Origin of the sequence: Psychroserpens jangbogonensis (genome assembly GCF_000797465.1) — a bacterium.
Classification (GTDB): domain Bacteria; phylum Bacteroidota; class Bacteroidia; order Flavobacteriales; family Flavobacteriaceae; genus Psychroserpens; species Psychroserpens jangbogonensis.
In genome coordinates, this window is sequence record NZ_JSWG01000008.1 from 173,014 (window position 1) to 280,180 (window position 107,167).

Sequence of the window (107,167 nt, forward strand, 5' to 3'; positions counted from 1 at the left end):
CTTAGCAGAATTTTTTAGATTTCTCTATTAGAATCCCAAGCTTCTAAATAATCTTTTACAGCTTTTACAAATTGTCCTCCAAGAGCTCCATTTACGACCCTATGATCGTAAGAGTGAGATAAGAACATTCTGTATCGAATACCTATAAAATCACCTTCTGGAGTTTCGACAACAGCAGGTACTTTTCTAATAGCACCAAGTGCTAATATTCCAACTTGTGGTTGATTAATAATTGGTGTTCCCATAATACTTCCGAAGGTACCTACATTAGTTACTGTATAAGTTCCTCCTTGAATATCATCAGGTTTTAAATTATTATCTCTAGCTCGTGTTGCTAAATCATTAACTTTTTTAGTCATACCAACCAAATTAAGTTGATCTGCATCTTTAATTACAGGAACAATTAAGTTACCATTCCCTAAAGCGGCAGCCATACCTAAATTGATATGTTTTTTCTTAACGATGGTATCTCCTTGTAGAGAAATATTCATCATTGGGAAATCACGTAATGCTTTCGCAATGGCTTCCATAAATATAGGAGTAAACGTTAGGTTTTCACCTTCACGTTTAAAGAATTCATCTTTAACTTTCTTACGCCAATTCCAGATTTTAGTCACATCTGCTTCAATGAAACTTTGTACATGTGCAGATGTTTGAACTGACTCAACCATGTGATGCGCAATAAGCTTGCCCATTCTGGTCATTTCAATAATTTCATCATCACCACTTGCCATTACAGGAGTAGGAGTTGGTTTTGATTCTACTGCTTTTATCGGAGCAGCTTTTGGAGCTTCTTCACTTTTTGCAGCAGCAATTTGAGGTTGTGAACCTTTATTTTCTATATATGTTAACATGTCATTTTTAGTGACACGTCCTTCTTTTCCTGTTCCTGAAATACTATCTAATTCGGCTTGAGAAATTCCTTCCTGTTTTGCCATGTTTTTTACTAAAGGCGAATAAAAACGCTCTCCAGAATTCACAATTGGCGCAGCAGTTTCTTTTGCAGCTACAACTGTTTTAGCTACTTCAGCAACAGCAGGAGCATCTTTAGCCTCTACTTTTGCAGGTTCAGCTTTTGGTGCTTCGTTTGAACCACTATCAGAACCAGCGATTTCTATAACAGCTATGGTTTGACCTACTTGAACGATGTCATCTACATCGAAAAATTTTTCGATTAAAACACCATCAACCTCACTAGGCACCTCACTATCAACCTTATCTGTCGCAATTTCTAATACTGCCTCATCAGCTTCAATAGTATCACCTACTTCTTTTAACCAAGATGTTATTGTTGCTTCAGCAACACTCTCTCCCATTTTAGGAAGCTTTAGTTCAAATTTTGCCATATCTGTAATCTAGCGTCAATTATTCGTTTAACGATTGCAAAATTAATGAAAAATCAATACAATCGTTGCGATTTTTTCAATTAATTATTATTGAGTTGCATAACAGCTCCTCTACTTTTAGAGCTATTACTTCCGATGATAAAGTTAGAATTTTTTGGTAGAATTTTGAATGTCGCAGTACAATTTTTAGGCGTATTGGATAAGATTTCGATGATTGACCTAAAACTTAGGTGATTATTGTCTAAAATGTATTCTGTATCATCCTTATAGGCTTCTATTTGAGAATAGCAAACTAGTTCTTGCTTTATGAGTTTCTCAATTGAAGATTTATGATCTAAGCCAATGTAGACGAAATGTTTAGGATTATCCTGAATTTCTCCTGATGTTTTTAGCAACATTGGTCCTAATTTAATTCCGAACCACACTAAGGCATCAAAAATAAAATTAGACTTAAAATGCTTAGTGTAAAAAATCTGCATTGCTCCATAAAATCGGTTTGCATAAGTTTGATCCTTAAGTGTACTTTCCCCTTTATAATGAATTATAGTAGCATTACCATTATATATATTACTGTATCCAGCTTGTTCTACTTTATAAGATAAATCAATATCTTCTCCATACATAAAATAATCTTCGTCAAATCCTCCAACTTGATTATATATTTCTCTTTTCATTATCATAAAGGCACCAACAAATACTGGAGAACTTCCTACACCTTTTTCATCTAGATTAGACACATAGTATGATTTTGGAAAGCCCAACATTTTTTTGACAGCAACCATTGGTCTTGGCACGTTTCGTTTGCTTTCTGGCAAAAATCGTCCTTGACCATCAATGAGTCTGCATCCTAAAATCCCAAGGTTTGTTTGTTTGTCGGCAAATTGAAGTAGTTTTTCAAAAGTGTTTTCTGCAACAACGGTATCAGGATTTAAAATACAAACATAGTCGCCTTTAGCTTGAACAACACCAATATTATTTCCTTTTGAAAACCCGTAGTTTTCTTTATTTGCTATAAGTTTTATCTTCGGAAACAAGGTCTTCACCATATCACAACTATCATCTGAAGACAAGTTATCAATCACTATAATTTCGGCATCAATATTAATTAATGACGCTTCAACACTTTTTAGACATAACTCTAAAAAATGGCGCACATTATAGTTTAATATGATTACGGATAATTTCAAATTCAAATAGCGATTAGGATTTTAGGGATGCTTCAAACGGAATTCTATTAATAATACTTCTACCTAGAGTAACCTCATCAGTATATTCTAATTCATTTCCAACAGAAATACCTCTAGAAATTGTTGATGTTATAACATTGTATTCTTGTATCTGTTTGTATATATAGAAATTGGTTGTATCACCTTCCATTGTAGAACCCAGTGCAAAAATAAGCTCACTTACTCGGCCCTGTTTTACTTTGTCTACTAATGATTTAATATTAAGTTCATTTGGACCAATCCCATCCATTGGAGAAATTTTTCCACCCAATACATGATATTGTCCACGAAACGAACTTGTGTTTTCAATGGCCATAACATCTCTGATATCTTCAACAACACAAATGGTATCTTTTACACGATGTGGATTAGCACAAATCTCACAAAGATCGACATCACTAATATTATGGCAACTTTCGCAAAACTTTATTTTACTTCGCATAGCACTTAATGATTCAGCAAGATTCAGGGTTTGAGATTCTGGCTGTCGCAATAAATGAAGTACTAAACGCAATGCCGTTCGTTTACCAACACCTGGTAATTGAGACATTTCGTTGACTGCATTTTCAAGTAATTTTGAAGAAAATTCCATAATTGCGAAATTACAATTTAATATGAAGCTAAAAAAGCCACCTTCAAATAGAAAATGGCTTTTATTTTGTTTGTATGCAGTCTACTCAATAATAAGTTTTTTGGTGACCACACCTTTGATAGTATTAATAGAAACAAAGTATAATCCCGAATTGTATTGAGACGTATCAATATTTAAAGGATCTAATAAGCTCTGTTTTTTAGTATAATACATCATCTTACCTAATGAATTGTATACTTTAACAGATACTTGTTCGCCTTTGTTCCAAGATAAACTAACTTGATTTTTTGCAGGATTAGGATACATTGAAATACTATTCAATTCAAAGTCTTCAACACTTAATGTTGGATCGAAAAGATTAGAACGCCAGAGTCCTCTACCGTATGTTCCTGCATAAACCATATTATCTGCAGTATTTATTTCAAGTTCACTAATAATAACGTTAGGAAGGTTATTACTAAATGGTTGCCAATCAGTATATGTATTGTCTATATAAAATACACCGTAATTCATACCTAGATACAAACCATCTTTACCATTATTTTCCCAAACTAATGCACGTGCACTAAAATTTGGCAAATTAAATAAATATGAATTCCAAGTATCTCCACCATTAGTAGACACATAAACTTTATCTGATCCTGTAGTTGCAATAGCTATCTTATTATGATCTGTTGGATGTATTGCAATCGAATTAATAGAACCCGTAAATCCTGATAATTGATCCCAATTACCAAGTATACCACCTGATTCTGTTTTATATAAACTATTTCCTCTGGCTGCATACATATAAACACTGTTACTAGGCGCAATTTTTAAATGATTAAGGTTGCCACCAAAATTTTGTGAAATTGACACCCAGCCTCCGCCTCCACTAGTAGACTTATACACTTCATCATAACCTGAATAAATCACATTAGACTGATTTGGATCTTGCTCGAAAGGTGTTATCCAGTTTCCTGTTTTACCATCAGGAGAACCAATTCCATTTGTAGCATTACCTCCACTAAACGATTTATAAAGTGTACCGTTTTGTGATGTTCCATAAAGGATATCATTATTGTCCTTATCTACAAACGACTCCATACCATCAGCACCAAGCCAATCTTTCCAAATTCCATTAGCACCTAAAACAGAAGACCCATTGTCTTGTGAGCCTCCAGTTACCACAACCGGATCAGTTTGACTAATTCCAATTTTATAAAACTGTTTAATTGCTAATCCTGTAGTTAAATCTCTATAGTAAGAACTTGATACATTAAGAGGATTGTCTGCAACAAAAATACCTCCATCACTACCGACATATAATTTATAACCATCAGTGTCATTTCCAATAAATTCCATAATATCAATATCTGCATGGCAATAACCAATTCCTTGACCAGCCGCAGTTTGAGGCACCCATTGAGATGTAATATCGAAATTAACTCCACCATCTGTAGAACGCCATGATAAAACACCTGCTATGTGAACATCCAATGCATTTTGAGGATTAACAGCAATATCCATATCTCGAGGTGCTTGACCTGAATTATCACTTGCAGTAGAACTGTAACCGAAATAATTTTTACCTGCATGATCTAACTGAATGAATGTATTTCCGCTATCGATTGATTTATGAAAACCTCCAAACGTACCTCCTGAAGCTTCAAGTACATAAACAACACTTGGATCATTTGCTGAAACACCAATCATTTTTGGTCCGCTAGAAAACGAATTTGATAAATTTTCAAAACCATCTTGAAAAACAATACCTAATGTAGGATCTACTATAGAAACATCATCTAGGGTTAGTCCGCGACCATAATTTGCAGTTCCTTCAAATGCTATGTAAAAATCTGAACTCGAAGTAGGAAGATTTATAGTAATATTATTCCATGCAGTTGATTCGGTCACATAATTTGCTAATTCTGTCCAAGCATCTCCAGCAGAGGTTTTGTACAAAACTTTTAATGTATCTAAATCTCCTCCCCAGTTTACATTGGTAAATGAAAAACTTAATACTGGATTAGTTGCTCCTGACAGGTCTAAAGATGGAGTCACTAAATTTGTTACAGGCGATGAAAAATTTCCAATGTAACAAATGGCCATACCGTTTCCTGTTCTTGGTGTAACTGTATTATCTTGATTCGATCCAGTTGTTGTCCAATTATTAGAACCAGTAAGATACTCTTGAGTCCATTGGGTCAAGGTATCGGGAGCTCCAAATGTTACTCCTCCATCTGTAGATACATAAAACTCATTTCCAGACGCATAAATTGTATTTGTATCACCTGGTTTAAACTCTATGTCATAACCATTAGTTGCGTTACCATTAATTATAGTCCAATTTAGACCAGCATCAATAGATTTATAAATTCCACCACCTTCTACCGAAGAATACATTTTATTTGTATTGGTTGGATCTATAAGTATTTTATTAACTGTTCCTCCACCAGTGTCGGAATAAAAATTCCAAGTCGTACCAGAATCAGTTGATTTTAAAATTGTTCCTCCTGTAGAACCCCAAAAATATGTAGATGAATTTGTAGGATCCATAGCGAGTGCACTCACAGTAAGTGTAGATAAATTATCCGTAAGGACTGTCCAATTTGCACCTCCATCAATTGATCTCCAAACACCACCTGTATTTGCACCAACAATCATATGATTTGGATTAGCAGGTTCGACAGCAACAGAAGTTATACGACCTACTCCAGGATTCCATCCAGCAGTTTGATTCCAATAATCTGGGCCTAAAGGTTCCCAAGTACCAACTGTTGTTCTTGCTTCTCCCGAATTTTCATTGATTAAAGCGTTGTAGTTTTCTAGTTCATTGAAATAGAATTCTGGAGTTGGCAACATTCCGTTTTCATCCATATCCTGCAATGCTTGATATTCCCAACGCTTGTATGGTTTGTATCCTTTTCCGCGTTCTGTACCAACTTGAGTAAAATAAGCTTCTGCACTTTGTTGAATTTCTTGCACAGTGTAGGTTCCTTTAGCAATCATTTCCCTATGTTCCTGCGACCAAGACATTGTAACTGTTACTAAAAAAGCAATGAGGAGATAGTAATTTTTCATTTTAAATTATTTTTGGTAAACTAGAATAAACAACGGTGTATTCTATATGCTAGAAAACAAGTTTTTTTATAATAAAATACTTATTATTGTTTACAATTTTTTTTGTAAATATAAGGTTTTCAAAAATTAAATCTGTTAAAACACTAATTATGTCGACAAACGCCATTATTTTATTAATCCTTGCCTATTTTGGTGTTCTTTTTTTAATTTCATATTTCACAGGAAAAGAAGACTCTAACGAAGCTTTTTTTAAGGCCAACAAATCAGCTCCTTGGTATTTAGTTGCTTTTGGAATGATTGGAGCTTCGCTATCTGGAGTAACATTTATTTCAGTTCCTGGAGCAGTTGAAGTCAAACAGTTTGGTTATTTCCAAGTGGTATTAGGTTACTTTTTCGGGTACCTCATTATAGCCTATGTATTGCTTCCTCTCTATTACAAAATGAATTTAACGTCGATATATACTTATCTTAAGGAACGGTTTGGTAATACAAGTTATAAAACTGGATCTGTAGCTTTTTTAATATCTAGAACAGTTGGAGCTGCTTTTAGGTTGTTTTTGGTCGCTAAAGTATTGCAGTTACTCATTTTTGACAACATCTATATTTACGGAAATTATACCATTCCATTTCCAGTAACTGTTATGATTACCATTGCACTTATTTGGTTATACACGTTTAGAGGCGGAATTAAAACTATCATATTTACTGATACACTTCAAACATTATTCATGTTAGTTTCAGTAGTTGTTGCCATATCATTTTTAGCTAGCGCCTTAGATTTAAACAGTATTTCAGAAGTCTATACTAATGTTACAGACAGTAAGCTTAGTAAGGTGTTCTTTTTTGGAGATGGAAATGATCCACAATATTTTATAAAGAGTTTTCTTGCTGGTATATTTATAACGATCACTATGACTGGTTTAGACCAAGATATGATGCAAAAGAACTTAACCTGCAGAAACTTAAAGGATGCTCAAAAAAACATGGTAAGTTTCAGTGTTATTTTAGTCTTTGTAAACATTCTGTTTTTAGCATTAGGATTACTATTAACTCAATATGCAGAACTACATGGAATTACAGCTAAAAAAGATGATCTGTTCCCAACAATTGCCATGCTTCCTGAAATTGGAGTAGTGACTTCAGCATTCTTTTTATTAGGATTAATTGCTGCTGCTTATAGTAGTGCCGATAGTGCGCTTACGTCTCTAACGACTTCTTTTTGTATTGATATTATTGAATTAGATAAAAAACCAAAACAAAATCAAAAAAGAGTCCGCAAGCAAATACACATCCTTTTTAGCTTTATCCTCGTTCTCGTAATAATTTTGTTTGACCTTTTATTTAAAGATGTCTCTGTTATTTGGGAATTATTTAAAGCTGCAGGATACACTTATGGACCTTTACTTGGTCTATTTGCCTTTGGTATTCTAACCAAAAAGCACATTAAAGATAGGTATGTCTGGATTATTGCTATAGTAGCTCCATTGCTTTCTTATTTAATTAATTTCTACTCTGTAGAATTATTAAATGGATACAAAATTGGTTTTGAAATTCTAATAGTAAATGGCTTATTAACCTTTTTAGGTTTACTATTTATAACAAAGAAAACTGAAACTAGTATTGGTTAGTTCCTAATAAAACTAGAGTGCAAGCCTCTTCAAAAAAGATATTATTTTGTTTTAATAAGTTTTGAAGCTCGGTGTTTTCCGTTCCTGGATTAAAAATTACACGTTCTGGCATCAACGAAATAATATAATCATAATACGCTTTTTGACGCTCAGGATTTAAATAGAGGGTAATTGTATGCACATCTTTGTAAGGCATTAAATCAGTATCTATTTCAATACCTGCAACTGTACCTTCTCTTAACCCAAAAGCGACTACCTCCTGACTATATTTCACTAATCTATTGATGGCAATATTTGAATATCGCTGTGGCTTTAAAGATGCACCTATAACTAAAGTTTTTTTATTCATTAATAGTGAATTAATATTGAAAACATTCCAATCAAAATATATGCTTTCCAAAGTGATTTTTGTTAATCAATCTGGAGGCATTTGTTAAAAACGTGTTAATGAATGTTAAAAGCAGTAACACAACTCAAAAATAAACGTCTATGGTGTAACAACCTATTCTGAAAAGAATAATTATTTAAAATCAATCAATCAATCAATCAATCAAAAAATGAAAAAAGTCACATTACTGTGTATGCTCCTACTTTCTGTATTATCATATGCAAACTCCACAGAAACCGCAGCAGCAAGAGAAGGCACGATCTCAGGACGTGTTATTGATGCTTCGCTTAATGAACCCCTTCCCTACGTAAATGTTATTATAAAGGATTCAGAGAACAACATCCTTACTGGTGGAATCACCAAAGAAGATGGTTCTTTCGAAATCGAAAAAATTCCTGCAGGCACTGTAATACTAAGTGTTCAGTATATTGGTTTCAAAACAGCAACAAAAACAATTATTATAGGAAAAGGAAACTACAAAATTAATATTGGTGATATTTATCTTGAAGAAGACATTGCTAGCTTAGATGAAGTAACTGTCGTTGCTGAAGTCACTACAATTCGTCAAAAAGTCGATAGAAAAGTTATTACAATTGGTAAAGATTTGACAACTCAAGGTGCTACAGCTAGTGACATCATGAATAATTTACCTTCTGTTAGTGTTGATAGCCAAAATGGTGCTATTAGCCTAAGAGGTAATCCAAACGTACGTGTCTTGGTTGACGGAAAACCAACTAACGTCTCTGCAGCGCAATTACTAAAACAAATTCCTTCAACATCAATAAAGAGTGTAGAATTAATTACCAACCCCTCAGCAAAATACAATCCTGAAGGCATGAGTGGTATTATCAATATTATACTCCACAAAAGCACCATTCAAGGATTTAACGGAAACCTCAATTTAGGACTGCAAAAGGAAATAAATGCCAATTTTAATAGCTCAATCGATATGAATTATCGCAACGGTAAATTTAATTTTTATGGTAATTATGGTAACAATATTGGAAAAAGGGATAACTATGGATTTATAGAGCGATTTGATAATGACAGTAAGCAGATATTTAATTTTGGAAATAATAATAAATCGCACTTGTTTAAAGTAGGTGTAGACTATTATATTAATGATAATAACACCTTTTCAGTATATACTAATCAAAACATATATGACGGAAAAGGATCTGGTTCTACAGACATTAGAAATCTATCAAATAACGATCCTATATTTCGTCAAGATTTCAGTAACACTAATGATAATAATACCTCAACTTACAATACCACTTATAAACATGACTTTAGCAAAGAAGGGCACTCCATAAGTATAGAAGGTGATTATAGTACATTTGACAGTGATGAAAGTGCAGCTTTCAATTTTTCTGACAATTCCAACTACATTGATTTAGTTGAAAACAAAAGAGATAATACTCAAATTAATTTAGATTATGAGAATCCTTTGTCTGATAAATCTAAGCTTGAATTAGGTGCCGAATACCGTATTAATAATTCCGACAACATATATAATACGACAAATACATTTGGAGCAAATTCTAATTATGAGTATGAAAGAAGTATATATTCATTTTATGCTACCTATGGAAAAACCTTCGAAAAATGGTCGTATCAAATTGGAGCTCGAATAGAGCAATATGAGGTTCAGGCTGATTTTGCGCAAACAGGTTCTAATGATGCTCAGTTTAAAGATGATCAATTTAGTGTTTATCCTTCAGCGTTTTTCACTTATAACCCTTCTGAAAAAAACTCTTATCAATTGAGTTTAAGTCGTCGTGTAGATCGACCTGGTTTAGGTCAAATTAATCCAATTCGCGAATGGAGTACTCCTAGAATTACGTCTGTTGGTAATGCAGAATTAAAACAGCAATTTACAAACTCGATTGAAGCAAATTACACTAAACAACTTAGCAATGGTAGTATTACTGGTGGTGTATTCTACCGAGTAATAGATGATGAAATTAGTCGTACTGTTAGTGTAGACCCGCTAGATCCAACAGGAGACAGACTATTGTTAAGCTTTGGCAATTTTGATGGCAATACAGCTTATGGAGCTGAAATATCTAGCAATTACAAAGCAACAAAATGGTGGAGTATTAATGCCAGTGCAGAATTATATTTTAACACTGTAAAAGGTATAGTTGATGTCAGTTCTATACCAACTAATGTTGAAATAGATAATACATCTTTCAATTTCAGGATGAATAACAATTTTAAAGCTACTAAAAAATTAAGCTTTTCACTATTTGGAATGTATAGAGGTGAACAAAAAAGTTTACAATTTGAAAGACAACCTATGGTATTAGTAAATACTGGTTTACGTTACAAATTCTTAGAAGACAAAGCAACCTTTAGTTTTAGTTACAATGATATTTTTAATACTATGAAGTTTGAGTTTGAAGGAGAAAGACCTTATCCTCAACAAGGAGAGTTTAACGGTGAAAGCAACACATGGAGAGTTGGATTAACCTATCGATTTGGTGGTGGAAAATACAGAGCTTTAAAACGTAAAAACAGAGATAACAGCGATAAATCTGGAAGTGGTGGATTTTTATAATTCGAAGACTTAAATGATCGTACATTTAATAGCCTACATAATAGTTGATGGTTAGTGTTAAGTTTGGTTATTAAATGCTACAGCCCGAAGCCCAAAAGCTTCGGGTTTTTTTATGAGATTATGTTAAAAATTGATAATCAGTGTAATGCATTGAGTTTTAGTACGACAAAACTCCAATAACATAAATTTAATGTATTTGAATTAGTCCTATATAAATACAAAGTTTTTAAATTGATTAATAGCAGAAAGTCCGTAAGTAATACCTACGGACTTTTTTTTATGTTAATTAACGTTAAAAGTGAATTTAAATATAATAAAAGCGAAATTTTAGCGTCTAAGTATATGTGATAAGTTTTAAAGTTAATCAGTTTAACATATCACTAGTTTTATAGTTTTAGTGTTACTAAGAATTGGTTAATAGCGAGGAAATCCGGAACTGAAAAGTTTCGGATTTTTTTTTACCATTTTATAATCACACTTCCCCATGTAAATCCACTTCCAAAAGCAGCCAATACAACAGTATCACCTTCTTTAATTTTCCCTTCTTCCCATGCTTCAGTTAAAGCAATAGGAATTGAAGCTGCGGTCGTGTTTCCGTATTTTTGAATGTTATTAAAAACTTGATTGTCTTCTAATTTAAACCTACGTTGAATAAACTGAGCAATACGTAAATTCGCTTGATGTGGAATAAGCATATCAATATCATCGACTTGAAGGTTATTTTTCTCTAAACCTTCCATAATTACTTCGCTAAAACGAACCACCGCATTTTTAAATACAAATTGTCCGTTCATATAAGGAAAGTAACTTTCGTCATTAGGATCATTTTCTGCAAGAATATCATTCACCCAACGTTTTCCCATTCCTGGAGCAATTAATACCAATTCTTCAGCATGTTCACCTTGTGAGTGTAAATGTGTAGATAAAATTCCTTTGGTATTATCTTCTTCTCGTGTCAAAACTGCTGCTCCTGCTCCATCTCCAAAAATGACAGTGACTCCTCTTCCTCTTGTCGTTTTATCTAGTCCGTGAGAATGTAATTCACTACCAATCACCAAGATATTTTTATACATTCCTGTTTTGATAAAATTGTCTGCCACAGAAATGGCATACACAAAACCTGAACATTGATTACGTACATCTAAAGCTCCAACAGTTTTAATGTCTAAAGCATGTTGAACTTGTACTCCTGGACCAGGAAAATACATATCTGGACTCAACGTAGCAAAAATGATAAAATCAATCTCATCTTTATCAATCCCAGAACGTTCAATAGCAATTTTAGCAGCCTTCACTCCCATTCCTGCAGTAGTATCACCAGTACCTTTTAAAGCCCAACGACGCTCTTTAATTCCGGTACGCTCCTGAATCCATTCATCGTTCGTATCCATCATTTTTGATAAATCGTCATTGGTAACTACATTGTCAGGAACGTAATGTCCTAAACCTATTATTTTGGAATTGTACATAATAAAATTTAGTATTAAATAAGTACTGCAATTTAACTATTTAAGCAGAATTTTTTTTTAAACTGAAACCCAATCGTTATGCACGCATAGCATCTTTAAAATGTCAGTTTGTCACCTTATAAGTCTTGGTACTTTTTTTGCCAATAGGTATACATCACAATTAATTATAATAAAACACACATATCATGACAAAAGGAAACATTAATGTATCGGTAGAAAATATTTTTCCGCTCATTAAAAAATTCTTGTACAGCGATCACGAAATATTTTTACGTGAACTTATTAGTAATGCAACAGATGCAACACTAAAATTAAAACACCTAACCAGTATTGGTGAAACTAAAACCGAATACGGAAACCCTCAAATTGAAATAAAGATTGATAAGGAAGGAAAAAAACTCCATATCATTGATCAAGGTTTGGGTATGACAGCTGAAGAAGTTGAAAAATACATTAACCAAGTGGCTTTTTCAGGAGCAGAAGAGTTTTTAGATCAGTATAAAGATGCTGCCAAAGATTCTGGAATCATTGGACATTTTGGTCTTGGATTCTATTCAGCATTTATGGTTGCTGAAAAAGTTGAGATTATCACAAAATCTCATAAAGATGAACCTGCTGCACATTGGACTTGTGATGGTTCTCCAGAATTCTCATTAGAAGCTTCTGACAAAACAGATAGAGGAACAGAAATCGTTCTTCATATCGCTGAAGATTCGACTGAATTTTTAGAAGAAGCACGAATTAGTGAATTGCTACTCAAGTATAACAAATTTATGCCTGTGTCAATTAAATTCGGAACTAAAGAAGTTAATGTAGCACTTCCGGAAGATGCTCCAGAAGACGCAACACCAGAAAAAACTACAGTTGACAATATAATTAACAATCCTAATCCAGCTTGGACCAAACAACCAACTGAATTAGAAGATGAAAACTATAAAAGTTTTTACCGTGAGTTATATCCTTCACAATTTGAAGATCCATTATTCCATATTCATTTAAATGTAGATTATCCATTTAACTTGACAGGAATCTTGTATTTCCCTAAGATGACGAATGATTTAAACGTTCAGAAGGATAAAATTCAATTATATCAAAACCAAGTTTTTGTTACGGATAATGTAGAAGGAATTGTTCCAGAATTCTTAACAATGTTAAGAGGTGTAATTGATTCACCAGACATTCCGTTAAACGTATCTCGTAGTTATTTGCAAGCTGATGGAGCTGTGAAGAAAATTTCATCTTACATCACTCGTAAAGTAGCAGATAAATTAAAGTCATTATTTAATTCTAATCGTGAAGATTTTGAAGCTAAATGGGATGACATCAAAATCGTTATTGAATACGGAATGCTTTCTGAAGATAAATTCTTTGAAAAAGCAGATGCCTTTGCATTGTATCCAACAGTTGATGGTGCGCATTACACGTATGAAGAACTTTACAACAAGATTAAAGCGAAGCAAACTGACAAAGATGACAAACTAGTTATTTTATATGCTTCAAATAAAGATACGCAACACTCATATATTGAGTCTGCCAAGGCTAAAGGTTACGAAGTCTTAATGTTAGATTCTCCAATTGTATCACACTTGATTCAGAAGTTAGAAACGACCAAAGAGAACATTTCTTTTGCTCGTGTTGATGGAGATCATATTGACAACCTGATTAAAAAGGATGAGACTGCAATTTCTAAACTATCTGAAGAAGAAAAAACAACTTTAGATGCGTTATTAAAAGAAGTTGTGCCTTCAGAAAAATTCATGGTACAATTAGAAGCTATGGATAGTGATGCTAGTCCGTTTATTATTACACAACCTGAGTTTATGCGTCGAATGAAAGAGATGCAACAAACAGGTGGTGGTGGAATGAATATGTTTGGCAATATGCCAGAGATACATAATCTTATTGTAAATACAAACTCTGAATTGGTTAGTGAAATACTTAACACTAAAACCAAGAAAAAGCAAGAACGCTTGATTACTCAAAGTTTAGACTTGGCACGTTTGTCTCAAGGCTTACTTAAAGGTGAAGAGTTGACAAATTTTATCAAACGTAGTTACGACATGATAAAGTAACATTTAGATTATTGAACTTTATATATTTAAGCCACCTCTTTTTGAGGTGGCTTTTTGGTTTTAAACCTTTTTAAAAGCCCATGGGCTATGTAACAAATGTTACACATCCTCATGACAATTATCATGTTATTATGACTTATAGTGGAGTACCTTTATATGACTTAAAGATGCTGAAAACCATGTGATTATTGAGAATCTATACTCAATTATTACAGTAAACTATAAAATCATGAAATCATCTATTCTAAAAATTATGTATTTAGTTTTTTCAGTTTCAGCCATGGCTCAAACAGGTCACGTCCTACAAGGAACAGGATCAGTAAATATGTCAATGGGTGGAGCATCAACAGCACAACCAATAGATATTGCTGGTGCCTTACAATGGAATCCAGCTTCGATATCTACTTTTGATGGAACCATAATAAGTTTTGATATTGGGTTATTCTCCTCATCTCCAACTTTATACTCAACGGTTCCAGAATTTAACAGCATGGGTCAGCCTACTGGTAATTACTTTTCTGGTGTCACTAAGGACGATAGAGGTCTTTCTCCTATGCCTGCTTTAGCAATAGTTTGGGGAAAAGAAGATAGCAAGCATACGTTTGGAGCTTCAGCTTTTGGTGTCAGTGGATTTGGAGTTACTTTCCCAGAAAGTATGACCAACCCAATTAATATGCCACAAAGCATGGGTGGATTCGGTAGAATAGAATCCGATTATATTTTATTACAAATCGGATTATCTTATGCATATGAAATAACCGATAAATTGTCAATTGGGATACAACCAAATATTGATTATGCTACATTAGAATTAATGCCTAATCCTACAGCCAAACCTAATATGTTTGGTTACCCATCTGCGGATAAAGCTTCAGCTATTGGATTTGGTGGACAAATTGGGGTATTCTATGATACAAAATCAGGCTTAAAGTTAGGTGCATCATATAAAACAAATCAATACTTTGGAGAATTTGAATTTGAAAACACCTATCCAGATGGTTCAGATGGCACAAACACTTTCCAAATGGATTATCCTGCTATCGTTTCTCTCGGTTTAGGGTATTCTATCAACAACTTTGATATTGCTCTAGATTTTAGAAGAGTATTGTATGAAGACACCGAAGGTTTCTCAAAAACAGGTTGGGATTTTGATAATAATATGCTTCCGTCAGTAGCAGGATTTGGTTGGGAGAACATTTCTATTTTATCTGCAGGTATTCAATACAAGGGCATTAACAAATTACCAGTACGACTTGGATATACTTACAGTTCTAATCCTATAAATGATGAAGTTGCGTTTTACAATATTCCAGCAACAGCAATTACTAAAAATGCATTTCAATTCGGTTTAACCTATGAATTTAGTGCGAGACTTAACTTAAATGCTGTGTATCATCATGGTGATAGTGGAGGAAAAACTTCAGGTCAAGTGTTAAATCCACAATTCACATCAAACTTCCCTCCATATGGTGGAATTCCTGGAAGTGATGTGTCATACGATATGACAACCGATTTATTTATGATCGGATTTAATTACACGTTTAAAAATAAGCAAGCAGTAAATAACGACTTATAAAAAAAATTAAGAAAATGAAAGAGCTACTCATATTAGGCGCAGGAACATCAGGAACAATGATGGCAAATCATCTGAGGAAAACCCTTCCAAAAAAAGAATGGAATTTGACAATTGTGGATCAGGAAGAAATACATTATTATCAACCCGGGTTTTTATTTCTGCCTTTCGATTTATATAAATCTAAGGATGTTAAAAAGAAGATAGATAAGTTCATTCCTAAAGGAGTTAATTTAATTAACGAAAAGATTGAACGTATAGATAAAGACAATGATACTGTTATCCTTAAAAATAATACATCATTAAAGTATGATATTTTAATTATAGCTACAGGAACTGATATTTCTCCTCAAGAAATTGAAGGAATGCTAGGTGATCATTGGCATCAAACTGTATTTGATTTTTACACATTCGAAGGCGCAAGAAATTTACGTAATAAACTAAGAAAATGGGAAGGTGGTAAACTTGTAGTTCACATCTCTGAAATGCCTATTAAATGTCCAGTAGCTCCTTTAGAATTTACTTTTTTAGCTGACTCATATTTTATTAATAAAGGAATGCGAGATAAAGTTGATATTACATTTGTAACACCAATGTCTGGAGCATTTACAAAACCGAAAGCAACAGAAGCTTTAGACTACTTACTTGAACAAAAACATATTAAAGTAGTTCCTGATTTTAATATTGAAAGTGTAGATGGAGAGCACCAAAAAATCATAGATTATGGAGGTGAAGAAGTAGACTATGATCTATTAGTTACTGTCCCAACGAATATGGGTGATGAAATGATTGAACGTTCTGGATTTGGCGATGAATTAAATTTTGTGCCAACCGATAAAGCAACACTTCAAACGACAGTAAAGGACAATATTTTTGCTATTGGTGATGCTACAAATATTCCTGCTTCTAAAGCTGGTTCTGTAGCGCATTTTGAGGCCGAAATATTAACAGATAACATTATGAGATATATAGCTGGAAAGGAGCTTAAAAAAGAATATGACGGTCATGCTAATTGTTTTATAGAAACTGGTCATGGCAAAGCATTATTAATAGACTTTAATTACAGTCAAGAACCTGTAAAAGGCACATTTCCATTTCCCGTTGTTGGTCCATTAAGTTTATTAAAGGAAACACACATGAACCATATGGGTAAATTAGCCTTCCGATGGATTTATTGGAATATGCTTATCAAAGGCAAACATATTCCTTTTGTATCTGCAACCATGGATACAGCTGGAAAACAATTAGAAGAATCAATATAATTATAAACTAAATCTTTAAATAATGGTAGTAGAAAAAATATATGGCGAACTATGTGTTACTTGTAATGAACAAGGATATTTAACAGATCTAAATCAATGGACTGAAGAAATTGGTTTAGAAATCGCTAAAGAAGAAGGTATTGAAATGACAAACGAACATTGGGATGTAATTGCTTATTTACAAGATCAATGCAGAAAAGAGGTTCCTTTAAGTATTAGAAAAATTGGTAAAAGTGGTGTAGTTAGCATCAAAGAATTCTATCACCTATTCCCAAAAGGCCCTTTAAAAATATCGAGCAGAATAGCTGGTATACCAAAACCTGTTAGTTGTATATAACTAAGGTTTTAACTAATCAATAAATACTATTAAAATGGAAAATACTATAACAAGCCCTGTAACTGACAAAACAGATGACAAAAAGCCTATCAAAAAGATGATGCTTATTCTTTCAAAAGCTACGATTGATAATGTATACGCCTGTTTTATATTAGCTAATGGAGCTAGAATGGAAGGAATAGAATCTGAAATATTTTTTACTTTCTTTGGTTTAGAAGCCATTCAAAAAAAGAAATTAGAACATTTACATGTAGCAACCGTTGGTAATCCAGGAATGCACATTCCAACTATGCTCGGTGGTTTACCAGGCATGGAAGCTTTTGCTACTAAAATGATGAAATCAGAAATGGAAAAACTTGATATACCACCTGTTGGCGAATTTTTAGAAATCCTAGCAGCCTCTGGAACTAAACTTTGGGCTTGCAAACTAGCAATGGATATGTTCCATCTTGAAAAAGAACATTTAATTGATGATCTTGATGGTGTTTTAACCGTTGGTGATTTCTATACACGCGCACAAGGAGACAGTACACAGTTACTATTTATATAGTTTCTTTAATTTACTAAGACAAACCACTTTGTTCATTCAAGGTGGTTTTTTTTATCTCCTAAATTTAAATTTAACCTCTGACACAGTATGACACCAGCCCAAATATCTTTGCACCAAGTTTAACAAATAAATCAATTAAAAATGAAAAATGCAGTAAACTGGTTTGAAATTCCAGTAACAGATTACAACAGAGCTAAACAATTTTATGAAACTGTTATGGATTCAGAAATTAAGGACCATCATATGCCAGAACAGAAAACAAAATATGGCATGTTTGCTTACGATGAAGATAACAACGGTGTTGGTGGTGCTATAATTGAAGCCGAAGGACAAAATCCAACAAAAGATGGCGCAACGATTTATTTAAATGGTGGTGAAAACCTAAATACATCTTTAGAGAAAGTGGAACCATCTGGTGGTAAAGTTGTAATGCCTAAAACTGATATTGGTGAATTTGGATTTATAGCTCAATTTATTGATACAGAAGGTAATCGAATAGCTCTACATTCTTATATGTAATTCATTCATCAAAAAACGAACAGATAGTGAATTGCTTTGCGGTTCACTATCTTTGTGATTATGTCTCAACTTTCTCGTCTAATATCTATATTAACCTTACTTCGTGCTAAGCGACTCTTAACTGCAACCGAGCTTTCAAAAAAGTTTGATGTAAGTGTGAGAACAATTTATAGAGATATTAGAAAAATAGAAGAAGCTGGTGTTCCCGTTGCCACGATAGAAGGCAAAGGTTACTCTCTTATGGAAGGCTATGCTGTTTCACCTGTACAATTCACCGAAAAACAAGCTAATGCTTTGATCACAGCACAACTCCTTGTTCAACAAACTAATGATTCTTCATTTACAACAGATTTTAATGAAGCTCTAACCAAGATCAAATCTGTTTTTCGTACTTCAATTCAAGAAAAAAGTGAATTATTAGCCAGTAAAATTTATGTATTTGACACTAATTATGAGAACATCTCAAGTGATGCTTTATCAGAAATACAGTTAGCCATAACACATTTCAATTATGTTGAAATCAACTATCGAAAAGCTGCAGATCCTAATATGACATTTAGAAAAATAGAACCCTATGCTCTGTTTTCTACTAATAACAAATGGATTTTAATTGCTTGGTGTTATTTACGTAATGACCATCGTGCATTTAGGTTAGATCGGATTCAATCATTTAAAATTTTATCTGAACGCTTTATGGATAGAAAATTTAATTTGCAAACCTATTTTCAGTCTTGTCCATACGATACTAAATAACAAATTTGTTTATTCAAGGTGATTTATGGTTTCACCTCTCCTCTATTTCTTTAAAAAAAAGTTAAATATTTTGTCATATCTAAACGATTGGTTAGTTTTGTTTTGTATTTAGAAATTAATGGCTCGAAAAAAAGAATATATAGAAGAAGAAGTGATAGAAAAAGCAATGGCTTTATTCTGGCGCAAAGGTTATGAAACCACTTCAATGATGATGCTTGAAAAAGAAATGGGCATTAACAAATTCTCTATATACTCTAGTTTTGGTAGTAAAGACGGTGTTTTTATTGAAAGCATAAAATGCTATAAACAAAAATTAAGACAAGTTACAGACAAACTAAAAGCATCCTCTAATGGCATTACCGGTTTAAAGCAATATTTCTATGACTTTATAGAATTTTCAAAAGATTCTACATTGAGAAAAGGATGCTTGGTTACCAATTCGGTAAATGAATTGAACGAAGACACAAACCCAAAAATAAAAGAAGAACTATCAAAATTTACAAACACTATTAGAAGCTTATTTGCAAATAATTTACAGCAAGAAGTCAGCTTTAATAATTCTGAAATTGAAGAGAAAGCAGATTATTTAATTATTTCAATGTTTGGACTAGCTTCTGCATCACGAGTGTTTAACGATCAACAACTAAACAACTATATAGAAAACATATTTAAGAGTATCTAACATTTTTTTTAATCAATAACTAAACGATTGTTTAGTTATAATGTTCAATAATAATAAATTTAAAATCATGAGTACATTAAAAATTCACACAATCGAATCTGCTCCAGAAGAGAGCAAATCACAATTAGAAGCATCAGTAAAAAGCTTCGGAATGCTTCCGAACTTACATGGCGCTTTAGCTGAAGCTCCAGGTTTATTGCAAGCCTATAAAATGCTTCATGAACTATTTCAAAATTCATCATTTAACGCAGAAGAATTGACAGTCGTATGGCAAAGTATAAATGTAGAGCATGCTTGTCATTATTGTGTTCCAGCTCACACTGGAATTGCACATATGATGAAAGTAGATGCTGCATTAACAGAAGCGCTTAGAAATGGAGAAGCAATGCCAAATGTCAAACTACAAACACTACAAGATACTACGTTATCTATTGTTAGAAATAGAGGACATATCTCTGATTCAGAAATTGAAGCCTTCTTCGCTGTTGGTTACCAACAAAGACAATTATTAGAAATAATTCTAGGCCTTTCTCAAAAGATAATTAGCAACTATACAAATCATATTGCAAAAACACCTGTAGATGATGCATTTCAAAAATTTACTTGGGAAAAATCGGCAAATTAAGTCTCCAAAAAAGAAAAACAACACATACAACTGCACATAATTTTCTTAAAACCACTTTGACAAATCAAGGTGGTTTTTTTATTTTAAAATTAGAATAAAAAAATACTATGCATGCATTGTATTTTCAATAATTAAAAATTACCTTATAGCCTTCAGTTGGTAATTATGAATGAGAAGCTAATTTCAAAGAAAAAACCTGCGTATCCTATAACAGATGCACTATCAAATTATCTAACAGCTCAAGGTAGAAATATTAAAATACCTATTTTTTACGATGATTTACTTCGCTTTCAAGGTGCTGTAGAAATTTTCGACAATAACGACAAGGACACACTTTGGATAAGTTGTTATTTTGCTGAACATGAACGTGAGGAAATCGAACTCAGTTTAAAGCAAATGTATTCTATATTACATTCTGACGGAAGTGATACTATCTTACCATATTTGAATATTGATAGTATTGACTTTTGCACCTTCGGAAACACAAAACCTTTCCGAATAAAAGTTAGAAATATTTTAAATGATAATTATATCTTCTTGTATATTAAAAAAGCTGATGCTTCACGTATTTATGGTTTAGAATTAGAACACCTACTCTCTCCAAACCATATTAATTTTTTAGTTCATAAAGACACCTTAATTGAAGAACACATTTCTGGTATTCCAGGAGACACTTATATTAATGAGCATCTCAATAAAATTTCGGAACAAGATAAACGTGCTTTAGCAAAAGAATTCGTTAAATTTAATGAACGTTGTTTTGTTAGGCTATTGGCAGATATGCGCTCATACAATTATGTCATTGTAATTACTCATGACTTTGATCGTATTCAGTATCGTATTCGAGCCGTAGATTTTGATCAACAGAGTTATGAAGGAAACCCTAAGGTTTATAAGCCTCAATTTTTAAAAGAAAATAATGCTTTAGTAGAAATGTCCTTAGCCGTTTTAGCAAAAGAATCTATAGAGCAATATGAAAAAGAAGAACGTTCACTATTGGCAAAACGCGCGACAAGTGAACATGAACGTTTACAGGATTTACTTACCTGTATGAAAGCGGATCATATATCATCAGCAAAAAAAATAAAAGAACTAAAAACCGGATTGTTTAACCTTACTGGTGATGTTCAATTTAAACGTTCAAAAAACATGGGCGAATTATTAGATTCTGCATTAAATTTTATAATTAGAAATTACAAAAATGAAAACCCATATATCATCAAATAAAACCATATAAAATGAAAATCAAAAAGGTTCTTGTTGCTAATAGAGGCGAAATCGCTATCCGTGTGTTGAGAGCATGTACCGAATTAAACCTTACTACTGTTGCTGTTTTCACCTATGAAGATCGCTATTCACAGCACAGAAATAAAGCAGATGAATCCTATCAAATAGGAGAAGACAACCAACCTCTTAAACCTTATTTAGACATTCATCAAATCATTGATTTAGCTAAATCTAAAAATGTTGATGCGATTCATCCTGGTTATGGTTTTCTTTCTGAAAATTCAGAATTCGCACGACAATGTGCAGCCAACGGAATTATATTCATCGGTCCAAAACCTGAAGTTATGGATGCTTTAGGAGATAAAATTACTGCAAAAAAAGTAGCAGTTAAATGTAAGGTTCCCATAATTGAAAGTAACAAGAAAAAGCTAACCTCACTTAAAGTAGCGCTATCTGAAGCTAATAAAATTGGTTTCCCGCTAATGCTAAAAGCAGCTTCTGGAGGAGGCGGACGAGGAATGCGAATTATAAAAAAGAATGAAGACTTAGAACTTAATTTTGATTCCGCAAGAAACGAAGCTCTTAATGCTTTTGGTGATGACACCATGTTTTTAGAGAAATATGTAGAAGACCCTAAACATATAGAAGTTCAAATTGTTGCAGATAATCATGGTAATATTAGACATCTACACGAACGCGATTGTTCTGTTCAACGTCGCCATCAAAAAGTTGTAGAAATTGCACCTTCTTTTAATGTTAATGAGAACGTAAAACAAGATTTATATGCTTATGCTATTGCTATAGCAACAGAAGTAGGCTATAACAATATTGGCACAGTAGAATTTCTATTGGATAAAGAGGATAACATCTATTTTATTGAAGTCAACCCAAGAATTCAAGTAGAACATACGGTTACAGAGATGGTCACTGGAATTGACCTTGTTAAAACACAGATTTTCGTAGCCGGAAATTATAAATTGGACAGTGAACAAATAAAAATATACGAACAAGACTCAATTGCGACTTATGGTTTTGCTTTGCAATGTCGTTTAACGACTGAAGATCCAGCAAACAATTTCACACCAGACTATGGTAATATTACTACCTATCGTAGTGCTTCGGGTATGGGAATTCGATTAGATGCTGGAAGTATTTATCAAGGTTATCAAGTAAGTCCGTTTTTTGATTCTATGCTTGTAAAAGTATCTTCTCATGGAAGAACATTGGATGGAGCCACTCGCAAAATGGTAAGAGCATTGAAAGAGTTTAGAATTAGAGGTGTAAAGACGAATATTCATTTTTTACAAAACGTTATTCAACATGAGACTTTTAAACAAGGAAAGGCTTCGGTAAAATTTATTCAAAATACACCATCACTTTTCAAAATCAAACTCCCTCAGGATCGAACTTCTAAAGTGGTGAGTTTTTTAGCTGAAGTTATTGTTAATGGGAATTCTGACGTGAAGCGCATTGATGAAAACAAAGTCTTTGGCAATCCTAAAGTTCCAAAATTCAAGTTATCTGACCCTTATCCAAAAGGCACAAAAGATATGCTCACTGAAATGGGTCCTGAAAAATTTTGTGCTTGGTTAAAAGATGAGAAAAAGATCCATTACACAGACACAACAATGCGTGATGCGCATCAATCACTATTAGCTACACGAATGAGAACTTTTGACATGATGAATGTGGCTGAAAGTTTTGCAAAAAACCATCCGAATACATTTAGTATGGAAGTTTGGGGAGGTGCAACATTTGATGTCTGTTTAAGATTTTTACATGAAAGTCCATGGACACGATTAAGAGAATTAAGAAAAGCAGTACCAAACATATTATTCCAAATGTTACTTCGTGGTTCAAATGCTGTAGGTTATAAAGCTTACCCAGATAATTTAATCGAAAAATTTGTCGAAAAATCATGGGAAAATGGCGTAGATATATTTAGAATCTTTGACTCTTTAAATTGGGTAAAAGCAATGGAACCAAGTATTAGTTATGTACGTAACAAAACTGGTGGTATAGCCGAAGCTGCATTGAGTTATACTGGAGACATTTTAGACGTTAACGAGAAAAAATACAACCTAAAATACTATACGCAACTCGCTAAAGATTTAGAAAATGCTGGTGCACATATGATTGCCATCAAGGATATGGCAGGCTTACTAAAACCTTATGCAGCTACAGAGTTAATTTCAGCTTTAAAAGACACTGTTAACTTGCCTATTCATTTACATACGCACGACACCTCATCACTTCAAACAGCTACTTATTTAAAAGCCATAGAAGCTGGTATTGATGTTATAGATGTTGCTTTAAGTGGTTTGTCTGGCTTAACATCTCAACCTAATTTTAACTCGGTTGTAGAAATGATGAAAAATCAACCACGAGCTCATGAATTTGATATTAAAAAATTAAATGAATTCTCAAACTATTGGGAAGACACTCGAGAATTATATTATCCATTTGAATCTGGTTTAAAAGCAGGAACTGCAGAAGTTTTTCAACATGAAATTCCTGGAGGACAATACTCAAATTTACGTCCGCAAGCAACAGCTTTAGGATTAGGAGACCGTTTTGAAGAAGTTAAATTAATGTATGCTGAAGTCAATTCTCTTTTTGGAAATCTAGTCAAGGTGACACCAAGTTCTAAAGTCGTTGGAGATATGGCCATTTTTATGGTGACTAACAACTTAACTTCAGAAGATGTTTTAGAACGTGGTCACGATATCTCATTTCCTGAATCTGTCATTAGTTTCTTTTTAGGTGATTTAGGTCAACCACATGGTGGGTTTCCGAAGAAAATTCAAAAAATTATTCTAAAAAACAAAAAGCCATACACCAATAGGCCAAATGCACATTTAGAGCCTATCGATTTCGATTTAGAGTTTTCAGCTTTTAAAAAGAAGTTTCAAAAAGGATTTACACGTGCTATTGAAATGGAAGACTTTTTATCATACACATTATATCCGAAGGTTTTTGAAAAAGCACATGAAAACTATAAAAAATTCGGAAACCTAACTTTAGTTCCCACTAAAAATTTCTTCTATGGTATGAAACTACGAGAAGAGATTCTCATAGAATTAGAACCCGGAAAAACAGTTATTATAAAATTACTTTCCGTTGGAATCCCAAATGATGAAGGTATTAGAACCGTGTTTTTTAAAGTCAATGGTGAAAATAGATTTGTCGACATATTAGATACTTCATTAAATATTAAAATAGAGGAAAACAGTAAGATAGATCCTTCTAATCCAGATCAGATTGGCGCGCCTTTACAAGGATCTCTTTACAAGGTTTTAGTTAAAAAAGGCCAAGACATTAAGGAAAATGACCCTTTATTTATAATTGAAGCGATGAAAATGGAAACAACTGTTACTGCTTTTAAAGCTGGAAAAGTAAAATCTGTAACCCTAAAGGAAAGTAGTATGGTTAAACAAGATGACTTGGTACTGACTATAGAAAGTTAATCACTATGAAATAATTTCAGAAAATTCATTAAACAGAAAAAGGGGAAATTTAAAAACGCTACACAAAACAATCTAAGTAATCGAGTGCCTGGTGGTGGTCTTTATAGTACATCTGGAGATATATTGCGGTTTGGAAATGCTTTGCTGGATAATACTTTAATAAGTGATGAAACATTACAACTTATGATTCAACATCATAGTTTAGAAAAAGTCAAAAATGGCTATGGTTTTGGTTTCTATCTTTACGGGAAACAACCTAAAGAAGGAAGTATTTACGGACATAGTGACGCTCAAACTGGTTCTTCATCTCAACTATTTGTAATACCAAGCTTAAAAACAGTTATAGTAGTCTCTAATACTTCGGGAGCTGGAACTGAAGTATCCACAATTGCAGGACAGTTAATTGATATCTCACAACAAAAGGAATGATCCACATATCCCTTTAAATATTTTTCTTTTTCTCGCTAAATGTGTCTGATTAACCAATATTTACAACGAATACCGTACTTGCTTGTTCATTAAACAGGATTTTCGTATCTTAAATATGAAATTAGCTATTTTATAAAATGCGTACGGATAATTCAAAAATCAAAGAGATTTTTAAGGATTTACCTTTTTCTGACAACCAGATTAAGGTGATAGAATCTGTATTTTATAAAGTTAACTTTAAAAAAGGCTCTAAAATACTTAAAGCCACTGATAAAGTCGATTATCAATATTATATATTAGAAGGCTGTTTAAGAACGTATCATATTGATGCACATGGTAAAGAGCATACTGTTCAATTCGGAATTAAAGACTGGTGGATAAGTGATTATACAGCATTCTTTTCAACTTCAAAAGCTATTATGACCATAGAGGTCATTCAGGATGCTACCATGTATCGGATTTCAAGAGAAGATAAAGAACGACTCTACAAGCAAATTTCATCAATAGAAACTTTTTTTAGAAAAAAATTAGAACGTGCCTTTGCCGCATTGCAAAATAGAATTCTATCAAATTTATCTCAAACGGCAACAGAACGTTATCTCAACTTCATTCAGACTTATCCTAATATCGATAAATCTATAAAAAACTACCACATTGCTTCTTATTTAGGGATTACTACAGAAAGCCTAAGCAGAATAAGAAAAGATTTATCAAAAAATTAAATTTCTTATCATACATCAATATTTATAACTACTGATTATCATATATTTGCATCTTATTCAGTAGAAAAATACACCTTTACAAATCCCTAATGATTAATAGCTAAAAAAGCGCAAGTAACTTTACTTGCGCTTTTTTTTATACTAAAATTTAATCATACATACCAACTTCATAAAAAAGTGATTTTAGTAAATCTCCAACCTATGGCATTTTTGCAACTTAATAATCAAAGTAAATAGTTGTAACTAAAGTCAAAATAAATCGTCAAACTAAAAAAACTTAACTTTAAAAAATAGAAAATCAATCATAATGAAAATCAATCCTCAATTCTCGAAAGTAATTTTTATTTGTGCCTTCGTACTGATTTCTGCATCAGGTGTTGCACAAAACCTTGACGAACAAATTAAAGTTTATTTAAATGAACAAGGTTTTGACAATGAATCTCCAGGACTTTCACTTCTAGTTGCTAAAGATGGAAAAACAATCTATAAAGTAGGTTTAGGAATGGCTGATTTAGAAAACAATATCAAAACAAAATCAAACCATGTTTTCGAAATTGGATCAATCACAAAACAATTTACTTCAGTAAGTATTTTGATGTTAGAGGAACAAGGTAAGCTAAGTGTAAATGACGAGATTACTAAATACATTGAAGACTACCCTACACAGGGAAAAACGATAACAATTCATCATTTACTAAATCATACATCTGGCATAAAAAGCTACACCAATATGGCTAGCTTTATGACACATGCTAGAACTGACATGACACCTACAGAACTTATCGACAAGTTCAAAAACGAACCTATGGAGTTTGACCCAGGAACTCAATTTAATTATAACAATTCTGGTTATATTCTATTGGGTCATATCATTGAAGTTGTTTCCGGACAGAGTTATGCCGAATTTATAAAAGCCAATATTTTTGATAAACTAGATATGACTAGTTCATATTATGGAAGTATGACACAATTAATTCCAAATCGTGCTCGAGGTTATTCTGATACAGGTTCTGGCTTCAAAAACGCAAATTATTTGAGTTTAACCTTACCATATGCTGCAGGATCTATCATGTCTACTACAGAAGATTTACTAAAATGGCAAAATGCAATTAGTGCTAATACCCTAATTTCAAAAAACTCTTTAGAAAAAGCTACTAACGGATCTAAATTAAATAATGATGAAGACATTCCTTATGGATATGGCTGGAATAAAGGTGACATAAGAGGATCAAGAACTTATGAGCACTCTGGAGGTATTTTTGGGTACTCAACAAACGGAATTTTCCTTCCTGAAGAGAACATGTATGTTATTGGTTTAACAAATTGCGATTGTGGAAACGTAGGTGCAATTACATCAAATGTTGCCGCCATCGCTTTAGGAAAACCTTTTCCTAAAAAAGAAGATGCTATTGCACTTAACAAAGTGCAACTAACCAAATGGATTGGTGCTTACGAATTTGACGAAGGTGTTATTCGTCATATCACACTTAAAGACAATCAATTATTTAGTCAAAGAGAAGGCAGTATCAATCTTGAAATTTATGCAATGACTGAAACTAACTTTATTTTTGACGGAGGAAATACATCTTATGAATTCTATACAGAAAATGGAAAACATATGGCTAAGTTTACATCAAGTGGAAACACTATTATTGGTCATAGTGTAGATAAGGCTCCTCCAGCAAAACGTAAAGAGATTACTTTACCTACTGAAGTTTTATCTCAATACATAGGGACTTACGAAATACAAGCTGGTTTTAATATCGAGATTAGTGTTAGAGATAATAAGGTTTATGGACTTGCAACAGGACAAGGTGAAGTTGAATTGTTTGCAGAAGAGAAAGATAAATTCTATTTAAAAGTGACTGCTGCAGACATTCATTTTAAGCGAAATGCAAATGACGCTATCGATAGCTTAGTATTCATTCAAGGTGGACAAGAAATGCCTGGAAAAAAGACAGAATAAAACATGAATTTCATGTGAAAATTTAATGTGCGCTTATGGAATCTTCAAAACAACTAGCAAGTCGATTTAGAGAGCTGTTTTTAAACGGAACGTGGATTGCAAACACCAATTATCAAGAACTTTTATCTGATATCAATTGGAAACAAGCCACACAAAAAATTACATCGCTCAACACTATTGCTAAATTGACCTTTCATATCAATTATTATGTTGCTGGTGTCTTGAAGGTGTTTGAAGGTGGCTCTTTAGACATAAAGGATAAGTATAGTTTTGATGCTCCTGAAGTCAAATCAAAAAACGATTGGGACACTTTAAGAATTGAGCTCCTTACAAATGCAGAAGCATTTGCAAAGCAAATTGAATCTATGTCTGAAGAACAATTGGAATCTACTTTTGTTGATGAAAATTATGGTTCTTACCAAAGAAATATTGAGGGTTTAATTGAACATAGCTATTATCATTTTGGTCAATTATCTTTAATTAAGAAAATGGTTAATGAAATTAAATAACTATGAAAAAAGACAGTAAGCAAGCAACAGGAATTATTTTAGGCATAACCATTGGAACTGCTGTTGGAGTAGCAACAGACAATTTGGGTTTATGGCTAAGTATTGGTATTGCAATAGGTGCTGGACTTAGTGTTACGATGAAAGATGATAAAAAAGAATAGCTTACGCTTTTCTCTTCTTTAAAGGAACTCACGATACTGCATCACACGAAAATCGAACGTATTAAAATCTGAATTACTCGCCTTTAATTGCTTGTACAATGGCAATCTACTAATAGAAATATTTGCGGCTCCAGATCCTGAAGTCAAAGAGACCGTTCTAATCATTCGTTCTGTTTGTGATTCATGCTTTTCAGTTGGCATAACAAACTGATGAATTCTTGGGACTACATTTGATACAACTTCTAATTTGATCTTATAATCTTTAATATGTTTTCTGAAAAAATATTCTGGTCCATTTTTACTATTTCCACCTATAAATAATAACGTATCAATGTTTGGATACTCTTTTAAATACCCAATTACATTCCGAAGTTTTATGTTATTCATTCCTAAGTCTGAAGCGTCAATTTTCTTGCGTTCTGCACTTCCTACAATATCACAAACACCAATTTTATGTTTGATAAGAAAATCCTTTCGTTCATCAATAGCGTACTGAGAATTGTCATATCGCAATCCCAGATTATGAATTTTATCAATAAATAACCATAACGAATTGTAATAACTTCCGTAGCAAAAATCAACATCCTTTTCTAAAAGTTCACCTGTAGAAAAACGTGGAGGTGGCAAAGTACCAACAATTAATTTTGTTGTATCTGATTTAATAAAAGGTTGGTATGGATGTTTGTGCTTAAACATTTTATTAATTACTGACTTCGCAAGAATTAAAAAGTGAGATTATCTCGTAAACACCAATTCATTCTCAGAAGATAAATTTTCTGTAAACCTGTATTTATCACGATCAAACCATTTAATATCGTCTAAAGTTTTAGCATTTGTATCTATAACATAACGCGCCATTAATCCTCTAGCCAATTTTGAAAATATAGCAATAGTTTTATAGTTTCCATCTTTCAATTCCTGAAACTTAATATTAATGACAGGTACTTTTAGAGATTTCGTATCAATTGCCTTAAAGTATTCGTTACTAGCTAAATTTAAAAAGAGTTCATCATCTTCTAATTCATTGTTTAATGCATCAGTAACTTGTTTCCTCCAAAACTCATATAAGTTTTTACTCTTACCTACAGGAAATTTAGTTCCCATTTCTAATCGGTAAGGCTGCATTAAATCTAAAGGTTTTAAAACACCATATAATCCAGAGAGAATACGAACAGTGTCCTGAAGTTGATTTAATTTATTGGTGTCAATTGTATACGCATCTAAACCTCTATAGACATCTCCATTAAAGGCATAAACAGCTTGTCTCGCATTATCTTTAGTAAAAGGTAAACTCCACTCTTGATTACGCTCATAGTTTAATTGCCCTAAATTATCTGAAATATGCATTAACTTAGATAAGCTCCTTGCTGATTTCTTTTTCAACAATCTATTTAGACGCTCAGCTCCATTCAAAAAGCATGCTTCTGAAGTTTTTGATGTTGGTAATTTACGATCGTAGTCTAATGATTTTGCTGGAGACAATACTAATTTCATGCTCTGGTAGTTTTCTTTTTTTCAAAGTTACGATTACCAATGATAAAATTCAACATTAGAATTTCATAATTTCTATGACAGGATAAGTAGAATTAATCCTTATCCTGATGCTTTGAATAATGACGCCATTTTTCAATACATTGCTGCATATCCTCTGGAATAGGTGAATTAAATCGCATTTGCTCACCAGTCGTTGGATGCACAAAGCCTAATGTTTTTGCATGTAGAGCTTGTCTTGGTAGTATTTTAAAACAGTTATCTACGAACTGCTTGTATTTAGAGAAAGTCGTTCCTTTTAAAATACGTTCACCTCCATAACGCTCATCATTAAAGAGCGTATGACCAATATGCTTCATGTGTACACGAATTTGATGTGTACGACCAGTTTCGAGTTTACAAGCAACTAAAGTTACATAACCCAAACGTTCAATAACTTTGAAATGTGTTACAGCTGGTTTACCTTTTTCTTCATCATCACCTACAAAAACGGTGTTCTGTAAACGATTTCTAGGATGACGACCTATATGACCCTCAATAGTACCTTCTTCTTCATCTATATTTCCCCAAACTATCGCTACATATTCACGTTCACTAGTTTTATTAAAAAACTGTTTAGACAAATGTGTCATGGCCTGTTCTGTCTTTGCTATAACCAACAATCCACTTGTATCTTTATCAATTCGATGCACTAAACCTGGACGTTCACTACTATTATTTGGAAGGTTTTCAAAATGAAAAATAAGAGCATTTATGAGTGTTCCTGAATAATTACCATGACCAGGATGCACAACCATTCCCGCAGATTTATTAACTACTAATAGTTGGTCGTCTTCATAAACAACATCTAATGGAATATCCTCTGGAGTCAATAAATACTCATAAGGTGGATGCGCTAAAAGCACCCGAATCTTATCAAGAGGCTTTACTTTATAATTCGATTTTACAGGAGTACCATTTACGTAAATGCTACCATCTTTGGCAGCAGCCTGAATTTTATTACGAGTCGCATTTTCAATGCGGTTCATCAAATACTTGTCTATGCGTAAAGGTGCTTGCCCTTTATCGGCAACAAAAGAATGATGTTCGTATAACTCATCGTCATTCTCGTTTGCTGGTTGTGTTGTTGTAGTCATTTAGTTTGAAGCGCGTTTTCCATTACCTAGAACAACATCTATTTTAGATGTCAAAGGTAACATTTCGCCAGCTTTTATGGTTTTACCTTTATGTTGTATTGAAAGTACTTCGTCTTTTCCTATATCATCCGCATAAGTCACATTACCGACCTTAAAACCTAGTGCTTTTAGTGTTGGCTTAGCTTGCCGAAAAGTGTTACGTACGATATTAGGCACTGCTACTTTTCTGTATCCTGATGGATTTAAAATTAAATATATTTTCCTGTTTTCTTTAACCTGACTGCCTGCTTCAGGATATTGTTCAATTACAGAATATTTTGGATATTTTGGATTGAAATTAGCCGAATCCTGGATTTCCATAGCTAAATCATTATCGTTCAATTCAATTTTAACCGTTTCAATTGTTTTACCTTTTAAATCGGGAACTTGAATAAACTCACCATGATTAGTCGTACTTCTTAACCACCACATCATTAAAAAAACAAGGACAATTAAAGCAACAATAGCCAATGCCAATTGTTTGAAAAATGTTTTGCTAGTTATAAATCGAATAAAACTCATGTCATAATTTAACTGTTGACAAATATATAAAAACGAAAGCGTTTACTTAAGGGTTTATTTGGTATTTTAGCTTAACTGATAATTGTTAAGTTTTATTGTTTGTAAAATCTAATTAAGGATAATGAAAAAAAATATTGCCATAATCATGGGTGGTTATTCAAGTGAATATGAAATCTCTCTTAAAAGTGGACAAGTTGTGTATGAATCTCTCGACAAAGAGAAGTACAATATGTATCGCATTCATATTTTTAAAAACAAATGGGTTTATGTTAATGATTTAGATGAAGAGTTTTCCATAGACAAAAACGATTTTTCTATACGCATTGCTGACACCAAAATTAATTTTGATTGCGTTTTTAATGCCATACATGGCTCACCTGGTGAAGATGGTTTTATGCAAGGTTATTTTGAATTATTAAGCATTCCTCATACGAGTTGTAATATGTATCAAGCAGCCTTAACGTTTAATAAACGGGATTGTTTAAGTGCTTTAAAACCTTACGGAATCAAATCGGCTGAATCTTATTTTGTCAATTTAGGCGATTCTATAAATGAGGAAATCATTGTAGCAAAAGTAGGTTTGCCTTGTTTTGTGAAAGCAAATAGAGCTGGCAGTAGTTTTGGTATAACCAAAGTCTATAATAAAGAAGAAATTCAAAACGCGTTAGACGTTGCGTTTAAAGAAGATGAAGAAGTGATTATAGAGTCATTTCTAGATGGTGTAGAAGTTTCAGTTGGTGTTATCACCTACAAAGGTGAAATTAAAGTATTACCTATTACTGAAATTGTTTCTGAAAATGATTTCTTCGATTATAAAGCAAAGTATTTAGGTCAATCTCAAGAAATAACACCTGCTCGCATAGATGAAAATCAAGCTGAAATGGTTAGTTCTTTAGCAAAAAAAGTATACGAAGTATTGCGTTTAAAAGGATTTAGCAGGAGTGAATACATTTTTAAAGACGGAGAACCTCATCTTATAGAAGTGAATACAGTTCCAGGTTTAACAGAAGCTAGTATTTTACCTCAACAAGCTGCAGAAGCTGGCATTAGCATGAGTGATTTATTTGAAAACGCTATTGAAGAAGCTCTCAAATAATTAATAATTATATTTGGTTTAGATTAGATAGTAGTTCTGCTATAAAACAACATTATGAAACGAGCAATTTTCCCTGGATCTTTTGATCCATTAACCTTAGGTCATTACGATATTATTAAGCGCAGTGTCACGCTCTTTGATGAGATCGTTGTTGCTATTGGTATTAATGCTGATAAAAAATATATGTTTTCTCTTGAAGAACGCAAGCAATTTATTGAAGATGCATTCAAAGATCATAAAAAAGTTAAAGTGGTAACCTATGAAGGTTTAACAATAGATTTCTGCAAAGAAATTGATGCTCAGTTTATTTTAAGAGGTTTAAGAAATCCTGCTGATTTTGAATTTGAAAAGGCAATTGCTCACACCAATAGAAAACTTTCAAAAATTGAAACAGTATTTTTACTAACTGCTTCGAACACCTCTTATATTTCTTCTTCTATCGTGCGAGATGTAATTAGAAATAATGGTGATTATACCAAATTAGTTCCAGATAGTGTCAGAGTTAAATAAGGTTGTTTCTTTTAGCCTTCTGAACAGCTTCAAGTTTATTATGAACCTGAAGTTTTCGATATATGTTTTCGATATGTTTTCTTACAGTTCCTGTTGAAAGTATTAGATTTTCAGCAATTTGAATGTAATTCAAACCTTTACTCAAGTGTTCAAGAACTTCAGTCTCTCGATTGGTCAGTTTTATATCTTCCTTATCTTTTTCATTTTCAATACTCATCGGATTACGGAGTAGTTTCAATGTTTTTAAAGCAATTGAAGGATTCATAGCTGCACCACCATTTAAAGTATCCACAATTCCATCATGAAGATCTTTAGCATTAATTTCCTTTAGTAAATAACCATCGGCTCCAGCTTTTATCGCGTTAAAAATGTTTTCATCATTATCAAAAACGGTGAGCATAATAATTTTGATATGAGGATATTTCTGTTTAACAATTTCGGTAGTTTCTATACCATTGAGAACTGGCATTTCAATATCCATTAAAATTATATCTAAATTGTGATTACCTTCAATTTTAGTTAGTAATTCTGAGCCATTCATTGCTACTATTTTGATGTTAAACTCATCAAAAAACGAAAGCTTTTCCTTGACTGCATTTATTAAAAATGTATTATCGTCTACTATGCCAATTTTAATGCTCATAAGGTTGGGTTTTGAGAATAAAAAGTTACGAAATTTTATACGCATTGCTATACGTCATTTGACGTATTTTCTTTCAGGTCCTGAATTTGTAATTGAATACTAGTTCCATGTTTTACATTAGAAACGATAACAATCTCACCAATAATTTCATGTGCTCGCTTTTTCATATTATTAATTCCATTGCCAAATTGTACATCCTCTAAATCAAAACCTTGCCCATCATCAATCACCTTAACAGTCAATTGATTTTTAGAGTAATTGAAATCTACGGTGATTTTTGTCGCACTCGCATATTTTAATGCATTGTTGATTGCCTCTTGAATGATTCGATACACATTCATGCCTTGAACTGAAGACAACTTGAAGTTTTCAATATCTGAAGTATTTGTATGGTAATCAAACTGAACATTATTGGACGCAAGATCTGCCTTATCAATAAAATTAGAAATCCTAGATTGCAAATCTTCTAAACTAATTGCATTTTTATTCATTGCCCAAATGGTATCCCGTAATTCGTAGATAGTCGTTGATGTAAACTCACTAATACTTTTAAGTTTGTTGGATAGTTTCTCTGGTAGTTGAAATCCGTATTTAAGATTATCTAAAGACGAAATAATAAAGGTAAGTTGTGCTCCAATGTTATCATGCAAATCTCTTGATATTCGCAATCGTTGTTCTTGCAACCTATTTTGAGTTTCTATTTTTATAAGGGCATCTTTAAGCTCATTTTCTTTTTGAAGTTGTCTGTTTTTTAATCGTTGCTGACTGTAAAATAAATACCCTAATAAACCTAAAATTATGGCTAAAACTCCTAAGCCTAAAAGTTGTGTGTTTTTCCCATTTAATTCTAGCTCTTGTTCTGCTATATCAGCACGTTGTGATAAGATTTCCTTTTCTTTCTTTTCAGTTTGATATTCAATTTCTAATTCCGCAATTTTTTCATTTGTTTTAAGACTAAACAGACTATCCCTAAAAACGACTAATTCCTTAAAATAACTAAGTGCGGTTTTAGTTTCATTTTTGGCTTCGTAATACTGTGAATAATTATGAAGCGCAGATTCGATATCTACAGCAATTTTGGAGTTTTGAGCAAAGTACATGGCACTATCAATATATGTTTTGGTACCATTAAGCCTTCCTGCTTCAATTAAAACATTTGCCATGTTATTATAACTGGCCGAAATGCCTGCCATATCGCCTATTGACTTTTCTATAGCTAGTGATTTTCTAAAATACACAAGAGCAGAATCAATTTCACTTAAATAATAATATACAGCACCAACATTATTAACAGATTCAGCAATACCTTTTTTATCATTAAGGGCTTGTTCAATTTCTAAGGAGTATTTAAAATAATCAAGTGCTTTTTCTAACTCTCCATCATTAGCGTAAATGATGGCAATATTATTATACACTTCAGAGATTCCTTTTTTGTTCTCAATACTTTCAAAAATTTCTTTAGCCTTAAGATGATATTCAATGGCTTTGTTATTAATATCATTATAACTGTATACCAATCCAATACTATTGTACGTAGTAGCTATCTCACTTTTCATTTGTTTGGCTTGATAGATATCCAATGCCTTTAAATAGTTTATTAAAGCTTCATCATAGTTAGCCAAATTTCTATTAACTACACCAATATTGTTGTAAGCAGAAGCTTTTAGTACAGAATCATTTGTATTTAATGCTTGGGTAGAAAGGTGCAAAGCTTTCTCAAAATCTCCGAGGTCTCTGTACACTATTCCCAAGTTATTTTTAGATTTCGCAATTTGAAGGTGATCTGTTTTTTCTTCAGATATTTGAAGTGCTTCTTCTAAAACCAACAACGCCCTTTGAGGATCATTTTTATAAAATGACATTGCAGAATCATTCAGTTTCACAGAAGATTGTTGTGCATTTAAAAATGAGTGAGTTGAAACCACTAAAAGCACAAAAAAGATATATTTCATGGTTGGTTTAATTAATAGCGATAAAAAGATACAAATTTTCAACTAAAGCATTTAAACCTTGAGAATAACTTGAGTCCCTTCATTTCTTTCTGAAAGAATAGCTAGTTGTCCACCGATGTGTTTAGCTCGCTTATTCATATTGGTCAAACCACTTCCTTTTTCTGCAGAATCTAATTGAAATCCTTTTCCATTATCAGAAATACTAATTTTTAACTGACTTTTCAATTGTTCGATACTCACCTTAATTTCAGTAGCAGAAGCATGCTTTAAGCTATTATGAATCGCTTCTTGAATAATTCGGTGGATGTTCATACCTTCTATTGAAGACAATGTTTTTTGATGATTAACACTAGAATCAACATCAAATGAAAACTTAATATTATCATCATAGACATCAGCTTTATCTATATAATTAGAGATTCGACATTGTAAATCTTCAAATGAAATCTCATTTTTATTCATTGCCCAAATCGTATCACGTAGTTCATAAATGGTTTCTGAAGTGAACTCACTTATTTTGTTAAGTTTAGATGTGAGTTTTTCATCTTTTATATCAAAGCCATATTTTAAATTATCAATTGATGAAATTATAAAAGTGAGTTGCGCTCCAATATTATCATGTAAATCTCTAGAAATTCTTAAACGTTGTTCTTGCAACCTATTTTGAGTTTCAATTTTTATAAGCGCATCTTTAAGCTCATTTTCCTTTTGAAGTTGCTTATTCTTCAATTTTTGTTGATTGTAGAACAAGTAACCAATTAAGCCTAAAATAAGCGCTAAACCTAACAACCCATAAACCTGATAGTTTTTTTGTTGAATCGTTAATTTTTGTTCAGCCAATTCTGCACGCTGCACTAAAATCTCTCTTTCTTTTTTTTCGGTTTCATACTTTATTTCCAAGTCGGCAACAGCTTGCGCATTTTTTTCTGAAAAAATAGAATCTTTTAAGGCGACGAACTTTCTTGTAAACTCTCTGGCCTTTTTAAAATTCCCCAACATATAATTACTTTCAGCAGTATGTAAATTTAGATCGGCAGAAATAGCCTCTATTTGTGGGAATTTTTCAATTAACTCAAATCCTTTGTTAGAATAAGTTAATGCCGTTTTGGGGTTGTTCAATTGATTATAAAGCGATACCATATTCGCATAAGTAATAACTATTCCTTTTTCGTCTGCTTCAAAACCTTCAGGTCTGTCTAATGCTTTTAAATAGGATTGAAGCGCTAAGTCTAAATCGCCCTTTTCATTGTAAGCATTGGCTAGATTATCCAACAGCTTATAATAATCCATAAGATTATTTGTGCGTTTTGCTACAATGATTCCTTTCTTGTATGTGTCTATGGCCTCATCAACACGTCCTAAGTCTTTTAGATTTATCCCAATATTATTGTAAGAAGCTACTTGATGTGTTTCCAGATTGTGTTTTTTACGAATTTCAAGTGCCTTCTTATGATACTCTAAGGCTTTTTTACTTAGGTTCATCTCCTGGTAGATGAGCCCAATATTATTCAAATAAATATGGCTTTCACGTTCTTTACCTTTGGAGTCGCCTAATTTAAGAGCATCAAAGAAATAACGCAAGGCATCATCAAACTCGCTTCTATTCCAATGAAACATGCCAAGATTATTGATACACATGACTTCAATACTTTTGAAATTATGGTCTCTACTTAGTTTTAAAGCTCTCGAAAAATAATAATTTGCTGAGTCTGACTTTCCAGTAACATCCATGAATATACCATGGGTATTAGTAAGTTCAGTTAATCCAAAATTAAATTCGGCGATATAGGCAAGTTCTTTTCCTTCCTTTATAACTTGAATCGCTTTATCAGTATCATTAAAGATATAACTAAAAGCAATTTTATTAAACATTCTAATCTTTATAGAATCATCTTTTGTTCCACGTGCTACAGTTAATAAGCTATCTAAATTTTGAGAATTAGAAAAGGAAGCGAAGAATACACTAAGAAGAAAAAATAAGGAATGCTTAGATTTCATATAAGGGAATAAAAAAAGCATCAGAATTGATATGCCTTTTGGGACAACAAAATTAGCTGATGCTTTCTTAAAAAATTGATTAATAGCAAGACGAATATATAACATAATAAGAATGACTAATATTTTTTTCGACAAGTTGCAATTAAAAAAGATTAAGCGTAATCCTACAAAAACTGCGCCGAATCATAATCTCAACAACAAGATTTAATTATTACGAATGTAAGTGTAAATAGTCTTATCATTAGCTTTATAATAAAGATAACCATCAAATTCATCTACTTGATATTCTGGTTTTTATCTTTTAAGACATTCTCTTTTTCTACAAGACCTCCATCTTTATTTACTTTTACTAAACCAACACCATCTTCAAATTTCGTTAAAATAAACTGTGAGGTTTGTCTTGCTGAAGTTGCTTTAAATCTTGTAACAAACAACCAGTAGTCTCTCTTCAATAATTGCAATGTCGTTGATTTTAGATTCCAAGTCATAATTATGACCTGGAATTTCTGATTTTTGAGCGAATAGTGAAGTTGCATTCAAAAAGAATGCAACCATCACTAAGCTCTTAAATTAATAACGTTTTCATGTCAATAACTTTTAGTTAACAACTTGCTTGGTTAAGTTGAAAGACCCATCAGATATTACTTTAATTGATTGATCTCCATTAACGTTTTTACCTGAAAAATTGAAATTCCCCTTAACCTTGGTATCCGTTTCTTCAGTAATAACAATTTCTCCAGCAACCATATCATCAAAAGGTGCTTGCCAAACTTCGGTAGTTGAATTTTGTGGATTGTTAAGGTCTACATCAGTTACTGTGTAAGTTGCACCATTGGCAATATTGACTCCGCCTCCAATAGCATAAGTTCCTGGACCAGAATAAACACCCAATATTTGCATTGAAAATGCTTTTCCGCTACTATTAGAAGCGATAATAATTAGGTTTTGCCCATTATTGGCAACTGTTGCTGAAGACGAAATAGCCATAGATTCGTAATTATTACCATCTACTTTTGCAACTAATACTCCGGAACCAGCTCCGGAACCGTCTCCTCCTCCATCTCCTCCGTCATCATCACTAGAACATGATGTAAGAGTTACTGCTGATAATGTCATGACTAAAATCATGAAGTTTTTAAAATGTCTCATTGTTGATTGTTTTTTGAGGTTAATAATGACACAAATTTGCTGTAAAATGGAGAGGTAAACAATACGTCATATGACGTATATTCTTAAAAACAATCTGAAAATCAGCATGTTAAATAAAATTGAAGTGCAATAAAAGCGACTAATTCTATAGTTTTGAAGTACTTTTTAAAATTGAATGTGATTAAATGCCGATTGCAAATCCTTTTGTTTGATCCTCAATTTTTGAAGAAATAATTGATGTGCTTCAGATTTTGGATTAAACGATCTATGTTCTAACCCCTTTTGTATATGTTCAACTTCTTGCATGGTACCATTTGCCTCTTCAGAAACCCAAACCTTATGAAAATGATCCCAAATATAATTGATAGCTAAAGTATTTGGATGAAGCATATCTTCCTTATAAAAACGATAGTCTCGAAGCTCATCTAACATGATTTCATAAGAAGGGAAATAATACAGTTGATTCCGAGGTTCAACTAATTGATGAATCGCAGAAATCAAATGCGACTTGCTTTGCGTGTTTTCCACAAACCCATCTTTAATATGTCTAACTGGCGACACTGTAAATACAATTGAAACTTTAGGGTTTATACTTTTAATTAAACTTACCATGGCTTCAAGGGACTCTGTTATCGCATCAACAGATAATAGCTCTTTTAAAAACTTCTTTTGTGGAACTTTGTGACAGTTAGCCACAAAATTATCGGTTTCTATCAATCGATATGCCCAAGCTGTACCCAATGTAATCACAACATGTGAGGCTTCCTTTAAAAATACTCCAGTCGCTTTAATTTGAGTATTCAACTCATTTATCAAGTCTTCTTTAGATGTTCTACTCAGTTTCGAATGCGCTTCAAAACAATGCCATTGTTCATTATGAAAAAAGATATCGTCTTCTGAATACTGTTTTTCATTAATAGCATTTACTATTAAGTTTTCAATGGCTAAAGGATGAAATAAAATTCCGAAGGGATTAGCAAATTTTTGAAACTTATAATAATTAAACTTTTCAGCTATGTGTTCAGAAAAGCAAGAACCTAACAATCCTATTTTAGAATTATAATCAATTTGATTATGCTGTTGTGTTGCAAGTGGAAGTTTAGTTTGAAGCTCCATAAGGAATTACATGTTATTAAGAAGTTAAAGATAAATAACTCTAAGAAACCTAAAGCTAAAGTTTTAAAATATCTGTTTTTTCTTCTTGAAACACTTTAATCTTTGGCAAAGCTGTAATGGCCAAATTTATATACGCTAAGGCTTCAGATTTATTTCCCTTATGCTTATGTATTTGCGCCAATCTAAAATTAGCCCAAGCCTTTGGAACGCCATCTGCTGCCGAATAATTTTTAATATAGGTTTGTAAACATTGTACTCCCTTATTTAACTGCACATTATATTCTGCTGCTACCTTACCTATTTGATAATGTAATGCATTTCTTTTGTGTTTAACTTGTGCCTTTTCAATATTGGCAATAGCTTTTTCTGGTTGTTCTTGAGTTTCATATAACTTAGTCAGCTTATCAAAACAAGTCAATGATCCTCCAATTTTTATTGCTTTTTTATAAAATCCTTCAGCTAATTCCGGTTCATTATCATATTCATAGATATAACCTTTTGCTAAATAACCATCTACTTTTGAAAGCACTTCTAACTCATCCGCATATTTAAGCGATTTACTTGTGCTTCCACCAATTATACCGGGTAACTGCATATACAATTCTACTAAAGCCCAACGTGTATTAATATGTTTAGAATCTAGTTCTGCTGCTTTTATAAATGCCGATTTTATATCTCCAATGTATGCAACAGCTCTAATCTTACTTATATTTAAAGCTTTCATACCTAAGGCTCCTCCATATTTATAATGATAATTAGCTACATTTGGTTTTAATTCAACCAATTTCTCATATTCATCAATTGCTTCATCCCATTTTTCTTGCTGACCATAAGCATCACCTAGTAATTCAATACCTTCAATATCATTAGGAGACTCAACAAGATATGTTTCCAGAGTTTTTTCTGCATGCACATACTTTTTCTCTTGAAATAATTGCTTTGCATTATCTAGTGAAGATGATTGACTAAAACCGATTAACGGAACTATAAAAAGGAAAATAAATAGATACTTCATATCATATAACTAAACAAATTTCATGCCTAGGGTTTCTTGGTATTATTTTTGATTTTGATAATGCAAAGATAACGTGTTTACACTTAAAATTAATAACTTCACTAAATCAAACGATTCAATGACTCATTTGTTATTTATTAGACGAAGTTTTGAGTTTAAATTGCACGATAATTAAAATTTTATTCATGAAATTAATTACCAACATTTTAATGATCCTATGTTTCGCTAACTTTTCTAACGCTCAATCTGATAATTTTGAAAAATTATGGAAAGATGTTTCAAAATACGAATCTGATGGATTACCAAAATCGGCACTAAAAGTTGTTGAAACTATTTCTGAACGTGCAAAGAACACAAACAATACACCTCAGAAAATAAAAGCATTGCTTCATAAAAGCAAATATATTTTAACTCTTGAAGAAGATGCGCAACTAAAAATAGTTGAAGATTTTAAATCTGAAATATCTAAAAGCAAAACACCCACTAAAAATATTCTAGAGAATATGCTAGCCAATATGTACTGGCAATATTTTCAGCAACATCGCTATCAGTTCTATAATCGCACCAATACTGCTGAAAAAGTAGATCAAGATTTTAGAACATGGGATTTACAAACCTTATTTAATGAGATACAAACCTATTACCAGAATTCTTTACAAAACGGACTCATTCTTCAGCAAACACAGCTATCAGAGTATAAGGACATCATTATTCAACAAAAAGGGTCGAAAGCTTTTCGACCTACTCTTTATGATTTATTAAGTCATAATGCATTGGAGTTCTATAAAACCAATGAGAATAACATCAGTAAACCTGCTTACAAATTTGAGATTGAAAACCCAATGCTATTAGGTCCTACAAAAGCATTTACTGGTGTCGATCTAACATCTAAAGATTCAACTTCGCTACAATTACAAGCACTTAAGATTTATCAAGAATTAATTCAGTTTCATTCAAAAGATAAAGATCCAGCTGCTCTTGTTGATGTAGATATTGAACGATTAAAATATGTTGCTCAGCATGCAACATTTGATAACAAACAAGACCTATTATTAAAAACATTACAATCGTCTAGTGACCAATGGACATCACAATATGCTTCTGGTTTATACGATTATGAAATTGCGTCTATATGGCAACAACAAGGACATCGATATAATGCAAATACGAATCCAGATGTACGTTGGAAATTAAAAGACGCTATCGATTTATGCAAATCTATCATCAATGACTTTCCGAAAAGTAGAGCTTCAGAAAAATGCGAAGCACTTAAATCGCAAATACTATCAAGCCGTTTAGGATTGTCAGCAGAAACTGTTATACCTGTTAACTCCTACTCTAAATTTTTAGTAAACTACACCAATATTGATGCTTTAGATTTTAAAATTTATAAGGTTAGTCTGACTCAAAAAGATGCCTTTGAGAAACTCTACAAACCCATAGAACGCTTGAGTTTCATTAAAAATAAAACGATTACTACAGAATGGGATTCGACACTTAAGAATGAAAGCGATTATCAAAATCACTCGACAGAAATTGTAGTTCCAAAACTAGAAAATGGTCATTACATTATTCTCGCTGAAACCAAAAACAAAAACAACAGTTTTGCTACACAAACACTTCAGGTTACTGATTTTGCTATTGTAGATCGTTCATCAGGCAGAGAAATGATCTACCAAGTTATTGATAGAACTAACGGAAACCCTATAGCTGGTGTTTCTGCAACATTCAATTTTCAGAAAGATTATAATAATAAGTTTTACACGAAAAACCTGACCTCAGATACTCATGGTGAGCTTCGTTCAATGAAGACTTCAGAACGCTATTTCAATTTGAGTATCAAACTCTCAAAGGATAATCAATCTGCTTATTTTAAAGGCTATTACGCTCATAAAGAAAATGACCGAAATAGAAATGATGTAAGCTTTAATTCATTCTTATTCACAGACCGAAGTATCTATAGACCTGGACAAACCGTTTATTTTAAAGCCATTCTTCTTGAAAGTCAAAAAGGCAAATCTAAATCACTTTCTGGTGAAACTATATTTGCAACTTTGCATAATGTCAACGGAGAAAAATTAGCAGAATTAGATTTCACATCTAATGAATATGGATCTGTTGCTGGAGAATTTATCTTGCCAAGCTCTGGTTTAAACGGTCAGCATTATATAGAAATATATACAACTGTAGGTTCTATTAGACAGAATTATTATTTTTCAGTTGAAGAATACAAACGACCAAAGTTTGAAACCAATTTTGAGCCTGTTACTGAAACCTTTAAGGTTAATGATTCCGTTTTAGCAAAAGGAACAGCTTTAGCTTATGCAGGAAGTAATATTACAGATGCAAAAGTTGTGTATCGTGTGGTAAGAAAAGTACAATATCCACGATGGTATTATTGGTATAGACCATGGTTTAATAGTGAGCCTCAAGAAATTTCGCATGGCGAAACAACTACAAATGCAAAAGGTGAATTTGAAATCAAGTTTAAAGCGCTTCCAGATGAGAGTGCAGACAAATCCTCTTTACCTGTTTTTAATTATGAAATTACAGCAGATGTCACTGATCTTAATGGTGAAACAAGAAGTGCGACGACCATTATAAATGTTGGTTATCATACTTTAAACGCTAATATTTCAATAGCAGGACAATTAGACAAAACCAAAAAAGACCATACACTTTCGATTTCTACAAAGAATCTAAATGGTGAATTTGTTCCAGCGGAAGGGAATATCAAAATCTATAAGCTCAAAGCTCCCAATCGCGTTTTGAGAACACGACCTTGGAATGCTCCAGATTATCAGGAAATTCCTTCTGAAGAGTTTAAAACCAAATTTCCTCATGAAGCTTATACTAATGAGCAAAATCCAATCCATTGGAAAAAAGGTAAACTTGTTTTTAAAAATACATTTGATACGGAAAGTTCAAAAGAAATGCCACTTGGGAACATTAAAAAATGGATGTCTGGTCAATATGTAATTCTGCTTGAGAGCAAAGATAAATTTGGTCAAACAGTTACAGATGAAACTAGAACAACTTTGTATAGTGATAGTGATAAAACGGTATCAGATCAACAACTTTTTAGTGTTTCAACAAACAAAAACCAATACTCTGTTGATGATACAGTAGAACTTACACTAGCTTCTGCTGCAGAAAATATCACTGTAACTCTAAGTATTGAAAAGAATAAAGAAATCGTCAATACATTCATTATACCTCTAAACAATAATAAAAAAACGATAGCCATTCCAGTAACTAAAGAAGATGTTGGCGGATTTGCAGTTCATTATAGCTATGCAACATACAATAGCTTTTCTGGGAACGTAGTACAAATTAATGTGCCTTACCCAGAAAGTGATTTAGAAATCGAAACAAGTACGTTTAGAGACAAGCTTCAGCCTGGAACAGACGAAACTTGGAGTTTTAAAATTAAAGGTCCGAAAGGTGAAAAAGTCACTGCCGAAATTTTAGCAAGCATGTACGACATGTCTCTGGATCAATTTAAACCACACTCTTGGAATTTCAATCCAATACAAAAACCAAGATACAACCCAAGATACGGACTTAACGCAAGACAAAGCTTTGGTGTTCGTGGATTTAGAGTGCATAATCAACAAAATAATAATCCCAATTATTTCCAGCAGAAATATGACCAATTGAATTGGTTTGGGTTTTATTTTGGGAGAAGTTATCTGAGATTTAAAGGGCAAGCCTATGATGTAGAAATGATGGAAGATGATGGTGCTTTAGAAGAAATGGTTGTTGTTGGCTATTCATCTAACACTAAAAGTGAAATGACTAGCGCTGAATCTCTTTCTGATAGTGATTACTTATCAAAAGAAGCAAATATCATTGGTGGAAAGAAAACAATAAATGGTTTAGCGAACATGTACATTTATGATGTTCCTAAAGAAGAACCAATAATCGAGAACATCAAAATCCGTAAGAACCTTCAAGAAACTGCTTTTTTCTTTCCGCAATTACAAACTGATAGTGAAGGTCAAGTGAGTTTCAGTTTTACAACTCCAGAAGCATTAACTAAATGGAAACTACAGCTATTAGCACATACTAAAACTATGGAAAGTGCTGTAACTAGTTTAGAATCTGTAACACAAAAAGAATTGATGGTGATACCAAATGCGCCTCGGTTTTTACGTCAAGGTGATGACATTGTAATAAGCACCAAAATCGCTAATTTAACAGAGAATTTATTATTCGGTCAGGCTAAATTAATCTTGGTAGACCCAATCACCAATGAAGACATTACACCAAAACTCTTAATGCTAACAACAGCTTCAAATGAGTCTAAGAAAACATATAAAGATCAAACTGCTAGCTTTTCGGTAGGTGCTAAAGGCAACACGCAAATCATGTGGAAACTTAAAATATCTGATGATATTAATGCCGTACAATATAGAATTTTAGCGACTTCTGGAGATTTTAGTGATGGAGAACAAAACACATTACCAGTTCTTACCAATAGAATGTTAGTTACTGAAACTTTGCCAATGTGGATTAGGAGCAACGAATCTCGAACATTCACACTTGATAAATTGAGTACAAATACTTCAACGACACTCAAACATCATAAGCTAACTTTAGAGATGACATCAAATCCTGCATGGTATGCAGTTCAAGCATTGCCATATTTGATGGAGTATCCTTATGAGTGTAATGAACAAACGTTTAGCCGTTATTATGCCAATGCTTTAGCAAGTCATATTGCGAATAGTAATCCGAAAATTCAAGATGTATTTAACCAATGGAAAAATGCTGATGTTTTGATTTCAAACTTGGAGAAAAACGAAGAATTAAAGTCCATCTTAATCCAAGAGACACCTTGGTTACGAGATGCTCAAAGTGAAACAGAACAGAAAAAGCGTATTGCATTATTATTCGATTTAAACAAAATGAATTACGAATTGGATGCTGCAAAACGTAAACTTAAAAACAATCAAATGGCAAATGGTGCTTGGCCTTGGTTTAAAGGTGGGAAACCAAATCGTTACATCACACAGCACATCATTACAGGTTTCGCACATCTTGAGAATTTAAAAGTAAATGTTGGAGATAATTCAGTAATTAACATGTTGGATAAAGCTATTTCTTACTTAGATTCTGAATTTGTTCAGGAATACAAAGACCTTAAAAACCACAATCCGAAAATTGACTTATCTAAAGATCATTTGACAAATACGCAACTTCAGTTTATGTATTTGAGAAGTTTTCTTCCTGACACTAAAAAGTCTAAAGAAGTCGAAGATATCATGGATTACTATAACGGCCAAATTAAAAATTATTGGCTAAACAAATCATTGTATTCAAAAGGCTTAATGGCTTTGGTTATGCATAGAGATGGTGATGTTATAACAGCTAATAAGATTTTAAAATCATTAGAAGAAAATAGTATTACTTCAGATGAATTGGGCATGTATTGGAAAGAGAACACAAGTTCATGGTATTGGTATCAAGCACCAATTGAAACACAAGCTTTAATTATTGAAGCTTTTTCAGAAATTCATCCAAAGGATATTGAAACTGTAGACAATCTAAAAATCTGGTTATTAAAGAACAAGCAAACCAATCAATGGAAAACAACAAAAGCAACTACTGAAGCTGTTTATGCTTTGTTATTGCAAGGTAGTGACTGGTTGAGCGTGACAGAAATGGTTGAAGTGATTATTGGCGGAAAAGAGATTACTCCATCAAAACTAAAAGATGTTGAAGTTGAAGCTGGAACTGGCTATTACAAAACGGCTTGGACAAAGGATGAGATTCAGCCTGCAATGGCTACAATTCAACTTACTAAAAAAGGTGAAGGGATTGCTTGGGGAAGTTTGTATTGGCAATATTTTGAAGACTTAGACAAGATTACTTCAGCAGAAACACCATTAAAACTAAAGAAAAAACTCTTTAAAAAGACAAACACAGATACTGGAGAACAGATTACAGAAATTACTTCTGAGTCTGAATTAAACGTTGGTGATTTGGTACGAGTTCGCATAGAATTACGAAGTGATCGCAATATGGAATTTATCCATATGAAAGATATGAGAGCTTCTGGACTAGAACCAATAAACGTGATGTCGCAATACAAATGGCAAGACGGATTAGGTTATTACGAAAGCACAAAAGATGCATCAACTAACTTCTTTTTTGATTATTTGCCAAAAGGTGTTTATGTATTTGAATACGATTTAAGAGTCAGTAATGCTGGAAACATGAGTAATGGTATTACCACTATCCAGAGCATGTATGCACCCGAATTCAGTAGTCATAGTGAAGGTGTTAGAATATCTGTAGATTCTAATTAACTGTTAGGAAACAAGTTAGAAAACGACCAAATTCAAGATGTAGTGAAAAATCACTATATTATGATACTAACTAATAACTAACATATATGAACTCAAAAGTTTTTTTGGTCTTGAGAATTTTACTCGGACTTTTCGTATTAGTCTTCGGACTTAATAAATTAGTACCTGGAGGTTTTTTACCTATGCCTGAATTAGCAGGTGATGCAGGAGCTTATTTTGGTGCATTAATCAGTACTAAAACATTAACACTAGTTGCAATAGTTGAAGTGATTGCAGGACTTGCACTTATCTCTAATAAATTTGGGGCTCTTCTAACACTTATTTTAATGAGTGTGTCTGTAAATGCTGTGTTATTCCATGCAACTTTAGATCCAGGAGGAATTGGAGGCGCATTGGTTCTATTACTGCTTAATATTGCTGTACTCTACGGATATAAAGACAGTTATAAGTCATTGCTTAGTTAACTCAGCAATTTCAATAAATAAAAAAAGAGGCTTTTAAAGCCTCTTTTTTTATTTAATTCGTTTTGTTATTAATGCCAATTGGCCCATATGATTTGCTTGATGTTCCATCACATGAAACCAAGCCCAGTGATTACTCATATTGCCATTTTTCTTTTTAAACCATTTGTCATCTTTAGTTTTTAGTAACTCCTTTGTTTTCTTCCTAACTTCATCATATATCTCTAAATAAAAAGACAATGGTTTTCCTTTAAATTCTTGTCTGGCTTTTTCACCAAGATTTAGAGCCGTTTCCCACTTTTTAGCTTCTTCTTCATTAAAACTTCTTCCTTCAAAAGTATACACTTGATAATAGGCTTCTGTTGCTGCAAGATGATAAATAATTGCACCTGGACTATTCGCATTTTCATCTAAAAGGAAGTCTGTTCCATCTTGGTCCAAATTAACTACATTTCTCTCCACACGAGATTTTAAGTTATCCAACATAGATATCATTTGCCCAATATCGTTTGAATATCCTTTAGGAACTTTGATGGTGTTCTGTGAAACTATTGTCCAACTGAAGACAAATAGCAGAAGTAATAATGATAGTTTTTTCATGGTTGTTGTTTTAAGTTCAAACTAAAAGTAGAACATTACAAACCATATTATATTGTCATTAACAGGAAGTTAACGCTAAAATCATCTTATTCTATTTCGGGAGGAAACTCTTCAAGAACTTTAGTTACAATAGCCTTAAATTGCGCTTCACGTTTTTCTGGAGAAGCGTTTGGGCTATAGCTAGATTCAGAAACAGCTTGCCAAAACAATCCATTTTTATTTTCATCTACAAACTCAAAAACAATTTGTCGATTCAATTTATTTTGTCCAACTGGAATTCCTATAGAGATTCCTCCACCAACATTTCCACCAGTTCCACCAACGCCAACACCTACATTACTTCGAGATGCTTCTTGATATTCACTACTTTTTATATCTACAAAAAAATCTGGAGTTTCAGACAATGAATACCCATTAGCTTGCAAGGCTTTATCAAGAACTTTTAGTAATCTCTTATTATCCAATTCACTCATTCCAGTGTTTAAATTGGCATAATAATTATAAGTCTTATATGCTTTAAAGTCGGTCGTTTTCTCGTAATCATAATTCACTCGAATTGGCGCACAAGATGTGACGATTACTAACAATAAGAGTATTGATAAATATTTCATGCTTTTTATTTTAAATATAACAAAAATTATTCCGTTTCCTTATTATCAATTGACTTAGTGAGTGCCGAAGAAATAATTCCTGTTGGAATAGCCACAATTCCTAAACCGATCATTAAGATAAAAAATGTAAAGACCTTTCCTCCTACTGTTATTGGATACACATCACCATAACCTACTGTAGTTAGCGTAATAATTGCCCACCAAAGGCTATCAAATATTGAAGTAAAATGTTCTGGCTGCGCTTCGTTTTCAAAATAATAAATACCTACAGCTGCAAAATAGATAAGAATGAGAGTAATAAAAATAAACAATAAAATTTCTTCCTTAGCCGATTTTATAGCTCGAGTAAAATGGTTCATTGCTCTATTGTAACGGACTAATTTTAGGATTCTGAATAATCTTAAAAAACGTAATGCTCTCAATGAACGTAAGTCTATTCCAAATGATAAGTAAAATGGTAGAATAGCTAATAAATCGATGATACCAAAAAAACTAAAAATAAACTTAGGCTTGCTATCTGCCACATAAATTCGCAAAAGATATTCTAACGTAAATACGCTAACACTAAACAATTCTATAGCATTTAGTAACGCTATAGTTTGTGGTTTAAGGTTTGGAATGGTTTCTACCGAAAATGTAACAATAGAAATTAAAATTAAAGCCTGAATAAAAAAAGAGAAATAGCGACTTAGAGTATTTTCATTAATTTCTACAACACTTTTAATTTTCTCTTTCATCATGTAATTGGTTAGTTACTTCAAATTTAACTGTTAACATGTGAAAAATCAAAAGTGTATCACATTAATCATTAAGCATCTTCCAAAGCTTGTCCTTTAATTGTGTAATTCCTTTTTGTGCAATAGAAGAGATAAACATATAATCGACAGGTAAAGTTGTATCTAATTCCTGTTTCATTTCAGCTTCTAACTCGTCATCAAGCATGTCACTTTTTGAAATAGCAATCATCCTTTCCTTATCTAACATTTCTGGATTGTAACGTCTGAGTTCATCTAATAATATATCATATTGTTTACGAATATCTTTAGCATCAGCAGGAATCATAAACAGTAAAATAGAATTACGCTCTATATGACGTAAAAAATAATGACCAAGACCTTTCCCTTCAGCAGCTCCTTCAATAATCCCAGGAATATCTGCCATTACAAAAGTTTGATAGTCACGATACTCTACAATACCTAAATTAGGCTTAAGAGTTGTAAACTCATAATCAGCAATTTTAGGTTTAGCAGCACTTACCACAGATAACAAAGTAGACTTTCCTGCATTAGGAAACCCGACTAAACCAACATCAGCTAGTACCTTAAGTTCTAAAGTAATATATTTCTCTTCTAATTCTTCACCAGGTTGTGCATATCGAGGCGTTTGATTTGTAGAACTTTTAAAATGCCAGTTCCCTAATCCTCCACGACCACCTTGAGCAACGATACTTTCTTCGCCAACTTCTGTGATTTCAAAAAGCACTTCGTCAGTTTCAGTATCTTTTACTACAGTTCCTAAAGGCACATCTATGTACACATCTTCACCATCAGCTCCTGTACTTCTACTCTTGCTCCCATGTGATCCATGACCTGCTCTTGCGTGACGTTTAAATTTGAGATGCAATAAGGTCCATAAATTTTCACTTCCACGAATTATGATATGACCTCCACGACCACCATCTCCTCCATCTGGACCTCCTTTTTCTATATACTTTTCACGATGTAAATGCGAAGAGCCTTGTCCTCCTTTCCCGGAAGATACTTGCACTTTTACGTAGTCAACGAAGTTACCTTCTGTCATAATAATCTATTAAATTTGGACTTTAGTTTGAAAAATACCTGACAGCCACTGGCTGTCCTCCTTTTAATTTCAAATCTTCTGTCATATTCTCTTTTATTATCTAAAATCGTTTAACCGATTAAGTCTAATTATAATTTATCAATTAAAGCATTAAGTCGCACTGTAATATCAGTAATGCTACCAACTCCATCAACACCAAAATATTTATCTTGAGCTGAGTAATAATTTTTTAAAATAGCTGTTTTCTTGTAGTATTCAGTTATTCTATTTCTAATAATGGACTCATCAGCATCATCTTTTCTACCACTAGTTTTTCCACGTTCTAATAGACGTCCAACTAACACTTCATCATCAACTTCTAATGCAATCATTGCATTAATTTGAGAATCTTTAGTATCCATTAATTTATCAAGTGCTTCAGCTTGAGCGTTCGTTCTTGGAAATCCGTCAAAGATGAAACCTTTAGCATCTGCATTTTTCTCAACTTCAGCATTAAGCATATCAATTGTAACCTGATCTGGCACCAACTCTCCCTTATCCATATAGGATTTAGCTAACATCCCTAAAGCCGTTTCATTTTTTATATTGAATCGAAACACATCTCCTGTAGAAATGTGAACAAGGTTGTATTTTTCTTTTAAAAATCCTGCTTGAGTTCCTTTACCTGCACCTGGAGGTCCAAATAGCACTAAATTGGTCATGTGTTGTGTTGTTTTTAATTGATATATTTCTGGTAAATCTCGTCCTAATCCATCATAATCCAATCCATAACCTACTATGAATTTATTTGATATTTCGAGACCTACATAATGTAATTTAAAATCTTTTTTATAAGCTTCAGGCTTGTAAAACAATGTAGCAATTTTAAGCTCGCCCACATTTTCATTCTCAAATATGCGATGAACTTCGACTAGTGTATTTCCAGAATCTATAATATCTTCAAGAATCACCACTTTTCTGCCCGTTAAATCCTGAGTTAATCCGATAAGTCTTTGGATGTCTTCGGAAGATTTGATGCCTTCGTAAGATGCCAACTTGATAAACGTAACCTCACATGGCTTAGGGTATTTTTTTACAAAATCACTTACAAACATGAATGATCCATTTAAAATACCTACAAACACAGGCACTTCGTCTTGAAGATCATGTGCAACTTCATCAACCATTCTCTGTACAGCAGTATCTATTTCTGCTTCAGAAATAAAAGGTTTAAAGTATAAATCGTTGAGCTTTATCACTTGTTTTTGGATTTAAAAAAGCAAAGATAATCAATAGATTGTCGATTACCGATTTTTGAATTCCATTTTTGCAATGGCTTTCTATTTTATAATGTATTTTTGTAACATAAAATTGAAAATATCCGTTTTCACTGTAAATGATTATGAACTATTTTTCTTCAAATTTTAAAATCGGTATTCTTGGTGGAGGTCAATTAGGCAAAATGATGCTGTATACGACCAGAAAGTTTGACATTACAACTCATGTGATGGATTCTAGTGATGAAGCACCTTGTAAAATTGCTTGTGACAAATTCGTCAAAGGGGATTTAATGAATTATGATGATGTGTACAATTTTGGTAAGCAAGTTGACATCCTAACTTTTGAAATTGAAAATGTAAATGTTGATGCTTTAGAAGCTTTGGAAAAAGAAGGAAAAAAAGTTTATCCATCTTCAAAAACGTTGCATACCATTCAGAATAAGGCAACACAAAAATTATTTTATAGAGATCATCAAATTCCAACCTCAGACTTTACCAGGTTTGCTTATTTGTCTGAAATTGAAGATGCGGTTGATAATGGCGGATTAGAATTTCCATTTGTTTGGAAAGCGGCTCAATTTGGTTATGATGGTAATGGTGTAAAAGTTGTTAGACAGCTTTCAGATTTAGATAACTTGCCTAAAGGAGAATGTATTGCCGAAGATTTAATTCCATTTAAAAATGAATTAGCGGTTATCGTTGCACGAAATGAAGCTGGAGAAATCAAAACCTATCCTGTTGTTGAAATGGAATTCCATCCAGAAGCAAACCAAGTAGAATACGTTATTTGTCCAGCACGAATTGAGGATTCTGTTGCAAAGAAAGCTACAGATATCGCTTTAAAAGTATCACAAGCTTTTAATCATGTCGGATTGCTAGCCGTTGAAATGTTTCAAACTGAGGAGGATGAAATTTTAGTGAATGAAGTAGCTCCAAGACCACATAATTCAGGTCACCAAACTATAGAAGCAAGCTACACTTCACAATTTGAGCAACATATACGTGCCATTTTAAATTTACCTTTAGGACAGACCGAAAGTAAAGTTAGTGGTATCATGGTAAATCTAGTTGGCGCTGAAGGTTATACTGGTGATGTAGTTTATGAACATATCGAAGATATTATGAAACTAGATGGTGTTACGCCTCATATTTATGGAAAAAAGCAAACTAGGCCTTTTCGTAAAATGGGACATGTAACCATTGTAAATGAAGATCTAAACGAAGCAAGAAAAATTGCAGAAGTAGTAAAGAATACAATAAAAGTTATAAGTAAATAATTATGGGGAAAGTAGCAATTATTATGGGAAGCAAAAGTGATCTTCCAGTCATGCAAGATGCTATTGACATTTTGAAAGAATTTAAAATCGACGTTGAAGTTGATATTGTTTCAGCGCATAGAACACCAGAAAAAATGTTCGATTTTGGTAAAAACGCACATAAGCGTGGCATAAATGTTATAATAGCTGGAGCTGGAGGCGCAGCACATTTACCAGGTATGGTCGCTTCATTATCACCTTTACCTATTATTGGTGTCCCTGTAAGAAGCAGCAATTCTATAGATGGTTGGGATTCTGTATTATCTATTTTACAAATGCCTGGAGGAGTTCCAGTAGCAACAGTAGCCTTAAATGGAGCAAAAAATGCTGGTATACTAGCAGCCCAAATTATAGGAACTTCAGACCAAACAATTCAAAATACAATAATCGCTTATAAAGAGAGTTTAAAAACAAAAGTGATTGAGTCTTCTAAAGATTTAAAATAAAAAAACCTCGTATAGAAACGAGGTTTTAGAGCTATTAATCAATTATTTGTATAGAGTTGGTTAATTACTCTTAAAATAATTCTTGACAAATGTAAAATATATTTTATCATATTTTCAGAAAGTTATGATAACTAATGAACAAAGTAATTCACAATTTGCATTATTGTAAGATAACTATCACTATTTAAACACTTTTTGTAATAAATTCACAAAACTAAATGACAATTCTAAATACTTCTTTCAAAACACCATATCAAACTGCTCCTTTTTCAAAAATTAAAAATGAAGATTATTTACCAGCATTTTTGCAAGCCATAAAAGAAGCCAAAGCAGAAATTGATGCAATTACGAATAATTCTGAAGCACCAAGTTTTGAAAACACTATTGAAGCCTTGGATTTTTCTGGAGAACGATTAGATAGAATTTCTAGTATCTTCTTTAATCTAAATAGTGCCGAAACTAATGACGAGATTCAAAAGATAGCTCAGGAAGTCTCTCCTTTACTTTCTGAATTCAGTAATGATATTACTTTAAATAAATCACTTTTCAAACGTGTTAAAGTAGTTTACGACACAAAAGACGCTTTAGATTTAACAACAGAACAAAAGACACTTCTCGATAAAAAATATAAAGGTTTTTCTAGAAATGGAGCCAATCTTACTGATGACAAAAAAACACGCTTACGTGAGATTGACAAAAAATCAAGTCAGTTAAAACTTAAGTTTGGAGAAAATGTCCTAGCAGAAACAAATGCATTTGAAATGCATTTAACAAATGAAGAAGATTTGGCTGGACTGCCAGAAGGAGCAAAAGAGGCTGCACAGCAATTGGCTGAAGCGCAAGAAAAAAAGGGTTGGTTAATTACTTTAGATTACCCAAGCTATATTCCATTTATGACGTATGCTACGAATCGTGAATTGAGAAAAAAATTAGCAATAGCGGCAGGAACAAAAGCATTTAAAGGCAATGAACTCGATAATCAAGATAATGTATTACAAATTGCAAAACTGCGTCATGAACGTGCAAATCTTTTAGGCTATAAAACACATGCACATTTTGTTCTCGAAGAACGAATGGCTAAAAAACCTGAAACGGTTCAACACTTTCTAAATGAACTTTTAGAAAAGGCAAAACCTGCAGCTGAACGAGAATTCAAAAATCTAGAAGATTTTGCAAAAGATTCAGATGGGATTGATCAACTTCAAAAATGGGATGGTTCGTATTATTCTGAAAAATTAAAACAAAAATTATTCAGTTTAGATGATGAACAATTAAAACCGTATTTCAAATTAGAAAATGTTATTGATGGCGCATTTACAATTGCAGAACGCTTGTATGACTTAAAATTTGAAGAGATTGACACCATTGACAAGTATCATGAAGACGTTTTAACCTATAAAGTAACTGATTTAAAAGGTAACCTAGTTTCCATTTTTTATGCTGATTTTTTTCCAAGAGCAGGAAAACGAAATGGCGCTTGGATGACAGTTTACAAACCTCAATTCGTAAAGAATGAAGAAAATAGCAGACCTCATATTTCTATTGTTTGCAACTTTACAAAACCAACAAAAAGCAAACCTTCTCTCCTAACCTTCAATGAAGTCACTACTTTATTTCACGAGTTTGGACATGCTCTTCATGGCATCCTAGCTAATACAACGTATCCTAGTTTATCAGGAACAAGTGTGTTTTGGGATTTTGTAGAATTACCAAGTCAGGTATTAGAAAATTGGTGTTATGAAAAAGAAGCTTTAGAATTATTTGCTACGCATTATGAAACTGGAGAACTCATTCCGATGGAACTCATAAAAAAAATAAAGGCTTCAGCGACGTTTCATGAAGGTATGCAAACCTTGAGACAAATCAGTTTCGGACTTTTAGATATGTCATGGCATGGTCAAGACCCAACTTCTATCTCTTCAGTAAAAGCTCATGAAAGCGAAGTTTTCAAAAACACAAAACTCTATCCTGATGTAGCCGAAAACTGTATGAGTACCGCATTTTCACATATTTTTCAAGGTGGATACAGCTCTGGATATTACAGTTACAAATGGGCCGAAGTATTAGATGCAGATGCTTTTGAATACTTTTTAGAAGAAGGTGTCTTTAGTAAAGAAGTAGCAAAAAAATTTAAAGATCATGTCTTATCTCAAGGAGGTATTGAAGATCCAATGACTTTATACAAGCGTTTCAGAGGAAAAGAACCTCAACCAGAAGCCTTGTTGAAACGCGCTGGATTGATATAAAAATCATTTTTAGAAAAGAATCCAAGCTTTGTCCTTGATTTTTTTAATAATAAACTTTCAATAATTATTGAAAGTTTAAAATATTTCATATATTTGTATTATAAATCACGATAATGAATTACGAAGAAGCCAAAATAAAGTTTGTAAGTACTTGGGGAAGCCTTGGTTCTCTTTGGGGAATTAACAAAGCAATGGCTCAAATTCAAGCATTACTTTTTATTTCTATTAAACCATTATCTATGGAAGATATTATGGCAGAGCTTCAGATCTCTCGTGGAAATACAAGTATGAATTTACGACAGTTAATGGATTGGGGAATTGTAACCAAAGAGTTAATTCCAGGTGAACGTAAAGAATATTTCACTACGGAAAAAGATGTCCAAGAATTGACAAGAATTATTGCGAAAGAACGCAGTCGCAGAGAAATCCAGCCAGTAATAAAAGTACTAAATGAGTTATCTTCAATTAAAGATGATGGCACAGACAAAACCAAAGAATTGATTAAACAAACAAAAGCATTGCATGATTTAACCCTTAATGCAGACACCATGATTAACAAACTCGTGAATCAAAAACAGAACTGGATTACTAAATCATTAATTAAACTTATCAAATAAAAAAAATTTAAACTATACTTTCAATATTTTCTGAAAGTTTAAAACATACTAAAATGAAAATAATATACCTTATCAACAAAATTGCACTCATCATAACATTAGCGCTTTATCTAACTATAGTATTTGGACTATATGCACAAATTGTTCTTGGTGCAATTCAGGTTATTTGCGCTTTAACCCTATTCCTTTTTTGGAAAAAATTTTCAAATAAAACTAGAGAGCAACTATACATCTACTGGACAGTAGTAATCAGTTATGGCTTATGCTGGTTGATTGATTGGACAAACTTTAATGATAGTTTCACTTTCATTTTTGGAATTATCATTGTTCCAATGTCAATAGCAATATACTTTGTTTACATACTTCGATCAACTACAAATTATATATCATGAACATTCAAATTCCAAACTGGTTAATCATCCTAGGTGGATGTGGCCAAATCTTCACAGCACTTATTTATCCATATATCAGACACCATGTTTTTGATTGGTACAATGATGTTAAACAGTTAAAACCTTTAAACCAGGAAATTGCTAAAACTTATGGCAGATACATTCAAGGCTTAAACTTTTCATTTGGGCTGATTACTATTCTTTTGCCTTCTGATTTAAAAAACGAATCACATTTAGCGATCGCGATAACAGGATTGATTGCTGCATATTGGGTAGGAAAAGTTGCTACTCAAATTGCTTATTATCCAATGTATGACATCCCAAAAAAGCGACTGTTCAAAATAGGTAGCTACGGAATGAACACTCTTTTTGTTCTGTTCGCTGTTGTCTACTCTTTACTATTCATAAACAATGTTTTCTAGTATTATAAACATAAAAAAATAAGATTATGAAATCAATTAGCTTATCACATAAAGAACAACCAGAAATCAACAGAATAGAAATGATTGATTTCTATAACGAAGCTACAGAAGACTATGAATTTTGGAGTAAAGACTTCAATATGCACTTTGGATATTTCAGTCCGTTTAAGACCAACATATTCAAAAGAGACTCTATGCTCAATGAAATGAATAATCAAGTCATGAAACGTTTACAAATCGACTCACAAAAGCATCGTTTAGTTGATTTAGGTTGCGGCATGGGAGCAACAATGAGGCATGCTTTAAAACAATTTAAAAATCTAATTGCCTATGGTGTGACATTGTCTGAGTTTCAACTAAAACAAGGTAATGAATTACTTAAAGGAAAAAATGGTATCATTTTAAAGGAAAATTATAACGATACAACTTTTCAATCTAACTCTTTTGACAGTGCAGTAGCTATCGAAAGTTTCTGTCACTCTGGTCATGATAAAAAATCAATAAAAGAAGCATTTAGAGTTCTAAAACCTAAGGGTAAACTAGTAATTGCTGATGCGTTTTTGAAAAAAGAAGTATCTCAATTATGTTATGGAAGTCATTTTGCATATCATAGATTATGTGATCACTGGAGTTTAGAAAAATTAGAACAGATTCATAACTATGAGCAAGAACTAAAACAAGTTGGTTTTTCGAATGTAAAAATAGAAGATGTCTCATTCAGGGTAGCTCCTTCAGTATTGCATGTCCCATTTGCAATTGTTGGATTTGCACTCAAAAAACTATGGAATACCAAATCTCTAAAAAGAGAAAGCCTTCATAACCTTAAAGGATCTTTTTATGCTTTACTTTCAGGATTACACATGAAGAGTTTTGGGTACTACATTATTACAGCAACGAAATAAAAAAGAAAATGAAAACAATAACCATAGCAGGAGGAACTGGATTTTTAGGTCAAGTTCTTGAAAACTACTTTTCAAAAAAAGATTATAAAGTCTATATTTTAACTAGGTCTCCAAAAAAAGAAAACCATATTTACTGGAACGCAAAAGATTTACAAAAATGGACTTCTATTTTAGAAGAAACTGATATATTAATCAACCTTACAGGTAAATCGGTAGACTGCAGGTATACTGAAGAAAACAGGAAAAAGATACACGATTCAAGAATAGATTCTACTCTTGCATTAGGATTAGCAATTAATGTATGTGATAATCCGCCAGAAATTTGGATTAATTCTTCAACAGCAACAATTTACAGACACTCTTTAGATTTAGAAATGACTGAAGATAATGGAGAAATAGGAAATGATTTTTCTATGAACATTGCTAAATCATGGGAACATGCTTTTTACTCTATAACTAATCCTAATACTCGAAAAATAGTTATGAGGACTTCAATTGTAATGGGGAGAAATGGTGGTGCAACTATTCCTTTAAAAAATCTTGTACAGTTTGGCTTAGGCGGAAAACAAGGTACTGGTTCTCAAAAAGTGAGTTGGATTCATGAGTTAGATTTTGCAAGGGCATTAGAATTCCTAATAAATAATAAAGCTTTAGATGGTAATTTTAATCTTTCGGTTCCGATACCAACTGATAATAAAACACTAATGAAAAGCTTTAGAAAAGTCATGAGAACTTCTATAGGAATTTCTCACCCTGAATGGCTCATTAAACTTGGAGCTAAACTGATTGGAACAGAAGCTGAACTAGTACTAAAAAGCAGGAACGTCGTTCCTCATCGATTATTAAATCACGGATTTAAATTTCAATACATAAAAATAGAAAGGGCCTTATCAGATTTATTACGATTGTAATGTATTATTCCTTATTTTTGAAATGAAAATTTCAGAAAGAGAAATGTCAAAACACGTCATAGATCCTAATCAGTGGATTAAACTATATTCCGATTATCTTTTTAATTACACCATTACGCGGGTAAATGACAGAGAAATTGCTAAAGATTTAGTGCAAGATACTTTTGTGGCTGGTTTAAAATCTATGAAAAATTTTAAAGGCGAGGCAAGTGAACGTACGTGGCTTATTTCCATTTTAAAACGTAAAGTAATAGATCATTACCGAAAGATTAATTCTAACAAGGGGAAAGCTGAAGTTAGAATGACATATAATACAGATGAAAGCGAAGGTGATTGGCTGGAAGAGCGAGTAGCTGATCCTTTTGATAAAACTGCCGAAGATAGCATTGAAAACACCGAATTAGGTAATGCTATTAATAATTGTCTAGAAAAACTACCAGAAAAACAAGCGCAGGTCTTCGAAATGAAAACAATCCTAAACTATGAAACTGAGGCCATTTGTAATGAATTAAATATTACTGCGTCTAATCTATGGGTAATTATTCATAGAGCGCGAGTAGCTATGGCAAGTTGCCTTGAAAAAACTTGGTTTTAATAATGAGTAACAAAATAATAATTCCGTGTGATGAAGCGAATCATGTTTGTGATAAAACACAATACAAGGAAGCTACATTATGGGAAAAAATAAAATTAAATATCCATTTAATTTATTGCAATATGTGCAGAAAATACACAAAGCGAAATGCACGATTAACAAAAATCGTAACTAAAGATCCTGTCTCAATGGATCCTTCAGCTAAAGAAAGCTTAAAATCTGCTTTTGAACAAGAATTAGCTAAACATCAATAATAAGATTACCCACCAAATCGGTAAACTCTCCACCCAAAACGAACTATAATATTGTCCCTGTTTCTTAGTCGAAAAATTCAAAAACAACAAGGTTGCAACAACAATTAAAACTAGAGATAGTGTGTTATTGAGGTTGATATCGTCTTTAAAATATTCTAAGGCCAGTAATAAAAACAATAATAGTATTCCAATTACTTTTGTTCGGCTCACTCCTATTCGCTGTGGAATTGTAGACAATTTTAAACTATCGTAGTTTAAATCCCTAATTTCAAATGGCAGCATTAAAACAATAACAAAAATAAAACGTTGAATTGCACTTATAACAACATCATCATTTATATCAAATTCATCATTAATTAACGGTAAAAAAACAGTAACTCCCGACCACACCATTGCTATAATGTAAACTTTAAGACCGCTTATACTTCGCAACTGTTTCTTTTTATCAATGAAAATTCGATTAGGCAATAATGGGATAGCATATAAAAACGTCACAACACCAAAAATCAAAATAGCAATTAGAGATGCCTTATTTAATTGTACTGCAAAAAAGCACATAACCAAAAAACATAATAGAGAAAAGACTTGTATTGCCTTTAGTTTACTTGATAAGCTTCTATGATGAAATTTTGCTAATCCAAAGTACTTTACAAAGTTGTATCCAGTTATGGAAGCAAATCCAATAAAACTCAACACATTTATATCAACAGACGCGCCAAATTCTAAACAAGTAACATAAGACATTGCTACAATAGCCAAAGCCACATGGACACTACTATTGATGTAAAAATCAAATACCGATTTTAAAGCACGCATATCACAAAAATAGGGAAACTGTTAATAACCGATTCAAATGGTTGAAAAGTTTCATTTTCGTTAACAATTAAAGGTCAATAATTGCTTAATTTTGCGAAAATAAAATTCAACTCAAATAATTAATGAATACAGCAGATTTTTCACTTCGTCACATTGGTCCTAGAGAAGAGGATCAAAAGCAAATGTTACAAAAGGTTGGTGTGGATTCTATGGAACAATTACTCCATGAAACAATTCCAGACGGCATTCGTTTAAAATCAGAATTAGATCTTGACGAACCAATGAGCGAGCAAGAATATTTGCTCCACATTTACAATCTTTCAAAGAAAAACAAAGTTTTCAAAACATATATAGGTTTAGGTTACCACCCAACCATTATGCCTGCTGTAATTCAACGTAATATTTTAGAAAATCCAGGTTGGTATACTGCTTATACTCCATACCAAGCAGAAATTGCACAAGGTCGTTTAGAAGCTTTGTTGAATTTCCAAACCATGGTTACTGAACTTACTGGAATGGAAATTGCTAACGCATCACTTTTAGATGAAAGTACTGCTGTAGCAGAAGCAATGAGTTTATTGTTTTCTGTTCGTGAAAGAGATCAAAAAAAGGCTGGAATAAATAAGTTTTTTGTTTCTGAAAACATCCTTCCGCAGACACTATCCTTATTGCAAACTAGATCTGCTCCAATTGGTATTGAATTAGTTATTGGTAAAGAAGAAGACTTCGATTTTACTGAAGATTTCTTTGGTGCTATTTTACAGTACCCAGGAAAACATGGGCAAATAACTGACATTAAATCATTTATAGAAAAAGCAAATTCATCTCGTATAAAAGTCGCTGTTGCTGCGGATATCATGAGCTTAGTTAAACTTGAAGCTCCTGGTAAATTTGGTGCAGATGTCGTAGTTGGTACCACACAACGTTTTGGTATCCCTATGGGTTATGGTGGTCCACATGCCGCTTACTTTGCAACTAAAGAAGCATATAAAAGAGATATTCCAGGTCGTATTATTGGTGTGACTAAGGATGCGAACGGAAATAGAGCTTTGCGTATGGCACTACAAACTCGTGAGCAACATATAAAACGTGACAAAGCAACATCAAACATTTGTACTGCTCAGGTTTTACTTGCTGTAATGGCTGGAATGTATACAGTATATCATGGACCAAAAGGTTTAGAATTTATTGCTAATAACATCCATAATAAAGCAGTTACTGTATCAAATGCAATTCAAGATTTAGGATTTGAACAAACGAATAGTTCATTTTTTGATACACTTCACTTTAAAGCAGATGTAAATGCTATAAAAGCAGAAGCAGAAAGCAAAAAAATGAACTTCCATTATCCTAATGCACATGAGGTTGTGTTATCGATAAATGAACCTACAACTCTTGAGGAGCTAAATAAAATAGTTGCAATTTTCGCGAAAAGCATAAAGAAAGAAGCTACCAAAATTGGTAAACTTTCAGATGAAAACGCAATTGATAGTCCATTGAGACGTCAATCTACATTTTTACAAGAACCTGTATTTAATTCGCATCATTCTGAAACAGAATTAATGCGCTACATCAAACAATTAGAACGAAAGGATTTAGCTCTAAATCATTCCATGATCTCATTAGGCTCATGTACTATGAAACTTAATGCAGCTTCTGAAATGCTACCTTTAAGCTGGTTTAAATGGGGGAAAATTCATCCCTTTGCACCAATTGAGCAAACTAAAGGCTATCAAACCGTTTTAAAAGAGTTAGAAGACCAACTAACAGAGATTACAGGATTTGCTGGCACATCTTTGCAACCTAATTCGGGAGCTCAAGGCGAATTTGCAGGATTAATGGTTATAAGAGCGTATCACGAATCTCGTGACGAAAAACATAGAAACATTTGTATTATTCCATCATCTGCACACGGAACAAATCCAGCAAGTGCAGTAATGGCAGGAATGAAAGTAGTAGTTACAAAATCTACTGAAGAAGGAAATATTGATGTTGATGATTTAAGAGAGAAAGCCGAGCTACATAAAGACAATCTTGCAGCACTTATGGTTACTTATCCTTCAACACATGGTGTTTATGAAGCTTCAATAAAAGACATTACTCAAATTATTCATGATAATGGTGGGCAAGTTTATATGGATGGCGCAAACATGAATGCTCAAGTAGGATTAACTAATCCTGGAAACATTGGTGCAGATGTTTGTCATCTTAACTTACACAAAACATTTGCAATACCTCATGGAGGTGGTGGACCAGGTGTAGGACCAATATGTGTTGCAAAACAATTGGTTCCTTTTTTACCAGGAAATCCATTAGTGAAAACTGGAGGAAAGCAAGCTATTACGGCAATTTCTGCTGCTCCTTTTGGCTCTTCATTAGCATGTTTAATTTCATATGGTTACATCAAAATGTTAGGTGCATCAGGATTAAAACGCTCTACTGAAGTTGCAATTCTTAATGCTAATTATATCAAGAAACGCTTAGAAGGGTCTTATGAAACATTGTATTCTGGAGAACTTGGACGTGCTGCTCATGAAATGATAATCGACTGCAGGCCTTTTAAAGTTAATGGTGTTGAAGTTGTAGATATCGCAAAACGTTTAATGGATTATGGTTTTCATGCTCCAACGGTATCATTCCCTGTTGCAGGAACTATGATGATTGAACCTACAGAAAGTGAAAGCAAGCAAGAAATGGATCGTTTTTGTGATGCTATGATTTCTATTAGACATGAAATTGATAGCGTATCTAAAGACGATAATAATAACATGCTGAAAAACGCACCACATACCATGAGTATGATAACTGATGATGAATGGTTACTGCCTTATACTCGTCAGCAAGCGGCTTTCCCACTAGACTATGTAAGAGATAACAAATTTTGGCCAAGTGTTCGTCGAGTAGACGATGCCTATGGCGACAGAAATTTAATTTGTACTTGTGCTCCAATTGAAGCTTACATGGAGGCTTAATTCAAGCGTTTGAACATCGTAAAAACAAAAGGCAAAATATTAACGTTTCATTTAATGTTAGTATATTGCCTTTTAACATTTATGATTCTAAATCAGAAATCACAATTTATGAGTATTAAGATAACAGGTACTGGAAGTTTTATTCCTAGTCGTATTGAAAAGAACGAAGATTTCTATAACCATGAATTTTTAAATGCAGATGGTTCAACGATTAATAGTCCAAATGAAATTATCGTTGATAAATTTAAAGCCATTACAGGAATTCAGGAAAGGCGTTATATAAAATCTGACCTATTAAATTCTGATATTGCCTTTTTTGCAGCTGAAAAAACTATCGCTGATGCTAAAATTGACAAAGAAACATTAGATTATATCATTGTTGCTCACAACTATGGTGATGTTAAACATAATGCAGAACAAAGTGATACTGTACCTAGTATAGCCTCAAGAGTAAAGCATTTATTAAAAATTAAAAATCCAAAATGTGTTGGTTATGATTTACTGTTTGGATGTCCTGGATGGATAGAAGGTGTGATTCAAGCAAAAGCATTTATTTCATCAGGTATCGCAAAACGATGCTTAGTTATTGGTACTGAGACTCTATCTCGTGTTGTTGACAAACATGATCGTGATTCTATGATTTATAGTGATGGCGCAGGTGCTGTTATTGTTGAAGAATCTGAAGAAGATGGTGGAATTATAGCTCACGAAACTGCCACATTCACATATGATGAAGCGCATTTTATATACTTTGGTGAAACCAATCATCCAGAGATCACAGATCAACGTAGATATATTAAAATGTATGGTCGCAAGATTTATGAATTTGCTTTAACTAATGTACCTCTAGCCTTAAAATCATGCTTAGAAAAAAGTGGTTACGGTATTAATGATGTTAAAAAAATATTGATTCATCAAGCCAATGAAAAAATGGATGAAGCCATCGTTAAACGATTTTATAAGCTTCATAATATGGAAATGCCAGAAGGCATTATGCCAATGACCATAAACACTCTTGGAAATTCTAGTGTAGCAACCGTACCTACGTTGTATGATATGATTTTGAAAGGTAAACTTGAAAATCAAGAAATCAATAAAGGTGATGTGATATTGTTTGCAAGTGTTGGTGCTGGAATGAATATTAATGCAATTGTTTACAAGCATTAAAATGGACAAAAAGATTGCAATTATTGGTGGAGGAAACTTAGGTCAAGCAATTGCTTCTGGTTTATTATCAGAAAATTTCAAAGCTTCAAATCTTACAATTACACGGCATAAAACCGATTTATTATCTGATTTTAAAGATCAAGGTATTGAAGTTACATCTAATAATGTTGATGCTGTAAAAACATCCCAAATTATAATTATTGCTGTAAAACCTTATAAGATTGAATCTGTATTAAAAGAAGTTTCATCTCATATTACTAAAGAGCATTTAATAATTTCTGTAGTAAGTGATTTTACAATTGAAGCTATTAACACAAATCTTCAATCCTCTCCTGTAATATTTAGAGCCATGCCTAATACGGCGTCTTCCGTTAATGAATCTATGACTTGCATTGCATCACATAATGCTTCAGAAGAAGACACTAAAACAGTAACTTCTATTTTTAATTCTTTAGGAGAAACCATAAGAATCGACGAACAACTCATGGATGCTGCAACGGTTCTAGGTGCTTGTGGAATTGCTTATGTTCTCCGTTTTATAAGAGGGATGATTCAAGGTGGAATTGAAATAGGTTTTGATGCAAAAACTGCAACGCAAATTGCCACACAAACCGTTAAAGGAGCAAGTGAGCTTTTATTGCAAAAAGGAAATCATCCAGAAGCTGAGATTGATAAGGTAACAACTCCAAAAGGTTGTACAATTGCAGGTTTAAACGAAATGGAGCATCAAGGATTTAGTTCGGCATTAATTAAAGGGATTAAAACCTCATATGATAATATTTCAGATTAATGTACGAAAACAGCTATCCAAATAAACGATTTAAGCATACTGTTCAATTTCTAAAACAACACGTAACTACCTCAGAAACCATATTGGATTTAGGTGTTGAAAATCCATTATCTGATATTTTAAAAACCAATGGCTATTCAGTTAATAACACTTCAGGTTTAGATTTAGATTTAGATACTTCCGAAATAGAAAATTCGAATACTAAAGTAGTGACTGCATTTGAAATTTTCGAACACCTCCTCTCTCCTTTCACTGTTTTAAAATCGATTAAATCTGACAAACTAGTGGTTAGCATACCTCTTAAACTCTGGTTTGCATCAGCATACCGAAGTAAAACTGACATGAGAGACAGACACTATCATGAATTTGAAGATTGGCAATTTGATTGGCTATTGGAAAAATCTGGCTGGAAGATAATGGCTTCAGAAAAATGGACTAATCCAACAAAAAAGATAGGAATTAGACCATTCCTTCGATTGTTTACTCCAAGATATTATATTGTTTATGCTGAAAGAATTTCTCAGTCTTAAATTCCAAAATCCAATACTGTTTCCGTAGTTTTGAAACTAAGTTTACTAAATTGAAATTTTTTAATGAATTTCTACATCATCATTCCCGCTCATAATGAAGAAGATTCTATATCTCAAACTATAGAATCTCTGGTAAATCAAACCCTTTTACCAAAACGTATTGTAGTTGTAAATGATAACTCAACAGACAGTACACAGCGTATTATTCAAAAATATATTGATACTTATAAATTCATTTCATTAGTAAATAATAGCTCTTCTGACAAACATTTACCAGGCAGTAAAATTATAAATGCATTTTATAAAGGTTATGAAACCCTTGACGACAATTATGATATCATTTGTAAATTTGATGCTGATTTGATTTTCCCTAATAATTATCTAGAACAATTAGCCATTCACTTTAATCAAGATAAACAGCTTGGAATGGCAGCTGGATTTTGTTATATCGAAAATAATCAGCAATGGGTTTTAGAAAATTTAACTCGAAAAGATCATATTCGTGGTGCACTAAAAGCTTACAGAAAAGACTGCTTTCTAAACATTGGAAAACTCAAATCTTCTATGGGTTGGGATACTGTAGATGAACTTTTAGCCCAGTACTATAATTGGACTATTTTAACCGATGAATCCTTAAAGATTAAACATTTAAAACCAACTGGAAGCAGCTATAACAAAGCGTCAAAACACTTACAGGGTGAAGCTTTTTATAAAATGCGTTATGGCTTTTCAATTACTTTGATAACTGCTTTAAAAATGTCCTTAAAAAAGAGGAGTGCAACAGTTTTCAATAACTATATGAAAGGTTATTTTAAAGCAAAAAATTCTAACTTAGATTACCTTGTCACGAAAGATGAAGGCAAGTTTATTAGGAAATTAAGATGGAATGGGATTTTCGAAAAACTAAAGTTCAATTAATTAAAACTCCAACCTTTATAACTACTTGAAGCCTCCAGCCTATTTTCAATACTATCGTCAAGTTCAGCGAAGAAATCTATACCTGTTAAGTCTTCAATCTCATCAATAGAAACTACAAACTTATACAAAGGTTGATTTGAATCTTTATGAGGCATTAAAAATGCAATCATTTTTGTGTTTCCCATATTATTATCAATCAGTACTTTATAAAACTGATTTGGCACACTTACATCCTCATCACCAATGGTTTTCATCTGTCCTTTTAAAACACCTCCAGTAATTACAAAAACTCCATCATATTTTTTTGCCCAATACCTTACTTTCTGTTCAAGTGTATTCCAAACACCAGCATTAAATTGATGTTCTTGCGGACTAATATTACTTGTTAAGAAGGTTTCATCATGTGCTTCTTTACTAAATCGTCTATCTCCAGCAGGACACAAATGTCCCCTATCATAGCCCGATTTTTTATAATTCCTCCAATGTGCTGCTCCAGTTTTTACAGCCTTATCTATTTCAAAATAAGGGCGTTTCAAATTAGTATTAGATAAATGTGATGCCTTCAATTCGTATGCAACCCATTCGGCTTGCTCATGAGGTTCGCTGTATGATAAGGAATAATTTTCATGATGTACAATTTGACCTGTTGTACTAGATGGCAAGAAATACTCATTAGTATTTGTTTTAACTACTACTCCTTCTTCAATAATTTCTGTTGTTTCTTTGTCTTCAAGGACATATTCATAGCCAAAGACCAATAGAATAAGCAATATTGCTAAGACGGTATATAAAGATCGTTTATTCAAAATTAATCTATTACAAATTCTAAAGGCTGACCTATTGATGCATTTGGAAAACTAATTCCTAATAGCGCAGACATGGTTGGCGCAATGTCAGTGATATTTGTTCGCTTTAAAGTCTCTCCTTGCTTTATTCCTTTTCCAAAAAACAAAAGCGGAACATGTGTATCATAATTATATCCTGAATGATGATCTGTACCTGTTCTGTTCCAGCTACTATCTTTAAATACTTCCGGATTAAAAGTAAATAGAATATCTCCAGATCGTTTTTGATTGTGACCCCTAAACAACAATCTCTCTTGATAACCTGAAGATTCTGGGAATCGGTTTATTTCTGAAGTTATATAAACAGTACTAATGAGTTTGTAGGTCAACAATTTACGTGACACTACGGACTTCAATTCTTGAATATCAATGTTATGCTCTTCCATTTTTTGATGGTCTAAAAAAATCTGGTTATTAATTCTACTTAAGGCCAAATTTGAAACTTTATAGGTGTCAAATAATTTATCGTTTACATCTTTTAGCATAGCATTTAAATCAAACAATCCTGATGGGATTTTGTTGTCTTCTAAATAGGAAGGCACATGAGGAGCGCCATGGTCTGAAGTTAAAAAGACTGTATACTCACCTTTTCCAACTTGTTGATCAAGAGCATTAAATAAACGTTCAAGTTCAAGATCTAAACGCAAATAGGTGTCTTCGACTTCTATAGAGTTTGGCCCATAATCATGACCAACCTTATCTGTACTTGAGTAGCTAACCGTTAATACATCTGTAATATTATCTTTTCCTAATTGTTCAGCTTCAATGGCTTTTAAAGTGAAATCGGTTGTGAGAGTATTTCCAAAAGGAGAATTTGCTACAACATGAAAACCGCCATTTTCAGTTTTTAACTCCGCTAAGTCGTGAGGAAAACTTGATTGTTTTTCTCCTTTCAATACTCGTTCGTACCTGTTTGCATCTGTTCCGCTTTCTTTATATGAATTGATATCATAAAGAGTATTCCACGTTTTAAAATAACGTTTTGCAGTTCCTTTTTCATTAAACTCATCTACCCATTTTGGAAGTGACTCCATATAAAATGTGCTTGAGATCCAGTTCCCTTTTCCATCATGATCATAATCCCACCAATAGGCAGCGTTCGCTGAATGTCCAGCAGACAAAATAGCTCCTCTATGCTTTACAGAAATTCCAATCGTTTTTCCTCTCATTTGAGTAAACAATCGATTTTCATCGGCAAAGGTGGATGCTAGCATTTGTACTGGAGACTTCTTGCCATCATTACTTAATGTACCCAATGACTCTACAGAATTATCTTCAACACAATTCACATTTCGTTTTAATTCTTTATCGAACCAATCATTACCTATAATACCATGATATTTAGGAGTAGTTCCTGTAAATACAGAAGTATGTCCAGGACCCGTTTTAGTCGGTATAAAATTAAAATGATTGTTTTTACAATTAAAACCTTCGTTGATCATACGCTTAAATCCGCCTTCTCCAAACCTATTATAAAATCTAGTAAGGTAATCGTAACGCATTTGATCAACTACAATCCCTACAACTAGTTTAGGACTGCTTGTTTCAAAAGTCGTACTTTTCTCTACAGTTGAAATTCTGTTTTGAGCATTAAAACTTGAAGCTATAAAAACTGTAAAAGCAAAGACTAAAAAGTTCTTTATCATTGTATTTGTATTTCTAACTCCAAAAATACAGATTTTAGAACATCGCAGTTTAAAATTAAGGTTAAATAAGATTAGTTTTTTTACTTTAGCATAATCAAATTACACTATGCAATACCTTCATAATATTGGCACCTATTTTTTAATGATTGCTGAGATGTTTCGCAAACCTACCAAATGGTCTGTAATGCGAACACTTATCTTGAAAGATATTGACGACCTTATAATTGGTTCTTTAGGTATTGTAGCGTTCATTTCATTTTTTGTTGGTGGTGTAGTTACTATTCAAACAGCATTAAATATTAGCAACCCATTAATTCCTAAATATTTAGTTGGTTTTGCTACTAGACAGTCAGTAATATTAGAATTTGCACCTACATTTATTTCCATAATTATGGCAGGTAAAGTGGGGTCATTTATCACATCAAGCATTGGCACAATGCGAGTTACCGAGCAAATTGATGCTTTAGAAGTGATGGGTATTAACGCATTAAATTACTTAGTGTTTCCAAAGTTCATTGCCCTAATGCTATATCCTTTTGTAATTTCTATTGCAATGTTTTTGGGTGTTATAGGCGGAATGGCTGCCTGTGTTTATGGTGGCTTTAGTACTTTAGAAGATTACATTACTGGTGTACAAACCGATTTTATACCATTTCATATTGCATATGCCTTTATAAAAACGATTGTTTTTGCTTTTCTATTAGCAACAATTCCGTCGTACTATGGTTTTTATATGCGAGGTGGTGCACTAGAAGTTGGTAAAGCCAGTACATCATCATTTGTTTGGACAAGTGTCATGATTATTTTATTAAACTATATATTAACCCAAATGCTTTTGAGCTAATGATAGAAGTAAAAAACTTAGAGAAATCATTTGGAGATGCACATATTTTAAAAGGCATTAGTACCACTTTTGAAAAAGGCAAAACCAGTTTGGTAATTGGGCAAAGTGGATCTGGAAAAACTGTTTTTCTAAAATGCTTATTAGGATTATTCACACCAGAATCTGGAACCATCTCTTATGATGGAAAAATATATTCTAAACTTAGTGATGATGAAAAACGGAATTTAAGAGCAAAAATGGGAATGGTATTTCAAGGAAGTGCTCTTTTTGATTCTATGACGATTGCAGAAAATGTGATGTTTCCGTTACGAATGTTTACAAAACAAACCAAAGACGAAATGGAAGATCGTGTCAATTTTGTGCTTAAAAGAGTAAATCTTACCGATGCTCACCACAAAATGCCAAGTGAAGCTTCTGGAGGAATGCAAAAACGTGTTGCTATTGCTAGAGCTATTGTAAATAACCCTAAGTATCTGTTCTGTGATGAACCAAATTCTGGTTTAGACCCAAAGACTGCTATGGTAATTGACAACCTAATTCAAGAGATTACAGATGAATACAATATTATAACTGTAATTAACTCTCACGATATGAATTCTGTAATGGAAATTGGTGAAAAAATCGTCTTCTTAAAAGACGGTCTCAAAGCATGGGAAGGTTCAAAAGAAAACATTTTTAAAACAGACAATAAGGTTGTAACTGATTTTGTCTATTCTTCCGAATTATTTAAAAAAGTACGTAAGATGTACATCGAAGAAAACGAGTAACTAGTTTCTTCTAATTAAAACAGTATCTACCTTAAGCTCTTCTTTTAGCCATTTTTGCAAAGCTCTTTCTCGAACTAGAACAATACTATCTTCAATAGAAACTTTCCATCTCACATTAGCTACTGTAACCGTATCGATATTTATAAAATCTTTAGATTCTAGCATTTTTGAATATCCAAAAAATTCCAAATCATTAAATCGAACCTTAGCATCACGAGATAAATTGGTAAAGGATACCGCATTAACCGTTGAGTTCTTCGATTCTATCTGTTTATTTAAATTGGTAATACTAGCTTTAAGATCTTCAACTTGATTTTGAAGTCCAGTAATGATTAAATCTTTTTGATCTAAATCTCTTATTGCTCTATCATAAGCGTCCACTACCTTATCAAAGCCTCTATTCTTGTTACCTTTAATATCTAATTCAAAGTCTTTAATTTCGTCGTAATTCTTTATTTCATTATTTAAATCGGCAATCGTAGCGTCTGATACTTCGCCATTAAAATACAATGCAATGGTTTTCTCTTCCCAGTTTGGTGTACCATTTTGAAACCAAAGTTCACGGTTAGATTGCACCTCATCAACAATAAAACTATTATAGTCATTTTCTAATCCACTATTTTTAAGAACTCTTAAAAACGTTATCGTAGGATAAATCATTACGAGTACTGCAACTAAAGCAGCAAATCTGGCTATCCTTCTTCTCTTAGCCGAGTTTGCATATTTAAGCATTGGGAATCTTAATACTTTTAAAACTATAAATGTTGCCAAAGCAATAAATATGGTATTAATAGTAAATAAATTCATGGCTCCCCAAAAATAGGCCCAATTACCATCAGCCAAGCCATAACCTGCTGTACACAATGGTGGCATTAAAGCAGTAGCAATTGCTACTCCAAAAATCACGGATGCAATAGTTCCTTTTTTAGTACGTGCAATAATTAAAGCTAGACCACCAAAAAATGCAATTAATACATCTCGTATATCTGGTTTCACTCTACCTAAAAGCTCTGAAGTTTCTTGATTTCCTAGCGGGAAAAATTTGAAGAACAAAAATGCCGTTAATAAACTTAAAACGATCATTGTAGTCAAATTGATAAGCGAACGTCTCAACGTATCAATATCATTTATTGCTATTGCCATTCCAATCCCAAGAATTGGACCCATTAATGGAGAAATTAACATGGCACCAATAACTACTGCAGTAGAATTTGCATTCAAACCTACCGAAGCAACCATTATTGAACAAACTAAAATCCAAGCCGTTGCACCTTTAAATGAAACATCTCCTTTTATTGCAGTAATTGTTGCATCTCGGTCTGTATCATCTCTAAAATCTAAAAGCTCGGTCAAGAATTTTTTTGTACTCTCCCACAAACCTTTAGCATCTTGCTTAACCGCTTCTTTAGATTGCTCTACTGCTGCATCTTTTTTAATTTCTTCTTCTGAGAAATCGAATTTACTCTCTTCACTCATATATTATCCGTAATATTCTCCAAATTTATCTTTCACTTTTTGGAGTACTTTTTTAATATCTTGTTCCTTTGTCTTTGGAAAGATAAGCAAAACTTCGTCTTTATCTACAATAATGTAATCCTGTAAACCATCAACAACAACAATTTTATCGCCTTTGGTGCGAATCATATTACCTGAAGCATCCTCTGTCAATGTTCTAGAATTAACGACAGCATTGTTGTTTTCATCCTTATCCAATTTATCATAAAGGCTTCCCCAAGTTCCTAAATCGTTCCAATCAAAAGTTGCTGGCAATACAAACACATTTTTAGAGAATTCCATAATAGCATAATCCACTGATATATTTTCAGCTTTGCCATAATTATCTCTGATAAAGTCATCTTCAAAATCTGTATTGTAAACCTCTATTCCTTTTTCAAAGAGTTGATATAGATTGGGTTGATTTTTCTTATAGGCGTTAACTACACTAGACACACTCCACATAAAAATACCTGCATTCCATAAAAAATTGCCTTGAGCTATGAATTCTTTAGCCGTTTCATAATCTGGTTTTTCACGAAATTGATTTACAGCTTTGATATCATCATTAGAAGACGAATTATACTCGATATAACCATATCCTGTATTTGGGAAAGTTGGCTGAATCCCTAAGGTCATAAGGGCATCATTTTTAGTACAGAAATCAAAAGCTTGCTGAACATTATCAGTAAAAGCCGCTTCATCTTCAATCCAATGGTCACTCGGAGCAACAATCATAACTGCATCTTCATTCTCTTTTTGAATTTTTAATGCAGCATATAATATACAAGGTGCAGTATTACGCATTGCTGGTTCTAACACTACTTGACGTTTTGTAACTTCAGGCAATTGTTCAAACACTAAATCATTATAACGTTCATTGGTTAAAATGAAGATGTTCTCTTTCGGAATTAAATTAGCAAGTCGATTAAATGTTTTCTGAATTAGTGTATCACCAGTTCCAAGCATATCGTGAAATTGCTTTGGAAAATCTTGTGTACTTACAGGCCAAAACCTTGACCCTACTCCTCCAGCCATTAGTATGGCGTAATAATTTTTATTCATCTTAATTTTTTAATAATTCAACCTCAGCATTGGAATTAAACAAATATAATTTACCTGTATTAATCTCTATACATTCGTATCTAGTTCGTCGTTTTGCACCTGTCTTAAATATGCGACCATTGTCTAATTTAAATGTGCTATGCAAAGGTAATTCAAATATAAAGGTTTTATCGTTCGGAGCGTCGAATTGCTTTAATGCATAGGCGAGTTGAACGTCTGTATCGCTAGACGCTTTTGGATTTTTAAAATGTCTGGCTAGCAATGGCAATATATTCTCAGGAAAGATTCCGGGATTCATAAATGGCAACATTAAATGTTGAAACGTTCGTTTCCATTCAATTCCATGAGGCTTAATGAGCCTACCATAATTATTATAGGCTTCAAAATGTGCTATTTCATGAATCAAGGTTATTAAAAATCTATACGTGTTTAAATTAGAATTTACTGTGATTTGGTGTCTTCCATTAGGCAAACTTTTATAATCTCCATGCCTAGTTTTCCGCTCTTTCTTAATCTTTACAACAAGACTATCATGTTTTAGTAATTCTAAAACCTGAGGTACTGCTTTTATAGGAATATATGCTTGGAGTGTGTCTTGCATGGAGTAAAAGTAAATGAATTATTTGAAGATAAAACAGAGTGGTTTCTTAAAAATGTAATAAAGTTGTTTTAATTTTTAAAAAGTAACATCGTAGAATTTCCATTAACATTCAAAATGTATAAACCTTCAGATGTATCTTGTGGAAACTGAAGTTTTGTTCTTCTACTGAATTCGTTAAAATCTACATCAAGGATTGCAATTTGTCGACCTCTTATATCAAATAAACTAAACGAATCTAGAGCATTTGTTCTAGTAATAATAACTTCAAAATTCACGACTGGATTTGGGAATACAATTTGACTCTCGTCTTGAACACTATCGATTTCACCATTAAAGTATGGCACTGCGAAATCAAATGCATCAAGACCTACTTTTTCACCAATGATTCTTCCTGGAAGGTCATCTGCTGGTGGATGAATTCCTCCCCAAATTCTAGACAAACTTGTTTGATCTGAGGCATCTCTATAAGTTGCCCATTGCAAAGTAACATCAACAGAAGGTCCTTCTTCAAAGACTAAAAATTCATTTTGCTTTGCTACAAATTCTCCAATTCCACCAGGGAAAAATTCGTTACCAGTAAATTTAGTAAGCACTTCAGCAGCAGCACGTGAATAGGTAGAATGACCAGAAACAAAACCTGCAAAAGGAGGAGTCACAAATGTTGGGCGTTGGTAAGGCCACCAATTTTCGGCTAAGATCCATCCTACACCTGCTTCATCTGTTTCTTCATCTTCAATAAAACCTGGACCTCTCCATGTATATAATTTAATCTTATCTAAATGCTGATTATCACTTCCTACCAATGGATCTCCAGTATTAACAACGTCAACGTAACCATCTACTAACGGAATTCCTCCAATATTATAATTAGGTAATGTCTCATCTGTACTTTGGCCTAAAAGCGCCATAAATCTTATTGCTGAAATTGGTCTCACATAGTCATACCAACCTTTTATACTCCATGACGAGATAGCTGCATCATGCATTGTTCCTCCTAAAATAAAATACGATTTAACATCCCATTCTAAATCCTCTAAAACCTCTCCTTCTCCCTGAAATCTTTTTTCTAATAATGGATGTTCATTTACATAATTTAAAATCGTAAACCAATGTCCTGGAGGAGTTTCAGAATCTGGACCATCTGCCCAGAACTCTGCTAAAACTCTAGAATAATCTCCTCTTGGAACTATATTGGGCGCGTACGATTGACCTGTAACTGGATTTTGAGAATGACCAGTTCCAATATCGCCTCCTTCAAAAACATTATAGAAATTAGGATAATCTTCATATTCGGAAGGAAACGCATCAATATTTGTATTACCAATAGCTCCAGGAGAAATATCCCAAAACACACTATCGTTAGGATCAAGGTGCGAGCCCCAAATAGACACCATTGAAAAACCTAACTTATATGCATCACTTGACGTATTGTTTTCAGTTAAGCTCAAATTAGGTGGAGCACTTGGATCATTATATACTTTGTAAGCATCTCCATCTCTCTCATAAGTGGTGCTTTCTCCTTCGGTCATAGCAAAAGGTAAAACGTTACCCCATTCTGGACTTAAAAAATCTATCGTAGACCCAGAGATAAGATTACCACTTTGATCAATATAAGTGTCTAAACTTAAAGGTTGCCAACGGTTAGGGTTTTGCATTTCTACTATTGTTGGAATGACTGGTGCCAATGCAGAATTCACAGGTTGATAATATGCATTATCAAACTGAGTAGATTCTCTAGAACCATCAATATTACCATATGCTATAATAGTTTCAGCAATATAATTCCCAAGTGCTGCTGCATTACCAAATTGATAAACTGTTGAAGTCGCTGTTTCGGTATCATAGCCTAATTGATCCATTATTAAATCGAATAAACGTTGTGTCTCTTCAACATTTGGAGAATTCTGGAAACGATAACTCAGTAATTGGTACATCGCATAACTAATTGCCTTTTCCCTTGAAGCTTCGATACTCTCTATTGGGATGAAATTTTCAAGCGTACTACTAAAATCATTTAAGGAATTACCTATGAGATATGGTCTCGCTACTTCATCATAAATAGCCCAAGCATCATACATGGCAACACTAGAATGAAATAAATTTCTAGCATGAACTGTCGGTCTTGCAAAATCATTTCTTATGGCTTGGAGTAAAACTTCATTCCATACTCTAGCGATAGAAACGTCTTCTGGGATTTCACTTACGTTTAATGATACTTCAATATTGTCCTCGAGACTAAAACACATTCCATTTGTTTCTCTAATTGTTAAGCTTCCTGTTTCAATTAGACCCCATTTTACAGTTATTGTACTTGTGCCTTGACCTTCAATAATTTCGCCTCCTGACACTTGCCAAACTGAAGTTGAACCAGGAACAATAGGATAAGTATACGTTTCTGTAACTAAAAATCCAGAAGACGTATTCCCTGAGATTTGATAGGATTCCAAATAGGTACAACTTCCGTCATCTAAAGTTGCATTAGGATCATATGTACATGAATCTGGATCTGTACATCCATTAATTTTCTGACTGGGAGCAATATCTAAAGCGGTTATTCCTTCACCTTCAATTGCTCTTACAATTGTATTTGCATCTAAATTCTGATAGAATTCAACTAATCCAGAAGGCCATTTTATTTCTAATTCAGTAATTACATTTTCATTTCCGAGACCAAAATGAACAGCTTGTAAGCTTTGTGATAAAAATCCAACACCTGTATAGTAGCGCTTAAATTGCCCTTGATTAGTTGTAATTGTTAATGTTGTACCAATGGCATCTCTATTTGAAACCGTTCCTTGAAGAAGTACTTTAAACCAGTTTTGTGTTATTGGTTCGTCAAAATTTAAAAGTTTGTTTTCATAAAAAAACGAGGACTGATCAGAATTAGTTACAAAAATATCTAAATCACCATCATTGTCATAGTCAAAATCTACAGCTTCTACACTAACCGTTAAATCATTAAAATTAACGATATCTGAGTTATCTTCAAATCCTGTTTGTCCTTCAACAGCCAAGTTTTTATAGTATACATTGTTTTCAGTAGAACGATCTTCAAAAGCATAGCCATTTACAATAATTAAGTCTTCATCTCCATCGAGGTCAAAATCAGCAAAGCGCGTTCCCCAAGACCAACCTGTTTCAGTAATATTATTTGCGGCTGACACTTCAGTAAAATTGTTAGAACCATCATTTTGCAATAATGCATTATCATCAATTCCTGTTAGAAAAATATCAAAGGCGCCATCCAGATTGAAATCACCAAAAGTAATTCCCATATCATCCAACATATTATCAAGACCAAAATTTGGTGCCTGATCAGTAAATGTCTCTCCATTTTGATTGATGAATAAGCTATTAGGATCATTAAAATCGTTTGTAACATACAAATCCATCCAGCCATCATTATTAATATCAAAAGGAACAGCCCCATAACTTGCTAGTTCTTCGGTCGCTTGAATATTGGTTTGAAAAGTAACATTCGAAAACGTGCCATCTCCATTATTGACATAAAGTGAATTACTAACGCATTCATTCCAGTCGCTTATATACATATCTAAAAAACCATCGTTATTATAGTCGAACCAAGTTGCACCTGTATTTCTGCAATTATTACTACCATTGAAACCTGCAGATTGAGTAACTTCTATGAATGTTCCATCACCTTCATTATGAAATAATTGTACTTTAAAAGAATGCGTAAAAAACACATCTGGAAAACCATCGTTATCATAATCTCCAAAAGAAACACCATGTTTAAAACCATCTAAACCATAAAAAGGTTCTGTACCATCTGAAGGAAGCAAATTTGTAAGACCAGCTTCAAGTGTAACATCTGTAAAACTTCCGTTATTATTGTTTCTGAAGAGCTTGCTTTCAGTCGTAATTTCACCTTCAAGGTCTTGCTTAATTGCAACTACAAAAATATCTAAGTCAAAGTCTGCATCGTAATCTACTACTGCTACTCCATTGTTATTCTCTAAGTTCCCAAATCCTGAATTAGCTTCGACACGTTCAAAATTTTGAGCAAAGAGTATCTGAGTACAACACAAAGTGAACAATACAAAAGCAAAATGATACTTATGAAAATGTAATAGTAATTTCAACGGAACAATTTTTTATAAAGATAATAATTAGAGGACAAAAAAGACAAATAGTTAGTCTTAAGAATCAATCAATAAGTTTCTTATAGCTTCCATATTATTGAAAGCAAATGTCGCTTCAGATTTTAATTCATTATTATAATCATGAGCAGTATAACCAATGACATCAAAGCTTCCATTTTTTGCAGCTCGAACACCAGTTAAACTGTCTTCAATAACAATACAATCTTCAGGTTTAAATCCTAAGCTTTCAGCAGCCCAAACAAACACGGCAGGACTTGGTTTCCATTTTTGAATTGTATAACAACTAAAGATATTATTTTCAAAATAAGGCAGTAAGCCTGTGAGTTCTAAATTCAGTCTGATTTTGTTTTCAGGTCCACTTGAAGCCACACAATAAGGAACTTTAAGATTTTTAACCAAATCTGTCACACCTTCAACTGGTTTAATATTGGCTTTAAAAGCTTCAAAACTTTTTTGACGATATCTATCTGAGAAATCTTCAGGAATAGGTTGATTAATAAGTGTTGCAATCTTATCTAAACAAGATTCCATTTTTCCGCCTTTAAAATGTTTATAAGCGTATTCTAAATTAATATTAGCTCCCAATTCATTAGCCATATCAACCAAAACTTGATTTCCGATAGGTTCACTATCAACTAAAACGCCATCGCAATCAAAAATAACACACTTATATTTAGGCATATTATGGTGTAGAATTTGAAACTTGTAATACTTTACCGTTATAATATTTGTTTCCGTTAAGAGAAAACTCCTGAATGTATTTCGCCATTTCTATTGCTGTAGTTGGCGCATCATAATCTGGAAATGCCTCTTTAAGCATTTCAGTTTGAACAGCACCTAGAGCAAGCACGTTAAACTGTGGACCAGTTTCTTTGTATTCTTCAGCTAATAATTCGGTAAGCGTAATTACAGCTCCTTTACTAGAACTATAAGCTGCTAAACCAGGGAATTTCATGCTCCCTTGAATGCCTCCCATCGAACTGATGTTCACTACGTGTCCATCGTTCTTCATAAAAGGAACTACTACACGAGTCATTTCAGAAACTCCAAACACATTAGTTTCATATACTTTTGAAAAATCTTTAAATGAGGTTTCTGCAAATGGTTTGTTGAGCAACATTCCTGCATTATTGATTAGTATATCTACGTGTTTATATTCGTTTTCAATAAACTGAGTCACTTTTGTATAATCGTCTTCATCACATAAATCAAATGAGAAAGAAGTGATATTATCAAAATGAAGATTACTCACTGGTTTTGCATTTCTTGATAATGCTAATACATTATGACCTTGATTGGCAAATAAATGAACTAATTCAAATCCAATACCACGACTAGTTCCTGTGATGATAATATTTTTACTCTTGCTCATACATTACAATTTCTTTAGTTTCAGTATTACTCATCTGCTCTATCGCAGGAATAGTTTTATTAATTACACTCGCCATAAATTCAAAATTCAATTCACCTATTTCATCATCTGCATGATGATAGTAATCAAAATTTGAAAGGTCACAAGATGATATTGATTGACAAGGAACTTTAAATTGATTATAAAATGGATAGTTATCAGATCGTTTGAAAAGTTGATACTTTATAGCAACTTCAGAAGATCCAATATAATTACTTTGTTTGATATATGAATTCATTTTTTCTGCCATATTAGACAATTCATATCCTGATAAAAACACCTCATAATCTTTATTCTTTAATGGAACTCCAACCATTTCAAGATTAACCATTGCATAAAGGTTTAAATTTTCAGATTTTAAGCGTTTCGCTAAATGCTTAGATCCTAACAATCCCATTTCTTCTGCAGAAAAAAGAGTAAACATAATACTACGTTTATTACTCTTTGATTGAGCAAAATACTTTGAATAAGCGATGATAGCAGCTGTACCTGAAGCATTATCATTAGCTCCATTAGCTAAACTATCCTTTTCTGTCAACTTACCTCCATGTTTTTTTATGCCATTTCCATAACCAATATGATCATAGTGTGCTCCTAAAATAATGACCTCTTTTTTTAGTACATCATCTGTACCTTCAATAAATCCTACAACATTGAAAGCATCTAAACTATCTATTTTAAAATGATCTCTATAGGTTTTAAAATAAGGTTTAACACCATAAGATTCAAACTGGTTTTCAATATAAGTAGCCGCTTTATCAATACCTTCACTCCCAGCGTAACGACCTAGTAAATCATCTGATGCTAAAAAACTAACCATTTCTCTAACTTCAGTGCTTGTAATTGTTACTGGCTCCGATTCTATCTTGGTTTTACAACTTAGAATAAGTAATAATAGACATAGGGACAAGGTGTATTTCATTGTTGATTTTTAATATTGGATTTAAAGATAAAAATCCTGAATTGAATATATTATCAAATCAGGACTTTTATAATAAGTCTTCTCACATTCTCTACGAATGTATTTTTTTTGATGTGTTACACTAACATTGTCACAGGATTCTCTACGTATCCTTTTAATGTTTGAAGGAATTGAGATCCTGTTGCGCCATCTACAGTTCTATGATCACAAGCTAATGTTAATTTCATTGTATTTCCAGCGACCACTAGTCCATTTTTAACAACTGGTTTTGCAACAATTGCTCCAACAGATAAAATTGCTGAATTTGGCTGATTGATAATTGAAGTAAAACTTTCAATACCAAACATTCCCAAGTTAGAAATAGTAAACGTACTTCCTTCCATTTCGTCTAAGGACAGCTTTTTGCTTCTTGCTTTACCTGCATACTCTTTTACTGCTGCTCCAATTTGAGTTAAACTTTGCTCATTTGCAAATCGAACAACAGGAACTAACAATCCGTCAGGTACAGCTACAGCAACTCCAATATGAACATGATTATTCAATTGCATTCTGTCATCAAACCATTGTGAATTCACTTGTGGATGCTCTTTTAAAGCTAAAGCACAAGCCTTCACTATCATATCATTATAAGAAATCTTAGTATCAGGCAACGAATTATATTGCACTCTAAATGCCATAGCGTTTTCCATATCAAACTCCACATTTAAATAATAATGTGGTGCAGTGAATTTAGATTTTGCCAAGTTTTTAGCAATAGCCTTACGCATATTAGAGTTTGGCACCTCATCAAAATCTTCTTGACCAGTAGGCACAAATTTACCAACAGAAGCAGATTGAGCTGCAGGTATAAAGTTTTCTATATCACGTTTTACAATTCTTCCATTCTCACCAGAACCATTAACTTGAGATAAGTTAATCCCTTTTTCTTCAGCCATTTTTTTGGCTAAAGGAGATACAAATACTCTTTCGTTAGAATTTGAGTTTGTTTTTGGTGTAGCAACTTTAGGCGTTTCTTTTTTAACTTCTACTTGTTTTGGTGCCTCTTCTTTTTTTACTTCGGAACCTGAGCCTCCTACTTTAAAGCTTTTAGCGATTCCTGAAACATCAGTTCCTGATGGTCCGATAATAGCTAAAAGCGCATCAACTTTTGCCGAATCTCCTTCTTGTAAACCAATATGTAATAAAGTTCCTGATTGGAATGATTCAAATTCCATAGTTGCTTTATCTGTTTCAATTTCAGCAAGAATATCTCCTTCTTCTACATTGTCTCCAACGTTTTTTAACCATGTTGCCACAGTTCCTTCTTCCATTGTATCACTCAAACGAGGCATTGTTACTACAATGACACCTTCAGGTAATTCCTGAGATTCTTCGCTAACGCTCTGTACAACTTCGTCTTCTGTTTTTTCTTCGGAAACTTCAACTTTCTCATCAGAAGTACTTCCATTAAGTAATCCTGAAATATCTTCTCCATTTTCTCCAATAATTGCTAATAACGTATCCACTTTAGCAGTTTCTCCTTCTTTAATACCGATGTGAAGTAAAGTTCCTTCATTGAAAGATTCAAACTCCATCGTCGCTTTATCTGTTTCGATTTCAGCTAAAATATCACCTTCTTCAATTTTGTCTCCTACTTTTTTCAACCAAGTAGCGACAGTACCTTCTTCCATGGTATCGCTCAAACGAGGCATATTTATTACTTCTGCCATAGCTTATATTTTGTGTTGTATAAATGGATAATCTTCTTGTTCGTATACTGCGTCGTACATCACGTTCTTTTCTGGATAAGGTGAATCTTCAGCAAATTTCTCACATTCTTTAACCAAATCCTTTACGCGTTTATCAATAGCGGCTAAATCATCTACACTTGCATATTTCTTTTCTAAGATAATATCTTTCACCTGAGTAATCGGATCAATTTTCTTGTATTCTGCAACCTCATCTTTAGTTCTATAGTGTTGGGCATCACTCATTGAGTGTCCTCTGTAACGATATGTTTTCAACTCTAAAAATGTTGGTCCATCGCCACGTCTTGCTCTTGAAATAGCTTCATCAAAAGCTTCAGCTACTTTTATAGGATTCATTCCGTCAACTGGTCCACAAGGCATTTCATAACCTAAACCTAATTTCCAAATATCGGTATGACTTGCCGTACGTTCTACGGATGTTCCCATTGCATAACCATTATTTTCACAAACGAAAACTACAGGCAATTTCCAAAGCATAGCCATGTTAAATGTTTCATGTAATGATCCTTGACGTGCAGCACCATCACCAAAACAACATAATGTAACGCCATCACTTCCATGGTATTTATCTCCAAATGCAATTCCAGCACCCAAAGGAATTTGACCACCAACGATACCATGACCACCATAAAAACGATGTTCTTTTGAAAAAATATGCATTGAACCACCAAGACCTTGTGAGGTACCTGTCGCTTTTCCATACAATTCAGCCATAACTCGCTTAGGATCAACTCCCATGCCAATTGGTTGAACGTGATTTCTATAAGCAGTAATCATTTTATCTTTAGTGAGATCCATAGCATGAAGTGCTCCGGCTAGAACGGCTTCCTGACCATTATATAAATGAAGAAATCCTCTTACTTTTTGTTGAATATATACTGCAGCTAGTTTGTCTTCAAACTTTCTCCAGAAATACATGTCTTCATACCATTTTAGGTAAACCTCTTTTGTTATTTTTTGCATTTAGTTCCGTATTGATAAAAAATAATACTTCAGATTAATTATCTCAAGCTTCAATTATGAGATCCTAATATAAAATTAGGTCAAGCGAATAACAAAAGTAACACATTAGATAGTAATGAAAAAACGGAAAAACGGAAAAGTTTTCACGAAATCGTTATAGAAAACTTCTATCGAATCCAAGTGGCAATAAATTTGCCAAAGAATTAGATTTCACAACCTTTCCTGTTTCACCCATGAAATAGATTTCAATAGGCGATTCTTGTTTTACTTCGTACTCAGCAATAGCTTGTCTGCATGCGCCACATGGTGGAATTGGTGTAATTGTTTGGTTATTTCTTGAACCAGCAGTTAACGCCATTCTTACAATTTTTGCATCAGGATATTGAGATCCAGCATAATAAATTGCTGTTCGTTCTGCACACAAGCCCGAAGGGTAGCATGCATTCTCTTGATTATTACCCGTTACAATTTGATTGTTATCTAATAAAATTGCCGCACCTACACTAAAGTTTGAATATGGCGCATAGGCTTTTTTACGTGCCTCTATAGCTTTTTCCATTAAGGATGCTATATCAGAAGGTAACTCGTTAAAGCTATCATATACTGTAAGTGTAGACTCTATTTTAATATCCTTCATTTGATGTTGTATTAGACAAAAAAACTATTGCTTAAATGAAACAATAGTTTTTTTATTTGATATTAATACTGAATTCTAGTATTCATCATATTCATTATCTCCAAAGTTAAATACAAGAGAAAAACGCAATGTATTCTCTAGTGGACTCTGCACTTTTGATGCTGAGAACAAGTATGATAAATCTATATTTATTGTTGTGTATTTAAATCCTGCTCCTAAAGCAAAAAACTTTCGTGCACCTTTTTCTTCAGCTTCATTAAAGTAACCTGCTCTAAATGCAAACGAATCTTGGTAAGTATATTCTGCTCCTAAAGACCAAGTAAATTCTTGAAGTTCTTCACTAAACCCTCCTGGCGCATCGCTGAAAGATTGAAAAACTCCTTTAGCGAAACTCACATTGTTGTCTTTTCCAGCAATAATATAATTTTCTTCTTCAAGGGTCACTTCATCTTCATCTTCCTGGAATCCTGGAGTTTCACCACTTTCATTGTACTCAAAACGAGTTCCTAATTCTGGAGGAGTTGGTACTAACAATTTAGTAACTTCAGCAGTTATAGCTAGTTTATTATAATCATCAAAGATAAAATCAAAACCTCCACCTAATCTTAATGTTGTTGGTAAGAAGTTTTCTCTACCTCCATCATCATATTTGATTTTTGGTCCTAAATTTTGAATTGCAAAACCTGCTCTCCAACGTCCATTAAAACTATCATAAGCTTCTTCTTCACTTTGGTAATAACCAGCAATATCTACTCCAATAGAACTTGCAGCAGCAGCATTTGCATCAACAGCTTGAATTCTTAAATCTGAACGTAAGTAACGTAAAGCAACAGCCATAGAAAACTGATCTGCTAATCGTAAAGAATATGACGCATCAAATGTAAGCTCGTTTGGTTGTTCGATTAAAGCTTCAGAAAATTCATCTTGTACAATCTCTATTTCTCCAAGGCTAAAGTATTTAAAACTAACAGCAAATGCACTACGATCGTTTAACCTATTGAAATAAGTCACGTTTCCTAGAAAAATATCATTAACTAATCTACTTAAGTATGGTGTATAATTAACACCAATACCTGATTTAGCTAATGAGAATGAGTATTTTGCTGGGTTCCATTGTTGAGAGTTCGCATCTGCTGATGTAGCAACACCAACATCTCCCATACCTGCAGCACGTGCATCGGAAGCAATTAACAAGAAAGGAACTCCTGTAGTAATAACTCTAGAATCAGAACTATTTGGAATAATAATAGTTTCTTGTGCATTAGTTATATTAAATAATGAAACTGTAATAAGGGCTAAAATGTATTTTTTCATCTGTAATTTGTTATCTTTTTCGGTAATTTTAAGCTACCTAGCAATTAGGCAAATATAAATCTTTATTAGAGTATTACAAGTTTTTCAATTTTTTCAACTTGTTTATTTAAACGATTGGATCTTACTTTTAGTTTATAAATATAGACACCTTTACCAATTTTATCGCCAAAGTCATCTCTACCGTCCCAAACAATATCTTTAGATATTGAACTTGTTACTTTACTTCCTCCGTTAGTTTGTCCATTTAGGGTCCTCACCAATTTACCAGAAACTGTAAAGATCTGTACTGAAACGTCTAAAACATCAGGACTATTGTGATTGAACCAAAATTCAGTATAATCAATAAACGGATTTGGATAATTTAAAACATTATCAATAACTAATCCTTGATCTTTATCAAATACAACAAATTGTATTTCTGATAATGACGAATTATTGTAAACATCCCAAGCCTTAAGGCTTAATGTATGCAAACCTGGTTCTAAATCTCTGAATGGATAACTTACTTTTCCATTTTGATAATCATCAACATTTGCTTGATAGTAATCATTTAAAACAAAAGGGTTTGTTTCATCACCATCAATAATTGCAACAATATCGTGACCGATTCCGCTTGCAGTATTAATTCCATTTTCATCTTGTAGTCTTGCTATAAGTGAAGGTTGTTCATTTGTGATACCACCAGAAACGAAATTTTCATCATTCATAAACAGGTTTATAACAGGACCAATATTATCTTCAGCTGCATCTTCATTAATTCCTCCAACTTGGATATCAAAACTAGAACCTGCTCTATTTTCTAAAGGCAGTGTTCTCATTGTATAGAAGTTTACTTTACCAGGACCAACAGGTATTCCTATATCTCTAGGCACAACAAACTCAAATTCAAACTGTCCATTCGCAACCGTAGCTTGACCTTTAAAAATGACTTCACCTAAAGTTTTAAAGTCCATAATTACAGGCTGACCATTATTAGTTTGATTATCATTATTTAAGGTTTGCCTATCTATTTCTTTATCAAATATTGTGGCCGTTAAAATGCCGTTATAGTCAGAAAGCAAATTGCCAGATTCATTCACAACTTCTCCAGTGAGTTTCACCTTACCAAGGGCTTGTAATACATCTGTATCACCACCAATTGGTACATCATTAATTTTTGTTAATCTCACATCTGGTTTAGCAAAAGCTAATTTCATAGCAGGATCTCCAATGAACCAAACTAATGGTTTTTGGGGATTACTACTAATACCTGGATCATTTTTTGAAAGGCGTAATGCTTCAGCAACAGATGGATATTCGTTAGATCCAAATGCAAATAGATAAGGTTCTATAATTACATTAAAAGCCTGACCTAGACTTACAAAAATCTGTCTAGTGGTTGTAATTAAACCAATAGCTCCACCTCTTGTATTCCAATAGGTAAATTCTCCTGCAGTCTGTCTCAAAGGATCATCAAACTTCGTATACTCACAGGTAACTGTAATAAAAAGATTATACTTACAAGCATTAGATACTTCTTTAGAATCATTTTTATCAAAAATACGTTCGGCTGCTAAACCATCTTCTCCTCCATGTCCAAAATAATTAACCACAAGAGCTCCAACATCAATGGCATCTCTTATTTCTTTATTTACTTGAGGATAACGTTCTCCTGCAGAAGAGGATTCTTGAAGAAATGCATCGGAATGAATCTTTACTGCATTTAAAAATGGTTTTTCCTGTGTAATGGTATTAGCAATATCATCTGTAGTTTGCTGCAGTTCTCCTTCAAAACTTCCTATATCAACATCATCAGAAATCATTAAAATGTTATTTCTCCAATTCCCAAAAGAAGGTTCTGAGTAATACTCTTCAATCTTATCAACCAATTGCTTTGCTTGTTGTGGTGTATTTGCTAAAATTCTTCCTACCGCAATATCAGCTTTATTTGTAGTAGACATATCTCCTTCATTATCATCCATCATAACATAAAAATCATCAGACACAAAAGAACTTGTCAGACTAAAACTATTATATGAAAACCACGTAGGAACAATATTTGTATTGTTGGATATTCTGTTTTTATAATCAAAAGATGCATCTCCAAAAACACATAAATACTTCAACCTTTTGTCTGGTTCACTTGCATTATGATAGACATATCTTATCAAATTTCTTATTCCACCTATATCTTGATTTCCTGAACTGAACTCTTTATAGATTTGAGGTAGTGTTATTACCTTTACATTTAAATCATACTGTTGTCTATTAATCTCTGCAAGTCGTTCTGCTTGGGACAACATATTATTGGGAGTAATTATTATGTAATCTATATCTTGAAATTCACCTTGGCTATTTTGAAAAATAGTTCCTTTTATATTTTGATTACTTACGGATGTGTTTGCATCTCTTAAAGGCGAAAAGAAGTTTTGATTATTGATTGCTATATAATGTTTAAGACTTCCCGAAACAGCTTTAAAACTGAAGTTCGAATCTTGTTCAGAATTTGGAAGACTAGTTACATTATATTTATCTGTTATGTCCCAAACTTCTTTAACATTGGTAGTATTAGACATTAAATACTCTACAACACCATCTGAAGTCTCCACAATATTGTTTTCAAAACTTAGTTGACCACCTGTATAATTTAGTTCTCGAGTTGCTTCAACAGATACATAATCTAAATATCCTAAAGAAGACGGGTTACTACCATTATTATATTCTAGGTCTACAACTACTTCTGAAGAAGCAACAGCAAAATTCCCTTGATAAGATCCACCTGTAGCTAAAACTCCATCTGAAACTCCATTAAAATTTATGGTAGCTATATTTACAGTATTAACTTTAACTGACATTGTAGTTAGTACTTCTGACACAGTAGCTCCATAAACTTTTATTCTTGCCGGCTCCGAAGGCACTATGTTTGGAAAACTAAAGGTAAATGTCTTTTCATTTTCTATATCAAAACGATCTCCAAACCATCGTCTACCAAGTTTTACAATATTATATTCATCAACTTCATGAAATTTATAGTCCTGAAATGTTGTAACCGTAAAATCTGAGTTCTCATCAGGCTGAACCATTGTTTCAATTCGTTTCCCAGAAGACCCTCCTACATTAACATAGTAATTAGATCTATTAGAGTACGGATTAATATTGGTATTGATATTACTTTCTTCTACATTTCCATGAGGTCCTTCAGCATAAAATAAGATATAGTCTCCGTTATTAAATACACCATCACTTTCTCCAACAAACTTGATTGCATTTTCTGCTAGGTCAATGGGATAAAATTCATCGTTTGGCATAGGAATCATTGCACCTCCATTTCCGTAAATTTTAATAGTTCTCGGATCCACACTTGTATTTACACCAATATCCTCTAAAAAACTTTTTGTTATTTTAAATACGCCAGATTTCTCGACATAAAAACGTTTCCAATTACCCGAACTTAAAACAGAATTAACTATCTCTTGTGTATCAAGAGCATTTCTATTTGCAGATGATGAGCCAGAGGAATAATTAATCTGAAAAGATGTGATCTTTTTAAAAACTCCATTATCATTAATAATTGGACTAATCTTCAGAAATGCAGAAATTTTGTTTCTATCAATAGAATTAGACAACTTAAATTGAAGTGTCTTAGGGATTAAGTCTGTAGATAATGCTTTTAATTCACTACTTGACATTGTAGTATAAGATACATTAGAAAGTGTTAGAGATTTTTCATCTAACAATGTACTTATTGCCCATTGAGAAACATAGAATAGTCCTTCAGAGTCACTATAACTGAAATTTTCTTTATTAAAAGCTGGTAACTCAACTTGAAAAGATGATGTTTCTAGAGTAGTCGTGCCATCCCATTGGATTGTAAATTGTTTTTGTTGAGCAAAAGCAAAAACGGTGCACACAATAAAAGATATGAGTAACAGTTTTTTCATAGTACAAATAACGGCTATAAGGTCATGTTATTATAGCATTTCAATTTTTTATTCAAAATTACAACAATATTTGATTTAACCAACCGTTATTAAAGTCAAAATACACCGATTAACTGTTTAAAAGTCCGTTATATTGTTCAAAAAACGGGATGAAATGCAACTTTTTTTCAATCTATTTCCTAAAAAATGTTGTTATTTTACCTTTAATTGCTATATTGCGTGTCTAAAATTTAATTAGCTTACTTAAAAGTATGGATATGAAAAACGTCTTAAACCTAAGGATACTATTAGCCCTAATGATATCTTTAACAATTGTTGGTTGTAGCAGAAACTCTTCAGACAAGAATAGTTCTAGAGCCACAGGATGGAAAATTAACGATAAGAATGGTGGTTTTCAGTACAATGACAAATTCCAAGAACAAGAAACAAGCCCTGGATTAGTGTTTGTGGAAGGTGGAACATTTACTATGGGTAAAGTTCAAGATGATGTAATGCATGATTGGAACAACTCTCCTAATCAACAACACATTCAGTCATTTTATATGGATGAAAGTGAAGTTACAAATAAAATGTATACTGAATACCTTGATTGGGTAAAAAGAACTTATCCACCTGAAGAAGAAAACTACAAATTAATTTATAAAGGAGCTTTACCAGATACATTAGTATGGAGAAACCGATTAGGTTATGCTGAAATGATGACAGAAAACTATTTACGTCATCCTGGATATGGAGAATATCCTGTAGTAGGTGTAAGTTGGATTCAAGCTGTTGAATTTGCAAATTGGAGAACTGATAGAGTAGCCGAAATGGATCTTCAAAATGCTGGATACTTAGAAAGAGATTCGCATTTAACTTCTGCTGCTGATAGTAATTTCAGTACTGATACTTATATAAATGCTCCAACATTAACTTATGGAGGAAACGATAGTATTATAAACCCTGCAAAATCAAGAAAAAGAGTTCAAGTTACTGCAGCTGGTGATACCATTAATAATTACGCAAGAAGAGAATCTGGAATTATTTCTCCAGACTACAGACTTCCAACTGAAGCAGAATGGGAATATGCTGCTTTAGGTATGAGTGAATTAAGAAGCTTTAATGTATATAGAGGTCGTAAAAAATATCCTTGGGATGGACAATATACACGTTCAGGGAAAAGAAAAACTAAAGGTGATCAGTTAGCAAACTTTAAACAAGGAAAAGGTGATTACGGTGGAATTGCTGGTTGGTCTGATGATGGTGCTGATATTACTGCTCAAGTAATGAGTTATGAGCCTAATGATTATGGTTTATATGATATGGCTGGTAATGTTGCCGAATGGGTAGCTGATGTTTATCGTCCAATTGTTGATGATGAGTTTAGTGACTTTAACTACTATAGAGGTAATGTATATACTAAAAATGCAATCAATGAAGATGGAACTGTTAAAGTTGTAACTCCAGATGACATTGTATATGACACATTAAGTAATGGTCAAGTAGTTGCAAGAAACTTACCAGGTGAAATATTACAAGTGGCAGTCGATGAAGACGAAACTTATTTAAGAACAAACTTTGATAGAAGTGATAACAGAAACTTTAGAGATGGTGATAATAGATCATCTAGAAGTTACGCTACTGACTTTGACGAAGAAGAAGGTGAAAACTCTGAAGCTAGTTTAACTAGAAAAATGTATAACTCACCTAAACATAATATCGAAAGAGATTCTACAGGTAAAGTATTAAAAGAATATGATACTTCAAACCAAAGAACTTCTATGATTAATGACGAAGTAAGAGTTTACAAAGGTGGTTCTTGGAGAGATAGAGCATACTGGATTGATCCTGCACAACGTAGATATTTTCCACAAGATATGGCAACAGACTATATTGGTTTTAGATGTGCAATGTCTAGAGTTGGTTCTAAATCTCAAGGCGGTAAAAAAAGAAACTAGAATTTATATTCAATAAAATAAAAAAGTCCTAACTATAAACGTTAGGACTTTTTTATTTAAATTTATTTCATGACAATAGAAAAACTCTACGACACATTTTTGAAATGCAATTCCATATCTACAGATACTCGAAAAATAAATTCAGATTGTCTGTTTTTTGCTCTGAAAGGAGATAATTTTAATGGAAATAAGTTTGCATTGGAAGCCCTTAAAAGAGGCGCACAGTTTGTTGTTATTGATGAAGAAAAATATAATGAGCATAGTAACTGTATTTTAGTTGATAACGTATTAGAAACGTTACAAGGCTTAGCGAGACATCATAGACAAGCTTTAAACACTCCAATTATTGCATTAACTGGAAGTAATGGAAAAACAACTACAAAAGAATTGATTAATGCTGTTTTATCTACAACTTTTAAAACAAGTGCTACAAAAGGAAACCTCAATAATCATATTGGAGTTCCGTTAACCATTCTTGAATTCACAAAAGATACTGAAATTGGTATTGTTGAAATGGGAGCAAATCATCAAAAAGAAATAGAATTTTTAACAAATATTGCCTTACCAGATTATGGCCTAATTACTAATTTTGGTAAAGCTCATCTAGAAGGATTTGTTGGTATTGAAGGTGTTATAAAAGGAAAATCAGAATTATACGATCACTTAAAGACACATAATAAAATAGTATTTGTGAACTATGATGACGTAAAGCAAATTGAACAAATTGGAAACTACGAAAAGACCATTATGTTTGGCTCAAATATGTCAATGACAAGTGCGCAACCTTTCATTAATTTAAAATTTAATAGCACAAATATTAAAACACATTTAACTGGAGCATACAACTATAATAACATAGCTGCCGCTATTGCTATTGGCACATATTTTAAAGTTGATGACGACTCAATTTCTAAAGCTATTACAAATTATATCCCTTCTAATAATCGCTCTCAGATAATAGAAAAAAATTCGAATAAGATTATTCTTGATGCCTATAATGCTAATCCAACAAGTATGATTGCTGCTTTGAATAATTTCGGAAGTTTAAATGATTCTGGAAAAGTCGCTATACTGGGAGACATGTTTGAATTAGGTGAAACTGCAGCAATAGAACACCAATCTATTTCAGATTATTCTCAAAAGTTCGATATCGAACACATTTATTTGGTAGGAGAACACTTTTTTAAAACGAAGAACAACTCGAATAGAGTCTCAAGTTTTAAATCTTTTGAGGACTTAAAACATAAATTACTTAACTCGCCTTTAAAACATAAATATCTTCTTATCAAAGGCTCTAGAGGAATGGCTTTAGAAAGAGTTTTAGATTATTTATAAACTAGCACAAAACATATTCTAAATGAAGTGGGTCATACTGGATTCGAACCAGTGACTTCTACCCTGTCAAGGTAACACTCTGAACCAACTGAGTTAATGACCCTTTTATTATAAACAAAAAAAGTCCGCATTAAATGCGAACTTTTTAATAGTTGTGGGCGCGAAGGGATTCGAACCCCTGACCCCTTGGGTGTAAACCAAGTGCTCTGAACCAACTGAGCTACGCGCCCTAATTATTGGACTGCAAATATAGTCTAGATTTTTAATTAGCAAAAGCTTTTTATAAAAAAAATTAAATTATTTCAGCAACAACAAAAGTGCTGCCTCCTACGTAAATAAAATCTTCTGATTCTGCATTTTGAAAAGCAGAATTAAATGCTTCATTTACTGTATTATAACTATTCCCTTTAAACCCATAATCTAGGAACTTATTCTTTAGTTTATCTACGTCCATTCCTCTAGGAATATCCGGTTTACAAAAATAATATGTCGCATTCTTAGGCAACAAAAGTAATATTGAATCTAAATCCTTATCATTTACTACTCCAATAACCATATGAAGTTTATTAAACTCTTCCTCATCTAATTGTTTGATTATATAAGACAAGCCTTCTTTATTATGAGCTGTATCACAAACAATTTTAGGTTGTTCTTGTAATATTTGCCAACGACCTCTCAAACCTGTATTCTCAACAACGCTTTTAAATCCGTTTTCTAATTGTTTATCAGATACGAGAAATCTCTTTTGAGTATTTAATAATTTAATAGTTTGAGCAACCGTTTTTATATTCTGTTTTTGATAGCTTCCCTTTAAATCACATTCAAAATTTTGTGTTACTAGTTGATCAGCGAAATAAATTTCGGAAGTATTGCATTTAGCAATCTGAATAAATTCATCTTTAGTTTCTTGTTGTGTCTCACCAATTACTACTGGAACATTAAGCTTAATAATACCTGCCTTCTCTTTAGCAATGGCTTGATAAGTATTCCCTAAGAATTGCGTGTGATCAAAACCAATATTAGTAATTACTGAAATTTCTGGAGTAATGATATTTGTTGAATCCAATCGACCTCCTAATCCAACTTCAATAATAGCAATATCGACGTTTTGCTTTTCAAAATAATCGAAAGCCATGCCAACAGTCATTTCAAAGAAAGACAAGCTGTTTCTTTTAAAAAAAGACAGATTTTGTTTTATAAATCCGATAACGAACTGTTTACTCACCTCATTACCATTAATTTTAATTCGTTCTCTAAAATCTTTTAAATGTGGTGATGTATATAATCCAACTTTGTATCCAGCTTCCTGGAGCACTGAAGCTAGCATGTGACTTGTAGAGCCCTTACCATTGGTTCCTGCAACGTGAATGCTCTTAAAATGTCGCTCTGGATGATTTAAATGTTCTGCTAAAAGAAGCGTGTTAGATAGGTCAACCTTGTAAGCAGATTTACCTTGGCTTTGATACATCGGCAACTGCTTGAACATCCAATTGACAGTCTCTTGATAGTTCATCAATTTGTAGGTGTAAAGTTCACACTTACTTTACCATATTGTCGAGCAGGTGCTTCAGAATCTGTGGGCCATTTATAGGACATGGCTATTTTTTTTGCTTGTGCTTTTAAACACGACGTAGCATTATTACTTCCTCTCACGCCTGGTGTAGCTTCAATAACTTGGCCACTTCGATTAACAACAATATCAACTACTATTAATCCATATTCGTTTTCACAACCATCAAAAAGTTTATAATTTGGTTGTCCTCTGCCATTTAAACCAAACCCAACACCTCCATTTCCAGAACCAGGAGTTCCTTTATATGGTGCATATGGGCTTCCATCTAAATCACCTTTATCTCCTGGGCCATCACCTGGACCTTCTCCATCTGTTGTTGGTCCTTCAGAATTTGTCACACCTCCAATAAGCGCATCCAGTTTATCCTTTTTATCTTGTTCTTCCTTAGCCTCACGTTCCTCCTCGTCTTTTTTAAGTTGCTCCAAACGTTCTGCCTCTGCTTCAGCTTTTGCTTCAGCTTCTTTAGCTTTTTTTATGGCTATAGCTTCCGCAGATTCATTGGTCAAAACATCTTCAGACTGACTATTCTCTTCTGAAGTTTCTTCAGGTTGTGCCTTGTCTGCTTGAGTCTCTTCTTTTACAACATTTTCTGTAGGTCTTGATTTTATAGGTTCTGTAGGCTGAATCTTACCTGAACCAACTGGAGAGTTCCCAAAGTTAACAGCGACACCGTATTCTTCTGGAGGATCCATGTATGGAGGACCAACCACAAACAATAGCAATACTAAAATAACAACAATAAGTGCTGTGATTTTTGCTGAATTACGTTCGTGCTTAGTTTTTAGGTACTTCATATTGTTGCATATGCAAACTTCATTCCGGAAAAATAAAGTTAGTTATTTGGCTTAACTGCTAGAATAACTTTAAACTTATTTCTATTAGCAATATCCATTACTTTAACTACATTTTCTACAGGAACAGATTTTTCAGCACGTAAGACAATCGTAGGTTGATCTTGACTTGATAACATCGTTATTAATTCGTTTTCAAGAACACTTCCGCCAACCAATTTTTGATCTATATAATAATTAAGGTCTTTAGTAATACTTACGGCTACAGTTTGTTTGTTTTCTGTTTTTCCACTAGCAGTTGGCAACAAAATATCAATTGCACTAGTTGTCACCAATGTAGATGCGAGCATAAAAAATATCAACAACAAGAACACAATATCTGTCATTGAAGACATATTGAATTCTGGTTTAACTTTATTTCTGCCTCTAATATTCATTAAATTGGCTCGTTTAAATGATCTAAGAACTCTACTGAATTCGATTCCATTTGATATACAACTTTATCCGTTCTAACCACTAAATGATTATATGCTGTATAAGCAACAATACCAACAATTAAACCTGCGACTGTAGTTGTCATAGCAGTATATAATCCATCAGATAATTGTTTGATATCAATTTGTCCGCCAGAATTAGCAATTTCGAAAATAGATAATATCATTCCTATAACTGTTCCGAGGAATCCAATCATGGGAGCAATACTAGAAATAGTTGCTAAAACACTTACATTCTTTTCTAAACCATAAAGTTCTAAACGTCCAGCATTTTCTATAGCTGAATTAATATCTTCAAGAGGTTTACCAATACGAGTAATTCCTTTATTTATTAGTCTAGAAACAGGAGTGTTAACCTGAGCACAAAGCATTTGAGCTGAGTCAATCTTACCATTACTCACATGATCTTTGATTTGATTCATGAAATTCGCATCTACATTAGAGGCCGCCTTTATTGCGAATAGTCGTTCAAAGTAAATATAGATAACTGCTATTAATAAAATAAACAGTAAGGCTATTATAACTTGTCCTGCTAATCCTCCACTACTGATCAACTCAATAATAGATAACGTTTTTTCGGTTGATTCTGAATCAGTAACTAATTCAGTTCCATCTTGAATATTACTTAGTAATATCATATAAGTATAGTATTGAAATTAATTTATTAGTGTAATAACGTCTATTTTAGATCAAAAGTATGTGAACTAAAATAATGTTCTTGTAAACATAAATGCAACTGCTCCCACAGCAAATCCAATAAATGCTAGCCAAGATATTTTTTTAATATACCAGAAAAAATCTATCTTTTCCATTCCCATAGCAACAACACCTGCTGCAGAACCGATTATTAACATGCTTCCACCTGTTCCAGCCGAATATGCTATAAAGTGCCACAATTCGTTATCAATTGGCTCAGTGAACATCCCTAAACTTGCTGCCACTAATGGCACATTATCAATTACTGCTGACCCTACTCCTAATAGTAATACTACTAAATCGGAAACACCTTCACCATGTAATTCTGTTCCTAACATTGGCATTGTTTCTTGCAATGTTCCAGCGAAACCGAATAGAATACCTAAAGATTCTAGTGCAGCTACTGCCATTAAAATTCCAAGGAAAAATAAAATACTGGGTAATTCAATCTTAGATAAAGAATGATGCACAGGACTGTGGTTTGCATGTTCACTATGCTCTTCTGAATCTATACCAGAAATGGCAAATTTTGAATTACTATAAATTTCAGCAAAAACAGCAACAACACCAAGAGCTAACATCATACCAACATATGGAGGCAAATGTGTAACGGTTTTAAAAATTGGCACAGATACAATTCCTCCAAGTCCTAGATAAAGCATCGTTGAGCTAAACTTACTTTTAGGTTTATCTGAATCTTCTTCAACTTTATTCAAATCCCCTTTAAAAGCTGGCAAGTATGATGCAATAAATGTTGGGACCAACATGCACAATAATGACGGAATAAATAAATATACAAACAGATGACCTGTAGTTACCTTTTTACCAATCCATAACATAGTTGTAGTCACATCTCCAATTGGAGACCAAGCACCACCAGCATTGGCTGCTATAATAATTAATCCAGCATACCATATACGTACGTCTCTATCTTTTACAATTTTTTGAAGAATTGAAATAAGGACAATAGTAGCCGTTAAGTTATCAATAATTGCAGATAATATGAATGCCAATATTGCGAATATCCAAAGTACTTTTCGCTTACTTTTAGTTTTTATAAACCCTTTTATAGTAGAAAATCCATCGAAATAATCAATGATTTCAACTATAGTCATTGCTCCTAATAAAAACACTAGAATTTCAGCAGTTTTACCTAGATGATGCAATAAGGTTTCTTCCATAATGTGCATCTTACTCTCATGTCCTAATCCAGAAAACCCATCGACCAGACCATGGTTAGCAGAATCAAACCATTGTGGAAAAGAATCAATTCCTAAAGAAATAAGTGCCCAACAGATAGCCATCATAACTAAAGCCGGAATTAATTTATCTATTTTAATACTATGCTCTACGGTTATGGCTAAATAGCCTAATACAAAAACTAAAATTATTATTGTTTCCATTCTTTTCTTTTAAATAAGTTGACTTAAGGCTATTTCAAATGCAGTTGCACTAATTCCGGTTTTCGTGTGGTTTTTTTCGTAAACCTTTTTTATAGCATTGTTTATGATTTCGGATGTGTCATTAAAAATGGCTTCATCTGTCATTTGAACTTTACGTTCCATAAAATAAGCAAACACTCTAGCCATACCACAGTTAGAAATAAAATCTGGGATAAGGCTCACTTTACTATCTGTATGCTCCATGATTGGGCCAAAGAATATTTCTTTATCAGCAAATGGTACATTTGCTCCACAAGAAATCACTTCTAAACCTGTCTCAATCATACTATTAATTTGATCTTGAGTTATTAATCTTGAAGCTGCACAAGGTGCAAATACTTCAGTTTGTAATGACCATATTTTTTCATTAATCTCATCAAAAGGGATTAAATTATCACTAATTAAAGTGTTTCCGGTTTTGTCAAGATATAGTTGAATAATTTCTTCAAAAGAAAAACCTTCTTCATTTATTAAACCTCCAACTCTATCAATAATTCCAACAACTTTAGCTCCCATTTGCGCCAAATAAAAAGCTGCTGCTGCTCCAACATTACCGAACCCTTGAACTACTGCTCGTTTGCCTACAATTGAATCGCCTTGAACATTATAAAAATGTTTTGTGGCTTCGGCAACTCCAAAACCAGTAATCATATCAGCTACTGTAAATTTTCTAGAAACGCTTGGTGAATATTTTGGATTTTCAATGACCTTAATAACTCCATGTCTTAACTGACCAATACGATTGATTTTATCAGCTTGAGTTGGTTTAAAATGACCTTCAAAAACACCTTCTTGAGGATGCCAAACTCCACTTTCTTCTGTAATAGGAATTACCTCATGAATTTCATCTACATTTAAGTCACCTCCAGTTCCATAATAGCTTTTAAGTAAAGGTGAAACCGCATTATACCAACGTTCTAAAACGCCTTTTTTTCTTGGATCATGTGGATCAAAGTTAATGCCAGATTTAGCGCCTCCAATAGCTGGACCTGAAACGGTAAATTTCACTTCCATGGTTTTAGCTAAAGATAATACTTCGTTCATATCTAAACCTATACGCATCCTTGTTCCACCTCCAGCAGCTCCTCCTCTAAGAGAATTAATTACTGTCCAACCTTCAGCTTCGGTTTCAGGATCTTTCCAATTAAAAACAATTTCTGGGGCTTTGTCTTCGTACTTTTGAAGTAAGTCTTTCATTAAGATAGTTAGTTAAATTTCAGCAAATATAAAAAACAAAAAATGGCTTTAAAAAGTAAAGCCATTTTATTATTGTTAAAAACTACAATTTTTTATTTCAAGGTCATTTTTCCAAATTTATGCATCTCTTTTCCTATTGCATAAATATAAAAAACCTTGTCATTAACTCTTAAAGTTTGAGTTGGTGCATATGTAGTATATTTTTTAGCTCCTCCTGTTTTACTATTCCAAAACGGGACAGTTTTTATATTCCCTTCACCATCAAAAGATTTTAAAACAATAGCTTTAGCATTAATCTTGTCATAACCCATAACAATTTTCTTATCCTTCAACTTAGACTCTTTTTCATTGGCTAGAATGAATAATTCACCATTATTTAAAAAAGGATAAAATGAGCCTAAAACTTCCATTCTATTGAGATAGTCTTCTCCATAATTAATAGGAACATCATAAGTTACATCTCCGTTAATACCAAGTTTGATTACAATTCCAGGACCAAATCTATGTGTATAATTGTATTCAAAGTTTTTGCCTTCAATTGCCTCACTATCTTTGGAATAACAATCGCCTATGAGGTATATACTTTCATTATCAATTAAAATATCTTTTACTTTCAAATCAATATAACCCTTTCCTAAAACTCGTTTTATTGTTTCTTTAGACCTTGCTTGGTTTTTGACCAATTTCCCTTCAGAAATATTATAGATAAAAAAACTACTGTCTTTTGCACCACCCATTGAGATTGCAGGTTTAGCATTATCGGTTGCAAAACCAATTAAATATTGCGAATCATTAAAGGTAATTACCTTGCTATCTGAAATATAAAAACCTTCAGTCGAAACTTGTTGTTCATTAATATTATTTCCTGTAACCGTTATAACTGTAGTAATCGGATGTTTTTTTCCAGTATTTGTTTTCTTAATAATATTAACTGTTCCGTCACTTTCTACAAATAAAGTTTCTCTGAAAGCACGCTTACTATCAAAAGACAATGTATGTGATGCTTCAGAAAGCGTCTCTAAGTTCGCATCAAAAGTAAGTACATTAATAGCTTCTGTCGTTTTTTTTACAAATGGTTTATTCACCAATACTGCAAAGGTCTCAGCATTTGAGGACATTGCAATTTCAAAAAAACCTGAATTATTCACTTTCTCAATAGGAACGGTATACAATTCGATAGTATCTGAAATTTGATGTGTTTCATTGTCATAAATTTGAGCATACAAGACATTTTTACCATCCTTTTTTACGGCAACATGAGAAAAGAAATACAATTTGTTATTCCCTTCAATAACCTTCAAAAGTGTTGCATCTTTTCGTGAACGCATTGGTAATTTAAAATCTACTGTAGATAAAGGCTTTCCAGAAGCATCAAACTTAGTGATGTAAATAATTTTTGGGGCATAGAATTGAGATCCAATTTCTTCAATGCTATACACCGTAAAATCAGATTCTGAAGGAAAAACTAAAACAGGGTTTTGAGATCCTACAACGGTACTATTAGATAATTCAGACCACTCAAAACTAGCCAATTCTTGTTCTTGTGCTTGAAGGGTTATTACGCACAAAAGCGCACAAAGACTTAAAAAGAAAGATTTCATATTAATGAGTAAAGTGTTCGTTATATTCATTTACAATTTTAAGAATACCCATTATTTTATAGCCTTTTTCTTTATTCTTTATTTTTTTAGCCAACTCAGGGTAATCAGAAACGTACTTACTCATTACACCTTTAAAGCTAAATATCAACTTAGAAGACGCAAACTTTAGATACTTTTTTCCATCTTTAACTGCAAGAATTTCTGTTTGAACTTTTGTGCCATCAAAATCTAAGGAGACTTCCGTATTTCCTTTTTTAGAGAGTGTCATTTCTGCACCTTTATCATCTTCTACTCTTATATAGTAATCAAAAAGGTTGATTTTACCTTCAACTGTTCTAAGTAAAAAGACCTTTGTTTTTCTACTTAATCCTTCATAAGCATGGGATTCGTAATGATCATTTTCAATTTTATAGGCCTTTAAATCCTTTGGACCATATACAATTGGTTTGTCATCTAAAGTTTTGAAAAACTTAACTTTACGTTGACTTTTAATTTTAAGAAAGCGTTTTAAATAACCTTCAATTTTCTCTCCTTTATTTGTTATGACATAACCTGGCAACTTTTCTGATGCATCTTCCCAATTGTCATCAATTTGTGAAAAACCTAAGCTTGAAATCAAAACCGCAAATACTAATACTAAATGTTTCATTTAAAATAAATTTTTATTATTCATCTAGCCTATTCAAAACTTAAGCCAAAGTGTACAAGTTTAATTAATTACTTAAAGTATAGTGTTAAAATTCATGAATTATACCTGAGGAATGATTCCTTATTGCACCAGTAACACTCGCTAAACAATTTGTTTCACCTCTTAATTTAAGCACTCCTAGAAGTCCGAAAATAAGAGCTTCTTTATATTCTATAATATCTTCTGAAGGGATAATGATATCATTATGACATAAACCCTTCAAACGGTTTATCAAAAATGTATTATAAACGCCTCCACCTGAAACCAAAACTGAAGACTTAGGTTTCGACTTTAAAATTGAAACAATTTGTACGGCTATATGCTCAACGACCGTACGTAAAATATCTTTTACTTCAAGTTTGTAAACATCAATTATTGGTAAAACAATTGACCTAACCCATTCTAAACCCAATGATTTCGGAAAATCTAGTTGATAAAATTTTAAATCATTTAGCTCATTCAATAAAGACAAATTCACTTTACCTTCCGAAGCCATGCTCCCGTACGCATCATATTCTAATCCTATTCTTTCACTATAATGATTTAAGACAATATTTACTGGACATATATCAAAAGCTATGCGATTATTATCTTTTTCAAATGAAATATTAGCAAAACCTCCAAGGTTAAGGCAAAAATCATACTCTGAAAATAAAATCTGATCTCCTATTGGAACTAAAGGTGCCCCTTGTCCTCCAAGTTCGACATCTTGAATTCTAAAATCGCAAACAACTTTTTGTTTTGTTAATTCTACAATTTGCTTGAGGTTCCCAATTTGATAGGTTAAACCAATCTCTGGTTGATGCAAAGCTGTATGACCATGAGAACAGATAGCATCAATGGCATTTAATTTATATTTACTTATAAAGTCATTGATTTTTTGGGACAAATAAATGGTATAATCTTCATCAAACTTCTTTAATTCTTCTAGCTCATAATTGACAAGATTAGATAATCTTTTCTTCCAATCTTCTGTATATGAAACGGTTTGAGCATTTTGGATTTTAAACTTCCATATATTATTAATCTCAAAGGTAATATAAGCCAAATCAATTCCATCGAGAGATGTACCTGACATCACACCTATAATATTGTAATTAGATTTTATCATATTAAGTAAAAATAACAATACTCATTGAAAATATGCTAATAAAGAGTTATCTTTGACATCATTTTTTATCAATTCAATAATTATAATTTACTATGGATTTTAGTTTAACCGAAGAACACATAATGATTCGCGATGCAGCTCGTGATTTTGCACAAACCGAATTACTTCCTGGCGTTATAGAGCGTGATAATGCACAAACTTTTCCTGAAGAACTTGTCCGTAAAATGGGAGAGCTTGGGTTTATGGGAATCATGGTCGATCCTAAATATGGAGGAAGTGGAATGGATGCAATTTCATACGTACTTATTATGGAAGAGCTTTCAAAAATTGATGCCTCTGCTTCTGTTATGGTTTCTGTTAATAATTCTTTAGTTTGTTATGGCCTTGAAGCATATGGTAATGAAGATCAAAAACAAAAATACTTAACAAAATTAGCTACAGGTCAATGTATTGGAGCATTTTGTTTAAGTGAGCCAGAAGCTGGAAGTGATGCTACATCTCAAGCGACGACCGCAATAGACAAAGGAGACCATTATGTCATAAATGGCACAAAAAATTGGATTACAAATGGTGGTCGAGCGGAAGTATATTTAGTTATTGCTCAAACCGATAGAGAAAAAGGCCATAGAGGCATTAATGCTTTTATTCTTGAAAAAGGTATGGAGGGATTTGAAATAGGCCCAAAAGAAGACAAATTAGGAATTCGTGGTAGTGATACACATACTCTACAGTTTAATGATGTAAAAGTTCCTAAAGAAAACAGAATTGGTGAAGATGGATTTGGTTTTAAATTTGCAATGAAAACGCTTTCTGGCGGACGAATCGGAATTGCTGCTCAAGCCTTAGGTATTGCAGCTGGAGCTTATGAATTAGCGTTGAAGTATTCTAAAGAACGTAAATCTTTTGGTACTGAAATATGCAACCATCAAGCAATTGCTTTTAAATTAGCTGATATGTATACAGAAATTGAAGCTGCTCGTATGTTAGTTATGAAAGCTGCTTGGGACAAAGACCAAGGAAACAATTATGACATGTCTAGTGCTATGGCCAAGTTATATGCAAGTAAAGTTGCTATGGAACAAACTGTTGAAGCTGTGCAGATACATGGAGGAAATGGTTTCGTAAAAGAATACCATGTAGAACGTATGATGAGAGATGCCAAGATCACTCAAATTTATGAAGGGACTAGTGAAATACAAAAAATTGTAATTTCTAGAGGAGTGATTAAAGGATAAACATTAAGTAATTAAAATATATTAGAGGGCTTCAGAATTTATTTTTGAAGCTTTTTTTATTTGTTGGATAGATCATCCAAAACCAAACGCAACTCTCCAAAAGTATATTTATCGTCTATTTGATGTTTTAAATCAGAAATATTCTCGAATTTCTGTTTTGGGATAATTGCATTCAATTCTTTATAGTGTTTTTCAGAAATCAAATCAGTGATTTTAACATCTCCAGAGGGTATAAAACTGGCTAAATGTCCAATAATGGTATTCACATTTAATTCTCTTTCTAATGCAATTTGATCTATAGATTTTCCTGATATAAATAATTCTAGTGAGATTCTTTTAGTATCTCCTTTCTGTCTTTTTGGTTTTAGAACCTCAAAAATTTCAGTTTTTTTAGATGTTTCTATATCATTTTCATCACAAAACTCGCGAATGACTTTTAAAATATCATTTCCATATTTTTCGACACGTACTTTACCAAAACCGTTCACTTTTAAAAGCTCATTCTTATTGGTTGGTAATGTTTCACACATTTCGTACAATGCTTTTTGTGTGAAAATTTGATAATGAATTAAATCTTTTTCATTAGCAATTGTATTTCTTAATTCGCGAAGTAACTCAAATAACTCAACATTAGTTGTCCCATCAATAACTGATTTACGAGATTTCTTTGGCTTTTCTTTAGCAAGAAATACCGATTTTGCACGCAATTCCAAAAAGGTGTTGACATTAAAACCATTCGATAAATTTGAAAAATAGAGCAGTTTGGTTGCTATCAATTCTTCAATACTATCTAGTTGCTTATTTAAATCTTTCTCAATAGTCTTGTTATCTGTTGTAAAACCAAAGGTTTTAAAAGGTTCAACTATTTTAGTATCAATTTGTACACTGTAATAATTAATAGCCTTTTTAAAGCGTTCCTGAACTTCGGAATTAGATTCGGGTGTTAATGTGGTTTCCGTAAGCTCTCTTAAATGGACTTTAAATGCATTAGCAACTTTAAGTAAATTAGTGACACCTTCTTTCATAGTGTTTAAAGGCGTTTCAAGATTACCTACAACACTTCCCCTATTTTTATAGTAGACATCAAATACACGATTTATAGGATATAAAAACTTATAAAAATCGAACACTTCTGAAATTAAATTTAGTTGAAATTCAGACTTTGAGTCTTGTAAAATAGTTTCATCTGGTTGGTTTTTCTCGGCCATTTCATTAAACGATATCACATTACTATCGCTAATTATTTGGCTAGAATTAATTTTACTTTTTAATACTAAACCCTCTAAATTTTTACAGCGACTCAAAGCCACATAAGTTTGTCCATGGGCGAAAGCGCCTTGGGCATCAATTATTGCCTTTTCAAAAGTTAACCCTTGACTTTTATGAATAGTAATAGACCAAGCTAATCGTAAAGGCATTTGCGTATACGAACCTATTTTTTTTTCAGTAATGGCTTTTGTTTTTTCATCAACGGTATAGTTTATGTTCTCCCATACTTCTGGAGTAGTAATAATGTTAAAATCATCATCAGGACATTTAACAATCACTTCATCTTTATCTAAAAAAATAATTTTTCCAATCTTTCCATTAAAATAACGTTTTTCAACAGAACTGTCATTTTTAATGAACATAACTTGAGCGCCAACTTTTAAAGATAGTTTTTCTTTATTTGGGTAAGAAAATTCAGGAAATTTACCTACAGTTTTAGCGTTATATATTTGAGGTATAGCTTTAAGTTTATCAAGTTCAGTTTTATTAGTTTGTTTAGCTTTATTATTATGTGTTGTTAAAGAAATATAACCTTCATCTTCTTTAGAAACAAAATTTGGATTATATCTGTTATTTAATTCATCGGCAGAAGATTGAGTCAATGTATTTGTTCTAATTTCATTAAGAATATCAATAAATATGGGATTATCTTGTCTATAAATATGTTTCAACTCAACGGTAACAGCTTGCGATTCTTGATAGGACAAACTACTGAAAAAGAAAGCGTTTTTATAAAACGGCTTTAATAATTGCCATTCATTGTCTTTAACTACTGGTGATAGTTGTTGTAAATCTCCAATCATTAATAACTGAACACCACCAAAAGCTTTATTTTTATTTCTAAAACGACGTAATGTTTTATCAATACCATCTAATAAATCAGCACGAACCATACTAATTTCATCAATCACTAATAAATCAAGAGACTTAATAATATTAATTTTAGTTTTATTAAATTTTCGATTAAAACCAGAAGCATTACCTAATTCTTCATTAGGCAAAATAGGACCAAAAGGCATTTGAAAAAAGGAATGTATAGTAACCCCTTTAGCATTAATAGCAGCAACTCCAGTTGGAGCCACGACCACCATACGTTTTAAGGATTTTATCTTCAACTTGTGTAAAAATGTGGTTTTTCCTGTTCCGGCTTTACCTGTTAAAAACACATTTCTATCTGTATTATTAACAAAATTCCAAGCTAAATCTAACTCGCTATTCGTAACCATTTGATATATTTCTGAGTTTTTTTTAAAATATAAAAAATACTATTGGTAATAGAATATATACTATTTTATCTAGGCAATTTAATAATTCATATTTCAAATATATGTATAAAAAAAGCCCTTCATATTTCTATGAAGG

The 107,167-nt window shown here is 32.8% G+C and carries 89 protein-coding genes and 2 tRNA genes; 42 read left to right on the forward strand and 49 right to left on the reverse strand.

Annotation, left to right across the window (positions count from 1 at the left end):
• Positions 1-14 precede the first annotated feature (14 nt).
• From RH81_RS06630 to RH81_RS06645, 4 genes are all read right to left on the reverse strand, one after another.
• Positions 15-1,346 carry a dihydrolipoamide acetyltransferase family protein gene (locus tag RH81_RS06630; protein WP_033959173.1) on the reverse strand — a complete coding sequence of 444 codons (1,332 nt, stop codon included), beginning with the start codon at positions 1,344-1,346 and terminating at the stop codon, positions 15-17.
• 80 nt (positions 1,347-1,426) lie between these two features.
• The gene (locus tag RH81_RS06635; protein ID WP_033959351.1) at positions 1,427-2,533 is read right to left on the reverse strand and encodes a glycosyltransferase family 2 protein; all 1,107 of its coding nucleotides are present in this window, start codon (positions 2,531-2,533) and stop codon (positions 1,427-1,429) included.
• A 13-nt stretch (positions 2,534-2,546) separates the two neighbouring features.
• Positions 2,547-3,164, reverse strand: a complete 618-nt coding sequence (recR, locus tag RH81_RS06640; RefSeq protein ID WP_033959175.1) for a recombination mediator RecR — start codon at positions 3,162-3,164, stop codon at positions 2,547-2,549.
• An 81-nt stretch (positions 3,165-3,245) separates the two neighbouring features.
• Positions 3,246-6,227, reverse strand: coding sequence for a T9SS type A sorting domain-containing protein (locus RH81_RS06645; protein ID WP_033959177.1), 2,982 nt, complete (start codon positions 6,225-6,227; stop codon positions 3,246-3,248).
• A gap of 149 nt (positions 6,228-6,376) precedes the next feature.
• On the opposite strand from RH81_RS06645, the gene RH81_RS06650 reads away from it, so the two are divergent.
• Positions 6,377-7,855, forward strand: a complete 1,479-nt coding sequence (locus RH81_RS06650) for a sodium:solute symporter (protein WP_033959179.1) — start codon at positions 6,377-6,379, stop codon at positions 7,853-7,855.
• On the opposite strand, the gene RH81_RS06655 is transcribed toward RH81_RS06650, so the two are convergent.
• Positions 7,842-8,204, reverse strand: coding sequence for a CoA-binding protein (locus RH81_RS06655; protein ID WP_033959181.1), 363 nt, complete (start codon positions 8,202-8,204; stop codon positions 7,842-7,844). The genes RH81_RS06650 and RH81_RS06655 overlap by 14 nt on opposite strands.
• A gap of 208 nt (positions 8,205-8,412) precedes the next feature.
• Between RH81_RS06655 and RH81_RS06660 the strand changes: the two genes are divergently transcribed.
• Positions 8,413-10,806 (forward strand): TonB-dependent receptor, encoded by a 2,394-nt coding sequence (locus tag RH81_RS06660; RefSeq protein WP_033959182.1) that lies wholly within the window; start codon positions 8,413-8,415, stop codon positions 10,804-10,806.
• 458 nt (positions 10,807-11,264) lie between these two features.
• On the opposite strand, the gene RH81_RS06665 is transcribed toward RH81_RS06660, so the two are convergent.
• The gene (locus RH81_RS06665; protein WP_033959184.1) at positions 11,265-12,275 is read right to left on the reverse strand and encodes a 3-oxoacyl-ACP synthase III family protein; all 1,011 of its coding nucleotides are present in this window, start codon (positions 12,273-12,275) and stop codon (positions 11,265-11,267) included.
• 185 nt (positions 12,276-12,460) lie between these two features.
• Between RH81_RS06665 and htpG the strand changes: the two genes are divergently transcribed.
• The 16 genes from htpG (at position 12,461) to RH81_RS17135 (ending at position 29,129) form a co-directional block, all read left to right on the forward strand.
• Entirely contained in the window at positions 12,461-14,347 is a 1,887-nt protein-coding gene (htpG, locus tag RH81_RS06670) for a molecular chaperone HtpG (RefSeq protein WP_033959185.1), read from the forward strand.
• A 229-nt stretch (positions 14,348-14,576) separates the two neighbouring features.
• The gene (locus RH81_RS06675; RefSeq protein ID WP_033959186.1) at positions 14,577-15,923 is read left to right on the forward strand and encodes an OmpP1/FadL family transporter; all 1,347 of its coding nucleotides are present in this window, start codon (positions 14,577-14,579) and stop codon (positions 15,921-15,923) included.
• A gap of 14 nt (positions 15,924-15,937) precedes the next feature.
• On the forward strand, positions 15,938-17,182 hold the full coding sequence (sqr, locus tag RH81_RS06680) for a type III sulfide quinone reductase, selenoprotein subtype (protein WP_033959189.1): 1,245 nt from the start codon (positions 15,938-15,940) through the stop codon (positions 17,180-17,182).
• Between the two features lie 22 nt (positions 17,183-17,204).
• Positions 17,205-17,519: a TusE/DsrC/DsvC family sulfur relay protein gene (locus tag RH81_RS06685; protein ID WP_052172452.1), complete on the forward strand. Its 315-nt coding sequence runs from the start codon at positions 17,205-17,207 to the stop codon at positions 17,517-17,519.
• Positions 17,520-17,553: 34 nt separating this feature from the next.
• The gene (locus tag RH81_RS06690; protein WP_052172453.1) at positions 17,554-18,069 is read left to right on the forward strand and encodes a DsrE/DsrF/DrsH-like family protein; all 516 of its coding nucleotides are present in this window, start codon (positions 17,554-17,556) and stop codon (positions 18,067-18,069) included.
• A gap of 141 nt (positions 18,070-18,210) precedes the next feature.
• Positions 18,211-18,588, forward strand: coding sequence for a VOC family protein (locus tag RH81_RS06695; protein WP_033959191.1), 378 nt, complete (start codon positions 18,211-18,213; stop codon positions 18,586-18,588).
• A 60-nt stretch (positions 18,589-18,648) separates the two neighbouring features.
• Positions 18,649-19,341, forward strand: a complete 693-nt coding sequence (locus tag RH81_RS06700) for a helix-turn-helix transcriptional regulator (protein WP_033959192.1) — start codon at positions 18,649-18,651, stop codon at positions 19,339-19,341.
• Positions 19,342-19,459: 118 nt separating this feature from the next.
• Entirely contained in the window at positions 19,460-20,023 is a 564-nt protein-coding gene (locus tag RH81_RS06705; protein WP_033959194.1) for a TetR/AcrR family transcriptional regulator, read from the forward strand.
• 67 nt (positions 20,024-20,090) lie between these two features.
• The gene (locus RH81_RS06710) at positions 20,091-20,648 is read left to right on the forward strand and encodes a carboxymuconolactone decarboxylase family protein (RefSeq protein ID WP_033959354.1); all 558 of its coding nucleotides are present in this window, start codon (positions 20,091-20,093) and stop codon (positions 20,646-20,648) included.
• A gap of 165 nt (positions 20,649-20,813) precedes the next feature.
• Positions 20,814-21,875, forward strand: a complete 1,062-nt coding sequence (locus RH81_RS06715) for a hypothetical protein (protein ID WP_033959199.1) — start codon at positions 20,814-20,816, stop codon at positions 21,873-21,875.
• A gap of 11 nt (positions 21,876-21,886) precedes the next feature.
• Positions 21,887-25,342 (forward strand): pyruvate carboxylase, encoded by a 3,456-nt coding sequence (locus RH81_RS06720; RefSeq protein ID WP_033959201.1) that lies wholly within the window; start codon positions 21,887-21,889, stop codon positions 25,340-25,342.
• A 27-nt stretch (positions 25,343-25,369) separates the two neighbouring features.
• On the forward strand, positions 25,370-25,771 hold the full coding sequence (locus RH81_RS06725; RefSeq protein ID WP_152604799.1) for a serine hydrolase: 402 nt from the start codon (positions 25,370-25,372) through the stop codon (positions 25,769-25,771).
• Positions 25,772-25,908: 137 nt separating this feature from the next.
• A complete protein-coding gene (locus RH81_RS06730) occupies positions 25,909-26,493 on the forward strand; it encodes a Crp/Fnr family transcriptional regulator (RefSeq protein WP_033959205.1) in 585 nt (194 codons plus the stop codon).
• Positions 26,494-26,800: 307 nt separating this feature from the next.
• Entirely contained in the window at positions 26,801-28,459 is a 1,659-nt protein-coding gene (locus RH81_RS16990) for a serine hydrolase (RefSeq protein ID WP_033959207.1), read from the forward strand.
• Between the two features lie 35 nt (positions 28,460-28,494).
• On the forward strand, positions 28,495-28,968 hold the full coding sequence (locus RH81_RS06740) for a hypothetical protein (RefSeq protein ID WP_033959209.1): 474 nt from the start codon (positions 28,495-28,497) through the stop codon (positions 28,966-28,968).
• 2 nt (positions 28,969-28,970) lie between these two features.
• A complete protein-coding gene (locus tag RH81_RS17135; protein WP_173424367.1) occupies positions 28,971-29,129 on the forward strand; it encodes a glycine zipper domain-containing protein in 159 nt (52 codons plus the stop codon).
• An 18-nt stretch (positions 29,130-29,147) separates the two neighbouring features.
• Here the strand turns inward: RH81_RS17135 and RH81_RS06745 are convergent, their stop codons facing one another.
• The 4 genes from RH81_RS06745 to RH81_RS06760 all read right to left on the reverse strand — a co-directional run bounded on the left by RH81_RS06745 (position 29,148) and on the right by RH81_RS06760 (position 32,317).
• Positions 29,148-29,825: a uracil-DNA glycosylase family protein gene (locus tag RH81_RS06745; RefSeq protein ID WP_033959211.1), complete on the reverse strand. Its 678-nt coding sequence runs from the start codon at positions 29,823-29,825 to the stop codon at positions 29,148-29,150.
• 39 nt (positions 29,826-29,864) lie between these two features.
• On the reverse strand, positions 29,865-30,623 hold the full coding sequence (yaaA, locus tag RH81_RS06750; RefSeq protein WP_033959213.1) for a peroxide stress protein YaaA: 759 nt from the start codon (positions 30,621-30,623) through the stop codon (positions 29,865-29,867).
• Between the two features lie 92 nt (positions 30,624-30,715).
• Complete coding sequence (locus tag RH81_RS06755) at positions 30,716-31,756, reverse strand: RluA family pseudouridine synthase (RefSeq protein WP_033959215.1); 1,041 nt, start codon at positions 31,754-31,756, stop codon at positions 30,716-30,718.
• Positions 31,757-32,317, reverse strand: coding sequence for a PASTA domain-containing protein (locus RH81_RS06760; RefSeq protein ID WP_033959217.1), 561 nt, complete (start codon positions 32,315-32,317; stop codon positions 31,757-31,759).
• Positions 32,318-32,438: 121 nt separating this feature from the next.
• Here RH81_RS06760 and RH81_RS06765 point away from each other — a divergent pair, with 121 nt between their 5' ends.
• Both RH81_RS06765 and coaD read left to right on the forward strand, forming a co-directional pair.
• Positions 32,439-33,413 carry a D-alanine--D-alanine ligase gene (locus tag RH81_RS06765; protein WP_033959218.1) on the forward strand — a complete coding sequence of 325 codons (975 nt, stop codon included), beginning with the start codon at positions 32,439-32,441 and terminating at the stop codon, positions 33,411-33,413.
• Positions 33,414-33,467: 54 nt separating this feature from the next.
• Complete coding sequence (gene coaD / locus RH81_RS06770) at positions 33,468-33,923, forward strand: pantetheine-phosphate adenylyltransferase (RefSeq protein WP_033959219.1); 456 nt, start codon at positions 33,468-33,470, stop codon at positions 33,921-33,923.
• Here the strand turns inward: coaD and RH81_RS06775 are convergent.
• From RH81_RS06775 to RH81_RS06810, 7 genes are all read right to left on the reverse strand, one after another.
• Complete coding sequence (locus RH81_RS06775) at positions 33,916-34,566, reverse strand: response regulator (protein ID WP_033959221.1); 651 nt, start codon at positions 34,564-34,566, stop codon at positions 33,916-33,918. The genes coaD and RH81_RS06775 overlap by 8 nt on opposite strands.
• Positions 34,567-34,613: 47 nt before the next feature.
• A complete protein-coding gene (locus RH81_RS06780; RefSeq protein WP_052172454.1) occupies positions 34,614-36,518 on the reverse strand; it encodes an ATP-binding protein in 1,905 nt (634 codons plus the stop codon).
• A gap of 51 nt (positions 36,519-36,569) precedes the next feature.
• A complete protein-coding gene (locus tag RH81_RS06785; RefSeq protein ID WP_161791975.1) occupies positions 36,570-38,516 on the reverse strand; it encodes a tetratricopeptide repeat-containing sensor histidine kinase in 1,947 nt (648 codons plus the stop codon).
• Positions 38,517-38,791: 275 nt separating this feature from the next.
• Positions 38,792-39,004 (reverse strand): hypothetical protein, encoded by a 213-nt coding sequence (locus RH81_RS06790; RefSeq protein WP_033959225.1) that lies wholly within the window; start codon positions 39,002-39,004, stop codon positions 38,792-38,794.
• A gap of 109 nt (positions 39,005-39,113) precedes the next feature.
• Positions 39,114-39,665: a DUF6252 domain-containing protein gene (locus RH81_RS06795; RefSeq protein WP_052172455.1), complete on the reverse strand. Its 552-nt coding sequence runs from the start codon at positions 39,663-39,665 to the stop codon at positions 39,114-39,116.
• A gap of 165 nt (positions 39,666-39,830) precedes the next feature.
• Complete coding sequence (locus tag RH81_RS06805; protein ID WP_033959229.1) at positions 39,831-40,781, reverse strand: GSCFA domain-containing protein; 951 nt, start codon at positions 40,779-40,781, stop codon at positions 39,831-39,833.
• Between the two features lie 55 nt (positions 40,782-40,836).
• A complete protein-coding gene (locus RH81_RS06810; protein WP_033959231.1) occupies positions 40,837-41,796 on the reverse strand; it encodes a tetratricopeptide repeat protein in 960 nt (319 codons plus the stop codon).
• Between the two features lie 185 nt (positions 41,797-41,981).
• Between RH81_RS06810 and RH81_RS06815 the strand changes: the two genes are divergently transcribed.
• A complete protein-coding gene (locus tag RH81_RS06815; protein ID WP_033959232.1) occupies positions 41,982-48,110 on the forward strand; it encodes an alpha-2-macroglobulin family protein in 6,129 nt (2,042 codons plus the stop codon).
• A gap of 86 nt (positions 48,111-48,196) precedes the next feature.
• Positions 48,197-48,574, forward strand: coding sequence for a hypothetical protein (locus RH81_RS06820; RefSeq protein ID WP_033959233.1), 378 nt, complete (start codon positions 48,197-48,199; stop codon positions 48,572-48,574).
• Between the two features lie 48 nt (positions 48,575-48,622).
• Here the strand turns inward: RH81_RS06820 and RH81_RS06825 are convergent, their stop codons facing one another.
• From RH81_RS06825 to RH81_RS16745, 5 genes are all read right to left on the reverse strand, one after another.
• Positions 48,623-49,171, reverse strand: a complete 549-nt coding sequence (locus RH81_RS06825) for a mycothiol transferase (RefSeq protein ID WP_033959235.1) — start codon at positions 49,169-49,171, stop codon at positions 48,623-48,625.
• Between the two features lie 86 nt (positions 49,172-49,257).
• Entirely contained in the window at positions 49,258-49,782 is a 525-nt protein-coding gene (locus RH81_RS06830) for a DUF4136 domain-containing protein (RefSeq protein ID WP_033959236.1), read from the reverse strand.
• Between the two features lie 26 nt (positions 49,783-49,808).
• Positions 49,809-50,522, reverse strand: a complete 714-nt coding sequence (locus tag RH81_RS06835; protein WP_241478965.1) for an ion transporter — start codon at positions 50,520-50,522, stop codon at positions 49,809-49,811.
• 61 nt (positions 50,523-50,583) lie between these two features.
• Positions 50,584-51,582 (reverse strand): GTPase ObgE, encoded by a 999-nt coding sequence (gene obgE, locus RH81_RS06840; RefSeq protein ID WP_033959238.1) that lies wholly within the window; start codon positions 51,580-51,582, stop codon positions 50,584-50,586.
• Positions 51,583-51,710: 128 nt separating this feature from the next.
• Positions 51,711-52,820 carry an adenylate kinase gene (locus tag RH81_RS16745; protein WP_081988240.1) on the reverse strand — a complete coding sequence of 370 codons (1,110 nt, stop codon included), beginning with the start codon at positions 52,818-52,820 and terminating at the stop codon, positions 51,711-51,713.
• A gap of 143 nt (positions 52,821-52,963) precedes the next feature.
• Between RH81_RS16745 and RH81_RS06850 the strand changes: the two genes are divergently transcribed.
• The 10 genes from RH81_RS06850 to RH81_RS06895 all read left to right on the forward strand — a co-directional run bounded on the left by RH81_RS06850 (position 52,964) and on the right by RH81_RS06895 (position 60,942).
• Positions 52,964-54,118 carry a 5-(carboxyamino)imidazole ribonucleotide synthase gene (locus tag RH81_RS06850; RefSeq protein WP_033959357.1) on the forward strand — a complete coding sequence of 385 codons (1,155 nt, stop codon included), beginning with the start codon at positions 52,964-52,966 and terminating at the stop codon, positions 54,116-54,118.
• A gap of 2 nt (positions 54,119-54,120) precedes the next feature.
• The gene (purE, locus tag RH81_RS06855; RefSeq protein ID WP_033959239.1) at positions 54,121-54,603 is read left to right on the forward strand and encodes a 5-(carboxyamino)imidazole ribonucleotide mutase; all 483 of its coding nucleotides are present in this window, start codon (positions 54,121-54,123) and stop codon (positions 54,601-54,603) included.
• A 218-nt stretch (positions 54,604-54,821) separates the two neighbouring features.
• Positions 54,822-56,849, forward strand: a complete 2,028-nt coding sequence (locus tag RH81_RS06860) for a M3 family metallopeptidase (protein ID WP_033959242.1) — start codon at positions 54,822-54,824, stop codon at positions 56,847-56,849.
• A 113-nt stretch (positions 56,850-56,962) separates the two neighbouring features.
• Positions 56,963-57,466 (forward strand): GbsR/MarR family transcriptional regulator, encoded by a 504-nt coding sequence (locus RH81_RS06865; protein WP_033959245.1) that lies wholly within the window; start codon positions 56,963-56,965, stop codon positions 57,464-57,466.
• Between the two features lie 53 nt (positions 57,467-57,519).
• Complete coding sequence (locus RH81_RS06870; protein ID WP_033959248.1) at positions 57,520-57,858, forward strand: hypothetical protein; 339 nt, start codon at positions 57,520-57,522, stop codon at positions 57,856-57,858.
• Entirely contained in the window at positions 57,855-58,280 is a 426-nt protein-coding gene (locus RH81_RS06875; protein WP_033959250.1) for a hypothetical protein, read from the forward strand. The genes RH81_RS06870 and RH81_RS06875 overlap by 4 nt, the downstream gene beginning before the upstream one ends.
• Positions 58,281-58,306: 26 nt before the next feature.
• A complete protein-coding gene (locus RH81_RS06880; RefSeq protein ID WP_033959252.1) occupies positions 58,307-59,182 on the forward strand; it encodes a methyltransferase domain-containing protein in 876 nt (291 codons plus the stop codon).
• 8 nt (positions 59,183-59,190) lie between these two features.
• Positions 59,191-60,093, forward strand: coding sequence for a TIGR01777 family oxidoreductase (locus RH81_RS06885; RefSeq protein WP_033959253.1), 903 nt, complete (start codon positions 59,191-59,193; stop codon positions 60,091-60,093).
• 43 nt (positions 60,094-60,136) lie between these two features.
• Positions 60,137-60,688, forward strand: a complete 552-nt coding sequence (locus RH81_RS06890; protein WP_033959358.1) for a sigma-70 family RNA polymerase sigma factor — start codon at positions 60,137-60,139, stop codon at positions 60,686-60,688.
• 2 nt (positions 60,689-60,690) lie between these two features.
• Entirely contained in the window at positions 60,691-60,942 is a 252-nt protein-coding gene (locus RH81_RS06895) for a hypothetical protein (RefSeq protein ID WP_033959256.1), read from the forward strand.
• On the opposite strand, the gene RH81_RS06900 is transcribed toward RH81_RS06895, so the two are convergent.
• Positions 60,925-61,758: a UbiA prenyltransferase family protein gene (locus tag RH81_RS06900; RefSeq protein WP_033959257.1), complete on the reverse strand. Its 834-nt coding sequence runs from the start codon at positions 61,756-61,758 to the stop codon at positions 60,925-60,927. The genes RH81_RS06895 and RH81_RS06900 overlap by 18 nt on opposite strands.
• Positions 61,759-61,880: 122 nt before the next feature.
• Between RH81_RS06900 and gcvP the strand changes: the two genes are divergently transcribed.
• From gcvP to RH81_RS06925, 5 genes are all read left to right on the forward strand, one after another.
• On the forward strand, positions 61,881-64,730 hold the full coding sequence (gene gcvP / locus RH81_RS06905; protein ID WP_033959259.1) for an aminomethyl-transferring glycine dehydrogenase: 2,850 nt from the start codon (positions 61,881-61,883) through the stop codon (positions 64,728-64,730).
• A gap of 108 nt (positions 64,731-64,838) precedes the next feature.
• Positions 64,839-65,897 carry a 3-oxoacyl-ACP synthase III family protein gene (locus tag RH81_RS06910; RefSeq protein WP_033959261.1) on the forward strand — a complete coding sequence of 353 codons (1,059 nt, stop codon included), beginning with the start codon at positions 64,839-64,841 and terminating at the stop codon, positions 65,895-65,897.
• Between the two features lies 1 nt (position 65,898).
• The gene (gene proC / locus RH81_RS06915; RefSeq protein WP_033959359.1) at positions 65,899-66,687 is read left to right on the forward strand and encodes a pyrroline-5-carboxylate reductase; all 789 of its coding nucleotides are present in this window, start codon (positions 65,899-65,901) and stop codon (positions 66,685-66,687) included.
• Positions 66,687-67,217 (forward strand): methyltransferase, encoded by a 531-nt coding sequence (locus tag RH81_RS06920; protein ID WP_033959263.1) that lies wholly within the window; start codon positions 66,687-66,689, stop codon positions 67,215-67,217. Before proC ends, RH81_RS06920 begins: the two co-directional genes overlap by 1 nt.
• Positions 67,218-67,280: 63 nt before the next feature.
• A complete protein-coding gene (locus RH81_RS06925) occupies positions 67,281-68,135 on the forward strand; it encodes a glycosyltransferase family 2 protein (RefSeq protein WP_033959264.1) in 855 nt (284 codons plus the stop codon).
• Here RH81_RS06925 and RH81_RS06930 read toward each other — a convergent pair.
• A complete protein-coding gene (locus RH81_RS06930) occupies positions 68,132-68,941 on the reverse strand; it encodes a DNA/RNA non-specific endonuclease (protein WP_033959265.1) in 810 nt (269 codons plus the stop codon). The genes RH81_RS06925 and RH81_RS06930 overlap by 4 nt on opposite strands.
• A gap of 2 nt (positions 68,942-68,943) precedes the next feature.
• A complete protein-coding gene (gene pafA, locus RH81_RS06935) occupies positions 68,944-70,626 on the reverse strand; it encodes an alkaline phosphatase PafA (protein WP_033959267.1) in 1,683 nt (560 codons plus the stop codon).
• A gap of 106 nt (positions 70,627-70,732) precedes the next feature.
• Here pafA and RH81_RS06940 point away from each other — a divergent pair, with 106 nt between their 5' ends.
• Both RH81_RS06940 and RH81_RS06945 read left to right on the forward strand, forming a co-directional pair.
• Positions 70,733-71,470, forward strand: a complete 738-nt coding sequence (locus tag RH81_RS06940) for an MlaE family ABC transporter permease (protein ID WP_033959269.1) — start codon at positions 70,733-70,735, stop codon at positions 71,468-71,470.
• Positions 71,470-72,237 (forward strand): ABC transporter ATP-binding protein, encoded by a 768-nt coding sequence (locus tag RH81_RS06945; RefSeq protein ID WP_033959271.1) that lies wholly within the window; start codon positions 71,470-71,472, stop codon positions 72,235-72,237. Before RH81_RS06940 ends, RH81_RS06945 begins: the two co-directional genes overlap by 1 nt.
• On the opposite strand, the gene RH81_RS06950 is transcribed toward RH81_RS06945, so the two are convergent.
• The 12 genes from RH81_RS06950 to porU form a co-directional block, all read right to left on the reverse strand.
• Positions 72,238-73,713: a DUF389 domain-containing protein gene (locus tag RH81_RS06950; protein ID WP_033959273.1), complete on the reverse strand. Its 1,476-nt coding sequence runs from the start codon at positions 73,711-73,713 to the stop codon at positions 72,238-72,240.
• A 3-nt stretch (positions 73,714-73,716) separates the two neighbouring features.
• Entirely contained in the window at positions 73,717-74,796 is a 1,080-nt protein-coding gene (locus tag RH81_RS06955) for a mannose-1-phosphate guanylyltransferase (protein WP_033959274.1), read from the reverse strand.
• 1 nt (position 74,797) lies between these two features.
• Positions 74,798-75,397 carry a SprT-like domain-containing protein gene (locus RH81_RS06960; RefSeq protein ID WP_033959275.1) on the reverse strand — a complete coding sequence of 200 codons (600 nt, stop codon included), beginning with the start codon at positions 75,395-75,397 and terminating at the stop codon, positions 74,798-74,800.
• Between the two features lie 68 nt (positions 75,398-75,465).
• Entirely contained in the window at positions 75,466-79,500 is a 4,035-nt protein-coding gene (locus RH81_RS06965; RefSeq protein WP_033959276.1) for an FG-GAP-like repeat-containing protein, read from the reverse strand.
• A gap of 57 nt (positions 79,501-79,557) precedes the next feature.
• A complete protein-coding gene (locus tag RH81_RS06970) occupies positions 79,558-80,202 on the reverse strand; it encodes an HAD family hydrolase (RefSeq protein ID WP_033959278.1) in 645 nt (214 codons plus the stop codon).
• A gap of 1 nt (position 80,203) precedes the next feature.
• Entirely contained in the window at positions 80,204-80,893 is a 690-nt protein-coding gene (locus RH81_RS06975) for an SDR family NAD(P)-dependent oxidoreductase (RefSeq protein WP_033959280.1), read from the reverse strand.
• Positions 80,880-81,854 (reverse strand): M20/M25/M40 family metallo-hydrolase, encoded by a 975-nt coding sequence (locus RH81_RS06980; RefSeq protein ID WP_033959282.1) that lies wholly within the window; start codon positions 81,852-81,854, stop codon positions 80,880-80,882. Before RH81_RS06980 ends, RH81_RS06975 begins: the two co-directional genes overlap by 14 nt.
• A gap of 116 nt (positions 81,855-81,970) precedes the next feature.
• The gene (locus RH81_RS06985) at positions 81,971-83,563 is read right to left on the reverse strand and encodes a pyruvate dehydrogenase complex dihydrolipoamide acetyltransferase (RefSeq protein WP_033959284.1); all 1,593 of its coding nucleotides are present in this window, start codon (positions 83,561-83,563) and stop codon (positions 81,971-81,973) included.
• 3 nt (positions 83,564-83,566) lie between these two features.
• The gene (pdhA, locus tag RH81_RS06990) at positions 83,567-84,565 is read right to left on the reverse strand and encodes a pyruvate dehydrogenase (acetyl-transferring) E1 component subunit alpha (protein ID WP_033959286.1); all 999 of its coding nucleotides are present in this window, start codon (positions 84,563-84,565) and stop codon (positions 83,567-83,569) included.
• A 154-nt stretch (positions 84,566-84,719) separates the two neighbouring features.
• Positions 84,720-85,202, reverse strand: coding sequence for a cytidine deaminase (gene cdd, locus RH81_RS06995; protein WP_033959288.1), 483 nt, complete (start codon positions 85,200-85,202; stop codon positions 84,720-84,722).
• Positions 85,203-85,277: 75 nt separating this feature from the next.
• Entirely contained in the window at positions 85,278-86,516 is a 1,239-nt protein-coding gene (gene porV, locus RH81_RS07000; RefSeq protein ID WP_033959290.1) for a type IX secretion system outer membrane channel protein PorV, read from the reverse strand.
• A gap of 65 nt (positions 86,517-86,581) precedes the next feature.
• A complete protein-coding gene (gene porU, locus RH81_RS07005) occupies positions 86,582-90,436 on the reverse strand; it encodes a type IX secretion system sortase PorU (protein ID WP_033959292.1) in 3,855 nt (1,284 codons plus the stop codon).
• Positions 90,437-90,687: 251 nt separating this feature from the next.
• On the opposite strand from porU, the gene gldJ reads away from it, so the two are divergent.
• Positions 90,688-92,373: a gliding motility lipoprotein GldJ gene (gene gldJ / locus RH81_RS07010; protein ID WP_052172456.1), complete on the forward strand. Its 1,686-nt coding sequence runs from the start codon at positions 90,688-90,690 to the stop codon at positions 92,371-92,373.
• A gap of 69 nt (positions 92,374-92,442) precedes the next feature.
• Entirely contained in the window at positions 92,443-93,708 is a 1,266-nt protein-coding gene (locus tag RH81_RS07015; RefSeq protein ID WP_033959294.1) for a UDP-N-acetylmuramoyl-tripeptide--D-alanyl-D-alanine ligase, read from the forward strand.
• 28 nt (positions 93,709-93,736) lie between these two features.
• Here the strand turns inward: RH81_RS07015 and RH81_RS07020 are convergent.
• The 11 genes from RH81_RS07020 to RH81_RS07070 form a co-directional block, all read right to left on the reverse strand.
• A tRNA-Val gene (locus RH81_RS07020) sits at positions 93,737-93,811 on the reverse strand.
• 52 nt (positions 93,812-93,863) lie between these two features.
• Positions 93,864-93,938 (reverse strand) — tRNA-Val (locus RH81_RS07025).
• Positions 93,939-94,000: 62 nt separating this feature from the next.
• Positions 94,001-95,221, reverse strand: a complete 1,221-nt coding sequence (locus tag RH81_RS07030) for a bifunctional folylpolyglutamate synthase/dihydrofolate synthase (RefSeq protein ID WP_033959296.1) — start codon at positions 95,219-95,221, stop codon at positions 94,001-94,003.
• Positions 95,221-96,075: a hypothetical protein gene (locus RH81_RS07035; RefSeq protein WP_033959297.1), complete on the reverse strand. Its 855-nt coding sequence runs from the start codon at positions 96,073-96,075 to the stop codon at positions 95,221-95,223. Before RH81_RS07035 ends, RH81_RS07030 begins: the two co-directional genes overlap by 1 nt.
• Before the next feature lie 38 nt (positions 96,076-96,113).
• A complete protein-coding gene (locus RH81_RS07040) occupies positions 96,114-96,509 on the reverse strand; it encodes an ExbD/TolR family protein (RefSeq protein ID WP_033959299.1) in 396 nt (131 codons plus the stop codon).
• Positions 96,509-97,204 (reverse strand): MotA/TolQ/ExbB proton channel family protein, encoded by a 696-nt coding sequence (locus RH81_RS07045; protein ID WP_033959300.1) that lies wholly within the window; start codon positions 97,202-97,204, stop codon positions 96,509-96,511. The genes RH81_RS07040 and RH81_RS07045 overlap by 1 nt, the downstream gene beginning before the upstream one ends.
• A gap of 66 nt (positions 97,205-97,270) precedes the next feature.
• A complete protein-coding gene (gene nhaD / locus RH81_RS07050) occupies positions 97,271-98,665 on the reverse strand; it encodes a sodium:proton antiporter NhaD (RefSeq protein ID WP_033959301.1) in 1,395 nt (464 codons plus the stop codon).
• 9 nt (positions 98,666-98,674) lie between these two features.
• Positions 98,675-99,901, reverse strand: a complete 1,227-nt coding sequence (locus tag RH81_RS07055) for a Glu/Leu/Phe/Val dehydrogenase dimerization domain-containing protein (RefSeq protein ID WP_033959302.1) — start codon at positions 99,899-99,901, stop codon at positions 98,675-98,677.
• Between the two features lie 92 nt (positions 99,902-99,993).
• Complete coding sequence (locus tag RH81_RS07060; protein WP_152604800.1) at positions 99,994-101,502, reverse strand: hypothetical protein; 1,509 nt, start codon at positions 101,500-101,502, stop codon at positions 99,994-99,996.
• Between the two features lies 1 nt (position 101,503).
• Positions 101,504-102,151: a hypothetical protein gene (locus tag RH81_RS07065; RefSeq protein WP_033959305.1), complete on the reverse strand. Its 648-nt coding sequence runs from the start codon at positions 102,149-102,151 to the stop codon at positions 101,504-101,506.
• An 85-nt stretch (positions 102,152-102,236) separates the two neighbouring features.
• Entirely contained in the window at positions 102,237-103,301 is a 1,065-nt protein-coding gene (locus RH81_RS07070) for an anhydro-N-acetylmuramic acid kinase (RefSeq protein WP_033959306.1), read from the reverse strand.
• Between the two features lie 92 nt (positions 103,302-103,393).
• On the opposite strand from RH81_RS07070, the gene RH81_RS07075 reads away from it, so the two are divergent.
• Positions 103,394-104,536, forward strand: coding sequence for an acyl-CoA dehydrogenase (locus tag RH81_RS07075; RefSeq protein ID WP_033959308.1), 1,143 nt, complete (start codon positions 103,394-103,396; stop codon positions 104,534-104,536).
• 56 nt (positions 104,537-104,592) lie between these two features.
• On the opposite strand, the gene RH81_RS07080 is transcribed toward RH81_RS07075, so the two are convergent.
• Positions 104,593-107,031 (reverse strand): helix-turn-helix domain-containing protein, encoded by a 2,439-nt coding sequence (locus RH81_RS07080; RefSeq protein WP_033959309.1) that lies wholly within the window; start codon positions 107,029-107,031, stop codon positions 104,593-104,595.
• Between the last annotated feature and the right edge of the window lie 136 nt (positions 107,032-107,167).

Coding starts and splice junctions, on each gene's coding strand:
- RH81_RS06740 (WP_033959209.1), top strand. CDS start 28,495: ATGGAATCTTCAAAACAACTAGCAAGTCGATTTAGAGAGCTGTTTTTA.
- RH81_RS06830 (WP_033959236.1), bottom strand. CDS start 49,782: ATGAAATATTTATCAATACTCTTATTGTTAGTAATCGTCACATCTTGT.
- RH81_RS07045 (WP_033959300.1), bottom strand. CDS start 97,204: ATGATATTACTAAGTAATATTCAAGATGGAACTGAATTAGTTACTGAT.
- RH81_RS06700 (WP_033959192.1), top strand. CDS start 18,649: ATGTCTCAACTTTCTCGTCTAATATCTATATTAACCTTACTTCGTGCT.
- RH81_RS06815 (WP_033959232.1), top strand. CDS start 41,982: ATGAAATTAATTACCAACATTTTAATGATCCTATGTTTCGCTAACTTT.
- RH81_RS06795 (WP_052172455.1), bottom strand. CDS start 39,665: ATGAGACATTTTAAAAACTTCATGATTTTAGTCATGACATTATCAGCA.
- RH81_RS06645 (WP_033959177.1), bottom strand. CDS start 6,227: ATGAAAAATTACTATCTCCTCATTGCTTTTTTAGTAACAGTTACAATG.
- RH81_RS06655 (WP_033959181.1), bottom strand. CDS start 8,204: ATGAATAAAAAAACTTTAGTTATAGGTGCATCTTTAAAGCCACAGCGA.
- RH81_RS07075 (WP_033959308.1), top strand. CDS start 103,394: ATGGATTTTAGTTTAACCGAAGAACACATAATGATTCGCGATGCAGCT.
- gldJ (WP_052172456.1), top strand. CDS start 90,688: ATGGATATGAAAAACGTCTTAAACCTAAGGATACTATTAGCCCTAATG.
- RH81_RS17135 (WP_173424367.1), top strand. CDS start 28,971: ATGAAAAAAGACAGTAAGCAAGCAACAGGAATTATTTTAGGCATAACC.
- RH81_RS06695 (WP_033959191.1), top strand. CDS start 18,211: ATGAAAAATGCAGTAAACTGGTTTGAAATTCCAGTAACAGATTACAAC.
- RH81_RS06860 (WP_033959242.1), top strand. CDS start 54,822: ATGACAATTCTAAATACTTCTTTCAAAACACCATATCAAACTGCTCCT.
- RH81_RS07040 (WP_033959299.1), bottom strand. CDS start 96,509: ATGAATATTAGAGGCAGAAATAAAGTTAAACCAGAATTCAATATGTCT.
- RH81_RS06870 (WP_033959248.1), top strand. CDS start 57,520: ATGAAAATAATATACCTTATCAACAAAATTGCACTCATCATAACATTA.
- sqr (WP_033959189.1), top strand. CDS start 15,938: ATGAAAGAGCTACTCATATTAGGCGCAGGAACATCAGGAACAATGATG.
- gcvP (WP_033959259.1), top strand. CDS start 61,881: ATGAATACAGCAGATTTTTCACTTCGTCACATTGGTCCTAGAGAAGAG.
- RH81_RS06835 (WP_241478965.1), bottom strand. CDS start 50,522: ATGATGAAAGAGAAAATTAAAAGTGTTGTAGAAATTAATGAAAATACT.
- RH81_RS06885 (WP_033959253.1), top strand. CDS start 59,191: ATGAAAACAATAACCATAGCAGGAGGAACTGGATTTTTAGGTCAAGTT.
- RH81_RS07035 (WP_033959297.1), bottom strand. CDS start 96,075: ATGAAGTACCTAAAAACTAAGCACGAACGTAATTCAGCAAAAATCACA.
- RH81_RS06900 (WP_033959257.1), bottom strand. CDS start 61,758: ATGCGTGCTTTAAAATCGGTATTTGATTTTTACATCAATAGTAGTGTC.
- RH81_RS06865 (WP_033959245.1), top strand. CDS start 56,963: ATGAATTACGAAGAAGCCAAAATAAAGTTTGTAAGTACTTGGGGAAGC.
- RH81_RS06960 (WP_033959275.1), bottom strand. CDS start 75,397: ATGCAAGACACACTCCAAGCATATATTCCTATAAAAGCAGTACCTCAG.
- RH81_RS07080 (WP_033959309.1), bottom strand. CDS start 107,031: ATGGTTACGAATAGCGAGTTAGATTTAGCTTGGAATTTTGTTAATAAT.
- RH81_RS06810 (WP_033959231.1), bottom strand. CDS start 41,796: ATGAAGTATCTATTTATTTTCCTTTTTATAGTTCCGTTAATCGGTTTT.
- RH81_RS06780 (WP_052172454.1), bottom strand. CDS start 36,518: ATGAAATATATCTTTTTTGTGCTTTTAGTGGTTTCAACTCACTCATTT.
- RH81_RS06920 (WP_033959263.1), top strand. CDS start 66,687: ATGTACGAAAACAGCTATCCAAATAAACGATTTAAGCATACTGTTCAA.
- RH81_RS06755 (WP_033959215.1), bottom strand. CDS start 31,756: ATGACTACAACAACACAACCAGCAAACGAGAATGACGATGAGTTATAC.
- RH81_RS06720 (WP_033959201.1), top strand. CDS start 21,887: ATGAAAATCAAAAAGGTTCTTGTTGCTAATAGAGGCGAAATCGCTATC.
- RH81_RS06785 (WP_161791975.1), bottom strand. CDS start 38,516: ATGAAATCTAAGCATTCCTTATTTTTTCTTCTTAGTGTATTCTTCGCT.
- RH81_RS06945 (WP_033959271.1), top strand. CDS start 71,470: ATGATAGAAGTAAAAAACTTAGAGAAATCATTTGGAGATGCACATATT.
- RH81_RS06895 (WP_033959256.1), top strand. CDS start 60,691: ATGAGTAACAAAATAATAATTCCGTGTGATGAAGCGAATCATGTTTGT.
- coaD (WP_033959219.1), top strand. CDS start 33,468: ATGAAACGAGCAATTTTCCCTGGATCTTTTGATCCATTAACCTTAGGT.
- cdd (WP_033959288.1), bottom strand. CDS start 85,202: ATGAAGGATATTAAAATAGAGTCTACACTTACAGTATATGATAGCTTT.
- obgE (WP_033959238.1), bottom strand. CDS start 51,582: ATGACAGAAGGTAACTTCGTTGACTACGTAAAAGTGCAAGTATCTTCC.
- RH81_RS06790 (WP_033959225.1), bottom strand. CDS start 39,004: ATGACTTGGAATCTAAAATCAACGACATTGCAATTATTGAAGAGAGAC.
- RH81_RS07070 (WP_033959306.1), bottom strand. CDS start 103,301: ATGATAAAATCTAATTACAATATTATAGGTGTGATGTCAGGTACATCT.
- RH81_RS07015 (WP_033959294.1), top strand. CDS start 92,443: ATGACAATAGAAAAACTCTACGACACATTTTTGAAATGCAATTCCATA.
- RH81_RS06765 (WP_033959218.1), top strand. CDS start 32,439: ATGAAAAAAAATATTGCCATAATCATGGGTGGTTATTCAAGTGAATAT.
- pdhA (WP_033959286.1), bottom strand. CDS start 84,565: ATGCAAAAAATAACAAAAGAGGTTTACCTAAAATGGTATGAAGACATG.
- RH81_RS06980 (WP_033959282.1), bottom strand. CDS start 81,854: ATGAAATACACCTTGTCCCTATGTCTATTATTACTTATTCTAAGTTGT.
- htpG (WP_033959185.1), top strand. CDS start 12,461: ATGACAAAAGGAAACATTAATGTATCGGTAGAAAATATTTTTCCGCTC.
- RH81_RS06950 (WP_033959273.1), bottom strand. CDS start 73,713: ATGAGTGAAGAGAGTAAATTCGATTTCTCAGAAGAAGAAATTAAAAAA.
- recR (WP_033959175.1), bottom strand. CDS start 3,164: ATGGAATTTTCTTCAAAATTACTTGAAAATGCAGTCAACGAAATGTCT.
- RH81_RS06940 (WP_033959269.1), top strand. CDS start 70,733: ATGCAATACCTTCATAATATTGGCACCTATTTTTTAATGATTGCTGAG.
- RH81_RS07030 (WP_033959296.1), bottom strand. CDS start 95,221: ATGAACTATCAAGAGACTGTCAATTGGATGTTCAAGCAGTTGCCGATG.
- RH81_RS06890 (WP_033959358.1), top strand. CDS start 60,137: ATGTCAAAACACGTCATAGATCCTAATCAGTGGATTAAACTATATTCC.
- RH81_RS07055 (WP_033959302.1), bottom strand. CDS start 99,901: ATGAAAGACTTACTTCAAAAGTACGAAGACAAAGCCCCAGAAATTGTT.
- RH81_RS06970 (WP_033959278.1), bottom strand. CDS start 80,202: ATGCCTAAATATAAGTGTGTTATTTTTGATTGCGATGGCGTTTTAGTT.
- RH81_RS06760 (WP_033959217.1), bottom strand. CDS start 32,317: ATGAGTTTTATTCGATTTATAACTAGCAAAACATTTTTCAAACAATTG.
- RH81_RS06910 (WP_033959261.1), top strand. CDS start 64,839: ATGAGTATTAAGATAACAGGTACTGGAAGTTTTATTCCTAGTCGTATT.
- RH81_RS06675 (WP_033959186.1), top strand. CDS start 14,577: ATGAAATCATCTATTCTAAAAATTATGTATTTAGTTTTTTCAGTTTCA.
- RH81_RS16990 (WP_033959207.1), top strand. CDS start 26,801: ATGAAAATCAATCCTCAATTCTCGAAAGTAATTTTTATTTGTGCCTTC.
- RH81_RS06705 (WP_033959194.1), top strand. CDS start 19,460: ATGGCTCGAAAAAAAGAATATATAGAAGAAGAAGTGATAGAAAAAGCA.
- RH81_RS06660 (WP_033959182.1), top strand. CDS start 8,413: ATGAAAAAAGTCACATTACTGTGTATGCTCCTACTTTCTGTATTATCA.
- RH81_RS06745 (WP_033959211.1), bottom strand. CDS start 29,825: ATGTTTAAGCACAAACATCCATACCAACCTTTTATTAAATCAGATACA.
- RH81_RS06685 (WP_052172452.1), top strand. CDS start 17,205: ATGGTAGTAGAAAAAATATATGGCGAACTATGTGTTACTTGTAATGAA.
- porU (WP_033959292.1), bottom strand. CDS start 90,436: ATGAAAAAACTGTTACTCATATCTTTTATTGTGTGCACCGTTTTTGCT.
- RH81_RS06875 (WP_033959250.1), top strand. CDS start 57,855: ATGAACATTCAAATTCCAAACTGGTTAATCATCCTAGGTGGATGTGGC.
- RH81_RS06730 (WP_033959205.1), top strand. CDS start 25,909: ATGCGTACGGATAATTCAAAAATCAAAGAGATTTTTAAGGATTTACCT.
- RH81_RS06630 (WP_033959173.1), bottom strand. CDS start 1,346: ATGGCAAAATTTGAACTAAAGCTTCCTAAAATGGGAGAGAGTGTTGCT.
- RH81_RS06650 (WP_033959179.1), top strand. CDS start 6,377: ATGTCGACAAACGCCATTATTTTATTAATCCTTGCCTATTTTGGTGTT.
- yaaA (WP_033959213.1), bottom strand. CDS start 30,623: ATGAAATTAGTATTGTCTCCAGCAAAATCATTAGACTACGATCGTAAA.
- RH81_RS06825 (WP_033959235.1), bottom strand. CDS start 49,171: ATGAAAAAACTATCATTATTACTTCTGCTATTTGTCTTCAGTTGGACA.
- RH81_RS06850 (WP_033959357.1), top strand. CDS start 52,964: ATGAACTATTTTTCTTCAAATTTTAAAATCGGTATTCTTGGTGGAGGT.
- porV (WP_033959290.1), bottom strand. CDS start 86,516: ATGAAAAAATACATTTTAGCCCTTATTACAGTTTCATTATTTAATATA.
- RH81_RS06985 (WP_033959284.1), bottom strand. CDS start 83,563: ATGGCAGAAGTAATAAATATGCCTCGTTTGAGCGATACCATGGAAGAA.
- RH81_RS06880 (WP_033959252.1), top strand. CDS start 58,307: ATGAAATCAATTAGCTTATCACATAAAGAACAACCAGAAATCAACAGA.
- RH81_RS06925 (WP_033959264.1), top strand. CDS start 67,281: ATGAATTTCTACATCATCATTCCCGCTCATAATGAAGAAGATTCTATA.
- RH81_RS07060 (WP_152604800.1), bottom strand. CDS start 101,502: ATGAAATCTTTCTTTTTAAGTCTTTGTGCGCTTTTGTGCGTAATAACC.
- RH81_RS06775 (WP_033959221.1), bottom strand. CDS start 34,566: ATGAGCATTAAAATTGGCATAGTAGACGATAATACATTTTTAATAAAT.
- proC (WP_033959359.1), top strand. CDS start 65,899: ATGGACAAAAAGATTGCAATTATTGGTGGAGGAAACTTAGGTCAAGCA.
- RH81_RS06805 (WP_033959229.1), bottom strand. CDS start 40,781: ATGGAGCTTCAAACTAAACTTCCACTTGCAACACAACAGCATAATCAA.
- RH81_RS06710 (WP_033959354.1), top strand. CDS start 20,091: ATGAGTACATTAAAAATTCACACAATCGAATCTGCTCCAGAAGAGAGC.
- nhaD (WP_033959301.1), bottom strand. CDS start 98,665: ATGGAAACAATAATAATTTTAGTTTTTGTATTAGGCTATTTAGCCATA.
- RH81_RS06955 (WP_033959274.1), bottom strand. CDS start 74,796: ATGAATAAAAATTATTACGCCATACTAATGGCTGGAGGAGTAGGGTCA.
- RH81_RS06820 (WP_033959233.1), top strand. CDS start 48,197: ATGAACTCAAAAGTTTTTTTGGTCTTGAGAATTTTACTCGGACTTTTC.
- RH81_RS06715 (WP_033959199.1), top strand. CDS start 20,814: ATGAATGAGAAGCTAATTTCAAAGAAAAAACCTGCGTATCCTATAACA.
- purE (WP_033959239.1), top strand. CDS start 54,121: ATGGGGAAAGTAGCAATTATTATGGGAAGCAAAAGTGATCTTCCAGTC.
- pafA (WP_033959267.1), bottom strand. CDS start 70,626: ATGATAAAGAACTTTTTAGTCTTTGCTTTTACAGTTTTTATAGCTTCA.
- RH81_RS06975 (WP_033959280.1), bottom strand. CDS start 80,893: ATGAGCAAGAGTAAAAATATTATCATCACAGGAACTAGTCGTGGTATT.
- RH81_RS06665 (WP_033959184.1), bottom strand. CDS start 12,275: ATGTACAATTCCAAAATAATAGGTTTAGGACATTACGTTCCTGACAAT.
- RH81_RS07065 (WP_033959305.1), bottom strand. CDS start 102,151: ATGAAACATTTAGTATTAGTATTTGCGGTTTTGATTTCAAGCTTAGGT.
- RH81_RS06690 (WP_052172453.1), top strand. CDS start 17,554: ATGGAAAATACTATAACAAGCCCTGTAACTGACAAAACAGATGACAAA.